This is a genomic window from Streptomyces sp. NPDC097617, assembly GCF_044761485.1.
Classification (GTDB): Bacteria; Actinomycetota; Actinomycetes; order Streptomycetales; family Streptomycetaceae; genus Streptomyces.
This window is the reverse complement of record NZ_JBIWCL010000012.1, coordinates 1-111,895: the sequence shown is the minus strand read 5'-3', so window position 1 is coordinate 111,895 and position 111,895 is coordinate 1. Positions and strand designations below refer to the sequence as shown.

Annotated in this window: 104 protein-coding genes, 2 tRNA genes, 2 pseudogenes and 1 riboswitch (1 of these 109 cut by a window edge); of the genes and pseudogenes, 74 read left to right on the top strand and 34 right to left on the bottom strand. The window is 72.1% G+C overall.

Annotation, left to right across the window (positions count from 1 at the left end; all coding sequences use genetic code 11):
* Positions 1 to 854: the 3' portion of a non-homologous end-joining DNA ligase gene (gene ligD, locus ACIQZO_RS20655; protein WP_403627993.1), read on the top strand. Its footprint begins 166 nt before the window's first position; only the last 854 of its 1,020 coding nucleotides appear in the window; its start codon lies off the left edge, out of view; it ends in the stop codon at positions 852 to 854.
* A gap of 103 nt (positions 855 to 957) precedes the next feature.
* On the opposite strand, the gene ACIQZO_RS20650 is transcribed toward ligD, so the two are convergent.
* Positions 958 to 1,467 carry a DUF2199 domain-containing protein gene (locus tag ACIQZO_RS20650; protein ID WP_403627991.1) on the bottom strand — a complete coding sequence of 170 codons (510 nt, stop codon included), beginning with the start codon at positions 1,465 to 1,467 and terminating at the stop codon, positions 958 to 960.
* 251 nt (positions 1,468 to 1,718) lie between these two features.
* Between ACIQZO_RS20650 and ACIQZO_RS20645 the strand changes: the two genes are divergently transcribed.
* The gene (locus ACIQZO_RS20645) at positions 1,719 to 2,324 is read left to right on the top strand and encodes a hypothetical protein (RefSeq protein ID WP_403627989.1); all 606 of its coding nucleotides are present in this window, start codon (positions 1,719 to 1,721) and stop codon (positions 2,322 to 2,324) included.
* A gap of 227 nt (positions 2,325 to 2,551) precedes the next feature.
* Here the strand turns inward: ACIQZO_RS20645 and ACIQZO_RS20640 are convergent, their stop codons facing one another.
* Positions 2,552 to 3,214 carry a TetR/AcrR family transcriptional regulator gene (locus ACIQZO_RS20640; RefSeq protein WP_403627987.1) on the bottom strand — a complete coding sequence of 221 codons (663 nt, stop codon included), beginning with the start codon at positions 3,212 to 3,214 and terminating at the stop codon, positions 2,552 to 2,554.
* A 461-nt stretch (positions 3,215 to 3,675) separates the two neighbouring features.
* Between ACIQZO_RS20640 and ACIQZO_RS20635 the strand changes: the two genes are divergently transcribed.
* Positions 3,676 to 3,921 carry a WhiB family transcriptional regulator gene (locus ACIQZO_RS20635; protein WP_403627986.1) on the top strand — a complete coding sequence of 82 codons (246 nt, stop codon included), beginning with the start codon at positions 3,676 to 3,678 and terminating at the stop codon, positions 3,919 to 3,921.
* Here ACIQZO_RS20635 and ACIQZO_RS20630 read toward each other — a convergent pair whose 3' ends face one another.
* The 8 genes from ACIQZO_RS20630 to ACIQZO_RS20595 form a co-directional block, all read right to left on the bottom strand.
* Entirely contained in the window at positions 3,922 to 4,503 is a 582-nt protein-coding gene (locus ACIQZO_RS20630) for a hypothetical protein (RefSeq protein ID WP_403627985.1), read from the bottom strand.
* Positions 4,500 to 5,120, bottom strand: coding sequence for a hypothetical protein (locus tag ACIQZO_RS20625; RefSeq protein ID WP_403627983.1), 621 nt, complete (start codon positions 5,118 to 5,120; stop codon positions 4,500 to 4,502). Before ACIQZO_RS20625 ends, ACIQZO_RS20630 begins: the two co-directional genes overlap by 4 nt.
* Positions 5,117 to 6,250, bottom strand: a complete 1,134-nt coding sequence (locus ACIQZO_RS20620) for a hypothetical protein (RefSeq protein ID WP_403627982.1) — start codon at positions 6,248 to 6,250, stop codon at positions 5,117 to 5,119. Before ACIQZO_RS20620 ends, ACIQZO_RS20625 begins: the two co-directional genes overlap by 4 nt.
* Positions 6,243 to 6,545: a hypothetical protein gene (locus tag ACIQZO_RS20615; RefSeq protein ID WP_403627980.1), complete on the bottom strand. Its 303-nt coding sequence runs from the start codon at positions 6,543 to 6,545 to the stop codon at positions 6,243 to 6,245. Before ACIQZO_RS20615 ends, ACIQZO_RS20620 begins: the two co-directional genes overlap by 8 nt.
* Positions 6,546 to 6,617: 72 nt before the next feature.
* Positions 6,618 to 7,589, bottom strand: coding sequence for an acyl-ACP desaturase (locus ACIQZO_RS20610; RefSeq protein ID WP_403627978.1), 972 nt, complete (start codon positions 7,587 to 7,589; stop codon positions 6,618 to 6,620).
* A 298-nt stretch (positions 7,590 to 7,887) separates the two neighbouring features.
* Complete coding sequence (locus tag ACIQZO_RS20605; protein WP_403627977.1) at positions 7,888 to 9,528, bottom strand: ABC-F family ATP-binding cassette domain-containing protein; 1,641 nt, start codon at positions 9,526 to 9,528, stop codon at positions 7,888 to 7,890.
* A 185-nt stretch (positions 9,529 to 9,713) separates the two neighbouring features.
* Complete coding sequence (locus tag ACIQZO_RS20600) at positions 9,714 to 10,130, bottom strand: SsgA family sporulation/cell division regulator (protein WP_403627975.1); 417 nt, start codon at positions 10,128 to 10,130, stop codon at positions 9,714 to 9,716.
* A 230-nt stretch (positions 10,131 to 10,360) separates the two neighbouring features.
* Positions 10,361 to 11,818: a purine-cytosine permease family protein gene (locus ACIQZO_RS20595; RefSeq protein WP_403627973.1), complete on the bottom strand. Its 1,458-nt coding sequence runs from the start codon at positions 11,816 to 11,818 to the stop codon at positions 10,361 to 10,363.
* A gap of 71 nt (positions 11,819 to 11,889) precedes the next feature.
* Here ACIQZO_RS20595 and ACIQZO_RS20590 point away from each other — a divergent pair, with 71 nt between their 5' ends.
* The 3 genes from ACIQZO_RS20590 to ACIQZO_RS20580 all read left to right on the top strand — a co-directional run bounded on the left by ACIQZO_RS20590 (position 11,890) and on the right by ACIQZO_RS20580 (position 15,509).
* On the top strand, positions 11,890 to 12,630 hold the full coding sequence (locus ACIQZO_RS20590) for a TetR/AcrR family transcriptional regulator (RefSeq protein WP_403627971.1): 741 nt from the start codon (positions 11,890 to 11,892) through the stop codon (positions 12,628 to 12,630).
* A gap of 49 nt (positions 12,631 to 12,679) precedes the next feature.
* A complete protein-coding gene (locus ACIQZO_RS20585; RefSeq protein WP_403627969.1) occupies positions 12,680 to 14,323 on the top strand; it encodes an amidohydrolase in 1,644 nt (547 codons plus the stop codon).
* A gap of 73 nt (positions 14,324 to 14,396) precedes the next feature.
* Entirely contained in the window at positions 14,397 to 15,509 is a 1,113-nt protein-coding gene (locus tag ACIQZO_RS20580; RefSeq protein WP_403627967.1) for a WD40/YVTN/BNR-like repeat-containing protein, read from the top strand.
* Between the two features lie 60 nt (positions 15,510 to 15,569).
* Here ACIQZO_RS20580 and ACIQZO_RS20575 read toward each other — a convergent pair whose 3' ends face one another.
* Positions 15,570 to 15,878, bottom strand: a complete 309-nt coding sequence (locus ACIQZO_RS20575; RefSeq protein WP_403627965.1) for a YciI family protein — start codon at positions 15,876 to 15,878, stop codon at positions 15,570 to 15,572.
* A 26-nt stretch (positions 15,879 to 15,904) separates the two neighbouring features.
* On the opposite strand from ACIQZO_RS20575, the gene ACIQZO_RS20570 reads away from it, so the two are divergent.
* The gene (locus ACIQZO_RS20570; protein ID WP_403627963.1) at positions 15,905 to 16,582 is read left to right on the top strand and encodes an endonuclease V; all 678 of its coding nucleotides are present in this window, start codon (positions 15,905 to 15,907) and stop codon (positions 16,580 to 16,582) included.
* A gap of 27 nt (positions 16,583 to 16,609) precedes the next feature.
* Here the strand turns inward: ACIQZO_RS20570 and ACIQZO_RS20565 are convergent, their stop codons facing one another.
* Together ACIQZO_RS20565 and ACIQZO_RS20560 are read right to left on the bottom strand one after the other, a co-directional pair.
* Positions 16,610 to 17,809 carry a saccharopine dehydrogenase family protein gene (locus tag ACIQZO_RS20565; protein WP_403627961.1) on the bottom strand — a complete coding sequence of 400 codons (1,200 nt, stop codon included), beginning with the start codon at positions 17,807 to 17,809 and terminating at the stop codon, positions 16,610 to 16,612.
* 176 nt (positions 17,810 to 17,985) lie between these two features.
* Positions 17,986 to 19,665 carry a hypothetical protein gene (locus ACIQZO_RS20560; protein ID WP_403627959.1) on the bottom strand — a complete coding sequence of 560 codons (1,680 nt, stop codon included), beginning with the start codon at positions 19,663 to 19,665 and terminating at the stop codon, positions 17,986 to 17,988.
* Positions 19,666 to 19,900: 235 nt separating this feature from the next.
* On the opposite strand from ACIQZO_RS20560, the gene ACIQZO_RS20555 reads away from it, so the two are divergent.
* From ACIQZO_RS20555 to ACIQZO_RS20535, 5 genes are read left to right on the top strand one after another with little or no spacing between them, the layout of a single operon-like run.
* On the top strand, positions 19,901 to 21,058 hold the full coding sequence (locus tag ACIQZO_RS20555) for a CaiB/BaiF CoA transferase family protein (protein ID WP_403627957.1): 1,158 nt from the start codon (positions 19,901 to 19,903) through the stop codon (positions 21,056 to 21,058).
* Positions 21,058 to 22,083 carry an LLM class F420-dependent oxidoreductase gene (locus tag ACIQZO_RS20550; RefSeq protein WP_403627955.1) on the top strand — a complete coding sequence of 342 codons (1,026 nt, stop codon included), beginning with the start codon at positions 21,058 to 21,060 and terminating at the stop codon, positions 22,081 to 22,083. Before ACIQZO_RS20555 ends, ACIQZO_RS20550 begins: the two co-directional genes overlap by 1 nt.
* Before the next feature lie 8 nt (positions 22,084 to 22,091).
* Positions 22,092 to 23,234, top strand: a complete 1,143-nt coding sequence (locus tag ACIQZO_RS20545) for an acyl-CoA dehydrogenase family protein (RefSeq protein ID WP_403627954.1) — start codon at positions 22,092 to 22,094, stop codon at positions 23,232 to 23,234.
* Between the two features lie 43 nt (positions 23,235 to 23,277).
* The gene (locus ACIQZO_RS20540) at positions 23,278 to 24,492 is read left to right on the top strand and encodes an acetyl-CoA C-acetyltransferase (protein WP_403627952.1); all 1,215 of its coding nucleotides are present in this window, start codon (positions 23,278 to 23,280) and stop codon (positions 24,490 to 24,492) included.
* 51 nt (positions 24,493 to 24,543) lie between these two features.
* Positions 24,544 to 26,715: a 3-hydroxyacyl-CoA dehydrogenase NAD-binding domain-containing protein gene (locus ACIQZO_RS20535; protein WP_403627950.1), complete on the top strand. Its 2,172-nt coding sequence runs from the start codon at positions 24,544 to 24,546 to the stop codon at positions 26,713 to 26,715.
* A gap of 266 nt (positions 26,716 to 26,981) precedes the next feature.
* On the opposite strand, the gene ACIQZO_RS20530 is transcribed toward ACIQZO_RS20535, so the two are convergent.
* Entirely contained in the window at positions 26,982 to 27,713 is a 732-nt protein-coding gene (locus tag ACIQZO_RS20530) for a MerR family transcriptional regulator (protein ID WP_403627948.1), read from the bottom strand.
* 85 nt (positions 27,714 to 27,798) lie between these two features.
* Here ACIQZO_RS20530 and ACIQZO_RS20525 point away from each other — a divergent pair, with 85 nt between their 5' ends.
* Positions 27,799 to 29,640 carry an AMP-dependent synthetase/ligase gene (locus ACIQZO_RS20525; RefSeq protein ID WP_403627946.1) on the top strand — a complete coding sequence of 614 codons (1,842 nt, stop codon included), beginning with the start codon at positions 27,799 to 27,801 and terminating at the stop codon, positions 29,638 to 29,640.
* Positions 29,641 to 29,847: 207 nt separating this feature from the next.
* Here ACIQZO_RS20525 and ACIQZO_RS20520 read toward each other — a convergent pair whose 3' ends face one another.
* A complete protein-coding gene (locus ACIQZO_RS20520; protein ID WP_403627944.1) occupies positions 29,848 to 30,027 on the bottom strand; it encodes a helix-turn-helix domain-containing protein in 180 nt (59 codons plus the stop codon).
* A gap of 302 nt (positions 30,028 to 30,329) precedes the next feature.
* A complete protein-coding gene (gene sph, locus ACIQZO_RS20515; protein ID WP_403627942.1) occupies positions 30,330 to 31,319 on the bottom strand; it encodes a sphingomyelin phosphodiesterase in 990 nt (329 codons plus the stop codon).
* A gap of 130 nt (positions 31,320 to 31,449) precedes the next feature.
* Here sph and ACIQZO_RS20510 point away from each other — a divergent pair, with 130 nt between their 5' ends.
* A complete protein-coding gene (locus tag ACIQZO_RS20510) occupies positions 31,450 to 32,343 on the top strand; it encodes an oxygenase MpaB family protein (protein ID WP_403627940.1) in 894 nt (297 codons plus the stop codon).
* Between the two features lie 12 nt (positions 32,344 to 32,355).
* Here ACIQZO_RS20510 and ACIQZO_RS20505 read toward each other — a convergent pair whose 3' ends face one another.
* Complete coding sequence (locus tag ACIQZO_RS20505; protein WP_403627938.1) at positions 32,356 to 33,885, bottom strand: M1 family metallopeptidase; 1,530 nt, start codon at positions 33,883 to 33,885, stop codon at positions 32,356 to 32,358.
* 482 nt (positions 33,886 to 34,367) lie between these two features.
* On the opposite strand from ACIQZO_RS20505, the gene ACIQZO_RS20500 reads away from it, so the two are divergent.
* The 5 genes from ACIQZO_RS20500 (at position 34,368) to ACIQZO_RS20480 (ending at position 40,589) form a co-directional block, all read left to right on the top strand.
* Positions 34,368 to 35,231 (top strand): hypothetical protein, encoded by an 864-nt coding sequence (locus ACIQZO_RS20500; RefSeq protein WP_403627936.1) that lies wholly within the window; start codon positions 34,368 to 34,370, stop codon positions 35,229 to 35,231.
* Between the two features lie 94 nt (positions 35,232 to 35,325).
* Positions 35,326 to 37,830 (top strand): Tex family protein, encoded by a 2,505-nt coding sequence (locus ACIQZO_RS20495; protein ID WP_403627934.1) that lies wholly within the window; start codon positions 35,326 to 35,328, stop codon positions 37,828 to 37,830.
* Between the two features lie 282 nt (positions 37,831 to 38,112).
* Positions 38,113 to 38,613, top strand: coding sequence for a hypothetical protein (locus ACIQZO_RS20490; RefSeq protein WP_403627932.1), 501 nt, complete (start codon positions 38,113 to 38,115; stop codon positions 38,611 to 38,613).
* Complete coding sequence (locus tag ACIQZO_RS20485) at positions 38,603 to 39,778, top strand: MAB_1171c family putative transporter (protein ID WP_403627930.1); 1,176 nt, start codon at positions 38,603 to 38,605, stop codon at positions 39,776 to 39,778. Before ACIQZO_RS20490 ends, ACIQZO_RS20485 begins: the two co-directional genes overlap by 11 nt.
* A 7-nt stretch (positions 39,779 to 39,785) precedes the next feature.
* Positions 39,786 to 40,589 carry an SDR family NAD(P)-dependent oxidoreductase gene (locus ACIQZO_RS20480; protein WP_403627928.1) on the top strand — a complete coding sequence of 268 codons (804 nt, stop codon included), beginning with the start codon at positions 39,786 to 39,788 and terminating at the stop codon, positions 40,587 to 40,589.
* A 217-nt stretch (positions 40,590 to 40,806) separates the two neighbouring features.
* On the opposite strand, the gene ACIQZO_RS20475 is transcribed toward ACIQZO_RS20480, so the two are convergent.
* Positions 40,807 to 42,444, bottom strand: a complete 1,638-nt coding sequence (locus tag ACIQZO_RS20475; protein ID WP_403627926.1) for an ABC-F family ATP-binding cassette domain-containing protein — start codon at positions 42,442 to 42,444, stop codon at positions 40,807 to 40,809.
* Between the two features lie 100 nt (positions 42,445 to 42,544).
* Between ACIQZO_RS20475 and ACIQZO_RS20470 the strand changes: the two are divergent.
* Positions 42,545 to 43,037, top strand: a pseudogene (locus tag ACIQZO_RS20470) (DJ-1/PfpI family protein); the annotation flags it as partial.
* Between the two features lie 123 nt (positions 43,038 to 43,160).
* Positions 43,161 to 43,808, top strand: a complete 648-nt coding sequence (locus ACIQZO_RS20465; protein WP_403628177.1) for a DJ-1/PfpI family protein — start codon at positions 43,161 to 43,163, stop codon at positions 43,806 to 43,808.
* Positions 43,809 to 43,839: 31 nt separating this feature from the next.
* Here the strand turns inward: ACIQZO_RS20465 and ACIQZO_RS20460 are convergent, their stop codons facing one another.
* Entirely contained in the window at positions 43,840 to 44,598 is a 759-nt protein-coding gene (locus ACIQZO_RS20460; RefSeq protein ID WP_403628175.1) for an enoyl-CoA hydratase/isomerase family protein, read from the bottom strand.
* A 189-nt stretch (positions 44,599 to 44,787) separates the two neighbouring features.
* On the opposite strand from ACIQZO_RS20460, the gene ACIQZO_RS20455 reads away from it, so the two are divergent.
* Both ACIQZO_RS20455 and ACIQZO_RS20450 read left to right on the top strand, forming a co-directional pair.
* Positions 44,788 to 45,399 carry an HdeD family acid-resistance protein gene (locus ACIQZO_RS20455; protein ID WP_403628173.1) on the top strand — a complete coding sequence of 204 codons (612 nt, stop codon included), beginning with the start codon at positions 44,788 to 44,790 and terminating at the stop codon, positions 45,397 to 45,399.
* Positions 45,400 to 45,529: 130 nt separating this feature from the next.
* A complete protein-coding gene (locus ACIQZO_RS20450) occupies positions 45,530 to 46,024 on the top strand; it encodes an ATP-binding protein (protein ID WP_403628171.1) in 495 nt (164 codons plus the stop codon).
* A 70-nt stretch (positions 46,025 to 46,094) separates the two neighbouring features.
* Here the strand turns inward: ACIQZO_RS20450 and idi are convergent, their stop codons facing one another.
* The 3 genes and pseudogenes from idi to ACIQZO_RS20435 all read right to left on the bottom strand — a co-directional run bounded on the left by idi (position 46,095) and on the right by ACIQZO_RS20435 (position 48,280).
* Positions 46,095 to 46,694, bottom strand: a complete 600-nt coding sequence (gene idi, locus ACIQZO_RS20445; protein ID WP_136234166.1) for an isopentenyl-diphosphate Delta-isomerase — start codon at positions 46,692 to 46,694, stop codon at positions 46,095 to 46,097.
* 202 nt (positions 46,695 to 46,896) lie between these two features.
* Positions 46,897 to 47,640 (bottom strand): annotated as a pseudogene (locus tag ACIQZO_RS20440) (class I SAM-dependent methyltransferase); the annotation flags it as partial.
* 496 nt (positions 47,641 to 48,136) lie between these two features.
* Positions 48,137 to 48,280, bottom strand: coding sequence for a hypothetical protein (locus ACIQZO_RS20435; RefSeq protein WP_403627924.1), 144 nt, complete (start codon positions 48,278 to 48,280; stop codon positions 48,137 to 48,139).
* Between ACIQZO_RS20435 and ACIQZO_RS20430 the strand changes: the two genes are divergently transcribed.
* From ACIQZO_RS20430 to ACIQZO_RS20355, 16 genes are all read left to right on the top strand, one after another.
* Positions 48,275 to 49,885, top strand: coding sequence for a DUF5941 domain-containing protein (locus tag ACIQZO_RS20430; protein WP_403627922.1), 1,611 nt, complete (start codon positions 48,275 to 48,277; stop codon positions 49,883 to 49,885). The two genes, ACIQZO_RS20435 and ACIQZO_RS20430, sit on opposite strands and share 6 nt — an antisense overlap.
* A complete protein-coding gene (locus ACIQZO_RS20425) occupies positions 49,882 to 50,646 on the top strand; it encodes a sugar phosphate nucleotidyltransferase (protein ID WP_403627920.1) in 765 nt (254 codons plus the stop codon). The genes ACIQZO_RS20430 and ACIQZO_RS20425 overlap by 4 nt, the downstream gene beginning before the upstream one ends.
* Entirely contained in the window at positions 50,634 to 51,695 is a 1,062-nt protein-coding gene (locus ACIQZO_RS20420; protein ID WP_403627918.1) for an iron-containing alcohol dehydrogenase family protein, read from the top strand. Before ACIQZO_RS20425 ends, ACIQZO_RS20420 begins: the two co-directional genes overlap by 13 nt.
* Positions 51,673 to 52,452: a CDP-alcohol phosphatidyltransferase family protein gene (locus ACIQZO_RS20415; protein ID WP_403627916.1), complete on the top strand. Its 780-nt coding sequence runs from the start codon at positions 51,673 to 51,675 to the stop codon at positions 52,450 to 52,452. The genes ACIQZO_RS20420 and ACIQZO_RS20415 overlap by 23 nt, the downstream gene beginning before the upstream one ends.
* Positions 52,453 to 52,487: 35 nt before the next feature.
* Positions 52,488 to 53,333, top strand: a complete 846-nt coding sequence (locus ACIQZO_RS20410; RefSeq protein WP_403628169.1) for a glycosyltransferase — start codon at positions 52,488 to 52,490, stop codon at positions 53,331 to 53,333.
* Positions 53,334 to 53,427: 94 nt separating this feature from the next.
* Entirely contained in the window at positions 53,428 to 54,357 is a 930-nt protein-coding gene (locus ACIQZO_RS20405) for an ABC transporter permease (RefSeq protein WP_403627914.1), read from the top strand.
* Entirely contained in the window at positions 54,350 to 55,132 is a 783-nt protein-coding gene (locus ACIQZO_RS20400) for an ABC transporter ATP-binding protein (RefSeq protein ID WP_403627912.1), read from the top strand. The genes ACIQZO_RS20405 and ACIQZO_RS20400 overlap by 8 nt, the downstream gene beginning before the upstream one ends.
* 376 nt (positions 55,133 to 55,508) lie before the next feature.
* Complete coding sequence (hpnC, locus tag ACIQZO_RS20395) at positions 55,509 to 56,438, top strand: squalene synthase HpnC (RefSeq protein WP_403627910.1); 930 nt, start codon at positions 55,509 to 55,511, stop codon at positions 56,436 to 56,438.
* Positions 56,435 to 57,397 carry a presqualene diphosphate synthase HpnD gene (gene hpnD, locus ACIQZO_RS20390; protein ID WP_403627908.1) on the top strand — a complete coding sequence of 321 codons (963 nt, stop codon included), beginning with the start codon at positions 56,435 to 56,437 and terminating at the stop codon, positions 57,395 to 57,397. Before hpnC ends, hpnD begins: the two co-directional genes overlap by 4 nt.
* On the top strand, positions 57,397 to 57,579 hold the full coding sequence (locus ACIQZO_RS20385) for a hypothetical protein (protein ID WP_403627906.1): 183 nt from the start codon (positions 57,397 to 57,399) through the stop codon (positions 57,577 to 57,579). Before hpnD ends, ACIQZO_RS20385 begins: the two co-directional genes overlap by 1 nt.
* Complete coding sequence (gene hpnE / locus ACIQZO_RS20380) at positions 57,576 to 58,955, top strand: hydroxysqualene dehydroxylase HpnE (protein WP_403627904.1); 1,380 nt, start codon at positions 57,576 to 57,578, stop codon at positions 58,953 to 58,955. The genes ACIQZO_RS20385 and hpnE overlap by 4 nt, the downstream gene beginning before the upstream one ends.
* A 71-nt stretch (positions 58,956 to 59,026) precedes the next feature.
* The gene (locus ACIQZO_RS20375) at positions 59,027 to 60,127 is read left to right on the top strand and encodes a polyprenyl synthetase family protein (RefSeq protein ID WP_403627902.1); all 1,101 of its coding nucleotides are present in this window, start codon (positions 59,027 to 59,029) and stop codon (positions 60,125 to 60,127) included.
* A 120-nt stretch (positions 60,128 to 60,247) separates the two neighbouring features.
* Positions 60,248 to 62,482, top strand: a complete 2,235-nt coding sequence (shc, locus tag ACIQZO_RS20370; RefSeq protein WP_403627900.1) for a squalene--hopene cyclase — start codon at positions 60,248 to 60,250, stop codon at positions 62,480 to 62,482.
* On the top strand, positions 62,482 to 63,141 hold the full coding sequence (locus ACIQZO_RS20365; RefSeq protein ID WP_403627898.1) for a 1-hydroxy-2-methyl-2-butenyl 4-diphosphate reductase: 660 nt from the start codon (positions 62,482 to 62,484) through the stop codon (positions 63,139 to 63,141). The genes shc and ACIQZO_RS20365 overlap by 1 nt, the downstream gene beginning before the upstream one ends.
* Positions 63,142 to 63,146: 5 nt before the next feature.
* Positions 63,147 to 64,178: an adenosyl-hopene transferase HpnH gene (hpnH, locus tag ACIQZO_RS20360; RefSeq protein ID WP_403627896.1), complete on the top strand. Its 1,032-nt coding sequence runs from the start codon at positions 63,147 to 63,149 to the stop codon at positions 64,176 to 64,178.
* Positions 64,175 to 65,593 carry an aspartate aminotransferase family protein gene (locus tag ACIQZO_RS20355; protein WP_403627894.1) on the top strand — a complete coding sequence of 473 codons (1,419 nt, stop codon included), beginning with the start codon at positions 64,175 to 64,177 and terminating at the stop codon, positions 65,591 to 65,593. The genes hpnH and ACIQZO_RS20355 overlap by 4 nt, the downstream gene beginning before the upstream one ends.
* A gap of 50 nt (positions 65,594 to 65,643) precedes the next feature.
* Here the strand turns inward: ACIQZO_RS20355 and ACIQZO_RS20350 are convergent, their stop codons facing one another.
* Positions 65,644 to 66,435, bottom strand: coding sequence for a tyrosine-protein phosphatase (locus ACIQZO_RS20350; RefSeq protein ID WP_403627893.1), 792 nt, complete (start codon positions 66,433 to 66,435; stop codon positions 65,644 to 65,646).
* A 315-nt stretch (positions 66,436 to 66,750) separates the two neighbouring features.
* A riboswitch (cyclic di-AMP (ydaO/yuaA leader) is annotated at positions 66,751 to 66,924 on the top strand.
* Between the two features lie 4 nt (positions 66,925 to 66,928).
* On the opposite strand from ACIQZO_RS20350, the gene ACIQZO_RS20345 reads away from it, so the two are divergent.
* From ACIQZO_RS20345 to ACIQZO_RS20295, 11 genes are all read left to right on the top strand, one after another.
* Entirely contained in the window at positions 66,929 to 67,891 is a 963-nt protein-coding gene (locus ACIQZO_RS20345) for a LysM peptidoglycan-binding domain-containing M23 family metallopeptidase (protein WP_403627891.1), read from the top strand.
* A 162-nt stretch (positions 67,892 to 68,053) separates the two neighbouring features.
* Positions 68,054 to 68,839 (top strand): SGNH/GDSL hydrolase family protein, encoded by a 786-nt coding sequence (locus ACIQZO_RS20340; protein WP_403627889.1) that lies wholly within the window; start codon positions 68,054 to 68,056, stop codon positions 68,837 to 68,839.
* A 98-nt stretch (positions 68,840 to 68,937) separates the two neighbouring features.
* Positions 68,938 to 70,179 (top strand): MBL fold metallo-hydrolase, encoded by a 1,242-nt coding sequence (locus ACIQZO_RS20335; RefSeq protein ID WP_403627887.1) that lies wholly within the window; start codon positions 68,938 to 68,940, stop codon positions 70,177 to 70,179.
* A 368-nt stretch (positions 70,180 to 70,547) separates the two neighbouring features.
* Positions 70,548 to 72,287 (top strand): ATP-binding protein, encoded by a 1,740-nt coding sequence (locus ACIQZO_RS20330; RefSeq protein WP_403627885.1) that lies wholly within the window; start codon positions 70,548 to 70,550, stop codon positions 72,285 to 72,287.
* A gap of 38 nt (positions 72,288 to 72,325) precedes the next feature.
* Complete coding sequence (locus ACIQZO_RS20325) at positions 72,326 to 72,760, top strand: roadblock/LC7 domain-containing protein (protein ID WP_403628167.1); 435 nt, start codon at positions 72,326 to 72,328, stop codon at positions 72,758 to 72,760.
* Positions 72,761 to 72,831: 71 nt separating this feature from the next.
* Positions 72,832 to 73,170 carry a DUF742 domain-containing protein gene (locus ACIQZO_RS20320; protein WP_403627883.1) on the top strand — a complete coding sequence of 113 codons (339 nt, stop codon included), beginning with the start codon at positions 72,832 to 72,834 and terminating at the stop codon, positions 73,168 to 73,170.
* Complete coding sequence (locus ACIQZO_RS20315) at positions 73,148 to 73,780, top strand: GTP-binding protein (protein WP_403627881.1); 633 nt, start codon at positions 73,148 to 73,150, stop codon at positions 73,778 to 73,780. Before ACIQZO_RS20320 ends, ACIQZO_RS20315 begins: the two co-directional genes overlap by 23 nt.
* A complete protein-coding gene (locus ACIQZO_RS20310; protein WP_403627879.1) occupies positions 73,777 to 74,358 on the top strand; it encodes a GAF domain-containing protein in 582 nt (193 codons plus the stop codon). Before ACIQZO_RS20315 ends, ACIQZO_RS20310 begins: the two co-directional genes overlap by 4 nt.
* Before the next feature lie 72 nt (positions 74,359 to 74,430).
* Positions 74,431 to 74,805 carry an MmcQ/YjbR family DNA-binding protein gene (locus tag ACIQZO_RS20305; protein WP_403627878.1) on the top strand — a complete coding sequence of 125 codons (375 nt, stop codon included), beginning with the start codon at positions 74,431 to 74,433 and terminating at the stop codon, positions 74,803 to 74,805.
* Between the two features lie 175 nt (positions 74,806 to 74,980).
* Entirely contained in the window at positions 74,981 to 76,387 is a 1,407-nt protein-coding gene (locus ACIQZO_RS20300; RefSeq protein ID WP_403627876.1) for an acyltransferase family protein, read from the top strand.
* 57 nt (positions 76,388 to 76,444) lie between these two features.
* Positions 76,445 to 76,518, top strand: a tRNA-Pro gene (locus ACIQZO_RS20295).
* Positions 76,519 to 76,611: 93 nt separating this feature from the next.
* Here the strand turns inward: ACIQZO_RS20295 and ACIQZO_RS20290 are convergent.
* Positions 76,612 to 77,058 carry a hypothetical protein gene (locus ACIQZO_RS20290; RefSeq protein ID WP_403627874.1) on the bottom strand — a complete coding sequence of 149 codons (447 nt, stop codon included), beginning with the start codon at positions 77,056 to 77,058 and terminating at the stop codon, positions 76,612 to 76,614.
* 215 nt (positions 77,059 to 77,273) lie between these two features.
* Here ACIQZO_RS20290 and ACIQZO_RS20285 point away from each other — a divergent pair, with 215 nt between their 5' ends.
* Positions 77,274 to 78,872 (top strand): phospholipase D family protein, encoded by a 1,599-nt coding sequence (locus ACIQZO_RS20285; protein ID WP_403627872.1) that lies wholly within the window; start codon positions 77,274 to 77,276, stop codon positions 78,870 to 78,872.
* A gap of 178 nt (positions 78,873 to 79,050) precedes the next feature.
* The gene (locus ACIQZO_RS20280; protein WP_403627870.1) at positions 79,051 to 80,496 is read left to right on the top strand and encodes a glyceraldehyde-3-phosphate dehydrogenase; all 1,446 of its coding nucleotides are present in this window, start codon (positions 79,051 to 79,053) and stop codon (positions 80,494 to 80,496) included.
* Here ACIQZO_RS20280 and ACIQZO_RS20275 read toward each other — a convergent pair.
* Positions 80,475 to 81,224: an MFS transporter gene (locus ACIQZO_RS20275; RefSeq protein WP_403627869.1), complete on the bottom strand. Its 750-nt coding sequence runs from the start codon at positions 81,222 to 81,224 to the stop codon at positions 80,475 to 80,477. The genes ACIQZO_RS20280 and ACIQZO_RS20275 overlap by 22 nt on opposite strands.
* A gap of 92 nt (positions 81,225 to 81,316) precedes the next feature.
* Between ACIQZO_RS20275 and ACIQZO_RS20270 the strand changes: the two genes are divergently transcribed.
* On the top strand, positions 81,317 to 81,826 hold the full coding sequence (locus tag ACIQZO_RS20270) for an ArsR/SmtB family transcription factor (RefSeq protein ID WP_403627867.1): 510 nt from the start codon (positions 81,317 to 81,319) through the stop codon (positions 81,824 to 81,826).
* Between the two features lie 25 nt (positions 81,827 to 81,851).
* Here ACIQZO_RS20270 and ACIQZO_RS20265 read toward each other — a convergent pair whose 3' ends face one another.
* From ACIQZO_RS20265 to ACIQZO_RS20255, 3 genes are all read right to left on the bottom strand, one after another.
* Positions 81,852 to 83,042 (bottom strand): MFS transporter, encoded by a 1,191-nt coding sequence (locus ACIQZO_RS20265; RefSeq protein WP_403627865.1) that lies wholly within the window; start codon positions 83,040 to 83,042, stop codon positions 81,852 to 81,854.
* A gap of 57 nt (positions 83,043 to 83,099) precedes the next feature.
* Entirely contained in the window at positions 83,100 to 84,140 is a 1,041-nt protein-coding gene (locus ACIQZO_RS20260) for an NUDIX hydrolase (protein WP_403627863.1), read from the bottom strand.
* 78 nt (positions 84,141 to 84,218) lie between these two features.
* Entirely contained in the window at positions 84,219 to 84,842 is a 624-nt protein-coding gene (locus tag ACIQZO_RS20255; RefSeq protein WP_403627861.1) for a LysE/ArgO family amino acid transporter, read from the bottom strand.
* Between the two features lie 69 nt (positions 84,843 to 84,911).
* Here ACIQZO_RS20255 and ACIQZO_RS20250 point away from each other — a divergent pair, with 69 nt between their 5' ends.
* The 8 genes from ACIQZO_RS20250 (at position 84,912) to ACIQZO_RS20215 (ending at position 93,211) form a co-directional block, all read left to right on the top strand.
* Positions 84,912 to 85,820, top strand: coding sequence for a LysR family transcriptional regulator ArgP (locus tag ACIQZO_RS20250; protein ID WP_403628165.1), 909 nt, complete (start codon positions 84,912 to 84,914; stop codon positions 85,818 to 85,820).
* 29 nt (positions 85,821 to 85,849) lie between these two features.
* Complete coding sequence (locus ACIQZO_RS20245; protein WP_403627859.1) at positions 85,850 to 86,242, top strand: molybdopterin-binding protein; 393 nt, start codon at positions 85,850 to 85,852, stop codon at positions 86,240 to 86,242.
* Between the two features lie 167 nt (positions 86,243 to 86,409).
* A complete protein-coding gene (corA, locus tag ACIQZO_RS20240) occupies positions 86,410 to 87,492 on the top strand; it encodes a magnesium/cobalt transporter CorA (protein ID WP_403627857.1) in 1,083 nt (360 codons plus the stop codon).
* Positions 87,493 to 87,623: 131 nt separating this feature from the next.
* On the top strand, positions 87,624 to 88,439 hold the full coding sequence (locus ACIQZO_RS20235) for a chitosanase (RefSeq protein ID WP_403628163.1): 816 nt from the start codon (positions 87,624 to 87,626) through the stop codon (positions 88,437 to 88,439).
* A 422-nt stretch (positions 88,440 to 88,861) separates the two neighbouring features.
* The gene (locus tag ACIQZO_RS20230) at positions 88,862 to 89,215 is read left to right on the top strand and encodes a DUF805 domain-containing protein (protein ID WP_403627855.1); all 354 of its coding nucleotides are present in this window, start codon (positions 88,862 to 88,864) and stop codon (positions 89,213 to 89,215) included.
* A gap of 220 nt (positions 89,216 to 89,435) precedes the next feature.
* Positions 89,436 to 91,655 (top strand): NADP-dependent isocitrate dehydrogenase, encoded by a 2,220-nt coding sequence (locus ACIQZO_RS20225; protein ID WP_403627853.1) that lies wholly within the window; start codon positions 89,436 to 89,438, stop codon positions 91,653 to 91,655.
* 168 nt (positions 91,656 to 91,823) lie between these two features.
* Positions 91,824 to 92,357, top strand: a complete 534-nt coding sequence (locus ACIQZO_RS20220) for a GNAT family N-acetyltransferase (RefSeq protein WP_403627851.1) — start codon at positions 91,824 to 91,826, stop codon at positions 92,355 to 92,357.
* Positions 92,358 to 92,431: 74 nt separating this feature from the next.
* Positions 92,432 to 93,211: a hypothetical protein gene (locus ACIQZO_RS20215; protein ID WP_403627849.1), complete on the top strand. Its 780-nt coding sequence runs from the start codon at positions 92,432 to 92,434 to the stop codon at positions 93,209 to 93,211.
* Between the two features lie 133 nt (positions 93,212 to 93,344).
* On the opposite strand, the gene ACIQZO_RS20210 is transcribed toward ACIQZO_RS20215, so the two are convergent.
* Positions 93,345 to 93,806 (bottom strand): hypothetical protein, encoded by a 462-nt coding sequence (locus ACIQZO_RS20210; protein WP_403627847.1) that lies wholly within the window; start codon positions 93,804 to 93,806, stop codon positions 93,345 to 93,347.
* Positions 93,807 to 94,154: 348 nt separating this feature from the next.
* On the opposite strand from ACIQZO_RS20210, the gene ACIQZO_RS20205 reads away from it, so the two are divergent.
* Complete coding sequence (locus tag ACIQZO_RS20205; protein WP_403627845.1) at positions 94,155 to 95,888, top strand: glycoside hydrolase family 71 protein; 1,734 nt, start codon at positions 94,155 to 94,157, stop codon at positions 95,886 to 95,888.
* Between the two features lie 226 nt (positions 95,889 to 96,114).
* Entirely contained in the window at positions 96,115 to 97,275 is a 1,161-nt protein-coding gene (locus tag ACIQZO_RS20200; protein ID WP_403627844.1) for an aminotransferase class V-fold PLP-dependent enzyme, read from the top strand.
* On the opposite strand, the gene cobF is transcribed toward ACIQZO_RS20200, so the two are convergent.
* Complete coding sequence (cobF, locus tag ACIQZO_RS20195; protein WP_403627842.1) at positions 97,262 to 98,014, bottom strand: precorrin-6A synthase (deacetylating); 753 nt, start codon at positions 98,012 to 98,014, stop codon at positions 97,262 to 97,264. The two genes, ACIQZO_RS20200 and cobF, sit on opposite strands and share 14 nt — an antisense overlap.
* An 18-nt stretch (positions 98,015 to 98,032) precedes the next feature.
* Here cobF and ACIQZO_RS20190 point away from each other — a divergent pair, with 18 nt between their 5' ends.
* Genes ACIQZO_RS20190 through ACIQZO_RS20175 form a run of 4 tightly spaced genes read left to right on the top strand, consistent with a single transcriptional unit; the run spans position 98,033 to position 101,334 of the window.
* Positions 98,033 to 98,788, top strand: a complete 756-nt coding sequence (locus ACIQZO_RS20190; RefSeq protein WP_403627840.1) for a (Fe-S)-binding protein — start codon at positions 98,033 to 98,035, stop codon at positions 98,786 to 98,788.
* 17 nt (positions 98,789 to 98,805) lie between these two features.
* Positions 98,806 to 100,308, top strand: a complete 1,503-nt coding sequence (locus tag ACIQZO_RS20185; protein WP_403628161.1) for a lactate utilization protein B — start codon at positions 98,806 to 98,808, stop codon at positions 100,306 to 100,308.
* On the top strand, positions 100,305 to 100,934 hold the full coding sequence (locus ACIQZO_RS20180) for a lactate utilization protein C (RefSeq protein WP_403627839.1): 630 nt from the start codon (positions 100,305 to 100,307) through the stop codon (positions 100,932 to 100,934). Before ACIQZO_RS20185 ends, ACIQZO_RS20180 begins: the two co-directional genes overlap by 4 nt.
* 4 nt (positions 100,935 to 100,938) lie before the next feature.
* Positions 100,939 to 101,334 (top strand): VOC family protein, encoded by a 396-nt coding sequence (locus ACIQZO_RS20175; protein WP_403627837.1) that lies wholly within the window; start codon positions 100,939 to 100,941, stop codon positions 101,332 to 101,334.
* Here the strand turns inward: ACIQZO_RS20175 and ACIQZO_RS20170 are convergent.
* Positions 101,314 to 101,796, bottom strand: a complete 483-nt coding sequence (locus ACIQZO_RS20170; protein WP_403627835.1) for a DUF309 domain-containing protein — start codon at positions 101,794 to 101,796, stop codon at positions 101,314 to 101,316. The two genes, ACIQZO_RS20175 and ACIQZO_RS20170, sit on opposite strands and share 21 nt — an antisense overlap.
* Before the next feature lie 108 nt (positions 101,797 to 101,904).
* Between ACIQZO_RS20170 and ACIQZO_RS20165 the strand changes: the two genes are divergently transcribed.
* Positions 101,905 to 101,978: transfer RNA gene (locus ACIQZO_RS20165), tRNA-Pro, on the top strand.
* Positions 101,979 to 102,113: 135 nt separating this feature from the next.
* Complete coding sequence (locus ACIQZO_RS20160; RefSeq protein WP_403627834.1) at positions 102,114 to 103,622, top strand: DUF4246 domain-containing protein; 1,509 nt, start codon at positions 102,114 to 102,116, stop codon at positions 103,620 to 103,622.
* 92 nt (positions 103,623 to 103,714) lie between these two features.
* Here the strand turns inward: ACIQZO_RS20160 and ACIQZO_RS20155 are convergent, their stop codons facing one another.
* From ACIQZO_RS20155 to ACIQZO_RS20145, 3 genes are all read right to left on the bottom strand, one after another.
* Positions 103,715 to 104,602 carry a DUF4436 family protein gene (locus tag ACIQZO_RS20155; protein ID WP_403627832.1) on the bottom strand — a complete coding sequence of 296 codons (888 nt, stop codon included), beginning with the start codon at positions 104,600 to 104,602 and terminating at the stop codon, positions 103,715 to 103,717.
* A gap of 44 nt (positions 104,603 to 104,646) precedes the next feature.
* Positions 104,647 to 105,804 (bottom strand): agmatine deiminase family protein, encoded by a 1,158-nt coding sequence (locus ACIQZO_RS20150; protein ID WP_403627830.1) that lies wholly within the window; start codon positions 105,802 to 105,804, stop codon positions 104,647 to 104,649.
* A 181-nt stretch (positions 105,805 to 105,985) separates the two neighbouring features.
* A complete protein-coding gene (locus ACIQZO_RS20145; RefSeq protein ID WP_403627829.1) occupies positions 105,986 to 106,615 on the bottom strand; it encodes a TetR/AcrR family transcriptional regulator in 630 nt (209 codons plus the stop codon).
* 130 nt (positions 106,616 to 106,745) lie between these two features.
* Here ACIQZO_RS20145 and ACIQZO_RS20140 point away from each other — a divergent pair, with 130 nt between their 5' ends.
* From ACIQZO_RS20140 to ACIQZO_RS20120, 5 genes are all read left to right on the top strand, one after another.
* Positions 106,746 to 108,473, top strand: coding sequence for a serine/threonine-protein kinase (locus tag ACIQZO_RS20140; RefSeq protein WP_403627827.1), 1,728 nt, complete (start codon positions 106,746 to 106,748; stop codon positions 108,471 to 108,473).
* Positions 108,474 to 108,588: 115 nt separating this feature from the next.
* Positions 108,589 to 109,752, top strand: coding sequence for an agmatine deiminase family protein (locus tag ACIQZO_RS20135; protein WP_403627825.1), 1,164 nt, complete (start codon positions 108,589 to 108,591; stop codon positions 109,750 to 109,752).
* Between the two features lie 122 nt (positions 109,753 to 109,874).
* Positions 109,875 to 110,456, top strand: coding sequence for a TetR/AcrR family transcriptional regulator (locus ACIQZO_RS20130; protein WP_403627824.1), 582 nt, complete (start codon positions 109,875 to 109,877; stop codon positions 110,454 to 110,456).
* Positions 110,457 to 111,006: 550 nt separating this feature from the next.
* Positions 111,007 to 111,762 carry an urease subunit gamma gene (gene ureA, locus ACIQZO_RS20125; protein WP_403627822.1) on the top strand — a complete coding sequence of 252 codons (756 nt, stop codon included), beginning with the start codon at positions 111,007 to 111,009 and terminating at the stop codon, positions 111,760 to 111,762.
* The coding region (locus ACIQZO_RS20120) for a hypothetical protein (RefSeq protein ID WP_403628159.1) at positions 111,759 to 111,895 on the top strand (137 nt) is incomplete at its 3' end. The genes ureA and ACIQZO_RS20120, both read left to right, overlap by 4 nt.

Genomic DNA, 111,895 nt, shown 5'->3' with positions numbered 1-111,895 from the left:
CGACGACCCTGGAGCGCTTCCCGGACGGGGTGGACGGCGAGTCCTTCTTCCAGAAGCGGGCCCCCAAGAACCTTCCCGACTGGATCCCCACCGCCCACATCGCCTTCCCGAGCGGCCGCACGGCCGACGAGATCTGCCCGACCGAACCGGCCGCCGTCCTGTGGGCGGCCAACCTGGGCTGCCTCACCTTCCACCCCTGGCCGGTACGGCGCGATGACACCGACCGTCCCGACGAACTCCGGATCGACCTCGACCCGCAGCCGGGCACCGACTACCACCATGCGGTGGCGGCCGCCCACGAACTGCGCGCCCTGCTGGAGGAGCTGGGCCTGCGCGGCTGGCCCAAGACCTCGGGCGGCCGCGGGCTGCACGTCTTCGTGCCGATCGAGCCGCGCTGGACCTTCACCGAGGTCCGTCGGTGCGCCATCGCGCTGGGCCGGGAGCTGGAACGCCGTATGCCGGGAAAGGTCACGACGGCCTGGTGGAAGGAGGAGCGCGGCGAGCGGATCTTCGTCGACTACAACCAGACGGCACGGGACCGCACGATCGCCTCCGCCTACTCCGTCCGCCCGCGCCCGCACGCCCCGGTATCGGCGCCCCTGCGCTGGGACGAGGTGGACGACGCAGAGCCGCGCGACTTCGACATCGTGACGATGCCGGCCCGCTTCGCCGAACTGGGCGACCTGCACGCGGACATGGACGAGCACGCCTTCACCCTGGACGCCGTGCTGGAACTCGCGGCCCGCGACGAACACGAGCACGGCCTGGGCGACATGCCCTACCCCCCGGACTATCCGAAGATGCCGGGCGAACCCAAGCGCGTCCAGCCCAGCCGGGCGAAGCACGAGGACTGACCGCCGGCGGCGCACTGGACTCGGCGGAACCGGCGGACTCGGCAGGGGATTGCCAGGGGCGGACGGCGATCGTGTTCACGGTTTCGTGATCCGGTCGGGCCGATCAGGCCGGGTGCAGCACGGCCATGGCGATCTCACGCACCCGGTCGAGCGTGATCCCGGTGCGCTGTTCAACGGCGAGGGGGTGGTCGGTGGGCTCCAGCTGAATGAAGGGGCCCTTGCCGATCGGGCGGGTGTGGGCGTTGGTCTTCAAGTCGGTGGTGCTCTCGGGGTAGAGCGCGAGCTCGGTGCTGAGCCATCCGAAGTACGGCTTCTCGGCCTCGCGGCCCTGCGTGTTCCACACCTCGAGGACGCGGGCGAAGTTGTCCCTGCTCAGAGAGACCCAGACACCCCAGGAGAAGACGTCCTCGCTGTCGACCACCGGTATCTCGATCAGACCTCTGATGAAGAAGTGCTGGCCCCTGATCACGCATTGGTCGGATGACAGCATGCAGTCCGGATCCGTTTCGAATCCGGGATCCCAGACATCAGGGGCGATCGTCGAGTAACTCATGGGGAGCTCCGCGTGGTGCTCGCCGCAGCAGGAGCACGTGAATCCGGCATCGATAGACATGGCGCGAGCCTAGCGATCACCCGAGCGGGGCGCGGCCCCCACCGGCGCGGCCGAGCCAGGCGCGGGCCCCACAGAAAGCCGTTGGCGGGCCACGGTGGCCACTGCTAGCTTTGCGGCGGCCGTGCGAAAGACCGAGGAGGTGGTACCCGTGAACGCAGTATCGACATGGGTGCTCCCCTCCGGGGTCACGGTCGGGCGGTAGGCAGGTCGTCCGGGAGCGCCGTTCAACAGCACTCCCGAAAGGCCTGACCATGCACTTCGTTTCTGAGCAGCGCCTCGACGACGGCGTCCTCGAACGTGAATTCACCCTCGGCGAGATCCCCGGCACCCTGTGGACGCCTGAATCCGCCCCACCGGTCCCGCTCATCCTGATGTCCCACAACAACGGCCTGCCCAAGGCCGACCCCCGGCTGGTGGCCCGGGCGCGGTACACCGCGGCGCGCGGCTTCGCGGTGGCCACCATCGACGCCGTCGGGTGCGGTGACCGGCCCCGTTCCGCCGCCGCCGAGCAGGCCCGTGCCGAATTCCGGCGGGCGATGCAGACCGGGGGCCCGGTCGACGAGGTCTTCGAGTCCTTCATCGGCCCGCTGGTCGAAAACGCGGTACCGGACTGGCGGACCACTCTGGACGCCCTCCTCGAACTGCCCGAGATCGGCGGCCCGGCCGCCGCCCGCATCGACGCCGGGAAAGTCGAGGACGTCACGGATGAAGGCACGGTCCGCCTCGGCGTCCTGGCTGTAGAGGATGACATGCGCACCGCTGATCATGGCTGGCTCCGGTCCATCGACGTGCCGACGGTCGTGTCCCCGGCATCCTGGCACGCCAAGGTCAAGAAGATCTTCGACTGGGTTCGATGACACGGCGACTGATGTGAAGGTCAACAGACAGGTGCGATGAGGTGTGATTCGCGAGCAGATAACAACACGCCTACGGCCCGCAGGCCCGCCTCATCGAGACCGCCGGCCTCGGGCATCGCCGTATCCTCACCGACCCCGCTGTCATCGGGGCGGCGGTCGAGTTCGCGGTGTCGCAGGCAAATGCCACGGCCGAGCCGTCCACCGCCCGTCGCGTGTGACCGGCGGGGTCAGGACGGCGAGCTGAACACGGGCGGTCGTTGCGGGAGTTCCTCCGGGGCGGCCGCCACCGCACGCAGCCGGCCGAGGATGCCGCGGCCGGCCCGCTCGTAGGCGAGCGGGTCCCCGTGCAGGACGGAATGCCCGTTGGCCAGTTCCATCAGGGCCGTCAGCTCGAAGGCCAGCTGCGGTACCTCGTCCGCGCCGACCGGCTCCCTGAACCCACCCGCCAGCCGCGCCTCGTCCAGCAGGCGCTCGACGTAGCGCGTCCAGTCGGAGCGCGCCTTGGCGACCTCGTCCCGTACCGGCCCGGGGCGTGCGTCGAACTCGGCGGATACGGAGTAGAAGAAGCACCCGCCGGGGAAGACCCGGCGCCCGGAGTAGCCGAGCCAGCGCTCGCACAGCCGCCACACCTTGGGCAGGCCGTCGGGATCCCGGTGCACGGGCCGCACGACCTCGTCCCGGAACACCTCGACGGCGGCCCGGACAGTGGCGAGCTGCAGGTCCTCCTTCGACCCGAAGAGCGCGAAGACCCCGCTCTTGCTCAGACCGAGATCGGCGGCGATCTTCCCCAGGGACAGGCCTTCCAGGCCGTCCACGGAAGCGAGGCTCATCGTCCGGTCGAGCACGGCCCGCCGCGTCTGGTTGCCGCGTTCTACGCGTCCGTCAGCCATAGCACCATCTTACCGAACGCACGGTCGTTCACTCAGTGCGGGAAGAGCCTCGTTGTCAGTGGGGGGTGCGATGCTCGAAGGAACAGGGCAGCGCTGGAAGGTACGGCGGGGGAGGGAGTTCGGACCACGGTCACCACTGACTGCACATGGACGGCTCCCCGAACCGGGTGGACCTCGACGCTCCCGACATCGGCGGCGCCGCAGGATTCCATGAGGCGCGGTTCGGCCGGCACGACAGACCGAACGGCTTTCGCCGGCCCGGTGCAGGACTCCCAACGGCCGTACTGGCAAAGGCACTTCAAGGTACGCGGCAAAGGTGGAGGAGGCGGCGGCAAGGTACCGCTCACCCCGGCGCGGACGGCAGTAGCCGGCCGGTAGCCGACGCACCTGCGCCCGGTGCATGACAGCGTGTTGATCAGTCGTTGATCGGACGTCCATCCGCGGCGGTCAGGATCACCGGCATGTCGATTAACACCTCTACCGCAACCACTGACACCGCTTGGTACGACCTCGCCCTCTGCGCCCAGACGGGCCCCGGCTTCTTCTTCCCGGAGCCCGGTTCCTCGCTTCGCGACGCGAAGCGGCTGTGCGGGGCGTGCGAGGGGCGGGCTGCGTGCCTGGAGTACGCCCTGGCGAATGATGAGCGCTTCGGGGTCTGGGGCGGCCTCTCGGAGTCCGAACGCCTCGCCCTGCGCCCGCGTCGCTGATCAGGTGCGGGTCGCCTTCCCACTCCCACGTACCAACCCCACCCGCCGCGCGAGCTCGAACCCCTCGCCACCGCATTCCTCCCGGCGCGGCGTGTGGGGGACGACGCGCACGGGGTAATGCCCACCGACGGGCGACACGACGCCACCGAAGCGGGGGTCACCCGCGAACCAGATGCGGTCCGGGTGGTTGTCTTCCAGCGTTGCGAGCGGGACGGGGAACGGGATGATCCGGAACATGGCCGTGAAGTCCTCGCGGAAGGGGATGGCGACGGTCCTGGGGCTTCCGGGCGGCCTGCGCGGGTGCTGGCACGGCCACTCGCGCCACGGGTAGGTCTGGAGCACTGCTGCGACGCGCCGCCGACGAAAGTACGCGACGATCACCCAGGGCAAATAGGGTGTGACGAGAATGATCATGAGGGCAAGAGTCATGCCCGCGTAGGGGACAAAGCCGGTGCAGGCGAGGGCAGCCAGGGGCGGGCCGCCGAGGCTGAGCACCCATCCGAGGCGCCGTAGGGCCAGGCGCTTGTAGCCGACCACAGTCGGAGGGTGGTCCCAAGCAGACTTGGTGAGCGTGATGCTCATTGGAGCAACTCCAGGATGCGTGAGGTCCCGTTGCCCTTCGGCACACTCGGGTCGGGGTCGGTGAACTGGAGGGTGTGCGCGACCGCTTCGAGGATGTCCGTGTAGGCGTCCGAGTGTTGGGTGGAGGCGCTGGTCAGATCGAGGACAAGCAGATGAAGCCCGCCCGGATGGACGGTCGCGACTCTGGCCTGAAACAGATGATGGTCAACAGCGGGCACGGAAATGGTCCCTGCAACCAGGCAGCACGGAAGGGCTGATGGCAGGTCGACGGAGCGGCGGACGGCCCCGGTCCAGAGCGAGGAGCGAGCGATGGCAAGAGCCGTGCGTGCCACGGCGAGCCGGGGATTGGGTTGCTCGACCCGTCGGATCATCAGGGAGAACAACGAGGTCGCGACCCCGACCGGCTCTTCGGGATGAAAGCCGAGCGCGCTGTGCACGACGTCGTGCCCCGCCAGCTCCTCAAGGCCATTGACTAGGTGGGACAGTTCCCGCTGGGCAGCAGGGCTCTCCAATGTCTCCGCGATCGCGTCCAAGGACGCGGCATCGCCAGGGCCGACGTCATGGAAGCCCGGAGGGAGACGGAACCAGATCGGCGGGATGCTGCTCTGATGCGTCATGGCCTCAGCGCCGACCAGACGTGGCCTGATTTCCTGATCGCCGAGGGAGTGTCGTCGAGGACCCCGCGCGTGCCGTCCACCGCTGTTGAGCTGTGTTCGACCGTTTCATTGTCCGGGCCGTAGTCACCCGCGGCGGTCAGCGCGCCGGTACCCGCCACCGCCACGCCCACCCGGTCTCTGGCGTCCTGACTCGATGACCGCATGGCCCATCCGGTGAGGGGGCTGTCCAGCTGCCGAAGGTCGTCGGATGTGGACCACGCCGTCTGCCTGAACGCGGTGGCTCCGGGGGCGAGCCCCGTCAGGGCGCTTCCTTCCGGGGCCGCGGCCATTGCTGCCCGGGCTGCTGACGTGCCCGCCTTGGCGCCGGAGGCGACTGCTGCGACTCCCGGTACCGCTCCGACCGTGTCTCCGAGCAGTGTCACGCTGCTCTTCCAGAAGTCCGCGTCGAACTGGCCTTTCGTGAAGCCGTCGGACAGGGACTTGCGGAACTTCGGGTCCGAGGTGTGCATCGCCAGAGCCGCCAAGGACAAGCCGCTCCCGACAAGCATGATCGCGAGTCCCGCCGGCGGGCAGAGGAGGGCTACGCCCGCACCGATCGCGCCAAGGATCGCCGACGCGTTCGACATCGCGTCGGCCGGGTCGTCGACGATCTTGTTCCAGATGGAGGCCAGCAGGCCCGGTTCTTTCGGGGCCAGGCGGTCCGTTGCCGCGTTCAGGGTCTGTGCCACCCGGCGGGCCGCCGCCGCATGCTCGGCGGCGAGTTCGCGGGCCAGGCGGCGGGCGTCGGTGAGGGCCTCCTCGGTCTTCGCCGCGCCGGCCTGGGCCTCGTACCGGGTGGCCAGCGCGCGGTGGGAGACCAGGGTGTCGTGCCACCCCGTGAGCCGGCGGGCCGCGTCCGCGAGGGAGGTGTGGGCCGAGCCGAGGTAGCGGGGGAGGTCCTGCGAGAGGCAGGCGCGGAAGGCGGTGGCGGCCTCGCCCTGCCAGGCCGAGCTGTGGGAGACCAGGTCCTTCACCACCCGGGAGGCCTCCCCGAGGGAGGTGGCCGAGGCGCTGAGCTTCTTGGCCAGGGCCAGTACCGCGGCGGGGCTTCCGGGGGCCGGGTCGAAGCCCAGCGCCGCGTGCTCAGTCACGTGCGGCCGCCGCCCGGAGGAAGGCCGCGCGGATGGCCTGGTCCAGCTCCGCGTACTCCGCGGCGCTGCGGTCCACGCCCTCCCGTACGTCCTTGACGCGTTTGGTCAGCTCCCGCGCGCCGTAGGCCCAGCGTTCCTGGAAGCCGTCACAGGCCTTGTCGAGATCTGCCGTGCCCAGCTGGTCGGCCCGTACGTGGTCCAGTGCGCGCCGGGCGTCCCGCAGGGAGGCCAGTGAGGAGTCCAGGACGCGCGTCAGACGGGTCAGCTGGTCGATGTCCACCTGGAGCGAGGTCATGACGCGAAACCCTGGCAGAGCTCGGCTCTGCCAGGGCAATCGGCTTCACTCGCCCGAGCGAGCGGAAATCGGTCAGCCCTTGCGGGCGGCGAGGCGCGCGGCGCGGGCGGCGAGCTTCTCGTCGAACTTGCGGGCCTCGGAGTCCAGGCCGTTCATGAAGAGCCCGAGCTCCTCCTGGGCCTTCTGGCCCTCGGGGCCGAGGCCGTCAATGTCCATGATCTTCAGGAAGCGGATCACGGGGCTCAGCACGTCGTCGTGGTGGATCCGCATGTTGTAGACCCCGCCGATGGCCATCTGTGCGGCCATCCGCTCGAAGCCGGGCATGCCGTGTCCGGGCATCCGGAAGTTGACGACGACGTCCCGCACGGCCTGCATGGTGAGGTCCGGGGCGATCTCGAAGGCCGCGCCGAGCAGGTTGCGGTAGAAGATCATGTGCAGGTTCTCGTCCTGCGCGATGCGGGCCAGCATCCGGTCGCAGACCGGGTCACCGGACTGGTGGCCGGTGTTGCGGTGCGAGATGCGGGTCGCGAGCTCCTGGAAGGCCACGTACGCCACGGAGTGCAGCATGGAGTGACGGTTGTCGGACTCGAACCCCTCCGACATGTGCTGCATGCGGAACGCTTCGAGCTTGTCCGGGTCCACGGCGCGCGAGGCCAGCAGGTAGTCGCGCATCACGATGCCGTGACGGCCCTCCTCGGCGGTCCAGCGGTGCACCCAGGTGCCCCAGGCGCCGTTGCGGCCGAAGAGCGAGGCGATCTCGTGGTGGTAGCTGGGGAGGTTGTCCTCGGTCAGCAGGTTCACGACCAGGGCGATCTTGCCGATGTCGGTGACCTTGGACTGCTCCGGGTCCCAGGCCTCGCCGTCCTCGAAGAAGCCGGGGAAGTTCCGGCCTTCGCTCCACGGGACGTACTCGTGGGGCATCCAGTCCTTGGTGACCTTCAGATGGCGGTTGAGTTCCTTCTCGACCACCTCTTCCAGCGCGTACAGCAGCTTGGCGTCTGTCCACGCCTCCGAGCTACCGAGGTGGGGAGAGGTGATCGTCACGGGTACTCCTGGGTGCAAAGCGAATTACCTACGGTTCCGTAGCTTACGGAGTCGTAGGTTAAGCGCGACATCAAGGCCAGCCAACCCCGGGCGGGTGTATGTCTGGTTACATCCAGTTATCGGTGCAGTTTATAGGGGGTCTGAGAGGCGTCCGATGGGGCAAAATCACGCCGTCAGGTGCTTCGAAATTTTTACTTTTGACGGCCGGAACGGGTTCCGCTTCGCTGCCGTCCGTGGACACGGGTGTCCACGGACGGCAGCGAAGCGGGATCGGAAGCAGGGCCGGCAGCGGGCTCGCTCACTCGTGCCAGAGCGTCTCGCGGACCTCTTCGGCCGTCGTCGGCCGGAGCTCGCCGTCGAGCAGGAGCCAGCGCGTGATGCCGATCGACTCCAGGAACGGCACGTCGTGGCTCGCCACCACCAGCGCGCCCTCGTACGACTCCAGCGCGCCGGTCAGCTGCCGCACGCTGGCGAGGTCGAGATTGTTCGTCGGCTCGTCCAGCATCAGCAGCTGGGGAGCGGGCTCCGCCAGCAGCAGGGCCGCCAGCGCCGCCCGGAAGCGTTCGCCGCCCGACAGGGTGCCGGCCGGGCGGTCCGCCCGGCCGCCGCGGAAGAGGAAGTGCGCGAGTCGCGCCCGGATCAGGTTGTTGGTGGCCTGCGGGGCGAACCGTGCCACGTTCTCCACCACCGACCGGCTCTCGTCCAGGACGTCGAGGCGCTGCGGCAGGAACCTCGTGGTCACATGCGTCACCGCCTCCCCGGACCCCGGCGGGAGCTGCCCCGCGATCGTGCGCAGCAGCGTGGTCTTGCCCGACCCGTTGCGACCGACCAGTGCGATGCGCTCCGGACCCCGCAGTTCCCACTCGCCCGGGACCGAGGCCCCGTGCGCCAGGTGCACATCGCTCAGGGTCAGCACGCGCCGCCCCGGCGGGACCTGGGTAGCGGGCAGCTGGATCCGGATCTCGTCGTCGTCGCGCACCGCCTCCACGGCCTGGTCCAGCCGCTCCTTCGCCTGTGCCAGCTTCTCCGTGTGCATGATCCGGTGCTTGCCGGCCGACTCCTGGGCCGCGCGTTTGCGTGCGCCCATCACGATCTTCGGCTCGCGCTTGTTCTCGTACATCTTCTGTCCGTACCGCTTGCGCCGCGCCAACTTGACCTGTGCGTCGGACAGTTCGCGCTTCTGCCGTTGTACGTCGGCCTCCGCGACGCGGACCATCCGCTCGGCCGACTCCTGCTCGGCGGCGAGCATGTCCTCGTAGTCCGTGAAGTTCCCTCCGTACCAGCGGACTTCGCCGTCGCGCAGATCGGCGATCTGATCGACCCGCTCCAGTAGCTCCCGGTCGTGGCTGACCAGCAGCATCACCCCGGACCAGGATTCGACCGCCGCGTACAGCCGGCCCCGGGCCCGCAGGTCCAGGTTGTTGGTGGGTTCGTCCAGCAGTAGGACGTCGGGGCGTGCGAGCAGCAGGGCGGCCAGCCGCAGCAGTACGGACTCGCCGCCCGAGAGCTCACCGACGGTCCGGTCCAGGCCGATCCGGGCGAGACCGAGCTGGTCGAGCGTGGCCAGGGCCCGCTCCTCCACGTCCCAGTCGTCGCCGACGGCGGTGAAGTTCGCCTCGGTGGCATCGCCCGCCTCGATGGCGTGGAGCGCGGCGCGGGTGGTGTGGATGCCGAGGGCCTCGTCCACGCGCAGCGCCGTGTCGAGGGTGACGTTCTGCGGGAGGTATCCGACCGGGCCGGCGACGGAGGACTGGCCCTCGGTGGGGGCCAGTTCGCCGGCGATCAGCTTCAGCAGGGTGGACTTCCCGCAGCCGTTGAGCCCGATCAGGCCGGTGCGGCCGGGGCCGACGGCGAGTTGGAACCCGTCGAAGACGGGAGTGCCGTCGGGCCAGTCGAAGGACAGGGCGGAGCAGGTGATGAAAGCAGGGGCGTGACTCATGGAGGCCTCCAGGTTGCGTGAGTGTGCGTGCAACTCGGGGAGACAGCCGACGGCTCAGCCGTTGGGGGCGGTGGTCGGTGTCTCGAACCTCAGACGAGCAATGTCCTGCTCCGTTTCGACGGGGATGGGCCGTCTTCGAAGCTACGGGCGGCTGCGGCCGCCCGCAAACCAATTAACCCGGCGGCTCAGCAGGTGTCGCGCATCAGCTCGGCCAGGCTGTGGTCCATGTCGAGGTAGAGGTGCTCGAGGCCGGGCGGAACCACGCCCGCGGCCCGTTCCAGGAACCGGTGCAGTTCCGCCGTCAGCATCAGCACGATGGCGACGCCCTCCGTCGCGTGGAACTCGATGGTGGTCCGGTCGACGTCGTACGGGCGCACGCGTACGTCGCCGCAGCCCGACGGGCGGTCCAGCCCGGACTCCAGCAGCTCCCGCGAGAAGGTCCACGAGACCTCGACGCCCTCCAGCGTGGCCGGGGCGGGGAAGGCCATGCGCACGGCGAACGGATCCGCGCGGTCGTAGCAGAGGGTGACGGGCACGGTCTCGACCTTCGGCGCGGTGGCGACCAGACGGGCCTGTGCGGCCTGCTCGATGACAGTGATCAAGGCTCACTCCCTTGCGGCGGATCTGCTGCCGGACTGTGGGGTGGGGCCCGGCAACCCGATAGACGCCGGAATCGGCAAATCCGTGCATGGGCCGTTGCGTGAGCTGTGTCACCGATTGGCTTGAACCCTTCTGTGTGATCGCACAGAGTGACCGGGTGGAGGGAGATGCCGGAAGGCGGCCCCCGCACCGCCCGGGGGCCGGAGCGCCTCCCAGAAGGGCTGGTTACCGATCACTCCACAGGCCCAATCAGTCGCAACCGGACCATCAGGAGCGCGTAGAGGGCGGCGGCGACGGCCATGCCGGCCGGCAGGGAGAGATCCAGGCCGCCGAAGGCCGCGGCGATCGGCCCGGTGCAGAGCGTGTCGACGCAGACGGCGGCCGCGGCGAGCCCGGCGGCGAGCGCGAGGGCGCCCGCCGGATTGACGCCGCCGGTGTAGCAGAAGGGGCTGCCGGGGGTCTCGTCCGCGAGCGCCCGGCCGTCGTAGCGGAACCGGCGCAGCACGATGTCGGTGGCGTAGATGGCCATGACGGGTCCGATCAGGACGACGATCAGCCGGAGGGAGTTGCTGACGGTGTCGAGCAGGTTGGAGACGAGCAGGCCGTAGAGGGTCGGAGCGACGGCGACGGCCCCGTCGAACAGGACGCTGACGGAGCGGCGGATGCTCAGGCCGACGGCCTGCAGGGCGAGTCCGGCGCTGTAGGCGGTCAGGGCGTTGACGCAGACGGTGCCGAGGATCAGGGCGAGCAGGAAGACGGGGTAGAACCACCCGGGCAGCATCTCCTCCAGTGCGGCCTGCGGGTCGCTCATGTCGACCGCGGTCGCGGCGAAGGCGCCCAGGGAGGAGACGACGACGCTGGGCAGGAAGGCGCCGAGGGCGGTCCAGGCGACGATCGCCCTCCGCGAGGACGTACGGGGCAGGTACCGGGAGAAGTCGGCGCTCGTGGTGTACGACAGCGGGCCGGAGGCGATCAGGGTGGTGCCCGCGAGGAGCGCCGCCCAGAGGGCGGGGCCGGTCAGGGGAGGGGCGGGCCGGTAGGAGAAGTCGGTGTGCGCGAGCACGGCGACGGCGACGACGGCGAAGGCGGCGGCCAGCACCAGGGTCTTCGGGAGGTAGATCTTCATGATCATCGCGTGCCCGTAGACGCTGATGACCAGGGTGAACGCGGCGATGGCCACGATGACTCCGGCCTTGATCCCGGTGTTCGCCGTGATCCCGGCCTGTTCCACGAGGGCGAAGGCGGCGGCGGCCGCCGCGGCCAGATTGAGCGCGAAGTAGCAGACGGAGACCAGCCAGCCGCCGACCGCGTTCATCACGCGGTTGCCGATGACGCCGTACATCGCCCGGGTGATCACCTCGCTGGGAGCACCGGCGGCCGGGCCCGAGGTGGCGAGCAGGCCGGTGAGCAGCCAGAACAGGTTGCCCACCACGATCACGGCGACGGACTGCCACAGGCTCAGGCCCATCAGGACCAGCGCGCCGCCGATCACCAGGCTCAGGTAGTTGACGTTCGCCGCCGCCCACACGGAGAAGAGGTCGCGGGGGCGGCCGTGGCGCTCCGCATCCGGGATGTGGTCGATGCCGTGGGCCTCGATGCGGGTCGCCCGCTCCGGGGCCGGTGCGGCCTGCCCGAGCGCTCCGGGCGCCGGGTGCGAACCGGAAGGCGGGTCGGGGACGGTGGACGCCATGGGGGACCTCCGGGTGCTGGGCGTGTCCGCCTCGCTTGCTTATTGGTCGCACGCTCAATAGCATCTCCGGTATGTCGTCAAGCGTCCAGCGCAAGCGAATCCGCAAGTCACCGGAGGCCCGCCGGGCCGAGATCGTCGACTCGGCCGCCGCCGTCGCGCTGGCCGAAGGGCTGGAGTGCCTCACGCTGCGCCGGATCGCCGACGAGCTCGACGTCCGGCCGGGGCTGATCAGCCACTACTTCCCCTCGGTCGAGGACCTGGTCGCCGAGGCGTTCGGGACGGCCGCCGGGGCCGAGCTGGAGGTCCTGCTGCCGACGGGGCCCGCTGCCTCGCCCGATTCGGATGCGTCGCCCGGCCCGGATGCGTCGACCGGCCCGAATGCCTCGACCGGGTTGGACGCGTCGACCGGGTTGGACGCACGGACCGGACCGGACGCGCCGACCCCCACCGACCGGCTCGCGCGGTTCTTCGCCCGTACGTCTGGCGAGGCCTACGACGCCATCAGCCGGCTCTGGATCAACGCCCGCCACCTCAGCCGCTACCGTCCCGTCCTGCGCGACCGGGTCGCCGAGCAGGAGGCCGCATGGCGCGGCCGCCTGGAAGGCGTGATCGAGGAGGGCGTCGCGCGGGGTGAATTCCGTACGGATGAGCCGTACGTGACGGCCATTCAGATCCTGGTGGTCCTCGACGGCCTCGGCGTCCACGCCAACACCGATGACCGCGGGCGCCCCGAGGCCGTGACCCGGATGGCCGTCACCACCGCGGAACGCGAACTCGGCCTGCCCCGCGGCGCCCTCGCCCGCGACGCCTGACCATCTCCTGCGTCCCTCCCCGCCCCCGTCCCGCCCCGCTGGAGGCTCCGTGCGCACCCGTCTCGTCCTGCTCAACGCCCGACTGCTCGACCCGGCCACGGGCGGGTTCCTGCCGGACACCGCCCTGGCCGTATCCGGCGGGCTGATCACCGCGCTGGGCGACGACAGCCGTATCCGCGCTCTCGCCGACGCCTCGACGACGGTGGTCGACCTCAAGGGGGCCGTCGTGAGCCCCGGCCTGGTCGACGGCCATATCCACCCCGTCACGGGCGCCGAACTGACCCACGGCCTGGACCTGTCGGGCTGCACCGACCTGGAACAGGTACGCGCGACGCTCGCCGCCGGTGTACGAGCCCTCGCGCCCGGCGCCTGGCTGAGCGGCTGGGGCCTGGACCCGAACGCCTTCGGGGACCACCCCGTCGAGACCGCCCCCTTCGACTCCGTGCTCGACGGTGTCCCCGCCACCCTCCTGCTCTTCGACGCGCACTCCCTGCTGGCCAGCCGGCGCGCCCTCGAACTCGCGGGCGTCGACGGGCCGCGGTCCTTCGACCAGGCGTCCGCCGAGGTGGTCTGCGACGCGGCCGGCCGGCCCACCGGCCTGCTCCTGGAGGACGCCGCCTGCGACCTCGTCGAGCGCATCGCTCCGCAGTCGACCCGCGAGGAGCGCCGCGACCGGCTCGCCGCCGCCCTGCGCGCGATGGCCGCCGCCGGGCTGACCGGCGGCCACGCCATGGACGCGAACGGGGACAGCCTCGCCTTCTACTCCGAACTCGACGAGGCGGGCCGGCTGCCGCTGCGCCTACGGGTCGCGCCCTGGTGCCAGCCCGGCACCGACGCCGCCGGCGTACGCGCGCTCATCGCGCGGCAGGGGGTCGGCGGCCGGCTCTGGCGCACCGCCGGCGTCAAGATCTTCATGGACGGCACGATCGACAACGGCACCGCCTGGCTCGAACGCCCGGACCGCAACGGCGAGTCCACGCACGCTTTCTGGCCCGATCCCGAGGTCTACACGCGGATCGTGGGCGAGTTCCACCGGGCCGGCGTGCCCACCGCCACCCACGCGATCGGCGACGCCGCGGTCCGGCACGTCCTCGACGCCGTCGAGAAGGCCCGGGCCTCCGGCGGGAGCGCGCAGCGGTCCGCGACCGCGGTGCGCCACCGCGTCGAGCACATCGAGACCGTCCCCGACGAGACCCTGCGCCGGTTCGCCGAACTCGGCGTCATCGCCTCCGTGCAGCCCACCCACTGCTGCGACTTCACCCGGGCCGACCACACCGACAACTGGTCCCGCCGCCTCGGCGAGGAGCGCGCCTCGCGCGCATGGCGCTGCCGCGACCTGTGGGACTCCGGAGCCACCGTGGTGCTCGGCTCGGACTGGCCGATCGCCCCGTACCCGCCGCTCGGTGTCATGGGTGGCGCCCGCCACCGCCGGCCCAGCCGCGACCTCACCCGGGACCCGCACGGCCCCGAGCAGGCTCTCACCGCCCTCCAGGCCCTCCGCGGCATGACCGTCAACGCCGCCCGTGCGGCCGGCGAGGAGCACTTGGCGGGCCGGATCGCGCCCGGATACCGCGCCGACCTGACGGTCCTCGCCGACGACCCGCTCACCACGGCGGCCACCGAACTGCCGGACCTGCCCGTGCTGCTCACCGTCCTGGACGGCGGGGTGACGCACCGCGACGCGAGCCTGTGACCCGGTCAGGGCCCGTCCGGGGGCCGGGAGGCGCTCTGGACGGCGCATCGGGGGTGCGTTAGCTTCCGGCGCCATGAGACTTCTGGAACTCGGAATCGGCATGTGCGCGGCAGCCCTGGTCGTGGGGGTGCTGGCCGCCCCTGCCCAGGCGGCCCCCGACCGGCCCGATGCGGACCCGGCCGCGGTGGCGCAGGACTTACGCGGCGCCGGCTGGGCGCTGAAGGACACCGGCAAGGACGTGCGCTTCCGCGGACTCGCGGCGGTCAGCCGTTCCACGGCCTGGGTGGCCGGTTCCAAGGGGACCGTGCTGCGCACGGTGGACGGCGGCCGCAGCTGGCGTGACGTTTCGCCACCCGGCGCGGTCGCGGAGGGCCTGGAGCTCCGTGACATCGAGGCCTTCGACGCGCGGCGCGCGGTGGCCCTGTCCATCGGGGAGGGCGAGGCCTCCCGGGTCCTGCGCACCGAGGACGGCGGAGCCACCTGGACCGAGACCTTCCGCAACCCCGACCCGCGCGCCTTCTACGACTGCCTCACCTTCTTCGACGCCCGGCACGGCCTGGCGATGAGCGATCCGGTGGACGGGAAGTTCCGCATCCTCGCCACGGACGACGGCGGGCGCAACTGGCGGGTGCTGCCCGACACGGGCATGCCCGAGGCGCTGCCGGGCGAGGCGGGCTTCGCCGCGAGCGGCCAGTGCCTGGTCGGCTCCGGCCCGCGCGACGTCTGGCTGGCCACTGGCGGCGGGGCCCGGGCCCGCGTCCTGCACTCCGCGGACCGCGGCCTGACCTGGCGGGTCGCCGAATCCACCGTCCCGGCGGGCGATCCGGCCCGCGGGGTCTTCGCCCTCGCCTTCCGGGACCGTACGAGGGGACTCGCGGTCGGCGGTGACTACCGCACCGGGGAGGCCTCCCCGCAGGCCGCGGCCCTCTCCGCCGACGGGGGACGCACCTGGCGCCAGGCGTCGGCGCCGCCGCCGGCCTACCGCTCGGGCGCGGCCTGGTTCCCGTACAGCAGGGGGACGGCCCTCGCGGTGGGACCCACGGGCACGGACGTGACCACGGACGGGGGCCGCAGCTGGCGGTCCCTGGAGGCGGGCTCCTTCGACACCGTCGACTGCGCCGCGGATTCGGGCTGCTGGGCGGCGGGGGAGAAGGGGCGGGTGGCGCGGCTGGAGCGGCGGCGCTGATCAGCCGGCGGCGACGGTGGGCGGGCCGGCGGTGGGCGGGGCCGGTGGCGGCGCCCGTTCCTACACGACCGGGTTCTCCCGCACCGTCGACAGGTCGGCCGAGGTCTTCGTCGCGATGAACTCGGTGACCGTGTAGGCACAGACACCCGCCACCGTGAAGGGGTCCTCGGCCGCGATCCTCTCGATCTCGGCCCGGGACACCCCGCCGGCCAGGATCACACCCCCGTCGCGCGGGACCTTGCGTCCCGAGGCGAGGAAGACACCGGCGGCGTAGTAGCCGTCCAGCCAGGCGATGTGAGCGTCCATCTGCTCTTCGACGGCTTCGACGGCTTCGACGGGGGCGGTGTAGGTGAGCTCCATGACGAACATGATCGCCAGGCTACTCTCGCTCCATCATGACGAGTGTGAAGACCCCCGCCGACGAGGCCGAGGCCCGGGCGATACAGGACGAACTACGCCATCAGGTCGTGCTCACCGAGCCCGGCCCGCCACCCGGCCGCGGCCTCGTCACGGGCGTGGACGTCGCCTACGACGACGAGCGCGACCTGGTCGCCGCCGCGGCCGTGGTGCTCGACGCCGCCACCCTGGAGGTCGTCGAGGAGGCCACCGCCGTCGGGCACGTCAGCTTCCCCTACGTGCCCGGACTGCTCGCCTTCCGCGAGCTGCCGACCGTACTGGCCGCCCTCGACTCGCTGAGGTCCGCGCCCGGCCTCGTCGTCTGCGACGGCTACGGCCTCGCCCACCCCCGGGGCTTCGGACTCGCCTGCCACCTCGGTGTGGTCACCGGGCTCCCGGCCATCGGTGTCGCGAAGAACCCGTTCACCTTCACCCACGAGGAACCGGGCGCCCGGCGGGGCGACGCCGCCGCCCTGCTCGCGCCCGACGGGGCCGAGGTCGGGCGGGCGCTGCGCACACAGGACGGCATCAAGCCGGTCTACGTCTCCGTCGGGCACCGGGTCTCGCTGGACAACGCCTGCGCCCACGCCCTGGCCCTGAGCCCGCGCTTCCGGATCCCCGAAACCACCCGCCACGCCGACTCCCTGTGCCGCAGGGCGCTACGGGAGGCCTCCTGAAGCACCCGGTCGGGGGGCGCCCGCCCGTCAGCGGACGTCCGCCACCCGGAAGGTGATCCCCGCCTTCTGGAGGCGGGCGGTCAGGGCGTCGCCCATCGCCGCGGCCGTCGTCAGCTGCCCGGCCACCGCCGGCAGCGCGTCGTGGGCCAGGCAGAGCGCCGACTCGGCCAGCATCTTCGCGGTCTCCCCGTAGCCCGGGTCGCCGCCCGACACCTCGGTCAGCACGCGCCGGCCGCCGCCCTCGCCCACGAACCGCACGCTGAACCAGCTGCGCGCGCGGCGTTCCGCGTCCGGCCCCTGGCCCGGCTCCCAGCGGCTCATCAGCCACCGCCGGGCCGGCGGCACCTGGGCCAGGGCCACCGTCGCGCCCAGCGCCGCCGAACCGCCCACCGCGACGGGCAGGTGCTTGACGGACGCGTAGTGCCGGTAGCGGAAGTCCGGGCCGTACCGCTCCAGCGCCGCCGCCGACCGGGCCACGATCCGCGGGTCCAGCGCGGGCAGCGGGAGCGCCCAGGTACCGGTCTCCCGGCTGAACCGCGGCGCCCCCAACGGCCCGCGTGCCCGCCGCCCCAGCAGACGGGGCTCGTGCAGTCGGCGGGCGTGTGCCGCAGAGAGGGTCTGCGGGCCGCGGCTCATCGCGGTCAGCGCGGAGGCCAGGGTTCCGCCGGAGAAGAGGGCGTTGGACCGTACGAACCCGTCGACCGTCAGCGGTACCCCCTGCGGCAGCTGGCGGACCGTGAAGTAGGCCCCGAGGTCGGCCGGGATCGAGTCGAAGCCGCAGGCGTGCACGATGCGCGCCCCGGTCTCCCGGGCCCGCGCGTCGTGCTCGACGTACATGCGGTCCACGAACTCGGGCTCGCCGGTGAGGTCCACGTAGTCCGTGCCGGCCTCGGCGCAGGCGGCCACGAGTTCCGTTCCGTACCAGATGTACGGGCCCACCGTCGTGGCCAGCACCCGGGTGGAGGCGGCCAGCTCGCGCACGGCCGCCGGGTTCCGGGCGTCGGCCCGCAGCAGGGGCAGCTCCGCGCAGTCCGGATCGATCGAGGCCAGCCGTTCGCGCAGCCGCTCCAGCTTCGCCGTGTCCCGGCCCGCGAGGGCCCAGCGGCAGCCGGCGGGCGCGTACGCGGCGAGGTACTCGGCGGTGAGCGCGCCCACGAAGCCGGTGGCGCCGAACAGTACGACGTCGTAGGCGCGTTCCGGCCGGTCGTGCGGGACAGTTGCGTTCATGAGCGCTCCTCCCAGGGGGTTCGGTGGCGAGGCTAGCGTGATCCTCGACCGCCAGTGCGACCGGGTGCCGCGAGCCGGAAAACGGGAACAGCGCCCCGGGACCGGCCCGAAGGCCGGTCCCGGGGCGCTGCCGGGACCGCGTGCACCACCGCTCGCAGGCGGGGTGCGGGCAGGTACTAGCCCTTCTGGTACAGGCCGAAGAGGTCGACGACGAGGTCGATGTCGTCCCAGCCGCGGTTCCAGAAGTCGATGATGCCGTGGCTGCCGGTGCTCGCCTGGACCAGGTTCGGGACGGTGTCGCCCTTCGTCCAGTTCAGGTTGGAGGAGTTCGGCGGCGTCGGCCACATGGCCGTGTCGTTGAGGTAGTCGTCACGCGAGTTCGGGTCCGGGGTGACCGTGAGGTACCCGTTGCCGTGCGTGTTCGTGACCGTCGAGTTCAGCACGAAGCCCGTGACGCTGGGGTCGTCGTGGGAGATCGGCAGGTAGATGTAGTTGTCGCCCCACAGCGGCCCGTAGACCGGGTCGCTGGGCTCACGGGTGTCGAAGACGCGCTCCGGCACCAGCGGCAGGAAGGCGCTCTGGCTGTCCTTGCTGTAGTAGCCGACGACGTCGACGACCACGTCGGCCGGGGCCCAGGCACCGTTGAACACACTGATCTTGCCGTCGGCCGAGACGGGCACGATCACCGAGTTGGCGATCGTCTGGCCGGCGTTGAAGTTCAGGTTGGACGTGGTCGGGACCGCGCCGCCGCTCGGGTAGACGGTCAGGTGACCGCCGCCCTGCGGGGCGGTGACCGTCACGTTCAGCGCCACGGCGGTGATGCCCTGGGGCACGCCGCGCAGGCCGCTGATCTGGGTGCCGAAGGACGACTGCCCGGCCAGCTTGCGCTTGGTGGTGCCGAGGCCCTCGCGGGTGTCGACGAAGCGGGTCGGGTCGACCGGGGTGTAGCCGCTGGAGGCGGTGCGGCTGAAGTAGCCGGTGACGTCGGCGATCAGGTCGACCGACTGCCAGCCGCGGTTGGACAGCTCCACGTAACCGTTCTTGCCGACCGGCACGATGACCAGGTTCGGGACCGTCTGACCGGCCTTGTGGTTGACGTTGGAGGTGTCGGGCCGCTCGGTGCCCTCGGGGAAGGCCGTGATGAAACCGTTGTCGGTGGTGTTGGTGACGGTGACGTTCAGGGCCACCGCGGTGACGCCGGCGGGGATCTTGCCGTTGCCGCCGACCTTCACGCGGGTGGACTTGCCCGGGCCGACCTTGCCCTGTGCCACGCCGGTCCCGAAGCGGGTGTCCAGCAGACGGGTCGGGGTGTACGGGGTGAAGTCGGAGCCCGGCGTGACGGCCTGGAGCTCGTTGACGGCCGAGACGCCGTTCGCGGTGTCCGTCACGGTGACCTTGACCGTGTAGGCGCCGACCTCGGCGTAGGTGTGCCCGTTGGTGAGCACCTGGGAGCCGGACGCGCCGACCACGTCGGTCGTTCCGTCGCCCCAGGCGATGGTGACCTCGAGCGGGGTGCTGACGCTCGTGAGGGTGGACTTCACCTCGATGCCGTGCGCCGACGTGCCGTAGCCGCTCAGCCCGATCGAGAGGTCGGGGTTGTCGGCGGCCGACTGCGCCGCGGGGGCGTCGGCCGTGCCCTTCTTCGCGGACGGCAGCGCCTTGCGGACCGTACGCTCGGCCGGGCTGGTGAAGGTGTGCCCCTTGGACTTGGAGGCCGCGGCCTTGCCCAGGTCCAGGTCGGGAGTGGATGCGCCGCGGGCGTCCGGCTTGGCCGGATCGGCCTGCGCCACGCCCGGGATGAGACCAACGCCTGCCGCGATGGCGGCGACGGAAACTACGAGTCGGCGGTTGCGCACCGGCCCCCCATTTTCTGATTGAACATTTGATCAGCTTCGAAAGCCTGTTCAGAGTACAGAGCCGCGCGGCGGTTGATCAGGGGGGTGGCGTGTGATCTCGGACGATCCCCCGGGCAGCGCCGCCCGGGGGCTTGTGTTCGGTGGAGCACGTTCCTAGCATCACCGGTGTTACATCAGTTGTGTCACACAGCCGCACACCATGCACACCACGCACACCAGAGCCGCTGGGGGCCCGATGGCAGTGACAGGGAACGGGAACCGGGACGCGAGCGGGCCCGGCCCGCTCGCCGGAGTGCGCGTCGTCGAACTGGCGGGCATCGGCCCCGGGCCGTTCGCCGCCATGCTCCTCGCCGATCTGGGCGCGGACGTCGTGCGGGTGGACCGGCCCGGCGGCGGCGGGCTCGCGGTCAATCCGGCCTACGACATCACCAATCGGAATAAACGGTCCGTACTGGTCGACCTGAAGTCCGCCGACGGGCCCGCCCGCGTCCTGGACCTCGTCGAGCGGGCCGACGTACTCGTCGAGGGCTTCCGCCCCGGGGTCGCCGAGCGGCTCGGGGTCGGCCCGGCCGAGTGCCACGCCCGCAACCCGAGGCTCGTCTACGGCCGGATGACCGGCTGGGGCCAGGCGGGCCCGCTCGCCGAGACCGCCGGACACGACATCGCCTACATCGCCGTCACCGGCGCCCTCGGCATGATCGGCAACCCGGGGGAGCCGCCGGCCGTGCCCGCCAACCTGGTCGGGGACTACGCGGGCGGCTCGCTCTACCTCGTGATCGGCGTCCTCGCAGCCCTCCACCACGCCCGCGCCACCGGCGCCGGCCAGGTCGTCGACGCGGCCATCGTCGACGGCACCGCCCACCTCACCGCGATGATCCACGGGATGATGGCGGCGGGCGGCTGGCGGGACCGCCGCGGAGCGAACCTCCTCGACGGCGGCTGCCCCTTCTACGGCACCTACGAGACCTCCGACGGCCAGTACATGGCGGTCGGCGCGCTGGAGCAGCAGTTCTACGACACCTTCGTGGAGCTCCTCGGCATCGAGGACCGGGCCCCGGCCCGCAAGGACCCCGCCCGCTGGGGCGAGTTGCGGGAAGCGGTCGCCGCTCGCTTCAGGACCCGTACGCGCGCGCAGTGGACGGCCGTCTTCGAGGGGAGCGACGCCTGCGTGGCGCCGGTGCTCTCGCTGCGCGAGGCCCCGGACCACCCGCACCTCGCCGCCCGCGGGACCTTCACCGACTTCGGCGGGATCGTCCAGCCCGCGCCCGCGCCGCGGTTCTCGGCCACCCCGGGCGCCGTCACCTCGGGCCCGGCGCAGCCGGGCGCGCACGCCGAGTCGGTCGCGGCCGACTGGGACGTACCGGCCCTGCTCGGGAAGGCGAAGGAGAACTGATGGAACTGTCCATGATGCTCGACTACGCGGGGGACCCGCGCCGGGCCGCCGACCAGGCCGCCGCGCTGGAGTCCGCCGGCCTCGACGCCGTATGGGTGGCGGAGGCCTGGGGCTTCGACTCCCCGACGATCATGGGCTATCTCGCCGCCCGCACCGAGCGGTTGAAGATCGGCTCGGCCATCCTCAACGTCTACTCGCGCACCCCCGGCCTCATCGCCCAGACCGCCGCCGGCCTGGACGCGCTGTCCGGCGGCCGGGCGCTGCTGGGCCTCGGCGCCTCCGGCCCGCAGGTCGTCGAGGGCTGGCACGGAATGCCGTACGACAAGCCGCTCGGCCGGACCCGCGAGACCGTCGAGCTGTGCCGGCGGATCTGGCGCCGCGAGACGATCGACCACCACGGCATCACCGACATGCCGCTGCCGCCCGAGAAGGGCGGCCGGCACGGCAAGCCGCTGAAGATCCTCACCCGGCCGGTCCGCCCCACCGTCCCCGTCTACATCGCCTCGCTCGGCCCGGCCAACGTGCGGCTGACCGCCGAGATCGCGGACGGCTGGCTGCCCACCCTCTTCATCCCGGAGAAGGCCGCCGCGGTGTGGGGCGGCCCGCTCGCCGAGGGGACGGCCAAGCGGTCACCGGAGCTCGGCCCGCTGCAGACCGTCGCGGGCGGCCTGCTCGCCATCGGCCCGGACGCGGCCGCCGTACGGGACCTCGCGCGCCCCCAGATCGCCCTGTACGTCGGCGGGATGGGCGCGGTCGGCAAGAACTTCTACAACGACCTCGCCGTCGCCTACGGATACGAGGAAGAGGCCCGCCGGATCCAGGAGCTCTACCTCTCCGGACGCAAGCGCGACGCCGCGGCCGCCGTACCGGACGAGCTCTGCGAGCTGATGACCCTCTGCGGGCCCGAGGGATATGTGCGCGAGCGCGTCGAGGCCTTCCGCGAGGCGGGCGTCACCATGCTCAACGTGACACCGGTCGGCCCCGACCCGGCCACGTTGATCGAAACCGTCAAGAGCTGGCTCTAGGGGGCCCCATGCAACGCCGTATCTTCGACGCCGACCACGAGGCGTTCCGCGAGACCGTGCGCACCTTCCTCACCAAGGAGGTGCTGCCGCACTACGAGCAGTGGGAGAAGGACGGCATCGTCAGCCGCGAGGCCTGGCGGGCCGCCGGCCGGCAGGGGCTGCTGGGCCTCGCCGTCCCGGAGGAGTACGGCGGCGGCGGGAACACCGACTTCCGCTACGCCGCCGTGATCGCCGAGGAGTTCACCCGCGCGGGCGCCCCCGGGCTGGCCATCGGCCTGCACAACGACATCATCGGGCCCTACCTGACCTCGCTCGCCACCGAGGAGCAGAAGCGCCGCTGGCTGCCCGGGTTCTGCTCCGGGGAGACCATCACCGCCATCGCGATGACCGAGCCGGGCGCGGGCTCCGACCTCCAGGGGATCCGGACCACCGCCGAGGACCGCGGCGACCACTGGGTGCTGAACGGGTCCAAGACCTTCATCTCCAACGGGATCCTCGCCGACCTCGTCATCGTCGTCGCCAAGACCACCCCCGAGGGCGGGGCCCACGGCCTGTCGCTGCTGGTCGTCGAGCGCGGTGCGGAGGGCTTCGAGCGCGGCCGCAACCTCGACAAGATCGGCCAGAAGTCCCAGGACACCGCCGAGCTGTTCTTCAACGACGTACGCGTCCCCAAGGAGAACCTGCTCGGCGAGCTGAACGGCGCTTTCGTCCACCTGATGACCAATCTCGCGCAGGAGCGCATGGGTATCGCGATGGCCGGCATCGCCGCGGCCGAGCACCTGCTGGAGATCACCACCCAGTACGTGAAGGAGCGCGAGGCCTTCGGCCGCCCGCTGGCCAAACTCCAGCACATCCGGTTCGAGATCGCGGAGATGGCCACCGAGGTCGCCGTCACCCGGACCTTCCTCGACCGGTGCATCACCGACCACACCCACGGCGAACTGGACCACGTGCACGCCTCGATGGCCAAGTGGTGGGCCACCGAGCTGCAGAAGCGCGTCGCCGACCGCTGCCTCCAGCTGCACGGCGGCTACGGCTACATGACCGAGTACCGGGTCGCACGGGCCTTCACCGACGGCCGGATACAGACCATCTACGGCGGCACGACCGAGATCATGAAAGAGATCATCGGCCGTTCCCTGCTCGGCTGAACCCCTTCTTCCTCCCCCTGGAAACCTCCGAAAGGCTTGACCAGTGAGCACCGAAGCTTACGTATACGACGCGATCCGCACCCCCCGCGGCCGCGGCAAGGCCAACGGCGCCCTGCACGGCACCAAGCCGATCGACCTGGTCGTCGGACTCATCCACGCGCTGCGCGAGCGCAACCCCGGCCTGGACCCCGCCACCATCGACGACATCGTGCTCGGCGTCGTCGGCCCGGTCGGCGACCAGGGCTCCGACATCGCCCGTATCGCGGCCATCGCCGCCGGGCTCCCGGACACCGTGGCCGGCGTGCAGGAGAACCGCTTCTGCGCCTCGGGCCTGGAGGCCGTCAACCTGGCTGCCGCGAAGGTCCGTTCCGGCTGGGAGGACCTGGTCCTCGCCGGCGGGGTCGAGTCCATGTCCCGCGTTCCGATGGCCTCCGACGGCGGCGCCTGGTTCGCCGACCCGATGACCAACTGGGACACCGGCTTCGTCCCGCAGGGCATCGGGGCCGACCTGATCGCCACCATCGAGGGCTTCTCCCGTCGCGACGTCGACGAGTACGCGGCCCTGTCGCAGGAGCGCGCCGCCGCGGCCATCAAGGACGGCCGCTTCGCGAAGTCCGTGGTCCCGGTCACCGACCGCAACGGCCTGGTCGTCCTGGACCACGACGAGTTCGTCCGCCCCGGCACGACCGCCGACACCCTCGCCAGGTTGAAGCCCTCCTTCGCCGACATCGGCGAGCTCGGCGGCTTCGACGCGGTCGCGCTGCAGAAGTACCACTGGGTCGAGAAGATCGACCACGTCCACCACGCGGGCAACTCCTCCGGCATCGTCGACGGCGCCTCGCTCGTCGCCATCGGCTCCCGCGAGGCCGGCGAACGCAACGGGCTGACCCCGCGCGCCCGGATCGTCTCGGCGGCCGTCTCCGGCTCCGAGCCCACCATCATGCTCACCGGCCCCGCCCCGGCCACCCGCAAGGCCCTCGCCAAGGCCGGGCTGACCATCGGCGACATCGACCTGGTCGAGATCAACGAGGCCTTCGCGGGCGTCGTCCTGCGCTTCGTCAAGGACATGGGCCTGTCCCTCGACAAGGTCAACGTCAACGGTGGCGCCATCGCGCTCGGTCACCCGCTCGGCGCCACCGGCGCGATGATCCTCGGCACGATCGTCGACGAGCTGGAGCGCCAGGACAAGCGCTACGGGCTCGTCACCCTCTGCGTCGGCGGCGGCATGGGCGTCGCCACCATCGTCGAACGCCTCTGATCCGTCCTGTTCAACCTGCCCACCGGACCTTCCGAAACGAAAGCAGTGACCATGAGCGAGTCCACCACGATCCGCTGGGAACAGGACGAGACCGGCGTCGTCACCCTGATCCTCGACGACCCCAACCAGTCCGCCAACACGATGAACCAGGCTTTCAAGGACTCCATCGCGGCCGTCGCCGACCGCGCCGAGGCCGAGAAGGACTCCATCCGGGGCATCGTCTTCACCTCCGCCAAGAAGACCTTCTTCGCGGGCGGCGACCTCAAGGACATGATCCGGCTGCGCCCCGAGCACGCGCAGATCGCCTTCGACACCGGCACCGAGATCAAGCGCTCCCTGCGCCGGATCGAGACGCTCGGCAAGCCCGTCGTCGCCGCCATCAACGGCGCCGCGCTCGGAGGCGGTTACGAGATCGCGCTCGCCTCCCACCACCGCGTCGCGCTCGATGCGCCCGGCTCCAAGATCGGCCTGCCCGAGGTCACCCTCGGCCTGCTCCCCGCCGGTGGCGGTGTCACCCGTACCGTGCGCCTGATGGGCATCGCCGACGCGCTGCTCAAGGTGCTGCTCCAGGGCACCCAGTACACCCCGCAGCGCGCCCTGGACAACGGCCTCGTGCACGAACTGGCCGCCACGCCGGAGGAGATGCTGGCCATGGCCCGTGCCTTCATCGACGCGAACCCGGAGTCGAAGCAGCCCTGGGACGTCCCCGGCTACCGCATCCCGGGCGGCACGCCGTCGAACCCCAAGTTCGCCGCCAACCTTCCGGCGTTCCCCGCCAGCCTGAAGAAGCAGCTGAACGGGGCCCCGTACCCGGCGCCGCGCAACATCCTGGCCTGCGCCGTCGAGGGCTCCCAGGTGGACTTCGAGACCGCGCTGACCATCGAGGCCCGCTACTTCACCGAGCTGGTCACCGGACAGACCGCCAAGAACATGATCCAGGCGTTCTTCTTCGACCTCCAGGCCGTCAACGCGGGCCGCAGCCGCCCGCAGGGCATCGCACCCCGCAAGGTGCGCAAGGTCGCGGTCCTCGGCGCCGGGATGATGGGCGCGGGCATCGCGTACTCCTGCGCCCGCGCGGGCATCGAGGTGGTCCTGAAGGACGTCACCGCCGAGGCCGCCGCCAAGGGCAAGGCGTACTCCGAGAAGCTGCTCGACAAGGCGCTCTCCCGGGGCCGGACCACCGAGGCCAAGCGCGCCGAGCTGCTCGGCCGGATCACCACGACCGCCGACGCGGCCGACCTCGCGGGCTGCGACGCCGTCATCGAGGCCGTCTTCGAGGACACCGCCCTCAAGCACAAGGTGTTCCAGGAGATCCAGGACGTCATCGAGCCGGACGCGCTGCTGTGCTCCAACACCTCGACGCTGCCCATCACGGGCCTCGCGGAAGGGGTTTCGCGGCCGGTCGACTTCATCGGGCTGCACTTCTTCTCGCCCGTGGACAAGATGCCGCTGGTGGAGATCATCAAGGGGGAGCAGACCGGCGACGAGGCCATCGCCCGCGCCTTCGACCTGGTCCGCCAGATCAACAAGACGCCGATCGTGGTCAACGACTCGCGCGGCTTCTTCACCTCCCGCGTCATCGGCCAGTTCATCAACGAGGGCGTGGCGATGGTCGGCGAGGGCATCGAGCCCGCCTCCATCGAGCAGGCCGCCGCCCAGGCCGGCTACCCGGCCAAGGTGCTCTCCCTGATGGACGAGCTCACCCTCACGCTGCCGCGCAAGATCCGCAACGAGAGCCGCAAGGCCTTCGAGGCCGAGGGCAAGGCGTGGACCGAGCACCCCGCCGACGCGGTCATCGACCGGATGGTGGACGAGTTCGGGCGCCCCGGGCGCAGCGGCGGCGCCGGCTTCTACGCGTACGACGAGAGCGGCAAGCGCGCCAGCATCTGGCCCGGCCTGCGGGAGCACTTCGCCAAGGCGGGGTACGAGATCCCCTTCGAGGACATGAAGGAGCGGATGCTCTTCTCGGAGGCCGTGGACACCGTCCGCTGCCTCGATGAGGGAGTGCTCACCTCGATCGCCGACGCCAACATCGGCTCCATCATGGGCATCGGCTTCCCGGCCTGGACCGGCGGTGTGATCCAGTACATCAACGGTTACGAGGGCGGCCTGCCGGGCTTCGTCGCCCGGGCCCGCGAGCTCGCCGAGAAGTACGGCGAGCGCTTCACCCCGCCGGCCTCGCTGATCGCGAAGGCCGAGCGCGGCGAGACCTACGCGGACTGATCGCGTCAGCCCCGGGCCCACCCGCGAGCGGGCCCGGGGTGTCTGCCCGGTCAGTCCTGCGACGCGGCCGGGCGGGCGAACAGCCCGTGCTGCCGGGCGGCGTCCGGTGCGGGCCAGCCTGGCGACATGGTGGTGCGGTGAACGGCTGCCATGATCGGCAACCTACCCCGGCGGCAGGGCCGCCGACCGGCCGCGCGACCCGCCGTCCGCCTCCGGTTACGCCTCCGCCGTCCGCCTCCGGTTCCGCCTCCGCCGTCCGCCTCCGGTTACGCCTCCGGCTCCGAGACGAACGCGGCCCGCAGCTCCTCCCGCAGCGACCGCTGGAAGGCCGTCACCAGCGCCTGGACCACCATCGGCTGCATGTGCGCCGACAGCGCCTTCATCGATTCCACGCGCTCCGGATCTCTCTCGCCCTCCGTGAACGGCCCCCACACCTCGTCCCGGAACAGCGCCGTCAGCTCGTGGGCCGCCGAGCGGGTGTGCTCCATCAGCACCCTGCGCGCCGCCAGGATCGTCGCGTGGGCGATCGGTACGTCGAGCAGCGCGACCCCCAGCCGCAGCAGCCCCACGTCCACCCGGAACCCGTCCCCCGAGACGGCGAGCACGTTCATCGCCGTCAGCCGCCGCACATCGGTGTCCGACAGGCTCCGCCCCGCCCGCTTCTCCAGCTCCTCCCGGGACACCTCCTGGGCCGCGTCCGGGGCCCAACTGGACACCATCGCGCGGTGGATCGCCAGGTCGTGGGCGCTCAGGTCGTCGGGCAGCGCGTCCAGGTAGCGCTCGATCGCGGACAGGGTCATGCCCTGGTGCTGGAGCTCCTCGATCAGTGCCAGCCGGGACAGGTGTTCCGGCCCGTAGTGCCCCACCCGACGAGGGCCGATCACGGGAGGGGGCAAAAGCCCGCGCGTGCTGTAGAAACGAACGGTGCGCACGGTGACGCCCGCCCTGGCCGCCAGTTCGTCGACGGTGAGCATCGGCTCGGGTGCCTGGTCGGCCATCGTCTGCGCCTCGCTCTCTGCTCCACAGCTTGGGTTCAACAGTATTGCTGTCGCACCAACGATGTGAAACGGCCAGGAGCTGCCCATGACCACGAACCTGCGACTGCCCGGACGACCCGAAGAGATCACCCTGCCGGCCCTGCTGGCCCGCAACGCCGCGGAGTACGGGGAGCTCCCCGCCCTCTCCTGGCGGGCCGGCCCCGACGCCGCCGGGTGGACGACGCTGACCTGGGACGAGGTGCGCCGCAAGGTCGCCGTCCTGGCCGCCGGGTACGCCTCCCTCGGAGTGGAGCGCGGCGAGCACGTGCTGATGATGATGGGCAACCGCCCCGAGCACTGGCTCAGCGACCTCGCCCTCGTCCACCTCGGCGCCGTACCCGTCACCGTGTACGGAACCTCCGCGCCCGAGCAGATCGCCCACATCGCCCGCCACAGCCGGGCCCGGACCGCCGTCGTCGAGGGCGCCCGCGAACTCCTGCGCTGGGAGCCGCTGCTGGCCGACGCGGACGTGCCCCTGGAGCGTCTCGTGGTCGCCGAGGCCGCCGAGGCGGGCGGGCACTCCACGTACGGCTCCGTGTACGCCGGCGGAGCCCGGCTCCACCGCGCCGACGACTTCGAGAAGGCCTGGCAGGAGACCCGCCCCGAGGACCCGCTGACCGTCGTCTACACCTCCGGCACCACCGGCGACCCGAAGGGCGTGCGGCTGACCCACCGCAACCTGATGCTCCAGGCGATCCGCCTCGACCGGCACGTGGAACTGCCCGAGCACGCCGAGCACATCTGCTACCTGCCCTTCGCGCACATAGCCGAACGGGTCCTCGGCATCTACCTGCCCCTGCTGAGGGCCTCGCACGTACGGCTGTGCGCCGACCCCGCCGCCGTGTCCGGGGCGGTCCGCGAACTGCACCCGGTGCAGTTCTTCGGCGTACCGCGGGTGTGGGAGAAGCTCGCCGCCTCGGTGCGCGCGGTCCTCGCGCAGCTTCCCGAGGCGCAGCGCACGGCCATCGAGGCCGCGGGCGACCTGGCCCGCGCCCGGGCCGCCCACCGGGAGCGCGGCGAGGAGGTACCGGCCGCGCTCGAAGCCTCGTACGCCGAGGTCAAGGCGCAGGTGCTGGACCCGCTGCTGCGGCTGGCGGGCATGGACCGGCTGATGTGGACGGCCAGCGCCACCGCGCCGATGCCGATCGACGTGGTCCGCTTCTGGGCCGGCTGGGGCATCACGATCATGGACGCCTGGGGGCTCACCGAGACCTCGGGCGTGTGCACGGTCAACAGTCCGGACGGCTTCCGGCTCGGCTCGGTGGGCCGCGCGATCGAAGGACTGGAGCTGAGACTCGCCGAGGACGGGGAGATCCTCACCCGCGGGGAGACCGTCTTCGGCGGCTACCTGCGGCCGGACGGCTCGGTGGAGAGCGCCGACGACGAGGAGGGCTGGTTCGCGACGGGGGACATCGGCCGGCTCGACGAGGACGGCTACCTCTGGCTGACCGACCGCAAGAAGGAACTGATCATCACCTCGAACGGCAAGAACGTCTCGCCGGCCCTGGTGGAGAACACGGTCAAGGAGCATCCGCTGATCGGCCAGGCCCTGGTGCACGGCGACGGCCGCTCCTACCTCGTCGCCCTGCTGGTCCTGGACCCGGAGCTGGCCCCGGTCTGGGCCGCCGCCCGCGGCATCGAGGCCGGTTCCCCCGCCGCGCTCGCCGCGCACCCCGCCGTCCAGGAGGAGATCGCCCGCGCGGTGGAGGCGGCCAACACCCGGCTGAACCGGACCGAGCAGATCAAGCGGTACCGGGTGCTGACCGAGGAGTGGGGCCCCGAGAGCGGGGAGCTCACGCCCTCCCTCAAGCTCCGCCGCCGGGTGGTCCGCGACAAGTACGGCGCTCTGATCGACGGCCTGTACGAGGAGCCGTACGGGCCCGCGTGAGCCGGAAGGGCCCCGGTGCGGCGAGCGGATCCGCGCTCCCCGCACCGGGGCCCGCGGGGCGGGGCTCAGCACGTGATGACGAAACCCCGCCCGGGCCGCGTCCTGAACATCGCCGAGCCGCGGGCGAGGACATGAGCCGTCACACAAGGTGGCCGTCCCTGTCGCCAACACGATCGCGACGCACAGGGGCCCGACGCTCGAGCCGGCTCACTGGCCGGCTGCCTGAACGTCGGCGGCGGACGTTGCGGGGCGCGCCCCGCACTCGACCTGGCTCAGCAGGCTGAGGCTGTACGCGATCCGGTCGGCCAACTCGCGCTGCGTCAGGCGGGCAAGGTGCCTCTGCTCCCGAATCCGGGAGCCGGTGTGGTCATCGTCAGGTGCGGGCATACGGGCTCTGCGTCCAAGACTCGTGGTCATGGACCGTATCGGCGCACCGTGCACCAGGTCTGCCTGCGCCCCCGATTCGAGACGAATCGGGGGCGATTGCACAGGCTGGGGCGCCATGACGACGAGGACTCCGTACCTGCTCTGCTCGGCCGCCCCACCCGTCTTCGAGATCGCCGGCGGCCGTACTCGTGGGGCGTGGCCCTGGACGCGATCGACGAGCTCGGCCGGGTAGGCGGGCCCGGGGACCACGGAAGCGCCCCGTCCCGACCCCGAAGGGCCGGAAAGGGGCTGCGGGACCGGGCCTAGCGTCCGATCAGCGGGTAGTGGTCGGAGAGGTTGTTGTAGGTGTAGGAGGTGCCCCAGCTGGAGACCGTCCAGGGCGCCGACTGCTCCTTGACCACGTTGTTCTCCCAGCCCGCCGGGCGGGCGTTGCCCTTGCGGTAGAGGACGTAGTCCAGGTCCTCGCGCGGGTCGGTCGGGTAGCGGTAGTTCGCTATCGAGTTCAGCGCGGTGTCGAAGGAGTACGGGTGCCCCGTGCGGGTGTCCGAGCCGGCCAGGTCGGCGTTCGCGAGCAGGCTCGCGTACTCGGGGGTGCGCGAGTCGACGTTGAGGTCGCCCGCGACGATGACCTGCTCGTTCGCCGGGATGTTCTTGCCGTCGAGGAAGGCGTCGACGGCCCGGAACTGACGGGCGCGCATCTCCGCGGCCTCGCCCGCGCCGCAGCCGGGGTCGGTGGACTGCGCGTGCGTGCCGACCACGTGCACCTTGGCGCCGTTCACGTTCAGCACGACGTAGGCGAAGCCCTTGTTGGACCACCAGTCGGCGCCGCAGGCGTCCTTGTAGACGACCTGCTCCTTGCGGAGGATCGGCCACTTGCTGAGGATGGTGACGCCGCCGTCCTCCGGGGTGGTGGAGGAGTAGGCGCCGCCCGTGGCGTCCCAGCCGCTCTTGCTGCGGCCGACGACCGGGGTCTGGTACGGGTACTGCGCGGCGGAGTTCGCCTTCAGCGCGTCCGAGGCGCTGTTGTCGAAGGCCTCCTGGAGCACGACCACGTCGTGGCCCTTGTAGAAGGAGGCCTTGGGGATCTCGGCGGCCCGGTGGTCCTGGCCCCAGTTCGGGTACAGGTTCTTGCTCATCAGGAACACGTTGTACGAGAGGACGCTGAGCCGCGGGGCTGCGGCGGCCTCCGCGGCCGAGGCGGCAGGCGCGGTGGTGGCGGCCAGCGCGCCTGCGGCGACCGCTGCGACGGCCGTGGCGGCGGAGCGGCGCGAGCGGGGCGAGGAAAGCAGCATGAAGGTCTCCGTCATTCCTGCGGGGGAAGATCGACGCCGTCATACAAGCAGCAGCAGTTACCTCTGGGTAACACCCATGCAGAGACTTTCTGTCCGTGAGACGGCCGTCCGGTGCTCGCATACTTGTCGTATGACGAAGACGGACTCCGCACACCCCGCCGGACCTGCGGCCGCGCGCCGCGCCGACCCCGAGCCGCCCCCGCCGGGCGGGGTGCTGTGGACGATCGCCGGCGACGTACGGGCCCTGCTGATGCTGCCCGCCGCCTTCACCATGCAGGTCGCGCACCCCGCGATCGCGGCCGGCGTCGACCAGTACTCCGTCTTCCGCACCGACCCCTGGGGCCGCGGCGAGCGGTCCCTGCGCTCGGTCCAGTTGTGGGTGTACGGCGGGGAGGAGGCGGCCGAGGAGGGCCGCCGGGTCCGCCGCCTCCACAAGGACATCCAGGGCACCGACACCTGCGGCCGCCGCTACCACTCCCTCGACCCCGCCTGCTACGCCTGGGTGCACGCCACCGGCTTCCCGGTCTACGTGTACGCCGGGCGCTACCTGCTGCGCCGCTTCACTCCCGCCCAGGAGCGGCAGCTCTACCGCGAATGGCTCCAGGTGGGCCGGATCCTCGGCCTGCGCGACCGGGACATGCCGCAGAGCATCGAGGAGTACTGGACGTACTGGGGCCGGATGCTGGCCGAGGAGATCGAGCCCACCGCGGTCGCCCGCGAGCTGGTCGCCACCGATGTGCGGCTGCCCCGGCCGGAGGCCGGCGGGCGCGCCGTGCGTTTGCTGCTGCGGCTGACCTGGCCGCTCCTGCGGGCGGCCTTCCTGCGGCTGCGGGCGTTCGTCACCGTCGGATACATGCCGCCCGAGGCCCGCGCGGCGATCGGGCTGGAGTGGAGCCCGGCCCAGGAGCGCAGGCTCCGGCGGTTCAGCACGGTCGTACGGCTCCTCGTACCGCTGCTGCCGGAGCGGCTGCGCTACCTGCCCATCGCGCGGGCGGCGCGCTCCCGTTGGCGCGCCGCCCGCTGACCGGAGCGAGGCTCAGTGCTCGTCGTGCCGGTGGATCGTGTCGGTCTCCGCGATCTTCTTCCAGGACTTGGGCTCGGTCTGCTGCACGGGCTTGGCCGGGGCGGACTGAAGTGAGCGGGCCGAGGGCTCGGCCGCCGACGGGTTCAGGGCCGAGGCCTCGGGCTTGCCGGGGGTGTAGAGCCAGGTCTCGAAGAGCTGGGCGAGGGGCTTCTTCGAGATCTTCTCGGCGTACCGGATGAAATCGCCGACCTTGGCGTTGCCATAGGCCCGCTCGGTCGGCCAGCCCCCGAGGATCTGGAAGAACTTCTCGTCGCCGATCTCGTTGCGCAGCGCCTGCAGAGCGATGGCGCCGCGGTCGTAGACGGCCCCGTGGAACTGGTTGTCCGGGCCCGGGTCACCCGGCTTGACCTGCCAGAACGCATCCTCGGCCGGGCGCAGGGCGTAGGCCCAGTCGGCGAGCTCCCGCGCCGTGCCCTCGCCCTCCTTCTCCGACCACAGCCACTGGCTGTAGCGGGCGAAGCCCTCGTTGATCCAGATGTCCTTCCAGCCGTCGACGGACACGCTGTCGCCGTACCACTGGTGCGCCAGCTCGTGCACGACCACCGAGACGTTGGCGCCGCCCCGGAACTGCCCCGGCCCGTAGAACGGCCGCGTCTGGGTCTCCAGGGCGAAGCCGGCGGTCACGTTGGGTACGTAGCCGCCCAGCGCGTTGAAGGGGTACGGCCCGAAGACGCCCTCCAGCCACTCGGCGACCTCGCCGGTCCGCTCCACGCTCGCGCGCGCCGCACCCGCGTTGTCGCCGAGGTCCTTGCTGTACGCGTTCAGGATCGGCAGCCCGCTCGCCGTGGTGTCGGTGGTGATGTCGAACTTGCCGACGGCCAGGGTGGCGAGGTAGGTGGCCTGCGGCTTGTTGGAGCGCCAGTTGTAGCGGGTCCAGCCGAGCTTCGAGGTCTGGGACTGGAGCACGCCGTTGCTGATCGCCTGGGTGCCGTCGGGCACGTTGACGGAGACGTCGAAGGTGGCCTTGTCCAGCGGGTGGTCGTTGCTGGGGAACCACCAGACCGCCGAGTCGGGCTCCTGCGCCGCCACCGCGCCGTCGGGCGTCCGCTGCCAGGCCGTCCAGCCGTCGACCTTCAGCTCGGAGGGCTTGCCCGCGTACTTGACGACGACGGACAGCGCGGTATTGCGCGCCAGCGGCTTCGCCGGGGTGACCTCCAGCTCGTGGGAGCCGGAGGTGGCGAACTTCGCCTTGACCCCGTTGACCCGGATCTCGCTGACCTGGAGGCCGAAGTCGAGGTTGAAGCGGGACAGGTCCTGCTTGGCGGTGGCCAGCAGGGTGGCGGTGCCCTCGAGCAGGTCCGTCTTCGGCTGGTACTGCAGGCGCAGGTCGTAGTGCGACACGTCGTATCCGCCGTTGCCGCTGGCCGGGTAGTAGGGATCGCCGACACCCGGAGCGCCCGGACCGGCACTCGCCGCCGACGCCGGGATCACCAGCAGGAGGGAGGCGGCGAGGACGCTCGGGGCGATGACTTTGCGGTGCACGAATGGCTCCAAGTGGTAGGGGAGACAGATCGGTTCACAGAGTGGTTCAAGGCCTTGTCGCTCGACCGTATTCACCCGTGGCGGCTCAGGTCATGTCCATGGCCCCTGCTGTCACACGATCGCCATTCGGCCGTCACGGGCCGCCGCACGGCGCGGCGGCGCGGCCGGTGACGCCGGACGCCGAACGGCCCGCGCGGGAGGGGCGGGTACGTCGGCCCAGGCCGCGTGGCCTGCGGCGCAGCCCACGGCCCGGCGCCCCGCCGGTGCGGGCGCTGCCGAGGCCGAGGAGCGCGCCGAGGCCGCGGAACACGCGGCCAGGCGGCCCCGTCCCCGCGCACGGATCGGCCGAATCGGGCCGGGCGGGCCGGGCGAACCGTCGCAGGGGCTCGGGGCCGGGCCTTGCTCCGGCACGCTGAAGGTGAGACCCGCGCCACCGTGCACCGCTCTGGTCGGCATACCGAACAGTCGGTAACCTGCCGCGCATGACGCTTCCCGCGCTCGCCGCCCGTCGCTGTTGGCATGCTGCGATCAACCCGCTGCACGCGACGATCTACTTCTCGCCGGATCTCGCCAAGGAACTCGCAGCCCTCGGCGTCACCGACCCGGTCGCCGTCAACCTCGCCGGCCGCGCCGCCGCCATGGGCGCCGTCGGCCCCGGCACCGTGACCGCCACCTTCTACAACTACCGCCACGACATGCTCGCCCGGCACCTCCCGGCCGTGTGGGAGAGCGCGACGCCCGAGCAGGTCCTCGCCGCCCGGCTGCGGGCCGCCGACAGCACCCTGCGCCGGCTGCTCGGCCCCGAGACCGCCGAGTCGCCGGAGATGGCCGAGGCCGCGGACCTGGCCATGCACGCCACCGAGGGCTGCACCCGGCACGCCCGCACGCTCTACGCGGCCCACGCCGACCTCCCCGTACCCGAGGCCCCGCACCTGCGCCTGTGGCACGCCACCACCCTGCTGCGCGAGCACCGCGGCGACGGCCACCTCGCCGCCCTGCTCCTCGCGGCCCTGGACCCGGTGGAGGCCCTGGTCAGCCACACCGCCACCGGCCGCGGCATGACCGCGAAGTGGATCAAGGCCATCCGCGGCTGGGACCAGTGCGACCTGGACGCCGCGACCGCCCGGCTGCGCGAGCGCGGCATCCTCGACGCCGACGGCGGGCTCACCGAGGAGGGCAAGGCCGTGCGCGAGCGCCTGGAGGCCGACACCGACCGCCTCGACGCGGCCCCGTACGAGCACCTCGGCGCCCAGGGCCTGGCCCGGCTCGCGGAACTCGGCGGCGGCTTCGTCACCAAGGCGATCGGCGCCGGGGCCTTCCCGCGCGACCTCTTCGGCCGGGCCTGACCGAGGGCAACGGGCAGGCTTCCCGGCGTCCGTCACCGCCACCTGCCACAATTGGCAGCCTTCCAGTGCAAACGAAGGCAGGCGGGACCCGATCGTGACGACGTCCATCGAAGGCAGGATCGCCGAGGAGCTCGGCGTACGGGAGCGGCAGGTCAAGTCCGCCGTCGAGCTGCTCGACGGCGGCTCCACCGTGCCGTTCATCGCGCGCTACCGCAAGGAAGCGACCGAGATGCTCGACGACGCCCAGCTGCGCACCCTCGAGGAGCGGCTGCGCTATCTGCGCGAGCTGGAGGACCGCCGCGCGGCGGTCCTGGACTCCGTACGGGAGCAGGGCAAGCTCAGCGACGAGCTGGCGGCGCGGATCGCCGCGGCCGACACCAAGGCCCGGCTGGAGGACATCTACCTGCCCTTCAAGCCCAAGCGGCGCACCAAGGCGCAGATCGCCCGCGAGGCCGGTCTCGAGCCGCTCGCCGAGGGCCTGCTGGCCGACCCGTCGGTGGAACCGGCCGCCGCCGCGGCCGCGTTCGTCGACGCCGACAAGGGCGTCGCCGACCCGGCGGCCGCCCTCGAGGGCGCCCGGTCGATCCTCACCGAGCGGTTCGGCGAGGACGCCGACCTGATCGGTGAACTGCGTGAGCGCATGTGGAGCCGCGGCCGCCTCGCGGCGAAGGTCCGCGACGGCAAGGAGGAGGCGGGCGCCAAGTTCGCCGACTACTTCGACTTCGCCGAGCCGTTCACCGCGCTGCCCTCGCACCGCGTCCTCGCCATGCTGCGGGGCGAGAAGGAGGACGTCCTCGACCTCACCCTGGAGCCGGAGGGGCGCGAAGACACAGCGGCGCCCGGCCCGTCCACGTACGAGGGCATGGTCGCCCGCCGCTTCGGCGTGAACGACCGCGGCCGCCCCGGCGACAAGTGGCTGGGCGACACGGTCCGCTGGGCCTGGCGCACGAAGATCCAGGTGCACCTGGGCATCGACCTGCGGATGCGGCTGCGCCAGGCCGCCGAGGACGAGGCCGTACGGGTCTTCGCGTCCAACCTGCGCGACCTGCTGCTCGCGGCGCCCGCCGGCACCCGGTCGACGCTCGGCCTGGACCCGGGCTTCCGTACCGGTGTGAAGGTCGCCGTCGTGGACGCCACCGGCAAGGTCGTGGCCACGGACGTGATCTACCCGCACGTGCCCGCCAACAAGTGGGACGAGTCGCTCGCCAAGCTCGCCCGCCTGGCGAAGGAGCACGCGGTCGAGCTGGTCGCCATCGGCAACGGCACGGCCTCCCGCGAGACGGACAAGCTGGCCGGCGACCTCATCACGCGCCACCCGGAGCTGAAGCTCACCAAGGTGATGGTCTCCGAGGCGGGTGCCTCCGTGTACTCGGCCTCCGCCTTCGCCTCGCAGGAACTGCCGGACATGGACGTGTCGCTGCGCGGCGCGGTCTCCATCGCCCGCCGCCTGCAGGACCCGCTCGCGGAACTCGTCAAGATCGACCCCAAGTCGATCGGCGTCGGCCAGTACCAGCACGACCTGTCGGAGGTGAAGCTCTCGCGCTCGCTCGACGCGGTCGTCGAGGACTGTGTGAACGGCGTCGGCGTGGACGTCAACACCGCTTCCGCGCCGCTGCTTTCGCGGGTGTCGGGGATCAGCGGCGGCCTCGCCGAGAACATCGTGGCCCACCGCGACGCCAACGGCCCCTTCCGCAGCCGCAAGGGGCTCAAGGACGTGGCCAGGCTCGGCCCGAAGGCGTACGAGCAGTGCGCGGGCTTCCTGCGGATCCGTGGCGGGGAAGATCCCCTGGACTTCTCCAGCGTGCACCCCGAGGCCTATCCGGTGGTCCGGGGCATGGCGAAGACGGCGGGCAGCGAGGTGGCGGCGCTGATCGGCAACGGCGACGTGCTGCGCTCGCTGCGGCCGGAGCAGTTCGTCACGGAGGCCTTCGGCCTGCCGACCGTCACGGACATCCTGCGCGAGCTGGAGAAGCCGGGCCGTGACCCGCGTCCCGCCTTCAAGACGGCCACCTTCAAGGACGGCGTGGAGAAGATCGGCGACCTGGCCCCCGGGATGATCCTGGAGGGAGTGGTCACCAACGTGGCCGCCTTCGGCGCCTTCATCGACATCGGCGTCCACCAGGACGGGCTGGCGCACGTCTCGGCGCTGTCGAAGAACTTCGTCAAGGACCCCCGGGACGTGGTCAAGCCGGGCGACATCGTCCGTGTGAAGGTCATGGACGTGGACATCCCGCGCAAGCGGATCTCGCTGACCCTGCGGCTGGAGGACGAGGCCGGGGCGGAGCGCGGCGCGGGCGCACCCCGGCAGCGCGAGGACCGGCGCGGCGGCGGGGCCGGCGGCGGCAACGGCCGTCCTCCGCAGCAGCGCGGGGGAGCCGGATCCGGAGCCGGAGCCCGCGACGGCGGCCGGGGCCAGGGCCGCAACCAGGGCCAGGGCGAGCGCGGTCAGGGCGGCCAGGGCGGTCAGAGCGGTCAGAGCGGTCAGGGCCGGCGCCAGGGCGGCGGCAGCGGCGCCCCCGCCCCTGCCAACAGTGCGATGGCCGACGCCCTGCGCCGCGCGGGCCTCACCGCCGCCCCCGAGGAGCGCCGCAAGCGGTAGCGGCCGTCATGGGTGACTTGCGGCCACCCGGCGCGTCGGGACGGTCGTACAGGATGGCCGAATAGGTTCCCCACCTGGGGACTTGCCTTGCCAATTCCCGTACAAGATCTGTAGGCATGGTGGAATGCCCGTTCGTCATTCGGCGGACGGGCTTCCGCGTTTTCCCCTCAGGACCCCCTCAGGAACGCATTCCCCGAGGCCGCCTCGAAGGCACAGGACGTCATGCCCATGCCCACACACGCCTACCGCCGCTGCCCCGGAAAGGGTCCGAAGAGGGATCACATGCCCCACCGGCAACTCAGCATCCGCAAAAGGTGCGAGCAGATTCTCGGCCATCTGGATCTGACCCACCCGTTCTCCCTCGATGCCCTGTGCCGGCGCATCGAGGAGCGGCGCGGCCGCCCCATCCGCCTCCATCCGCTCCCCAAGGAGGCGGCGGAATCCGGAGTCTGCGGGCTGTGGGTGGGCACGGCCAGCGTCGACTACGTCTTCTACGAGGCGCAGACCACGCCGTTGCACCGGGAGCACATCGTCCTCCACGAGCTCGGCCACATCCTGTTCGGACACCACTCCCTGGAGGGGGAGCAGAGCGACGGCGGCGCGCCGGTCGTACTCGGGCGCACCAACTACACCACCCGCCAGGAGCAGGAGGCGGAGATGCTCGCCAGCATGATCCGCATCCGCACGGCGAACACCGGACCCCGCTCCACGGGCATCGGGCACGGCACCCTGGCCCGGCTGGAGTCCGCCATGGGGTACGAACGGGGCAACGATGGCAGCTGACCTCACGGCCTTCGGCGACTGGCTGGCCCTGCCCAGCGTGCTCTGCCTGTGGATCGCCGTCCTGCTCCGCACCCCCGGCGCCCTGCGTTCCCCCCAGCAGCGCGGCCTGTGGCTGGCCGTCGCCACCGCCGCCGCCGCAATGACGCTCAACCTGCCGGACGTCGTCGCGTACGCGATGGACCGCGGCCCCGGCTACGCCCACACCATCGGCCTCGTCCGCAACCTCATCGGGGTGCTGTCGGCGGGCGCCGTCCTCTACTTCGTGGCCGCCACCACCCGCGGCCGCCGCCTCCAACTCACCGCAGGCGTCGCCACCGCGGCCTGGCTCGCCGCGCTCCTCGCCCTGGACGCGGCGGCGCCCGGCCACGGCACGCACACCATGCCGCCCGTGGGGGAGCCGGTGCCCTCCCTCGCGTACTGGCTGGTGCTGATCTCCGCGCACGTGGTCGCCAACACCGTCTGCGTGGCCCTGTGCTGGCGCTACAGCCGCCGCACCGAGAGCCGGGGCCTTGCCGCCGGGCTGCGGCTGTTCGGCCTCGGCACCGCGCTCGCCGGCCTGTTCTGGCTCGCGTACCTGCTCAAGGCCCTGTTCGGCAGCACCTGGGCGATGCCCGCCCTCCCGCTCCTGATGAACCTGCACGGCCTGCTGCGCGCGGCCGCGATCCTCGTACCCACCCTGTTCACCCTCCGCCGCACCTGCGCCGACCTCGCCACCGCCTGGCGGCTGTGGCCGCTGTGGCGCGACCTGGTCGAGGCGGTCCCGCACGTGGCCCTCAACAAGCCGCGGGCCTGGCGGGTGCTGGAGCTGCTGTGGCCGCCGGTCCCGCGCAACCTGCTCGTGTACCGCAAGGTCATCGAGACGCGCGACGCCATCCTGATCCTGGCCGAGTACGCGGCCCCGGGCGCCCTGGACCGCGCCCGCGGCCAGGTCGCCGGAGCGGGCATCCCCGAGCAGCGGGCCACCGCCGCCGCGCTGGCCCGCGTACTGAGGGAGGCACGGCAGGCGAAGCTCGACGGGGCGCCGGGACAGCCGGGCGAGGCCGCCGCGCCGGAACTGCCCGCAGCGATCCACACCTCGCAGGAGGGCGGGGACCTGGCGGACGAGGCCCGGTTCCTCGTCGACGTCGCCCAGGCGTACGCCTCGCCCGTCACACCAAGGAAGTGAAACCGCTTTGACGACCGACCGGACCACAGACCGGACCACCGTACTGATCACCGGGGCCAGCGCCGGACTGGGCGCGGCCTTCGCCCGGGGCTTCGCGGCCAAGGGCTGCGACCTGGTCCTCGTCGCCCGCGACAAGGACCGGCTCGAGGCCGTCGCCGCCGAACTGGCCCGCGAGTACGGCGCCGCGTCCCAGGTACTGCCCGCCGACCTGCTGGACGCGGCGGACTGCGCGGCCGTCGCCGAGCGGCTCGCCGACCCGGCCCGGCCCGTGGACATCCTGGTCAACAACGCGGGCTTCGGGCTGCCCGCACCCTTCCCGTACAGCCCGGTCGAGGACGAGGAGCGGATGCTCGACCTGCTGGTCAAGGTCCCGCTCCGGCTCACCCACGCCGTGCTGCCGGGCCTGCGCGCCCGCCGCCGGGGCGCGGTCCTCAACGTCTCCTCGGTGGCGGGACTCCTGCCGACCGGGACCTACGGGGCCGCCAAGGCCTGGATCACCGCCTTCAGCGAGTCCCTACGGGTGGACATGGCGCCGTACGGGGTCCGGGTGCTGGCCGTGGTCCCCGGCTTCACCCGCACCGAGTTCCAGGAGCGCGCGGGCATGGACGTCAGCGCGCTGCGCGACGCGGTCTGGCTGGAACCGGAAGCCGTCGTCGCGCAGGCGCTGAAGGACCTCGCGCTGCGCCGCCCGGTCAGCATCACCGGCCGCCGCTACCGCGCCTACGCCCTCGCCGTCCGGCACCTGCCGCGCACGTTCGTGGCCGGCAGGATGGCCCGCAAGCGCCGGGCCCCGGCCGGCCCGGCCACGTGACCGGGACCGCGGAGCGGGCCCGCGAGGCGCCGGCACAGGGCCTGCCGCCCGCCGGGGTGCACGCGGAACTCGCGGTCGGCGCCGACTTCCCGGGCTGAGCTGATCGCGGCCGGCGAGCTGCTCACCGCGCGGCTGCCGCCCGACGGCCACGAAGCCGCCGGGTGGGTGCGCGAGGCGCGCGAACGCTGCGCCCGGCGGGACACCTCGGGGAGCCGCCCTACAGCTCGGTGACCTTGCCGCCGGAGACCTCCAGGCGGCGGGTCACGTGCACCGCGTCGAGCATCCGGCGGTCGTGGGTGACCAGCAGGAGGGTGCCCTCGTAGGCGTCGAGGGCGGCCTCCAGCTGCTCGATCGCCGGGAGGTCGAGGTGGTTGGTCGGCTCGTCCAGGACCAGCAGGTTCACCCCGCGGCCCTGAAGCAGGGCCAGCGCGGCGCGGGTGCGCTCGCCCGGGGAGAGGGTGGCCGCCGGGCGCGTGACGTGGGCCGCCTTGAGGCCGAACTTGGCCAGCAGGGTGCGGACCTCGGCCGGTTCGGTCTCGGGGACCGCCGCGCAGAACGCCTCGAGCAGCGGTTCGTCGCCGAGGAACAGGCCGCGGGCCTGGTCCACCTCGCCGACCAGGACGCCCGAGCCGAGGGTGGCGGAGCCCACATCCGGGGTCAGCCGGCCCAGCAGGACGGCGAGGAGGGTGGACTTGCCGGCGCCGTTGGCCCCGGTGATCGCCACCCGGTCCGCCCAGTCGATCTGCAGGCTGGCCGGGCCGAAGGAGAAGTCCCCGCGCCGGACGGCCGCCTCGCGCAGGGTGGCCACCACCGACCCGGAGCGCGGGGCCGCCGCGATCTCCATGCGCAGCTCCCACTCCTTGCGCGGCTCGTCGACGACGTCCAGCCGCTCGATCGCCCGCGCGGTCTGGCGGGCCTTGGCCGCCTGCTTCTCGCTGGACTCGCCCCGCAGGTTCTTGCCGATCTTGTCGTTGTCGGAGGCCTTGCGACGGGCGTTGCGCACGCCCTTGTCCATCCAGTTGCGCTGCATCTGGGCCCGGCCCTCGAGGGCGGACTTCTTCCCCGCGTACTCCTCGAACTCCTCGCGGGCGTGGTTGCGGGAGCGCTCGCGCTCCTCCAGGTAGGAGTCGTAACCGCCGCCGTAGAGGTTGATCTGCTGCTGGGCGAGGTCGAGTTCGAGGACCTTGGTGACCGTCCGGGTGAGGAACTCGCGGTCGTGGCTGATCACGACCGTGCCGGCGCGCAGGCCCTTGACGAACCGCTCCAGCCGCTCCAGACCGTCCAGGTCCAGGTCGTTGGTGGGCTCGTCGAGCAGGAAGACGTCGTAGCGGGACAGGAGGAGCGAGGCGAGGCCGGCGCGGGCCGCCTGGCCGCCGGAGAGGGCGGTCATGGGCAGGTCGAGGCCGACGGTGAGGCCGAGGTCGTCGGCAACCTCCTGGGCCCGCTCGTCGAGGTCGGCGCCGCCGAGGTTCAGCCACTGGTCCAGCGCGGTCGCGTACGCGTCGTCCGCGCCCGGCGTTCCGTCCACCAGGCCCTGCGTCGCCTCGTCGAGCTCCGCCTGGGCGGCCGCGACTCCCGTGCGGCGGGCCAGGAACTCCCGGACGGACTCCTGCTCCCGGCGCTCCGGCTCCTGCGGGAGGTGGCCGACGCTCGCGCCGGGCGGGGAGAGCCGAAGCTCCCCGGTCTCGGGGGTGTCCAGCCCGGCGAGCAGCCGCAGCAGGGTGGACTTCCCGGCGCCGTTCACGCCGACGAGGCCGATGACGTCGCCGGGGGCGACGACGAGGTCGAGATCGGCGAAGAGGGTGCGCTCACCGTGCGCGGCGGTGAGCTTCTTGGCGACGAGGGTTGCAGTCATGATGTGCCGATCCTATCCGCGCGCGGACGGAGCCCCGCGTGGCCGGATGGGTGGGAAGCCCGTCATTGCGGCCATCACCGGGGCGCAACACCATGAAGTCATGTCGTTACCGCCGCGCAGCGTCCTCGTCCTCCTCTACGACGGGGTCCAGAGCCTGGACGTGACCGGACCGGTGGAGGTGTTCGCCGCGCTCGCCCGCTTCCCCGGACGGGCCGGGTACACGATCCGGACGGTCTCTCCCGCCGGCGGGCCCGTCCGCACGAGCAGCGGGCTGACACTGGTGCCGGACGGGGAGCTGGAGAGCGCCCGGCCCGGGCCCGGGACCACGGTGCTGGTGCCCCCGGGGACGGTTCACGGCGGACTTCGAGCCCAGGCTCACCGACTGGCTCCGTACCGACGGGGGTGGCGCGGAGCGGCTGGTGTCCGTGTGCACGGGCGGACTGCTGCTCGCCGAGGCGGGGCTCCTGGACGGGCAGCGGGCGACGACGCACTGGTACGCCTGCGAGCGGATGGCGCGGGACTACCCGGCCGTCGCCGTCGACCCGGACCCCATCTACGTACGGGACGGGCCGGTGGCCACCTCGGCCGGCCTCCTGCCGAGTACCGCCGCCGATTCGGCACGTCCCGCGCCTGAGCGCCGGCCGCCGCCGCGAGAAGAAGAAGGAGCCGCCCCACTGGGGGCGGCGTCGTGTTCCGACCATCGCTCCGGAGGAGCCATGCAGATCGCCGTACTGCTCTACGACCGCTTCACCGCCCTCGACGCCATCGGGCCCTTCGACACCCTCGGCCGGCTGCCCGACGCGGAGGTCGTCTTCGTCTCCGAGCGGCCGGGGCCCGTGCGGACCGACAGCGGGGCGCTCGCGCTCGTCGCCGACAAGGGGCTCGACGAGGTCACCCGGCCCGACGTCGTCATCGTGCCCGGCGGGCCGCATCCCGAGCGGGAGATGGCCAATCCCGTGGTCATGGACTGGCTGCGCACGGTCGACGCCACCACCACCTGGACCACGTCGGTGTGCACCGGATCCCTGCTGCTGGCCTCCGCCGGGCTCCTCGACGGCCGACGGGCCACCAGCCACTGGCTGTACCTGGACCAGCTGCCGAAGCTCGGGGTCGAGCCCACCGGCGAGCGCGTGGTGTTCGACGGGAAGTACGTCACGGCCGCGGGGGTGTCCTCCGGGATCGACATGGGGCTCACCCTGCTCGGCCGGATCGCCGGCGACGACTTCGCGCAGGCCGTGCAGCTGATGACCGAGTACGACCCCCAGCCGCCCTACGACGCGGGCTCGCCCGACAAGGCTCCGGCCGCACTCGTCGAGATGCTGCGGGGGAACGGCATGCCCGGCCGACGGGAGGCCGACGGCTGACGGGCGGCGGCCGACGGGTGAGCGCAGGCCGTCACGGAGTCCACGTGAAGCGCGGAGCCCGGCGCTCCAGGAACGCGGTGACGCCTTCCGCGGTGTCCTCGCCCCCGGCCGCCCGACCCTCCCAGTACGCGTCCCGGTCGGTCCGGCCGTCGGTGAACTCCTTGGCCGCCGCCTGCGTCAGCTGCGAGCGCGAGGCCAGGATCGCGGTGAACTCGGCGACCCGCTCGTCCAGTCGGCCGGCCGGCAGCAGCTCGTTCAGGAACCCGGAGCGCAGCGCCGTCTCCGCGCCGATCAGCTCCGCGGAGAAGAGGAGGTACTTGGCCCACGCCGGGCCGACCAGGCCCGCGAGCCTGCGGGTGGAGGACGCGGGGTAGACGATGCCCAGCTTGGCGGGGGTCACGCCGAAGGAGGCGCCCTCCTCGGCGAAGCGCAGGTCGCAGGCCGCCGCCAGCTGGCTGCCGCCGCCCACGCAGAAGCCGCGGATCGCCGCCAGCGTCGGCTTCGGGAAGGCGGCCAGGGCCTCCTCGGCGGCCACGGCGAGGGCCCGCGGGTCGTCCTGCCCGGCGGCCCCGGGCTCCCCGGTCAGCGAGGAGATGTCGGCGCCCGCGCAGAAGGTCGCTCCGGCCCCGGTCAGCACGAGCGTCCGTACCGCCGGGTCCTTCGCCAGGTCCGCCAGCAGCTCCGGGAGCGCCCGCCACATGGCCGCGGTCATGGCGTTGCGCTTGGCGGGGTGCGAGATGACGACGGTGGCCACCCCGTCGGCGACCGTGTGCAGGAGGGTTGCGTCCAGGGCTGCGTCCATGCGCCGGATGCTATCCCGGGCGGTCATACCTATGATCAAGGGAGTCCGTCGGGGGTGCGAGGAGGTGGCACGTCCATGGGCGCTGACCGCGCTGACCGCGCTGACCGTTCGAGGGCCAAGGTCGGGGGCCCGGAACCGCAGCGGGAGAAGAAGAAGCTCAGCCGCAGTTTCGCGCTGATGACAGCGCTCGGGGTGATGCTGGTAGTGGCCGGTCTGGTCGGTCTCGTCTACACGAGCGTGGCCACGCTCACCACGATGTTCCTCTTCGGCTGGCTGCTGCTGATCGGCGGCGTGGTGGGCCTGCTGCAGGCCGTGCAGTCGCGCCGGAGCAACTACTTCTGGCTCGCCGTCGTCGTCGCCGCGATCAACCTCGCGGCGGGCTTCGTGATCCTGCGCCGTCCCGAGGCGAGTGCCGAGGCACTGACCATGTTCGCCGCGCTGCTCTTCCTCATCGGTGGAGTGTTCCGGCTGGTGGGGGCGCTGGTGGTGCGCGGGTCCCATTTCGGGCTCGCGATCGTCCAGGGCGCCTTCGGGGTCCTGCTGGGCTTCCTGATCCTGTCCAACTGGCCCGGCAACAGTCTGTACGTGATCGGAACCTTCTTCTCCCTCGCCCTGCTGTTCGACGGGCTGAGCCTGGTGGCCATGGGCATGGGGTCCCGGCGCATCCTGGGGTTGGTCAGGGAGGACGAGGCTCCGGCGGAGGCCGCAGCGGCGGACCGGGCGGCGGAAGGGGCGGGCGATACGGCCGCGAAGCGTCCGACAGAAGATCAGGAACAGTCGAACAACTGACTCTGTCATACGCCAGTGGTCAGAAAGTGCCCTATAGGCGCTGACTTATGGTCAGCAGTCCGGCCCGGACCAGCCCGTTCCCCACTCTTGTCGCGTGGAGACGATCGAGCGTGAAGACGGGGGACGGAAGATGGATGTCAGCGGGAGCGTCCCGCCAGCCAAGGAGGGTGTGGCAGAGGCTCCGGCCGACCCCCTCGCCTACGAGGGAGTGTGGAGGTTCACTGCGCCCGCGGTTGAAGAATCCGTTCCGCAGGCCCGCCGCGCGGTCCGGGACCTGCTCGGGCGCCAGGGGGTGCCGGCCCACCAGGACCTGGTGTACTCCCTGCTCCTGATCGTCTCCGAACTGGTGACGAACTCGGTCCGGCACGCCGCCCTGCTCTCGCCGGAGGTCGCGGTCGAGGTCGCGATCGGCCGCGCGTGGGTACGGGTGGCCGTCGAGGACAACCACCCCTACCGGCCCAAGGCGCTGGAGGCCGACTTCGGCCAGACCGGCGGCAGGGGACTGCTCCTGGTGCGGGAGATCACGCTGGAGGCCGGCGGGGTCTGCGACGTCGAGCACACCTCGACGGGCGGCAAGGTGATCTGGGCGGCCCTTCCGCTCACCGCCCCGCCGGCCGCGGGCTGAGCGGCGGTCGGTGAGGCGGTCGACGGGGCCGGCAGGGTCGCGCGGCGGGACGGCGTGCGGGGAGTGCGGGCTACCAGCCCGCCGCGTCGCCGGTCAGCTCGCGGATCGCCGGCCGCGCCGCGTCCAGCACGGTCATGAACCAGGCCGAGAACGGCACCTCGCTGTGGCGCTTCGCCAGCTCTTCGGCGGTGACGAAGGCGGTGTCCTCGACCTCCTCCGGATCCGGTCGCACGGCAGCCTGCGCGAGTCCCACGAACAGGTGATTGAACTCCTGCTCCACCAGACCCGAAGCGGGGTCCGGGTGGTTGTAGCGAACCGTTCCCGCCTGGGCGAGCAGCGAGGGCGACAGCCCCAGTTCCTCATGGGTCCGCCGGGCAGCTGCCGCGAACGGGGACTCCCCGGGGTAGGGGTGACCGCAACAGGTGTTCGACCAGACGCCGGGGGAGTGGTACTTCCCGAGGGCCCGCTGCTGGAGCAGCAGACGGCCCTGCTCGTCGAAGAGGAACACGGAGAACGCCCGGTGCAGCTGCCCGGGCGCCTGATGGGCGGAGAGCTTCTCCGCCGTGCCGATGGTGTTGCCGGACTCGTCGACCAGTTCGAGCATGATCGGTTCTTGAGTACCGGTGCCGTTGGACGCGCTGTTCGCGGCGGTGGCTGGTGTGGTCGGCATACCCATCCTTCGCTTCGGACTTCGGCCTTCAGTCTGCCGTACAAAAGCGGCTTGTCCCCACTTCGGAGATCCACGCATGTCCGCCCCCCGTCGCGTGCTAGGCGACGAGGGGCGGATCCCCTCACGTGTCACAGCACGTGTCACAGCACGTGCTCTCGCGCAGGTGTCAGACCGGCCAGGCGTCGTCGCCGCCGGCGCTCACCGGGCGCAGGACGTAGCCCGTGTACCCGTACTCGTGCCCGTGGCGGGCCCGTACGTCGAGCTCCTCGCGCGTCGCGGTCAGGGCGGCGGCCATCGCGGGACCGGCCGTCCCGGAGCGGGCACGGACCCGCTCGGCGAGCGGGCCGTAGTACTCGGCCCAGTCGGAGTCGGGCAGGTGGTGCACGCCGAGCACCCGGTACCCGGCGGCCTGCACGGCCGCGAGGTTGCCGGCGGTGGTGCGCAGCGCGCAGTGCGGGTCCCAGAAGGCGCGGGCGCCGGCGGACGGTTCGGGGACCGACCACTGGCACTCGGTCAGGACGAGGGTGCCCCCCGGGGCGAGCAGCCGCTTCCACCGCGCGAGCGCGACGTCGAAGCCGAGGACGAAGGCGGAGCCCTCCGCCCAGACGAGGTCGAAGGAACCGTCCTCGAAGCCCACGCCCGGGAGTGCGCCCATGTCCGCCCGGGCTGTGCGGACGCGGTCGGCGAGCCCGCGGGCGGCCGCGGCGGCGCGGAGCTCGTCGAGGAAGGGGGCGTGCAGGTCGACGGCGGTCACCTCGGCGCCGCCCGTCCCCGGTCCGCCCGTGCCCGCTCCGCCCGCCTCGGCGGCGAGCAGCAGGGCGCTGCGGCCCGGACCGCAGCCCAGGTCGAGGACGCGCGGCCGCTCGGGGAGCGGCCCGCACAGGGACAGCAGGTGCCGGGTGGTCGCGTCGGAGCCCGGAGCCTGCCGGGGCAGGCCGTGGTGCAGGGCGAAGAAGGCGTGCGTGAAGTCGTCGACGCCGTGGGAGGCGTCGTCGCAGGAGTCGTTGAAGGTAGTGCTGTCGGTCAACGTGAACCCTTGGAAAAGGGGCTCCGGCCGACAAGGCCCAGTGGATGGATCAGGCCCGGCCGGATGCCCGGAAAGAACGGGGACGGGTGATGCACCGGAGTTCGCTGCGCATGGCCGCGACCACTACGACGGTCATCAACCCACCTCTTACCGTTCGACATCTGCAGGGTCCTGTCCACCGTAACATCCGGCCCGTTTGTGGTACGGCGCCGTGATCGTCAATGATGATCGGAACCCGGCCCGGAGCCCGAATATTCGGCTTATCGGGGCGTAAACGGGTGGTGAACTGCTGCTTCCATTCATCCGATAGCCTCTGCCGACGTGCCGCCGCCCCCTCAGGCGCGCGTTCGGAATCCGTTACAAGGAGTGAGTTCGTCTGCCGACCGTCATCCTCACCGGCCTGCCGGTCCCCGGATCACCGCTCGCTGACGAGCTGCGCTCCCTCGGCTTCGAAGTCCGCCCGGCCGCCGGTCCCCAGGACGCCGCCGCCGCACTGGCCGGCGTACCCGCCGATCAGCGGGTGGCCGTCGTGGACAGCGCCTTCGTCGGGCACGTGCACGCACTGCGCCTCGCGCTGACCGACCCCCGCTTCGACGCCTGCGCCGTCACCGGCGCCCTCGCCGTCCAGGCCGGCGGCCGCGAGGCCCTCGACAAGGCCGTCGCCACCGCGGAACCCGGCGACGCCGGCCCGTACCCGGACCGGCTCGCCGCCGCGGTCGAGGCCGCCGGCACCACCGTCCAGCACCCCGAACTGGGCACGCTCGTCGCCGCCGTCCCCGCCGGCCCGGCGGAGCGCGACGCGGCGACCGCCGCCGTCGCCGCCGTCGACGACGAGGCCGTACGCCTGCGGACCGCCGTGAAGTCCCGCGACGGTTTCTTCACCACCTTCTGCATCAGCCCGTACTCGCGCTACATCGCCCGCTGGTGCGCGCGCCGGGGCCTCACCCCGAACCAGGTCACCACCGCCTCGCTGATCACCGCGCTGATCGCGGCCGGCTGCGCGGCCACCGGCGAACGCTGGGGCTACGTGGCGGCCGGTGTGCTGCTCCTCGTCTCCTTCGTCCTGGACTGCACCGACGGGCAGCTCGCCCGCTACTCGCTCCAGTACTCGACGATGGGCGCCTGGCTCGACGCCACCTTCGACCGTGCGAAGGAGTACTCCTTCTACGCGGGCCTCGCCCTCGGCGCGGCCCGGGGCGGCGACGACGTCTGGGCCCTGGCCGTCGGCTCCATGATCCTCATGACCTGCCGGCACGTCGTGGACTTCTCCTTCAACGAGGCCAACCACGACGCCACCGCCAATACGAGCCCCACGGCCGCCCTCTCCGACCGGCTCGACAGCGTCGGCTGGACTGTGTGGATCCGCCGGATGATCATCCTGCCGATCGGTGAGCGCTGGGCGATGATCGCGGTGCTGACCGCCTTCACCACCCCCCGGATCGTCTTCTACGCGCTGCTCGTCGGCTGCGCCTTCGGGGCGCTCTACACCACCGCCGGGCGGGTCCTGCGCTCCCTGACGCGCAGGGCCACCCGCACCGACCGGGCGGCCCGGGCCCTGGCGGACCTGGCCGACTCCGGCCCGCTCGCCGAGCTCCAGGCCCGCCTGCTGCGTGGCCGCGCCGGATCCTTCGGCTCCGTGTACGTGGCGGCCCTGGGCGCGCTCGTGATGATCGCGGGCGCCGTGTTCCTGCCGTTCGGAGACCCCCGGCTGATCGCCGTCGCCGTGATCTATGTCATGACGTCCGGCCTCGCCGTCGCCGCACCGCTGAAGGGCGCCCTGGACTGGCTGATCCCGCCGCTGTTCCGGGCCGCCGAGTACGTCACCGTCCTCGCGCTCGCCGTCAAGGCGGACGTCCCCGGGGCCCTCCCGGCGGCATTCGGCCTGATCGCGGCGGTCGCCTACCATCACTACGACACGGTGTACCGCATCCGCGGCGGCACCGGCGCGCCCCCGCACTGGCTGGTGCGGACGATCGGCGGCCACGAAGGCCGGGTCCTGCTGATCACGGCCCTGGCGGCCGTCCTCGTATCGCGCGAAGCGGACTTCCCCGTCGCGCTCACGGCCATGGCCGTGTTCGTGGCACTCGTGGTGCTCGTGGAGAGCATCCGATTCTGGGTCTCCTCCGGAGCACCCGCCGTACATGACGAAGGAGAACCAGCATGATCGGCCTTGTACTCGCTGCCGGTGCCGGACGCCGTCTGCGTCCCTACACCGACACCCTGCCCAAGGCGCTCGTGCCGGTCGGCCCCGAGGGTGACGAGGAGAGCCTGACGGTTCTCGACCTGACGCTGGGCAACTTCGCCGAGGTCGGCCTGACCGAGGTCGCCATCGTCGTCGGTTACCGCAAGGAAGCCGTGTACGCCCGCCGCGAGGCCCTGGAGGCCAAGTACGGCGTCAAGATCACGCTGATCGACAACGACAAGGCCGAGGAGTGGAACAACGCCTACTCCCTGTGGTGCGCGCGTGAGGTCCTCAAGCAGGGTGTGATCCTCGCCAACGGCGACACCGTCCACCCCGTCTCGGTCGAGCGCACCCTGCTCGCCGCCCGCGGCAACGGCCAGAAGATCATCCTCGCCCTCGACACGGTCAAGAACCTGGCCGACGAGGAGATGAAGGTCGTCACCGCCGACGGCAGTGACTCCCGGACCGGCGTCCAGAAGATCACCAAGCTGATGGACCCCGCCGACGCCACCGGCGAGTACATCGGTGTGACCCTCATCGAGCCCGAGGCCGCCGAGCAGCTGGCCGAGGCCCTGAAGACCACCTTCGAGCGCGACCCCGACCTCTACTACGAGGACGGCTACCAGCAGCTCGTCAACGACGGCTTCACCATCGACGTGGCCCCCATCGGCGACGTCAAGTGGGTCGAGATCGACAACCACGACGACCTCGCCAAGGGCCGGACGATCGCATGCCAGTACTGACGAGGCTCATCCCCTCGCCCGTCGTCGTCGACATCAGTCGCGGGGCGATGGACGACCTGGCCGGCCTGCTGGCCGACCAGCGGATCTCCGCCTCCGGCAAGCTGGCCATCGCGATCAGCGGAGGCTCCGGCGTGGCGCTGCGCGCCAAGCTGGAGCCCGTGCTGCCGCACGCCGACTGGTACGCGGTCGTCGACGGCACCATCGACTCCGCGGTCAAGCTGGCCGACGACATAAAGGGCCGCCGCTACGACGCCGTCGTGGGCCTGGGCGGCGGCAAGATCATCGACGTGGCCAAGTACGCCGCGGCGCGGGTCGGGCTGCCCATGGTGGCCGTCGCCACCAACCTCTCGCACGACGGCATCTGCTCGCCGGTGTCCATCCTGGACAACGACAACGGCCGCGGTTCCTACGGCGTGCCCACGCCGATCGCCATGGTGATCGACCTCGACGTGATCAAGGAAGCCCCGGTCCGGTTCATCCGGGCCGGCATCGGTGACGCGATCTCCAACATCTCGGCGATCGCCGACTGGGAGCTCTCGCACAAGATCACCGGCGAGCCCGTCGACGGCCTGGCCGCGGCCATGGCCCGTACCGCCGGCGAGTCCGTGCTGCGCCATCCCGGCGGGTGCGGCGACGACGAGTTCCTCACCGTGCTCTCCGAGGCGCTGGTGCTCTCCGGCATCGCCATGTCGATCAGCGGGGACTCCCGCCCGTCGTCCGGTGCCTGCCACGAGATCAGCCACGCCTTCGACCTGCTGCACCCGGGACGCTCCGCGCTCCACGGCGAGCAGGTCGGCATCGGTGCCGCCTTCGCGATGCACCTGCGCGGGGCCGTCGAGCAGTCGGGCCTCATCGTCGAGGTACTGCGCCGGCACGGCCTGCCGGTCGGGCCCGAGGAGATCGGCTTCAGCGTCGACGAGTTCGTCGCGGCCGTCGAGTACGCCCCCCAGACCCGCCCGGGACGCTTCACGATCCTGGAGCACCTCAACCTGTCCGCCGCCGAGATCAGGGACGCTTACGCCGACTATGTCAAGACCATCCGTAGCTGAACTGAGGCCCGTCGTCCACCCCGCGGGCGTGAAGGACCGGGTCAGCGGCGAGCACTGGGGCGGGCGCCTCTACATGCGCGAGATCTCCCTGCGCATCACCCGCGTCCTGGTCACCACCAAGGTCACGCCGAACCAGCTGACCTACCTGATGACCCTCGCCGGCGTCCTCGCCCTCCCGGCGCTGCTGGTGCCGGGCATCCTGGGCGCCGTACTCGGCGTGGTCGCGGTCCAGATGTACCTGCTGCTCGACTGCGTCGACGGTGAGGTCGCCCGCTGGAAGAAGCAGTTCTCGCTCTCCGGGGTCTACCTGGACCGGGTCGGCGCGTACCTCTGCGACGCGGCGGTCCTGGTCGGCTTCGGGCTGCGCGCCGCCGACCTGTGGGGCCCCGGCGGCGCCGACTGGCTGTGGGCCTTCCTGGGCACGCTGGCCGCGCTCGGCGCCATCCTGATCAAGGCCGAGACCGACCTCGTCGGTGTCGCGCGCCACCAGGCCGGCAAGCCCGTGGTCAAGGACGCGGCCGCCGAGCCGCGCGCGAAGGGCATGGCGTTCGCCCGCCGGGCCGCGGCCGCGCTCAAGTTCCACCGCCTGATCCTCGGCATCGAGGCCTCGCTGCTCATCCTGGTCCTGGCCGTCGTCGACCAGATGCAGGGCGACCTGTACTGGTCCCGCGTCGGCGTCGCCGTACTGGCCGGCATCGCGATGCTCCAGAGCGTGCTGCACCTGGTGTCCATCCTCGCCTCCAGCAGGCTCAAGTGAGTGCCCCGCTGCGGCTGGGCGCCGTGATCATCACCATGGGCAACCGGCCCGACGAGCTCAAGGCGCTCCTCGACTCGGTGGCCCGTCAGGACGGCGCCCCCGTCGACGTGGTCGTCGTGGGCCAGGGCGTGCGGGTCACCGGCCTGCCCGAGGGCGTCCGCAGCATCGACCTGCCCGAGAACCTGGGCATCCCGGGCGGGCGCAACGTCGGTATCGAGGCCTTCGGCCCCGGTGGCCGGGACGTGGACGTGCTGCTCTTCCTGGACGACGACGGTCTGCTGGAGCGCACGGACACCGCCGAGCTGTGCCGGCAGGCCTTCACCGAGGACCCCGGGCTCGGGATCGTCAGCTTCCGGATCGCCGACCCCGAGACCGGTGTCACCCAGCGCCGGCACGTGCCGCGCCTGCGCGCCTCCGACCCGATGCGCTCCTCCCGCGTGACCACCTTCCTCGGCGGCGCCAACGCCGTCCGCACCACGGTGTTCGAGCAGGTCGGAGCGCTGCCGGGGGAGTTCTTCTACGCGCACGAGGAGACCGATCTGGCCTGGCGGGCACTCGACGCAGGGTGGTTGATCGACTACCGGGCGGACATGGTGCTGCTGCACCCGACAACTGCCCCCTCCCGGCACGCGGTCTACCACCGTATGGTGGCTCGTAACCGAGTGTGGCTCGCCCGCCGCAACCTGCCCGCCCCGTTGGTCCCGGTCTACCTGGGCGTCTGGCTCCTGCTGACGCTCGTACGCAGGCCGTCGGCACCGGCGCTCAAGGCCTGGTTCGGTGGTTTTCGGGAGGGATGGACCACTCCCTGCGGACCCCGCCGCCCGATGAGATGGCGAACGGTCTGGCGGTTGACCCGGCTGGGCCGACCTCCTGTCATCTGACCAGCCCGCGTCTGGGAATATGACGCGATCACGGGCCTCGAGCCACCAGCCTGATGCCCACCTGGCCGCATCTTGAAGACGAAAGTTTCAACTTGTGAGTGACACAACCCACGACGGCGCCCTCGCCACAAGCAGGCCGCCGTCCGACGACGCGGGGCTGAGCCCCGCGGAGCTCGCCGGGAAGTACGGCCTCTCGGTCAGCGGCGCCCGGCCCCGCCTGGGCGAGTACGTACGGCAGCTCTGGGGCCGGCGCCACTTCATCATGGCCTTCTCCCGGGCCAAGCTGGTCTCTCAGTACAGCCAGGCGAAGCTCGGCCAGGTCTGGCAGGTGGCGACCCCGCTGCTGAACGCGGCCGTCTACTGGCTGATCTTCGGCCTGATCCTCGGCGCGGGCCGGGAGATGCCCAAGGGCGTCTACGTCCCGTTCCTGATGATGGGCATCTTCGTCTTCACCTTCACCCAGAGCTCGGTGATGGCGGGTGTCCGGGCGATCTCCGGGAACCTCGGCCTGGTGCGGGCGCTGCACTTCCCGCGCGCCTCCCTGCCGGTGTCCTTCTCGCTCCAGCAGCTCCAGCAGCTGCTGTACTCGATGATCGTCGTCTTCGTGATCGCCATCTGCTTCGGCAACTACCCGCAGCTCTCCTGGCTGCTGGTCGTCCCGACGCTGGCGCTCCAGTTCGTCTTCAACACCGGCCTCGCCATGATCTTCGCGCGGATGGGTTCCAAGACCCCCGACCTGGCGCAGCTGATGCCGTTCGTGATGCGTACCTGGATGTACGCCTCCGGCGTCATGTTCCCGATCGCGGTCTACCTCGAGGACCAGCCCCAGTGGATCAGCGACCTGCTGCTGTGGAACCCGGTGGCGATCTACATGGACCTGATCCGGTTCGCGCTGATCGACGAGTACGGCAGCAGCAACCTGCCTCCGCACGTGTGGGCCTTCGCGGTGGGCTGGGCCGTGGTGATCGGCATCGGCGGCTTCGTGTACTTCTGGAAGTCTGAGGAGCGTTACGGCCGTGGCTGACAACACTCGGGGGCGCATCCCCACCGTGATCGCGGACGGCGTCCACATCGTCTACCGGGTCAACACCGGCAGCGCCGGCAAGGGTGCGGCCACCGCCGCGCTCAGCAAGATCGTCCGCCGGAAGAAGGGCGACGCCCCGGGTGTCCGGCGGGTCCACGCCGTGCGCGGGGTCTCCTTCACCGCCTACCGCGGCGAGGCCATCGGTCTCATCGGTTCCAACGGCTCCGGCAAGTCGACCCTGCTGCGCGCCATCGCGGGCCTGCTGCCCTGCGAGGAGGGCAAGGTCTACACCGACGGCCAGCCCTCGCTGCTGGGTGTCAACGCGGCGCTGATGAACGACCTCACCGGCGAGCGGAACATCGTTCTCGGCGGTCTCGCGATGGGTATGAGCCGCGAGCAGATCAAGCAGCGCTACCAGAGCATCGTCGACTTCTCGGGCATCAACGAGAAGGGCGACTTCATCTCCCTGCCGATGCGTACCTATTCCTCCGGCATGGCGGCGCGCCTGCGCTTCTCCATCGCGGCGGCCAAGGACCACGACGTTCTGATGATCGACGAGGCCCTGGCCACCGGTGACCGCAGCTTCCAGGTGCGTTCGGAGGACCGGATCCGCGAACTGCGGCAGCAGGCCGGCACGGTCTTCCTGGTGAGCCACAACAACAAGTCCATCCGTGACACCTGCGACCGGGTGCTGTGGCTGGAGAAGGGCGAGCTCCTGATGGACGGGCCCACCGAGGAAGTCGTCTCGGCCTACGAGAAGGCCACCAACGGCTGACTCCGGGTCGCGCGGCGCCCTTCTTCCGGCGCTTTTCCGCTTCACCCGAAGGCCCCCGCCGCTCAGCGTGCGGGGGCCTTAAGTCTGTTCCCGAAGTGTGTTCTCGCATTTCGCGGCGACATTCGGTGGCGGAGCGAATACCCCGGAGGGCTCCGCGGCGTTCTACAGCGTAAGCTGAGGCGGTCCTCAATCGCGGCAAGAGGGGACGATTCCCCGCAGGTGAAGGGCTCTGGAGCCACCGGGGGAATCCCCGGGCGGCGTGTCCGAAATAGGATGTAATGGGTCGGCAGTGTAGAACGGGAGATGTGACGGCAATGGCTACGGGAATTCTCCGGCCCCCAGGCACAACGGCCGTCCCCGCCCCGGGCGGCGGGCGGTGACCCCGGGGTACGGCATCCGACCCCTGCCCGACACGGACCACGTGAGCGCCACCCTCGACAAGGCGACGGCGGAGAACTTCCCCGTCGCTCCCGTCTTCCTGCCCCGCGCCTGGCGCGACGGGCTGACGGCCGTCTACGGCTACGCCCGGCTCGTCGACGACATCGGCGACGGCGACCTCGCCCCCGGCGGCCGCGACGCCGTGCTCCTCGGTCTCGACCCCGCCGCGGTCGACGACCGGCCCGCCATGCTCGACGCCCTGGAGGCGGACCTGCATCGCGTGTTCGGCGGTACGGCCGGCCCGCCGCGCCACCCGCTGCTGCTCGCCCTCCAGCCCGTCGTACGGGCCCACGGCCTGACCCCCGAGCCGTTCCTCGGGCTCATCGAGGCCAACCGCCAGGACCAGCGCGTCGCGCGCTACGAGACGTACGCGGACCTGGTCGGCTACTGCGAGCTGTCCGCGAACCCGGTCGGCCGCCTGGTGCTCTCCCTCACCGGCACCAGCACCCCCGAACGGATCCGCCGCTCCGACGCCGTCTGCACCGCCCTGCAGATCGTCGAGCACATCCAGGACGTCGCCGAGGACCTCGGCCGCGACCGGATCTACCTGCCCGCCGAGGACATGCGCCGCTTCCACGTGACCGAGGCCGAGCTCGCGGCCCCGACCACCGGCGCGTCCGTTCGCTCCCTGATCGCATTCGAAAGCGAGCGCGCACGCGAGCTGCTGAATGAAGGCACCCCGCTCGTGGGTAGCGTGCACGGCAGACTCCGGCTGCTGCTCGCGGGCTTCGTGGGAGGGGGACGTGCGGCCCTGCGAGCCGTCACCGCCGCCGGTTTCGACGTACTCCCCGGCCCGCCCAAGCCCACCAGGAGCGGCCTGCTCCGCGAGGTGGCCGCCGTCCTGCGCACAGCGCCGAGAAAGGGGTGAGCCCGACCGTGGAGGGCCCCACACACGTGTCCGCACCGGTCCAGGCCGCCTACAGCTACTGCGAGGCCGTCACCGGTGCACAGGCACGCAACTTCGCCTACGGCATCCGGCTGCTGCCGAACGACAAGCGGCAGGCGATGTCCGCGCTGTACGCCTTCTCGCGGCGGGTCGACGACATCGGCGACGGCACATTGGCGCCCGAGGCCAAGTTCGCCCGGCTGGAGGAAACCCGCGCCCTGCTCGGGCGGGTCCGGGCCGAGGAGGTCGACGAGGACGACACCGACCCGGTCGCCGTCGCCCTCGCGCACGCCGCGCGCCGCTTCCCCATCCCGCTCGGCGGCCTCGACGAACTCATCGACGGGGTCCTGATGGACGTCCGCGGTGAGACGTACGAGACCTGGGACGACCTGAAGACCTACTGCCGCTGCGTGGCCGGCGCCATTGGGCGGCTCTCGCTCGGCGTGTTCGGCACGGTGAACGGCTCCGGCCTGGGCGCCTCCGACGCCGCGCGCGCGTCGGAGTACGCCGACACCCTCGGCCTCGCCCTGCAACTCACCAACATCCTGCGGGACGTTCGCGAGGACGCGGCCAACGGGCGCACCTACCTGCCCGCCGAGGACCTCGCCAAATTCGGCTGCTCGGACGGCTTCCGCAGCGACCGGATGCCCGCAGGCTCCGACTTCGCCGGGCTCGTCCACCACGAAGTCCGGCGCGCCCGGGCCCTGTTCGCCGAGGGCTACCGGCTGCTGCCGATGCTCGACCGGCGCAGCGGCGCCTGCGTGGCCGCCATGGCCGGTATCTACCGGCGCCTGCTGGACCGCATCGAGCGCGAGCCCGAGGCGGTGCTGCGGGGCCGCGTGTCGCTGCCGCCGCACGAGAAGGCGTACGTCGCCGTGCGCGGCCTGTCCGGCCTCGACGCGCGGACCGTCTCCCGCCAGAACACGCGGAGGCGGGGCTGATGACCGCGACGGCACACCCGCGGCAGCACCGCGGCCCCGCCGGGACCGGCCGGGTCCGGGCAACCACCGCGCGGGCGGCCGGGTCTCTCCCCGGGGACTTCGCACCGGGCGTGGCCGTGGCGCCCGCCATGGACGGTCCGGCCGGCCCGGAGGGCCACCGCAGCACGGGGGAGGGCGTGTGAACGGTATCGAGCAGCACGCCGTCGTCGTGGGCGGCGGACTCGCCGGGGTCACCACCGCCCTCGAACTCGCCGACGCCGGGCTCCGCGTCACCCTGATGGAGGGCCGCCCCCGGCTCGGCGGGCTCGCCTTCTCCTTCAAGCGCGGCGACCTCGACGTCGACAACGGCCAGCACGTCTACCTGCGCTGCTGCACCGCGTACCGGTGGTTCCTCGACCGCGTCGACGGCGCTGCCCTGGCCCCCCTGCAGGACCGGCTCGACGTCCCCGTCCTGGACGTCGCCCACCCCGGCGGCCCCCGCATGGGCCGGCTGCGCCGCAGCGCCCTGCCCGTGCCCCTGCACCTGGCCGGATCGCTCGCCCGCTACCCGCACCTGTCCCTCGCCGAGCGCCTCAGCGTCGGCCGCGCCGCCCTCGCGCTGCGCCGCCTGGACCCCACCGACCCGGCGCTGGACGGCCTGGACTTCGCGACCTGGCTCGGCCGCCACGGCCAGTCCCCCCGCACGATCGAGGCCCTGTGGGACCTCGTCGGCATCGCCACCCTCAACGCCACCGCCGAGCAGTCCTCACTGGGCCTGGCCGCCATGGTCTTCAAGACCGGCCTGCTCTCCGAGAACGGCGCCGCCGACATCGGCTGGGCCCGGGTACCGCTGGGCGAACTGCACGACACCCTCGCCCGCAAGGCGCTGGACGCGGCCGGTGTACGGACCGAGCTGCGCACCCGGGTCACCGACATCTCCCGCATGCCCGAGGGGGCTTGGCGGATCGACACCGAGGACGAGTCCCTGGAGGCCGGCACCGTCGTCCTCGCCGTCCCGCAGCGCGAGGCGCACGCCCTGCTGCCCGCCGGCGCCCTCCCCGACCCGGACAAGCTCCTGGACATCGCCGTCGCGCCCATCCTCAACGTCCACGTGGTCTACGACCGCAAGGTGCTCAAGCAGCCCTTCTTCGCTGCCCTCGGCTCCCCGGTGCAGTGGGTCTTCGACCGCACCGAATCCTCCGGACTCCCCGACGGCGGCCAGTACCTGGCGCTGTCCCAGTCCGTCGCCCAGGACGACATCGACGAGCCCGTCTCGGTCCTGCGCGCCAAGTACCTGCCCGAGCTGGAGCGGCTGCTGCCCGCCGCGCGCGGCGCCAAGGTACGGGACTTCTTCGTCACCCGGGAGCGGACGGCCACCTTCGCCCCCACCCCCGGCGTCGGCCGGCTGCGCCCCGGGGCGCGCACCGACACGCCGGGGCTCTTCCTTGCCGGTGCGTGGACTGCCACGGGCTGGCCCGCGACCATGGAGAGCGCCGTCCGGAGCGGACTGAGCGCGGCGCACGCAGCACTCGCCGCGCTCGGCCGCCACCGCGAACACCCTCTGCAGGAGGCGGCATGACGAGCACCATCAGCAGCACCGGCACCACCAGCACCACGAGCACAGCACGTACAGGAACAAGAGGAGAGCCAGTGAACCCGGGGAACCCGGCTGTCGAGAACACGGATGCCAGTGTGGGCACAGCCGGAGGGGGCGCGGAGAAGGCGGACACGATCGCTCTCCTGGAACGCGGCCGTACGCTGTCGACCCCCGCGCTCCGCGCCGCGGTCGACCGGCTCGCGGCGCCCATGGACACCGTCGCCGCCTACCACTTCGGCTGGATCGACGCCCAGGGCAACGTGGCGGACGGCGACGGCGGCAAGGCCGTGCGCCCCGCCCTCGCCCTGCTCTCCGCCGAGGCCGCGGGCGCCGCGGCCGAGGTCGGCATCCCGGGCGCCGTCGCCGTCGAGCTCGTGCACAACTTCTCGCTGCTGCACGACGACCTGATGGACGGCGACGAGCAGCGCCGCCACCGCGACACGGTGTGGAAGGTGCACGGTCCGGCCCTCGCCATCCTCGTCGGCGACGCCCTGTTCGCCCTCGCCAACGAGGTGCTGCTGGAGCTCGGCACCGTGGAGGCGGGCCGTGCGACCCGCAGGCTGACCACCGCCAGCCGCAAGCTCATCGACGGCCAGGCGCAGGACATCTCCTACGAGCACCGCGAGCGCGTCAGCGTCGAGGAGTGCCTGGAGATGGAGGGCAACAAGACCGGCGCCCTGCTCGCCTGCGCGGTCTCCATCGGCGCCGTGCTCGGCGGCGCGGACGACCGTACCGCCGACAAGCTGGAGGAGTACGGCTACCACCTGGGCCTCGCCTTCCAGGCCGTCGACGACCTGCTCGGCATCTGGGGCGACCCGGAGGCGACCGGCAAGCAGACCTGGAGCGACCTGCGCCAGCGCAAGAAGTCCCTGCCCGTGGTCGCCGCCCTCGCGGCCGGCGGGGAGGCCTCCGAGCAGCTCGCCGAACTGCTCGCCGCCGATGCCAAGAGCAGCGACTTCGAGAAATTCTCGGAGGAGGAGTTCGCGGCCCGCGCGGCCCTCATCGAGGCGGCCGGCGGCCGCCAGTGGACCGCCGACGAGGCGCGCCGCCAGCACGCCGTCGCGATCCGGGCCCTGGACGACGTCGACATGCCGCAGCGCGTGCGCGACCAGCTCGTGGCCCTCGCGGACTTCGTCGTCGTGCGCAAGAGGTGATCGCCACCCGACAGCGGATATGAATCGCGAGTCGCCGGCCGGCGCCGCCACCTGAACGTGGCGCGCACCGGCCGACGGCAGACCCCAGCACAGCACAGGACACTGTTCTAAGGGGAAGCCATGACAGCGACGACCGACGGCAGCGCCGAGGGCGCCGGCGCCGGCAGCGAATCCACCCCGGGGGCTGTGCCGCCCGGCCCGGCCGGCCGCGGTGCCGGCCTGGCCGCCGGCCCCCCGGCACCGCCACCGCCACCGCCGCCTGCCCGGACCGGCATGAGCGGCCCGCGAGCCGAGTACGGACCACCGGGCGGGCCACCCGGCCTGCTCGGCCGCCCGCTGCGCCCCGCGGCCGGCCCGGTGACCGGGCGCGCGGCAGCCCTGGCGCCCCCCTCGGCGGGCCGGGACACGGCCCGGACCGCGGGTCGGGCCACCGCGGACCTGCGCCGGCCGCCGGACGGCATCCGGCCGGGGGTGTACGAGGCCGCCGCGCGCGCCACCCGGAACCTGCTGGAGCGCCAGGACCCCGAGGGCTGGTGGAAGGGCGACCTGGAGACCAACGTCACCATGGACGCGGAGGACCTGCTGCTGCGGCAGTTCCTCGGCATCCGGGACGAGGCCACCACGCGCGCCGCCGCCCTGTTCATCCGGGGCGAGCAGCGGGAGGACGGCACCTGGGCCACCTTCCACGGCGGACCGCCCGAACTGTCCGCCACCATCGAGGCCTACGTCGCGCTCCGCCTGGCCGGGGACGCGCCGGACGCCCCGCACATGAGCCGCGCCTCGGCCTGGATCCGGGCCCACGGCGGGATCGCCGCCGCCCGCGTCTTCACCCGGATCTGGCTGGCCCTCTTCGGCTGGTGGAACTGGGACCACCTGCCCGAGCTCCCGCCCGAGCTGGTCTTCCTGCCGCCCTGGGTGCCCCTGAACATCTACGACTTCGGCTGCTGGGCCCGCCAGACCATCGTGCCGCTCACCGTGGTCTCCGCGCTGCGCCCGATCCGCCCGGCCCCCTTCGCCCTGGACGAGCTGCACGCCGACGCGAGGGTGCCCGAACCGGCCCGCAGACTCGCCCCGCTGACCAGCTGGGACGGCGCCTTCCAGCGGATGGACAAGGCCCTGCACATCTACCGGCGGTTCGCCCCGCGCCGCCTGCGGAAGGCCGCGATGGCCAGCGCCGGCCGCTGGATCATCGAACGCCAGGAGAACGACGGCTGCTGGGGCGGGATCCAGCCGCCCGCCGTGTACTCGGTCATCGCCCTGCACCTGCTCGGCTACGACCTGGGACATCCGGTGATGCGCGCCGGACTGGAGTCACTGGAGCGCTTCGCGGTGTGGCGCGAGGACGGCGCCCGGATGATCGAGGCCTGCCAGTCACCGGTGTGGGACACCTGCCTCGCCGCGATCGCCCTGGCCGACGCGGGCCTGCGCCCCGACCACCCGGCGCTGGTCAAGGCCGCCGACTGGATGCTGGGCGAGGAGATCGTCCGCAGCGGGGACTGGGCGGTGCGCCGGCCCGGGCTCGCCCCCGGCGGCTGGGCGTTCGAGTTCCACAACGACACCTACCCCGACATCGACGACACCGCCGAAGTGGTCCTGGCCCTGCGCCGGGTCAAGCACCCGGACCCGGCCCGGGTCGAGGCGGCCATCGCCCGCGGGGTGTCCTGGAACCTCGGCATGCAGTCGAGGAACGGGGCCTGGGGCGCCTTCGACGCCGACAACACCAGTCCCTTCCCGAACAAGCTGCCCTTCTGCGACTTCGGGGAGGTGATCGACCCGCCCTCGGCCGACGTCACCGCCCACGTGGTGGAGATGCTCGCCTTCGAGGGCCGGGCCGGCGACGCCCGGACCCGGCGCGGCATCTCCTGGCTGCTCGCCGAACAGGAGCCGTTCGGCGGCTGGTTCGGCCGATGGGGCACCAACTACGTCTACGGGACCGGCTCGGTGGTCCCCGCCCTCACCGCCGCGGGCCTGGCCCTGGGGCATCCCGCGATCCGGCGGGCCGTGCGCTGGCTGGAGTCCGTACAGAACGAGGACGGCGGGTGGGGCGAGGACCAGCGCTCCTACAAGGACCCGTCCTGGGCCGGGAAGGGCGCCTCCACCGCCTCGCAGACCGCATGGGCGCTGATGGCCCTGCTGTCGGCCGGCGAGCGGGAGGGCAAGGCCGTCGAGCGGGGCATCGCCCACCTGGTGGAGACCCAGCGGGAGGACGGTACCTGGGACGAGCCGTACTTCACCGGCACCGGCTTCCCCTGGGACTTCTCCATCAACTACCACCTGTACCGGCAGGTGTTCCCGCTCACCGCACTCGGCCGCTACCTGTACGGGGAACCGTTCGCCCCGGCCGGGGAGGCGTGATGGCCGCCGCGGGCGGGGCGCCGGGACCCGACCCGCTGCTGGTGGCCTGCGCGCTGCGCATCGAGCAGGCCGCGCTGCGCAGCACCGGACCCGGCCGCGGCCGCGGATCGGCCGGCGGGCACACCCTGCTGCGCACCGGGATGGGCCCGAGCGCGGCCGAGCGGGCCGTCGGCCGGGCACTGGACCGGCCGGGGATGGAACGGGCCGCCGTCCTCGCCACCGGGTTCTGCGCCGGGCTGGTCCCCGGCATGCACCCCGGTGACCTGGTCGTCGCCGAGCAGACCCGCGACCCGCAGGGGAACGTCACCTGCACCGGCAGCGCCCTGCTCGCCGATGCACTGGCCCGGGCCACCCCGGGCCGCACCGTGCACACCGGGGTGCTGACCGGGTCCGACCACGTAGTCCGCGGCCAGGAGCGCGCGCAGCTGCGCGCCACCGGCGCGATCGCGGTCGACATGGAGTCCGCGGCCACCCTGTGGGCCGCCACCCGGGGCGGTGGCCGCCCGGTTGCGGCCGTCCGGGTGATCGTGGACGCTCCGGAGCACGAGCTCGTCCGTATCGGCACGGTTCGCGGGGGAATATCGGCCTTCCGTGTCCTGCGTGCCTTACTGCCTGCGTTTCATGAATGGCACCGTTCGTTGCTGCTCCCCAGGAGGTGAGCCAGATGGCCATGCCGCTGCGCCAGTCCATCAGGGTCGGGACGTATCTTCTCGAACAGAAGCTCCGCAAGCGCGAGAAGTTCCCCCTGATCGTCGAACTGGAACCGCTCTACGCCTGCAACCTGGCCTGTGAGGGGTGCGGGAAGATCCAGCACCCGGCCGGGGTGCTCAAGCAGCGCATGCCGGTCGCACAGGCGGTCGGCGCCGTGCTGGAATCCGGTGCGCCCATGGTGTCCATCGCGGGCGGCGAGCCCTTGATGCACCCGCAGATCCACGAGATCGTCCGGCAGTTGGTGGCGCGCCGGAAGTACGTGTTCCTCTGCACCAACGCGATGCTGCTGCGCAAGAAGATCGAGAAGTTCACCCCCTCCCCGTATTTCGCCTTCGCCGTGCACATCGACGGCCTGCGCGAACGCCACGACGAGTCGGTGGCCAAGGAAGGCGTCTTCGACGAGGCGGTGGCCGCCATCAAGGAGGCGAAGAGGCGCGGGTTCCGGGTGACGACGAACTCCACCTTCTTCAACACCGACACCCCGCAGACGATCATCGAGGTGCTCAACTACCTCAATGACGACCTCCAGGTCGACGAAATGATGATCTCGCCCGCCTACGCCTACGAAAAGGCTCCCGACCAGGAGCACTTCCTCGGCGTCGAGCAGACCCGGGAACTCTTCAGGAAGGCCTTCGCCGGCGGCAACCGGCGGCGCTGGCGGCTCAATCACTCCCCGCTCTTCCTGGACTTCCTGGAAGGAAAGGCCGATTTCCCCTGCACGGCCTGGGCCATTCCGAATTACTCCCTCTTCGGCTGGCAGCGCCCCTGCTATCTGATGAGCGACGGCTACGTACCGACGTACCGCGAGCTCATCAACGACACCGACTGGGACAAGTACGGCCGCGGAAAGGACCCGCGCTGCGCGAACTGCATGGCGCACTGCGGCTACGAGCCCACCGCCGTCCTCGCCACCATGGGCTCCCTCAAGGAGTCCCTGCGCGCGGCCCGGGAGACGATCGCCAGCAACCGGAACAAGTCGGTATGACCGCGCGGCCACCGGAGGAGGAGGGCGGCCGGGGCAAGGGCTTCGACCTCGGCGCCCTGCTGGCCGAGCGCGGCGCGGAGCGCTACGAGCTGCACGCCCGGTACCTCAACCACCAGCTGCCCCGGATGCTGCACACCATCGGCTTCGACAAGGTCTACGAGCGGGCCGAGGGAGCACACTTCTGGGACGCCGAGGGCAACGACTACCTGGACATGCTGGCCGGTTTCGGGGTGATGGGGCTGGGCCGCCACCACCCGGTGGTCCGCCGCGTCCTGCACGACGTGCTGGACGCCCAGCTCGCCGACCTCACCCGGTTCGACTGCCAGCCGCTGCCCGGCCTGCTGGCCGAGAAGTTGCTGTCGTACAGCCCTCACCTGGACCGGGTCTTCTTCGGCAACAGCGGCACCGAGGCCGTGGAGACGGCCCTGAAGTTCGCCCGGTACGCCACCGGGCGCCCCCGGGTCCTCTACTGCGACCACGCCTTCCACGGGCTGACCACCGGCTCCCTCTCGGTGAACGGGGAGAGCGGCTTCCGCGACGGCTTCGCGCCGCTGCTGCCCGACACCGGGATCACGCTCGGGGACCTCGGGGCCCTGGAGCGTGAGCTGAAGCGCGGGGACGTGGCCGCCTTCGTCGTCGAGCCGATCCAGGGCAAGGGGGTGCTGGCCGCCCCGCCCGGGTTCCTGCTCGCCGCGCAGGAGATGCTGCACCGGCGGGGGGCGCTGCTGATCGCCGACGAGGTGCAGACGGGCCTCGGACGTACCGGGGACTTCTACGCGTACCAGCACGAGCCGGGTGTGGAGCCGGACCTGGTGTGCGTGGCGAAGGCACTCTCGGGCGGCTACGTGCCGGTCGGCGCGACCCTGGGCAAGGACTGGATCTTCAAGAAGGTCTACTCGTCCATGGACCGGGTCCTCGTGCACTCGGCGAGCTTCGGCTCCAACGCCCAGGCGATGGCGGCGGGCCTCGCGGTGCTGTCCGTCATGGAGGACGAGGAGGTCGTCGCGAACGCCCGGGCCATGGGCGATTTGCTGCGCGGCCGGCTCGCCGCGCTGGTGGACGAGTACGAGCTGCTGCACGAGGTGCGGGGGCGCGGACTGATGATCGGCATCGAGTTCGGCCGGCCGTCCTCGCTGGGCCTGCGCAGCCGGTGGACCATGCTCCAGGCGGCCCGCAAGGGGCTCTTCGCGCAGATGGTCGTGGTGCCGCTGCTCCAGAAGCACCGGATCCTCACCCAGGTCTCCGGGGATCACCTGGAGGTGATCAAGCTGATCCCGCCGCTGATCGTGGACGAGCGGGACGTGGACCGGTTCGTCGGAGCGTTCCGCGAGGTCATGGACGAGGCGCACGGTGGGTCCGGGCTGATCTGGGACTTCGGCAGGACGCTGGTGAAGCAGGCCGTCGCCACGCGCTGACGGCCCGCCGACCCCGGGGGGGAACCGGTCCGGAGCGGTTCCCCGCCGCGTCAGACCAGCAGCCGGTCCCGCAACCGGTCGAGGGTCTCGGGCCGCAGCCCGAGGCCGTCCGCCAGGTAGCGGTCCACGCCGCCCCAGATCTCGTCGATGGTGTCGAAGGCGGCCATCAGGTACTCGGCGCGGGCGTCGAAGAGCGGCGCGAGCAGCTCCATCACCTCGGGGGAGCGCTCGCCCGCCGACTCGCCGGTGCGGCGCACGCGGTAGCGGCGGTGCGGCGCGTTCGACTCCAGGTAGTCCGTCACGATCGCCTCGCGCTCGACGCCGAGCGCGAGCAGGGTGACGGCGATCGACAGGCCGGCCCGGTCCTTGCCGGCCGCGCAGTGCATGAGCGCGGGGACGCTGTCCTCGGCGAGGGCGTGCACGACCCGGCCGTGCTCGGCGGTGCGCTGCCGGATGATCGCGCGGTACGAGTTCGACATCCGGGCCGCCGCCTTTCCGTCGCCCAGGATCTCGCGCAGCTGGACGAGGTCGCCGTCGCGGACCAGCCGCCAGAACTCCCGACCGTCGGCCGGGTCCGAGAGCGGGATGTTGACGTTGCGGACGCCGGGCAGGTCGACGTCGGGACCCTCCAGCGCGTGGTCGGCGCCGTTGCGGAAGTCGAAGACGGTGTGGAGGCCGAGCGAGGAGAGGAACTCTGCGTCGCTTTCGGTGGCATGCGCGAGATGTCCGCTTCGGAACAGTCGTCCTGTCATGACCGTTCGGCCATTAGAAGTCGGCAATCCGCCTACATCGCGGAAATTGCGCACTCCGGTCAGCTCCGGCTCCTGTATCTGCTGGGTCAAAACAACTCCTCCGCCACGCCTGGGTCCTCTGTCCGAATTACACTACTTGGCGCCAACTTGCCATATCCGGACGAGAGATCGGGAACGTCCCCGTGAGCCAGATCATACGGTGACCGTGAGTGCCTGATCGCTAAAGCCGAATCGCCCGGTCGGAGCGGCTGTTGGCGGTCGGGAATGGACGGAGGGTGACCGGAATTCCATCGGTCTCTGATGCCTGTTATTCCGTCAGCGAATTCACGGCTTGTTCCGCGCGGCTGCCAGGGATTACCTTCGCGATCGATCCGGGCGGACCGCCAAATCCTGCCGCCTCCCGGAAACCGCATCCGACCTAATTTCGCGCGGCAGGAGCGGGGGAACCAGGTAAGCCGCCGGCCCGGAGATCCTTCTCCGGGACGGCTCGGGGTGAAGTCGTTCATGTCCCGTACATGTACGGCCGGACATCTCCAGTCCGAACCCGACAGCTCACCTCGCAGGCGCCGGAGAGGAATTCGTCATGCCTGCAAAGGGTAAGCACCGCCGTCCCAAGTCCCTCTCCCTTTCCCGCGGTTTCGCCGTCGCCGGAACCGGTGGCGCGGCCCTCGCGCTGCCGCTGATCGGCGCCGCCGGCGCCCACGCGGCCGGTGCTCCGGCTGTCGCTCCCGCCGTGGCCCCCGTCGTGGCCGCGCAGGTCCCGGTCGCGCTGCAGGCCACGCCCGCCGCCGCCGTGCAGGCCGCGCCGTCCGTCTACACGGTCGTGCCGGGCGACTACCTCTCCAAGATCGCCGCGGAGCGCCACCTGTCCGGCGGCTGGGAGCAGCTCTACGCCGACAACCGCGAGGCCGTCGGCGGCAACCCGTCGCTGATCCACCCGGGCCTGAAGCTGGACCTCGGCGGTGCGGGCGAGGCGTCCGAGGCGGAGGCCGCCCCCGAGGCCGATGCGAAGCCGGCCGCGCAGGCCGAGCCGAACCCGGCCCGCAAGCAGGCCGAGAAGCCCGCCCGGGCGCAGCGGGAAGCCCCCGCCGAGGCTCCGGCGGAAGCCCCCGCCGAGGCTCCGGCCGCGCCGCAGTCGGCCGCCGCCTTCGTGTCCCCGGTCAGCGGCGGGATCTCCACCCAGTACAAGGTCGCGGGCAGCATGTGGTCCTCCGGCTACCACACCGGCGTCGACTTCATCGCCGGCTCGGGCACCAGCGTCAAGGCGGTGGGCGCGGGCACCGTGGTCTCCGCAGGCTGGAGCGGCTCGTACGGCAACGAGGTCGTCATCCGCCACGCGGACGGCAAGTACTCCCAGTACGCCCACCTGTCCCAGCTCTCCGTCTCCTCCGGCCAGAGCGTCACCGCGGGCCAGAGCATCGGCCTCTCCGGATCCACCGGAAACTCGACCGGCCCGCACCTCCACTTCGAGATCCGCACGAGCCCGTCCTACGGTTCGGACATGGACCCGATCGCCTACCTCCGCTCGAAGGGTGCGAGCCTCTGACGGCACCCGCCGTCGGACCGCCGACACGCGTGAGGCCGGGACCCGAGGGGGTCCCGGCCTTACGCGTACTTATTCCTTATCCCCTGCGTGGTATAGATCACGGTCCGTCAACCCCTCATTACGTTGGCGTAGGTTGGTTACGGGAGTGAAGTATGGGTTCCCGTGGCAGCGACGACGACGAAACTCAAGACCATCGGCTCGTACGCGGCGATCGGGGACAGCTTCACCGAAGGCGTGGGAGACCCGGGACCCGGGGACTCGTATCTCGGCTGGGCGGACCGGCTCGCCGTACTCCTGGCGGATCAGCGCGAGGAGCACGACTTCCGATATGCGAATCTGGCGGTGCGGGGGAAGCTCCTCGACCAGATCGTGACCGACCAGCTTCCGCGGGCCAAGGCCCTCGCACCGGACCTGGTGACCTTCTGCGCGGGCGGCAACGACATCATCCGGCCCGGGACCGACCCGGACGACGTGGCGGAGCGCTTCGAGGCCGCCGTGGCCGACCTGACCGGGGCGGTGGGCCACGTCATGATCACCACGGGCTTCGACACCCGGGGAGTGCCGGTGCTCAAGCACCTCCGCGGCAAGGTCGCGACGTACAGCGCGCACGTGCGCGCCATCGCCGACCGCTACGACTGCCCGGTGCTCGACCTCTGGTCGCTGAAGTCCGTACAGGACCGGCGGGCCTGGGACACGGACCGGCTGCACCTCTCGCCCGAGGGGCACACGCGGGTCGCGCTGCGCGCGGCGCAAGTGCTCGGCCTGGAGGTGCCGGCCGATCCGGACCAGCCGTGGCCCCCGCAGCGGCCGCGCGGCTCGGTGGACGTGACTCGGGACAACGTCCAGTGGGCCCGCGAGCACCTCGTGCCGTGGATCGGCCGGCGGCTGCGCGGGGAGTCCTCCGGGGACCACGTGGAGGCGAAGCGGCCGGACCTGCTGCCGCTGTAGCAGGGTCGGGAGCCGCAAGCGGAATCCTTCGGGGCCGATGTGCGTTGGGATGGTCGTAGACCGACGACCATCCTGACCCCATCCTCCCTGGAGGCGCTTTGACCGGCTCCCGTCCCTTGCGTCCGCGGCTGCGCGCCCTGCGGCCCGAAGCCTTCGGTGCGGACCCGTCCGGCGCCCGGCTGGAGCGGATCCGCCGCTCGCCGAACTTCGCCGACGGCGTCTTCCAGAACCCGGTCGGGGCCCGGAACAGGCCCTCGGGTTCGATGGCGGAGTTCGCCAAGATCTACTTCCATCGCGAGCAGCGGGTCCGGCGCAGCCCCGCCGCGCCGATCCCGGTCCATCCGACGACCCTCGCGGACCTGGCGAAGCCGCCGCTCAGCGGCCTGCGGATGACCTGGATGGGGCACTCCAGCGTGCTCGCGGAGATCGACGGACGCCGGGTGCTGTTCGACCCGGTGTGGGGCGAGCGGTGCTCACCCTTCCCCTTCGCCGGCCCCAAGCGGCTCCACCCGGTGCCGGTCCCGCTGGCCGCGCTGGGCCCGGTCGACGTCGTGGTCATCTCGCACGACCACTACGACCACCTCGACCTGCCGACGATCAAGGAACTGGCCGGTACGGACACGGTCTTCGCCGTTCCGCTGGGCGTCGGCGCGCACCTGGAGCGGTGGGGCGTACCGGCGGACCGGCTGCGCGAGCTGGACTGGAACGAGAGCACCAAGATCGCCGGTCTCACCCTCACGGCGACCCCCGCCCGGCACTTCTGCGGCCGCGGCCTGCGCAACCAGCAGCACACGCTGTGGGCGTCCTGGGTCGTCGCGGGCGACGAGCACCGGGTCTACCACAGCGGGGACACCGGCTACTTCCCCGGATTCCAGGAGATCGGCGCCGCGCACGGGCCCTTCGACGCCACGATGATCCAGATCGGCGCCTATTCGGAGTACTGGCCCGACATCCACATGACGCCCGAGGAGGGCATGCGCGCCCACCTCGACCTGCAGGGCGGCACCCCGCACGGCACGATGCTGCCGATCCACTGGGGCACCTTCAACCTGGCCCTGCACCCGTGGGACGAGCCGGGCGAGGGCACGCTGACCGCCGCCGAGGGCGCGGGAGCGGCGATCGCACTGCCGATCCCGGGCCAGCCCTTCGAGCCCGGCGGCGCCGGCGCCCCGCACACACCGTGGTGGCGGCCCTTCGTCGCCGGGGAGGCGGCGGGCGGCCGGGTCGACGGTCCCTCGTCCGTGCCTCCGCTGGGAGCCGGGGCCGTGGCGGGGACGGCGGCGCGCGTGGGGTCCGCGGCAGCCGGTGGACACGAGAAGCCGGAGTCCGTCGGGTCGTAGCCGACCGCACGGACGCGAACGACGGCCGCCCCGGCACATCGGGGCGGCCGTCGTTCGCTCGGCCGGTCGCTCGGCCGGTCCGTCGGCCGGTCGGTCGGTCAGGCCCGTCCGCCGGTCGTCCCGGCCCGTCCGCCGGTCGTCCGGACCCGTCCGCCGGTCCCCCGTGGGGCGGCGCCGGGGCGGTCGCCCGGGCCCGACCGGCGCATTCGGGCTGCTGTACGAGCGCTCCACCGGGAGCGGGAAGCACCCCCGCGAAGTTCGCCAACTGGCATTCCTGGGTGTGGCGGTGGGGTCTAGCGTGGGTATTCGGTGATCAACACCGGGCCCCGGGAACGCTGGGGGCCGGGCCCCACGTACCGAGGACGCCCATGTCCGGACTCCGCGCAGCCCGCCACGCCCCGTCGAGACACGCCGTCACCGGTCCCGGCCGGCAGATACGCCCCCAGCTGGTGCGCGCCTCCGTACTGCCCACGCTCGCCGCCGGGCTCAGCGGCGCCGCCGCGGTGATCTTCACTCTTCAGCTCGGCGGCGGAGCCGGCGGGCGCGACGCCCGGCTGTGGCCGGTGCTCACCGGCTGCGCCCTCCTCGTCGTCGCTGCCCTGGCGGCCGCCCTGCTCGGGGCCCAGCGCTCCGCCAAGGCCGTACGGGACCGGTGCGAGGCGCTGCGCCGGTCCAGCGTGCGCGGCCGCCACGAGCTGCGCACGGCCGCCGACCGGCTGGAGCGGGGCGAGACGCCGCCCCGCCCCGTGCGCGGTGGCCCGAGTTCGCCGCCGCCCGGCGGGGACCCGGCCGGCCTGGACGAGTTCTGGCTGCTGTCCCAGGAACTGCGCACGGCCCGTGAACAGGCGCACACGACCGTGCTGCGGCTGGCGGGACCGGTCACCCCGTCCGACAGCGAGCGCAAGGTCGAGGTCTTCGTCAACCTCGCGCGCCGCCTCCAGTCCCTCGTGCACCGCGAGATCGCGCTGCTCGACGACCTGGAGGACACGGTCGAGGACCCGGACCTGCTCAAGGAGCTCTTCCACGTCGATCACCTCGCCACCCGCATCCGCCGCCACGCCGAGAACCTCGCCGTGCTGGGCGGCGCCGCCTCCCGGCGCCAGTGGACCAGGCCCATCGACCTGAGCGAGGTGCTCCGCTCCGCGGTCGCCGAGGTCGAGCAGTACACCCGGGTCAAGGTCGTGCCTCCGGCCGGCGGCAGCGTGCGCGGGCACGCCGTCGCGGACGTGGTGCACCTGCTGGCCGAGCTCGTCGAGAACGCCACGGTGTTCTCCGCCCCCGACACGGACGTGGTGCTGCGCGCCGAGCGGGTCACCGCCGGGATCGCAGTCGAGGTGGAGGACCGGGGGCTCGGCATGCCCCCCGAGGAACAGCACCGGATGAACGCCCTGCTCGGCGACCCGGACCAGATCAGCGTCCGGCACCTGCTCGCGGACGGACGGATCGGCCTGTTCGTGGTGTCGGCACTGGCCCGCCGGCACGGGATCGCCGTCGAGCTCAAGTCCAACATCTACGGCGGTGTGCTCGCCGTGCTGGTGCTGCCGCAGGAACTGCTCGGCGCCGAGGCGCCGACCGCGGCCGACGCGGCCGGGGGTTCACGGGCCACCTCGTGGGGGACCGGGCAGGGGGCGGCGGCGCCGCCGCTGGAGCCGGTCCGTATGCCCCTGCCGGGGCACGAGCCGTTGCGGCCGGCACCGGCACCCGTCGCCGTATCCGCACCCGCTCCCCTGGTGGAACCGGCGCCCCTGGTCGTGCCCTCCCCGCGAACCGGTCCCGATCCCACGTCCGCTCCCGGGGCCATGACCTGGTCGGCGCCCGCTGCCGATCCGCGGGCCGAGCCCGCACCGGTTCCGCCCACCCGGGAGGGCGCCGGGGCGGTGGCCTGGTCGGCCCCGGAGCCGGCGGCCGGACCCGCACCCGGCGGGCCCGACACGGGCGACCGGCCGTCGCTGCCCCGGCGACGTGCCCAGGAGCACCTCGCGCCCCAGCTGCGGGAGGCACCCGCTCCCCGGCGGGCCCCGGACCCCGAGCCGCCCGTGCACGACCCCGGCCTGATGGCCGCCTTCCAACGGGGCTTCGGTCTCGCCCAGTCGGAGAACCAGGCATGACCCCGACCCCTCACCTCATCAGCAAGGAGCGCACCCCCATGGGCGGCGAAGTGGCGACGACGACCGGCGGCCGGCTCTCGGATCTCGACTGGCTGCTCAGCGGCCTGGTGCAGCGCGTGCCGTACACGCGCAGCGCCGTACTCCTCACCGCCGACGGGCTCGTGACCTGCGTGCACGGGCTGGACGCCGACAGCGCCGACCATATGGCGGCCCTCGCGTCCGGGCTGTACTCGCTGGGCCGCAGCGCGGGCTCCCGCTTCGCGGACGGCGCCGAAGTGCGTCAGGTCGTGGTCGAACTCGACACCGCGCTCGTCTTCGTCTCCGCCGCCGGATCGGGCACCTGCCTGGCGGTCCTCGCGGACCGGGAGGCCGACGCCGGGGTGCTCGGCTACGAGATGGCGATGCTGGTCAAGAGCGTACGTCCGTACCTGGCGGCCCCGCCGCGGCGGCCCGTCGCCGACGCGGAGCGATGAGGGTCCGCGGGACGGGGGTTCACACGAAGGGACGGGACACACCGTGGCTCGACGACTCGGCGGGCCGGGTGATGCGCCCGTACACCGCCAGCGGGGGGCGGACCAGGCCGGGGATCGCGCTCGACCTGCTCTCGCTGGTGACCGCGACCGGGGTGCGGCCGCGCATCCCGCTCGGCGCGGAGCACACGCTCGCGCTGCGGACGTGCGCGGGCTCCGCCACCGTCACCGTCGCCGAGGTGGCCGGGCAGCTGCGGCTGCCGGCCGTGGTGGTGAAGGTACTGCTGTCCGATCTGATGGAACACGGGGCCGTCATGGCGCAGGCGCCGCGGTTCCCGGGCAGCGGATCGTTCGCCGCCGATGACCGGTCCCTGCTCCTGGCGGTGCTCGATGGCCTACGCCGACGACTGTGACGCCCCGGCATCCGCAACCGCCCCCGGATCTCCGCCCGCGACGCTGAAGATCCTGGTCGCGGGCGGGTTCGGGGCGGGCAAGACCACCTTCGTGGGCGCGGTGAGCGAAATCGAACCGCTCAGCACGGAGGAACTGATCGGCGGCCTCGGCGCGAGCGCCGACCCGCTGCACGGAGTCGAGGGCAAGACCACGACCACGGTCGCCCTCGACTTCGGCCGGATCACCCTCGACCGGCGCCATGTGCTCTACCTCTTCGGCACGCCCGGGCAGCACCGCTTCTGGTTCCTCTGGGAGGAGTTGTGCGCGGGAGCGCTCGGGGCGGTGGTGCTCGCCGACACCCGCCGGCTGGCCGACTGCTTCCCCGCCGTGGACTTCTTCGAGCGGCGCGGGATCGCTTTCGTCGTCGCCGTCAACGAGTTCGACGGCGCTGACCGCTACCGGCCGGACGAGGTCCGCGAGGCGGTGGGGATCGGGCCCGAGGTGCCGGTCGTACGGTGCGACGCGCGCCTGACCAGCTCAGGGACGGGGACGCTGGCCGCCCTCGTCCGTCATCTGTTGTGCATGTCGTCAGTCAGCTCTTCGTCTTCGGAGTCGAGGGAACCGCCATGACGTACTACGAATCGACCGGACACCTGCTGCTCACGCCGGTGGACCGGGAGGCGCCCGCACGCGCCGTCCGGCTGCGCGAGCTGGGCCTGGGGGAGCGTACCGACGTCGAACTGGACGCGTTCGCCCGGCGCGTCGCCGACACGCTCGGCGCACCGTACGCGGGGGTCAACTTCGTCGGCGAGGAACGGCAGTTCTTCGCCGGGATGCACCACGGCGCCGAGGCCCCGGCCAGCGGCTACCCGGCCCGGGTGCTGGCCCGGGACCACGGCTACTGCCCGCATGTCGTGGTGCGGCGGCGGGCGCTGGTGCTGGAGGACGTACGGGACTTCGCGCGCTTCGCGGGCAACGCGGTCGTGGACGGGAGCGGGGTGCGGACGTACGTGGGCGCGCCGCTCCTGGACCGGCGCGGGATCGTCCTGGGCACGGTGTGCGCGGTGGACGTGGTGCCGCGGCGGTGGGGGACCGACGGGCTCGCCACCGTGAAGGCGCTGGCGGCGGACCTGGTGGCGCTGGTGCACGCACGCGAGGACCGGGGGCAGGTCCCCGGGACGGTCGCGGGGGAGGACCGGCGGGGGTGAGCCGGTTTGTCGGTGGCGGGCGCTACGGTCCCCGGACATGGGTTCACCGGTGGCTGGAGAGGAGTCTCGGGGATGGCCACAACCGCGCAGGACGTCCGCCTGATCGCGCTGTCGCTCCCGGACAGCACGGAGAAGCTCGCCTGGGGCATGCCGACCTTCCGGGTCGGCGGGAAGATCTTCGTCTCGCTGGCCGACGACGACACCACGATCGGGGTGAAGTGCCCCAAGGAGGACCGGGCGGAGCTGATCGCGGCCGAGCCGGAGAAATTCTTCCTGCGCGCCGGCCACGACGACAACTACGCCTGGATCCGGGTCCGGCTGGCGGCGCTGCAGCATGCCGACGAGCTGCGCGCCATCCTGATCGACTCCTGGCTCCAGGCGGCTCCCAAGCGCCTGATCGCAGCCCATCCGGAGCTGACCGACGGCGCGGGCCGAGGCGGGGGCTGAGCCGCGGGCTGAGCCGCGGGCTGAGCCGCGGGCTGAGCCGCGGGCGCCGTCGCCCGCCCGCGGCCGAACGGTCCGGCGCCGAAAACGGTCACGGTTTGAGGAAGGGCCGTGACGGAGGTCCGTTTTGCGCATTCCGCCATCAGTGGGCCCGCCACGCATCGGCTAGCCTCCCGAAGTGAAACTGACCGAACGCTTGTCTTCCCGGCGTGTCGCGCGCGAAGCGGCCGAGGGTGGAACCCGTGCCGCCGCATCGAGGCTCGGCTGGCTGGACGCACTCCGTGGGATCGCGGCACTCACCGTCGTCGTGCACCACCTGGGGCTGCCGCTCTCCTGGGTGCCCCACGGCAGCCGCCTGCCGTACTACCTGCACCCCGGGATCTTCGGCGTCATGCTGTTCTTCCTGGTGAGCGGATACATCATCCCCGCCTCGCTGGAGAGACGCGGCGACATACGCGGGTTCTGGGTGAGCCGTCTCTTCCGGATCTATCCGGTCGTCATCGTCACCCTGGTGGGCTCGCTGCTGGTCCTGCCCCGTGCGTACACCGTGGTGGCGAACTGGAACTACCAGCATCCGATGCTCACGGCCGTCGGCAACGCGCTCATGATCCAGGACCTGATCGGCGTCACGAACGTCCTCGGGGTGATGTGGACCCTCGCCTACGAGATGGTCTTCTACTACTTCGTGACGGCGCTGTTCGTACTGGGCTGGCACCGCAGGAGCGCGCCCATCGCGGTCGGCTTCGCCGCGGTGGCCCTGCTGCTCGGAGGATGGGCCTCCGTCGGGCTGATCACCGTGGATGTGACGGCCACCCGGCACCTGGCGCTGGCCTGCGCCACCGTCGTGGTGATGGCGATGGCGTGCATCATGACCGGGAAGGCGGCCCTGATCAGGATGGGGGCGCTGCTCCTCGGCGGGCTGGGGCTCCTGCTGATCACCCTCAACAGCCGGGCCACGTTCTTCGAGACGATGATGATCTTCGCGACCATGTTCTCGGGCACCGTCCTGTACCGCCTGGAGCACGGCCAGATCGACCGCGCCCAGGCCGCGCTGACCTGTGCCTTCGTCATCGTCTGCGGCTTCCTCGTCGGATACATGTACAACCACGGCACGGCCCTGTGGCGGACCTGGAGCGACTCCTGGATGGCGTGGTCCTTCGCCTACGTCGCCGCGTGGGCGGTCTTCCTCGGCGGCATGCTGCTCCGCAAGCGCAGGTTCCCCCGCTGGCTGACCATGCTCGGTGCGATCAGCTACTCGCTCTACCTCCTGCACAACCCGGTGATCCACGCGATGGGCTGGATGCTGCGGGGGCGCGGGCCCATCGAGAGCTGGACGGGCCGGCTGCTGCTGCTGGGCGCCTTCATGGGCGCACTGGTGCTGCTCAGCTACCTCAGCTACCGGCTGGTGGAGCTGCCCTTCCAGAACCTGGGCCGCCGCGCGCTGAAGGCCGTGAAGCGTCCGGAGCCCCTGCGGCCCCCGCAGGGACCGCAGGCCCCTTCGACACCGCGGGCCACGGGGCCGGCGCCGGTGGACGTGGTCGACGCGGAACCGGTGGCGGAAAAGGTGCGCGCGACCACCCCATGAAGTGCGGTATCGTTCTCCTGCGCGTTCAACCAGGGGAAACCCCAGGTCAGCGCGCATCGGGACGTGGCGCAGCTTGGTAGCGCACTTGACTGGGGGTCAAGGGGTCGCAGGTTCAAATCCTGTCGTCCCGACTCGCAAGAGTCGTGAATCGAAGGGCCGTTTCGGAGCAATCCGAAACGGCCCTTCGATCGTTTTCCGGCCGCCCTGGGGCGGTTCCGCAGAGGTCAGGCGTTCGCGGCGGGCTCGGCCTCCTTGTGCATGCCGGCGCACAGCGCCCAGACCACGAACAGGTTGACGGCGACCAGGGTCAGGGCCCACCAGGGGTAGTACGGCACCCACAGGAAGTTGGCGATCGCGGCGAGTCCGGCGACGGCCACACCGAAGAAGCGCGCCCACAGGGCTCCGGTGAACACGGCGCAGCCGGCGAAGACGAGGGCGATGCCCAGGATCAGGTGGACCCAGCCCCAGCCCGTCAGGCTGAACTCGAACACGTAGTGCCGCGTCACGACGAACAGGTCGTCGCTGGCGAGGGCGGCGATCCCCTCGAAGACCGCCATCGCGCCGCCGAAGACCATCAGGGCGCCTGCCGTGAGGGTCGTGCCCGATGTGGGGGCGTGCCACGGGCTGGGCTTCGCTGGGCCGGTCCGGGGCCTGCCGGCGTCACTGGCCATGTTGATCTCCTCGGTGCCAGAGCCGACCTGGCGTGCCAGGGTCGGCGGTCCTCCGACTCAGCGTGGCACGGTCACTCACCGTCGGCACTCCGGCCGGAGCCGCGGGCGCCGCGCGGTCCGGGTGCGGCTAGCCTGAGAGTGCGGTGCACCGGAGCGATCGGAGGACCACATGAGCGCCGTCACTTCTGGTAGCGCGCGGCCCGGGAGCCGATGCCGTGACGTACGCCGACTGGCTCCTGCTCCCCGCTGAACGCGGCAACCCCGCGACGCGCCTGGACCGGCGCCGCCCGGACGGCACGGCCTGGTCCACGGGCAACGACGTACGGCCCCTGGTCCACGGCGCCGTGTACTTCGCGGAGCTCCTCACGGCCGTCCGCTCGATGGGCCGCGGCGACCTGCTCCTGTTCACCGACTGGCGCGGCGACCCCGACGAGAGGCTCGCCGGGCCCGGCACCGAGATCGGCGCGGTCCTGTGCCGGGCGGCCGAGCGCGGTGTCGTCGTCAAGGGCCTGCTGTGGCGTTCCCACCTGGACAGCCTTCACTTCAGCCAAGAGGAGAACCTCCGCTTCGGCGAGGAACTCGCGCGGGCCGGTGGCGAGTGCCTGCTCGACATGCGGGTCCGGCCCGGTGGCTCCCACCACCAGAAACTGGTGGTGCTGCGCCACCGCGGCCGTCCGGAGCTGGACGTCGCCTACGTCGGCGGGATCGACCTCTGTCGCAACCGCAACGACGACGCCTCGCACCGGGGCGACCGCCAGTCGCTGCCCCTGGCCCGGGCCTACGGGCCGCACCCGCCGTGGCACGACGTCCAGCTCGCCCTGCGCGGACCGGTCGTCGGCGATGTCGAGGCCGTCTTCCGAGAGCGCTGGCAGGACCCGGCGCCGCTCAGCCGCAGCCCGCTCGTCCGGCTGCGCGAGCGGCTGCACCACGAGGACATCAGCGCGGACCGGCTGCCGCCGCAGCCGCCCGACCCGGCGCCCTGCGGCACGCACACCGTCCAGCTGCTACGGACGTATCCGAACCGCCTGCTGTTCGGCTACCCCTTCGCCCCCGACGGCGAGCGGAGCATCGCGCGCGGCTACACCAAGGCGCTGCGGCGGGCCCGGTCGCTGATCTACCTGGAGGACCAGTACCTGTGGTCGCCCAGGGTGGTGGACTGCTTCGCCCGGGCGCTGCGCGATCACCCGCGGCTCCGGGTGATCGCGGTCGTCCCCTCCGTCCCGGAGCAGGACGGCCCCCTCACCCTGCCCATGAACCTGATCGGGCGGATCAAGGCCCTGGCCGAGCTGCGCCGGGCCGGCGGCGGCCGGGTCGCGGTGTACGGCCTGGAGAACCGGGCGGGCACTGCGGTCTACGTGCACGCCAAGGTGTGCGTGATCGACGACGTGTGGGCCTCGGCCGGCTCCGACAACATCAACCTCCGTTCGTGGACCCACGATTCCGAACTGGGCTGCGCCGTGTACGACGAGCGCCGGGACCCGCGGCGGCCGGCCGATCCGGCAGGGCTCGGGGACGGCGCGCGGGTCTTCGCCCGGGAGCTGCGCCTGGAGCTCATGCGCGAGCACGCCGAGGCCGCGGCGGAGGACGGGCTGTGCGACCCGGTGTCCGCCTTCGACGTCTTCGCCGGGCGGGCGGCCGCCTTGGACGCCTGGTACGCGGGCGGCTGCCGCGGCCCGCGGCCGCCGGGCCGGCTGCGCCGGTACGCGCCGCCGGACCTGGCCGTGACGCGGCGGGTGCTCGCGACCCCGCTGCACCACCTGCTGGTCGACCCGGACGGCCGCCCGCTCGGGATGAGGCTCCGCGGCAGGTTCTAGCGACAGGTTCGGCAGGTTCGGGCGGTAGGTCTCACGGCGAGATCTCACGGCAAACCATTGCAAAAACGTACGAATTCCTGTCACATAGTGCCCGTTCCCGGCACGGCGGGTACCGCTCAAGTGACCAAAATGGCGGCGGGTTAGCATATGAGCACCGCCTAGCTCGAAAGATAATCCTGTGACTGTCAATGAGGACTCGTTCACCAGCTGGAAGAACCGCGAGGAGATCGCGGAGTCGATGATCCCGATCATCGGGAAGCTGCACAGGGAGCGGGACGTCACGATCCTGCTCCACAGCCGCTCCCTGGTGAACAAGTCGGTGGTCAGCATCCTCAAGACCCACCGATTCGCCCGGCAGATCGACGGTGAGGAGCTCTCGGTCACCGAGACGCTGCCGTTCCTGCAGGTGCTCACCGCGCTCGATCTCGGCCCGTCCCAGATCGACATCGGCATGCTCGCCGCGGACTACAAGAGCGACGACCGCAACCTCTCCGTGGCCGAGTTCACCGCCGAGGCCGTCGCCGGCGCCACCGGCGCGAACAAGATCGAGCGCGGCGAGGGCCGCGACGTCGTCCTGTACGGCTTCGGCCGCATCGGCCGCCTCGTCGCCCGCCTGCTGATCGAGAAGGCCGGCTCCGGCAACGGCCTGCGCCTGCGCGCCATCGTCGTCCGCCAGGGCGGCGACCAGGACATCGTCAAGCGCGCCTCGCTGCTGCGCCGCGACTCGATTCACGGCCAGTTCCAGGGCACGATCACCGTGGACGAGGCGAACAGCACGATCATCGCCAACGGCAACGCCATCAAGGTGATCTACGCGAACGACCCGTCCGAGGTGGACTACACCGAGCACGGCATCAAGGACGCCATCCTCATCGACAACACGGGCAAGTGGCGTGACCGCGAGGGTCTGTCCAAGCACCTGCGCCCCGGCATCGACAAGGTCGTCCTGACCGCCCCGGGCAAGGGCGACGTCCCGAACATTGTTCACGGCGTCAACCACGACACCATCAAGCCGGACGAGCAGATCCTGTCCTGCGCCTCCTGCACCACCAACGCGATCGTCCCGCCGCTCAAGGCCATGGACGACGAGTACGGTGTCCTGCGCGGTCACGTGGAGACCGTCCACTCGTTCACGAACGACCAGAACCTGCTGGACAACTACCACAAGGCCGACCGTCGTGGCCGCTCCGCGCCGCTCAACATGGTCATCACCGAGACCGGTGCCGCCTCCGCCGTCGCCAAGGCGCTGCCGGACCTGAAGGCGCCGATCACCGGCAGCTCGATCCGCGTCCCCGTCCCGGACGTCTCGATCGCCATCCTGAGCCTGCGCCTGGGCCGTGAGACCACCCGCGAAGAGGTCCTCGACTACCTTCGCGACGTCTCGCTGCACTCGCCGCTCAAGCGCCAGATCGACTTCACCACGGCGCCCGACGCGGTCTCCATGGACTTCGTCGGCTCGCGCCACGCCTCGATCGTCGACGCGGGCGCCACCAAGGTGGACGGCGACAACGCCATCCTCTACCTCTGGTACGACAACGAGTTCGGCTACTCCTGCCAGGTCATCCGCGTGGTCCAGCACGTGTCCGGGGTGGAGTACCCGACCTACCCGGTTCCGGCGGTCTGATCCGTTCGGAGCGCTCGCCGTTCGACCGGCTGCTTCGACAGGCGGGGTGATGGTGGAAGGGCGACCGATGCCGACGTGCATCGGTCGCCCCGCCCACCGTCCCCCGCCTGCCGTGCGTCCGGCCCGGGTCCGCGCAGTGCCACGAGACGGCGGGCCAGGGCGATCACGGCCGCCACGGCCACGAGGGCGCACACGCCCGGCCAGCCGGCCCGGCCGTAGATCCGTACGCCGAGCCACGATCCGGCACTGCCGCCCAGGTACGCGCACGTCATGTAGGCGGTGTTGAGCCGGCTGCGGGCATCGGGGCGCAGGGCGTACACCCGGGCCTGGTTGGCGACCATGCCGGACTGCATCGCGATGTCGAGCAGCAGGGTGCCGCCCGCCAGTGCGGCCAGGCCCGCCGCCCCGCCCCGGGCGCCCGCCGCGAGGGCTGCGGCCGCGACGAGGACCCCGAGCAGGCAGACGAGGTTCACCCGGTCCGCTCCCTTACGGTCCACCAGGCGCCCCGCGTACGGGGTGCACACCATGGTCGCCGCGCCCACCAGCGCGAGCATCCCCACCGCGTGGGCGCCCAGGCCGTAGACCGGGCCGGTGAGCAGCAGCGCGAGGCAGGTCCAGACCGCCGAGAACCCGCCGCACGCCGCCCGACCTGGTCCGCCGCGATCTGCTGGCCGCGCACGCCCCGCTGCTCGCCGCGCTCGCCCCCGACGACGGGCCCGTCCTCGCACTGCGCGACGCGCTGTGCGCACTCCTGCGCCAGTACTGGGACGTCGCGGTCCGGCCGATGCGGCCGCGGATGCGGCTCCTGCTGGAGGCCGACATGACCTACCGCGCGCGGCAACTGGCCAGGGGCGGAGCCAGGCTCCTCTTCGCCGACATGCACCCGAATCTGCGCTGGCAGGGCGGCGTCCTGCAGATCGGGCAGATGATCAGCCGGCACCACGTCGTGGCGTCCGGCCGCGGGCTGCTCCTCGTACCCTCCGTCTTCGCGCACAAGCCCGCACCGCCCGTCAGCCCGCAGGAGGCGCCGACGCTGGCGTACCCCAGCCGCGGCGTGGCGACGCTGTGGGTGCGCGAGCCCGTCGCCGACACGACCGCCCTGGTGTCCCTGCTCGGCGCGCCCAAGGCGAGGCTGCTCGGCCTGCTCGACGAGCCGCTGCCCACGGTCGAGCTCGCCCGGCGCCTGGGGGTCACCGCGAGCGCCGTCTCCCAGCACCTGGGCGTGCTGTACGCCACCGGCCTCGTCTCCCGGGCCCGCCACGGACGGCAGGTCCTCTACCGCCGCAGTCCCCTCGGGGACGGGCTCAGCGGCGGCCCGAAGCCGCTGTGAGCCGCCGCGGCCCCGGGGCGCGCGCTCACGCCGGCGCCCGCGCCGGACGGCGCAGCAGGTACCAGGCCGCGGCCCCGACCAGTACGGCCATACAGGCGATGAACACCAGCCCGGCGCCCTCCAGGCCGATCGGCTCCACCAGCAGCCCCACCCCGATCACCGGCACCGAGATGCCCGTGTACGCCACGACGAACAGCATGGAGATCACCGCCGCGCGCCGGTCCGGCGGAGACGCGGCGGCCACCGCCGACAGCGCCCCGCGGAACGCCAGCCCCTGCCCGGCCCCGCCCACCAGCGCGCTCGCCACCACCAGCGCCAGCAGGTCCCACCACAGCGCGCCCGCGAGCAGCGCCAGCCCGGCGAGCAGTCCCGCGCAGCCCAGCGGCAGGGAGCGGCTCACCCCGACCCGGCCGACCGCCAGTTGCCCGGCGGTCGAGGCGAAGAAGGCCAGCGCGACGATCGACCCGCTCACCGCGTGGTTGCGCACGTCCAGGGACTGCGCGAGGAAGGCGGGGCTGACCGAGGTGAACACCCCGAACAGCGCGAAGCCCACGAACGAGGCGATCGCCGCGGGACCGAACACCGACCGGACCTGCGCCGGCAGGGCGGGCCGCTGCGGGCGCACCGTACGGAGCGGCTTCCGGTCCCGTACGGTCTCGGGCAGCCGCAGCAGGACCAGTGCCGAGCCGGCCACGAGCGCGAGGTGCACGGCGAACGGCAGGTACAGCGGCCAGGGGGCGTACTGGGCGAGCACCCCGGCGAGCAGCGGGCCGCAACCCAGCCCGCCCATGTTCGCGGCCGTCGCCACGAACGTGGCCCGTGAGGCACCGCCGCTCGGCGCCAGTTCCATCACGTACGCCGTCGCCGCCCCGGTGAACAGCCCGGCGGACAGTCCCGACATCAGCCGGCCCGCGTACAGCCAGCCCAGTCCGGTGGCGCACAGGAAGCAGACGGCGCTGAGCGCCGAGAAGGCCAGGCCCGCCAGTAGTACCGGCCGACGGCCGACGGAGTCCGAGGCGTCGCCGACCAGCAGCAGTACGCCGATCACCCCGAAGGCGTACACGGCGTACACGACGGTCACCACCAGCTCGGAGAACCCGAACTTATCCTGGTAGAGGCCGTAGAGCGGGGTCGGCAGCGTGGTGCCGGCCATGCAGACGGCGAACACCGCTCCGCTGAGCAAGCACGGACGCCACCGCAGGCGATCACCGTCCATGCCGCCGACGGTAACCCCGCCGCCGCGGCCCGGCGCGGCGGCGGCCGGGCCCGCCGGTCAGGGGCGGCCCGCGTGGAGTTCCAGCGGTCCGGTGCCGGTGGCCCGGGCGGTCAGGCAGGCGGTGATCTGGCGTCGCAGGGCGGGTTTGACCAGTCCGCGGAGGTCCGCGGGGGCGACGGTGCGCCACTGGAGGAGCTCGGTCTCGTCGAGCCGGATCCGGGCGAGCACCGCCGCGTCGAGGACTCCGCCGTCGTAGAGGAAGCGGATCCGGGCCGGACGGCCCGCCTTGTGGGACCAGTTCACGGCGAGCAGCCGCCCCGGGGCGAGGTCGAGGCCGAGTTCCTCGTGGACCTCCCGCCGCGCTCCGGCGCGCGGGATCTCGCCGAGGTCGCTGTCGATGCCGCCTCCCGGCAGGTTCCAGCGGTCGGACCTGCCGTACGCGGGCTGGACCAGCAGGATCCGGCCGTCGGGGTCGGTGAACAGCACGCTCGCCGCGGTCACCGCCTTGGGGCGGCTGGCCCGGTGGCTGGCCGGGTCGAGGACTCCCGAGTGCTCCAATGCGACGCGCCGGGCCGGGTCCAGACCGGCCGGTGAGCCCCGCTGGATCACACCGTCGACGAGGTGGGCGAAGGAGCCGGTGTGCAGGGCGGCGAGTGCGGCGCTCAGCCGTGGCGCGACCGGGGCGGGCAGGGCCGCCCGGGCCTCGTCCGGCGCGAGCCAGCGGGCCTCGGTGATCGGCCCGGAGGGGAAGGAGAGCGCGGCGGCCTGCTGCGGCGACAGCGGGCCGACCAGGTGCACGTGCACGACGAGCGAGCGGCCGGGCGGGCCGGCCTCGCCGCTCGAGCCGGCCGTCCGCCTCGAGCCGGCCGTCCCCCTCGGCCGGGAGTCCACCGCCAGCAGCCGGCCCGCCGGCAGGGAGAGGTCCAGCTCCTGCCGCAGCACACGGGCCAGCCCCTCCTCCGGGGTCTCGGTGTCCTCGACCGCGCCGCCCGGGAGCCGCGGCTCCGCCGCGTCCGAGCGCGTCAGTACGAGGACCCGCCCGCGGGTGTCCAGGACGAGCCCGGTGGCGGCCACGAGCGGGGAGGGACGGTCGGGCACGGCGGGCTCCTGGGTCGGTTCGGCGGCGCGGGCGCGGTGCCCGGGCCGCGGCGGGTGCCCGGCGCCGGTGTGCGGGGCTCAGGCGCGGGCCAGCAGCAGCCCGCCCATGGTGACCATGGTCGCAGCGACGAGCCCGTCCATGATCCGCCAGGCGGCGGGACGGGCGAGGAAGCCGCTGAGCAGCCGAGCCCCGTAGCCCAGAGCGGTGAACCAGGTCAGGCTGGCCAGCCCGGCCCCGATGCCGAAGGCCCAGCGCAGGTCGCCGCGGTCGGCGGCGAGGGAACCGAGGAGGAGCACGGTGTCCAGGTAGACGTGCGGGTTGAGCCAGGTCATGGCCAGGCAGGTCAGCACGGCCCGGCGGGCGGAGGCGCTGGTGGCGCCCTCCGTGGTGAGGGCGGCGCCCGGGCCGGGCCGCAGCACCCGGCGGGCGGCGAGGACTCCGTAGCAGATGAGGAACGCGCCCCCGGCGAGCCCGACCACCGTCAGGGCGGCCGGCCAGGCGGTGACGAAGGCTCCCACGCCCGCCACGCCGAGGCCGATGAGGAGCGCGTCGGAGACGGCGCAGATGGCGACCACGGCGAGGACCGCGTGACGGCGCGCGCCCTGACGCAGGACGAAGGCGTTCTGCGCACCGATGGCGACGATGAGGGAGAGTCCGGTGCCGAAGCCGGCGAGGGCCGCGGTGACGATGCCGTAGTTCATGGCTTCGACCGTAGGCCGCGCTTTACGTTCAGTACAGCTAAAGATTCTTACATACCATTAGCGCTCATGATGGACGAGCTTCCGCTGGACCAGGTACGCACGCTGCTCGCCGTGGTGGACGAAGGCACCTTCGAGGCGGCGGCGGCCGCCCTGCACGTGACCCCCTCCGCCGTCAGCCAACGGGTCAAGGCCCTGGAGCAGCGGACCGGTCGGGTGCTGCTGAAACGGACGAAGCCGGTGCGGGCGACCGCATCGGGTGAGGTGGTGGTCCGCTTCGCCCGGCAGCTGGCCCGCCTGGAGCGCGACGCGCGCGCCGAGCTGGGGATGGCCGAGGGGCTGGGCCCGGTGCGGCTGCCGATCGCGGTGAACGCGGACTCCCTCGCCACCTGGTTCCTGCCCGCGCTGACCAGGGTGCCGCAGGACCCCCCGGTGTGCATCGAGCTCCACCGCGAGGACGAGTCGCACACGACGGCGCTGCTGCGGGAGGGGCAGGTGATGGCGGCGGTCACCTCCTCGCCCGACCCCGTGGCGGGGTGCAGCGTACGGATGCTGGGGCTGGCCCGGTACCTGCCGACGGCGAGCCCGGCCTTCGCGGCGCGGTACCTGACGGGGGAGCCGGAACGGGACCTGCGGGAGGCGCCGACGATCGTCTTCGACCGGAAGGACGATCTCCAGGACGCTTTCGTCCGCGCGCTGACGGGGGACAGGACGGCCGCTGCGGGCCCGGTGCGGCACTACGTACCGACGTCGGAGGGCTTCCGCGACGCGGTGGTCGCGGGGCTGGGCTGGGGCCTGGTGCCGGAGCAGCACTCCGTCCCGCTGCTGCGGACGGGGGAGCTGGTGCTGCTGGAGCCGCTCCGGCCGATGGACGTGCCCCTGTACTGGCAGCAGTGGAAACTCGACTCGCCGGCCCTGTCGACGATCGCGGAAGTGGTCGCCGCGGTGGCCCGCGAGGCACTGCGCAGCCCTTCCGCGTGATCCGCCGGGCAGCGCCTAAGCTGCGGACCATGGAGTCCTACACGATCGGTCAGGCGGCCCGGTTGCTCGGCGTCAGCGTCGACACGGCCCGGCGCTGGGCCGATGCCGAACGGTTCCCCACCCACCGCGAGGGCACCCGGCGGATGGTGGACGGTCCGGACCTGGCCGCGTTCTGCGTCGAGGCCGCGCAGGAGGGCGCCGAGGGCGAGGAGGCCGCGTACACCTCGGCCCGCAACGCCTTTCCGGGCATCGTCACCGGCGTGAAGCTGGGGACGGTCGACGCGCAGGTGGAGATCCAGGCCGGACCGCACCGGGTCGTGTCGCTGCTGACGCGGGAGGCGGTGGAGGAGCTCGGGCTGGAGGTCGGCGCCCGGGCCACGGCGCGGGTGAAGTCGACGAGCGTGTTCATCGACCGGGCCTGAGACGCGCTCGGGATCCGGCCGCCCCCGCCGAATCCGCGGCACCGCCGCACCGCCGAATCCGCCGGCCGGGGACCGCGCGGGCCGGTGGCGCTGAGCCCGGACGCAAGCCTTCCGGCGGCGATGGCAGACTGGCCGCTGATCCGCCGAAGGGGAGTACACCGTTGTCCATGTTCAGCAACCTGCGCCGGGTGGTGCGTCGCAGCTACCGGCGGGCCGTGGACCTCAGCCACCCGGCCCGCTCCCCGCTCGGCAGCGCGGTGGTCAACTGCATCATCTACCGCGACGGCGTACGGCAGGACGACTGCGCCGAGATCGAGGAGGCGCTGCGCCGGGTGCGCAAGGCGGGTGACGGCTTCGTCTGGATCGGCCTGCACGAGCCGGCGACTTCGGAGCTGGCCGGGCTGGCCGAGCTGTTCGGCCTGCACCCCCTCGCCGTGGAGGACGCGGTGAACGCGCACCAGCGTCCCAAGGTGGAGCGCTACGACGACACGCTGTTCTCCGTCTTCAAGACGGTGCGCTACGTGGAGCACGAGGAGCTGACCGCGACCAGCGAGGTGGTGGAGACCGGCGAGCTGATGGCCTTCACCGGCCAGGACTTCATCATCACCATCCGGCACGGCGGGCGCGGCACGCTGGGCCCGGTCCGCGAGGAGCTGGAGGCCGCGCCGGACCAACTGGCGAACGGGCCCGCGGCGGTTCTGCACGCCATGGCCGACCACGTGGTCGACGACTACGTGGCCGTCACGGACGCGGTGCAGAACGACATCGACGCCGTCGAGACCGCGGTGTTCAGCGAGGACGGCGGCCGCGGTGACGCGGGACGGATCTACCAGCTCAAGCGCGAACTCCTCGAGCTCCGCCGGGCGGTGGCCCCGCTGAGCCGGCCGCTCCAGCAGCTGGGCACGCAGCCGATGCCGGTCATCCCGCCGGAGACGCGCGCGTACTTCCGCAACGTGGCCGACCACCTGACCCGGGCCACGGAGCAGATCGGCGCCTACGACAACCTCCTGGACTCCATCCTGCAGGCGCACCTCGCGCAGGTGACCGTGGCCCAGAACGAGGACATGCGCAAGATCACGGCGTGGGCGGCGATCGTCGCCGTCCCGACCATGGTCTGCGGGGTGTACGGCATGAACTTCGACCACATGCCCGAACTGCACTGGACCTACGGCTACCCGCTGGTCCTCGGTGTCATGGCGCTCGCCTGCTTCGTCATCCACCGGGGCTTCCGGCGCAACGGCTGGCTCTGACCGGACGGGACCATTCCCTGGGGTGCGCACGGGTATTGAGCTGTCGTCAGATCTGGTAGTAAAGTTTCCTAACGAAGCCGCGAACGCCTCAACCACCCCATGGAGGCCTTGTGTTCACCCCCCACCGCAAGATGCTGGCGATCGGAGCGCTGCTCGGCAGTGCGCTGATCGCCGTCCCCGTCGCCGCCCACGCCACCGCGGCCCCCGCCCCCACGGCGGAGACCTCGGTGGCGGCGGCCGCAGGACTCGACGATCCGGCGAAGAAGGAGATCGCCATGCAGATCGTCTCCAGTGCGGAGAACTCCTCGCTGGACTGGAAGGCGCAGTACAAGTACATAGAGGACATAGACGACGGCCGCGGCTACACGGCCGGCATCATCGGATTCTGTTCCGGCACCGGCGACATGCTCGACCTCGTCGAGTACTACACCCAGGTCAAGCCGGGCAACGTCCTCGCCAAGTACCTTCCGGCCCTGCGCCGCGTCGACGGCAGCGACTCGCACGCCGGCCTCGATCCGAACTTCACCAAGGACTGGGCCAAGGCGGCCCAGGACGCGCAGTTCAAGAAGGCCCAGGACCACGAGCGCGACCGGGTCTACTTCAACCCGTCCGTGCAGCAGGGCAAGGCCGACGGCGTCGGTGTGCTCGGCCAGTTCATCTACTACGACGCCATCGTCATGCACGGTGACGGCACCGACTCCACCAGCTTCCGCAACATTCGCAAGCGGGCGTTGTCCAAGGCCAAGCCCCCGTCGCAGGGCGGCAACGAGACGGCCTACCTGAACGCCTTCCTCGACGCCCGGGTCTGGGCGATGAAGCAGGAGGAGGCGCACAGCGACACCAGCAGGGTCGACACCGCGCAGCGGGTCTTCCTCAAGAAGGGCAACCTGAACCTCAATACGCCGCTCGACTGGAAAGTCTACGGGGACTCCTTCCACATCGGCTGACGGCCGCTCAACCGCTGCGGCCCGGGGGCTGAATCCTCCCTTCTGTCCCGGGCCGCGACGGGCCAGGCTTCAGTGCGGTAACGATCCGTGAGTCGAGCCTGCGCGCTCCTGCCCGTCGGGTCCGCGAACGCCCCGGACAAGCAGGGCATTTCGCCGCCCATGGAAGCCTTGCGCGGCGCCCGTGCCCCCTGCGAGCCTTCCGTCACTCCCGAACACGGGCTAATTCGTTACGCCTTGTGGTCAAAGGCGATCGGTAGGTGTCAAGTCGCGCCAGGTACGAGTGTTTTTGGCCGGGAAACCGAATGGAAGATCCCATTTCGGCGGGTTGTGAACTGGCTTGACCGCGCAGTAAAGGGGGCATAAGTTCTGCCCCGGCTTGCTCCAGCAGGACGGGCCCGAACGACTGTCCTCTGGGGGGACCCATGAACCACTACCTCGACGTTCTGAAGAAGTACTCCGTGTTCTCCGGCCGCGCGCGCCGCCAGGAATACTGGATGTTCTTCCTCTTCAACGTGGCCGCGATCATCGTCGTCGCGATCCTGGACGCTGTCCTCGGGACGTCGCCGTGGCTGTACGCGCTCTATTTCCTGGGCACCTTCCTCCCGAACCTCGCTGTGACCGTGCGCCGCCTGCACGACAGCGGCAAGTCCGGCTGGTGGATCTTCATCGGTGCCGTCCCGGTCGTCGGTTTGATCTGGATCATCGTCCTGCTGGCCACCGCCGGTCAGCCGCAGCCGAACGAGTACGGCCAGGACCCCAAGGTCCTCGCCGCCTGATCGACGTACAGGCCTGATCAAGGCCTGAATGCCTGAGCGCCGCCCCGGCCGGAAACAGCCGGGGCGGCGCTCTCGCCTTTTCCGGGGCCCGCCGGAGCCCGCGTGACACGCGTCTCCCGCACTGGCGGCAGGGGGCTGTCCAGAGTGGTCCGATCACGAGATATCTTGATGTCGAGCAATGTTGCAGACGAGAGACGCAGACTGTGGAGCGGAGCATCCGGTGACTGACTCGACCATCATCTACACGCACACTGACGAGGCCCCGGCCCTCGCGACGTATTCCTTCCTGCCTGTGGTCCAGGCGTACGCGTCGACGGCCGGTGTGAATGTCGAGACCCGTGACATCTCCCTGGCCGGTCGGATCATCGCCCTCTTCCCGGAGTACCTCCAGGAGAGCCAGCGGATCGCCGACGCCCTCGCCGAGCTCGGCGAGCTGGCGAAGACCCCGGAAGCCAACATCATCAAGCTTCCGAACATCTCGGCATCGATCCCGCAGCTCAAGGCCGCGGTCGCCGAGCTCCAGGGCCAGGGCTACGCACTCCCGGACTACCCGGACGACCCGAAGACCGACGAGGAGCGCGACATCCGCGCCCGCTACGACAAGGTCAAGGGCAGCGCCGTCAACCCGGTCCTGCGCGAGGGCAACTCCGACCGCCGCGCCCCCGCCTCGGTCAAGAACTACGCCAAGACGCACCCGCACCGCATGGGTGCCTGGGTCCCCGAGTCGAAGACGAACGTCGCCACCATGGGCGAGAACGACTTCCGCTCCACCGAGAAGTCCACCGTCATCGCCGAGGCGGGCACGCTGCGCATCGAGCACGTCGCCGCCGACGGCGCCACCACGGTGCTGCGCGAGTCCGTACCGGTCCTCGCCGGTGAGGTCGTGGACGCGTCCGTCCTGCACGTCGACGCGCTGCGCACCTTCCTCAACGACCAGATCGAGCGTGCCAAGGCCGAGGGCGTGCTGTTCTCCGTGCACCTCAAGGCCACGATGATGAAGGTCTCCGACCCGGTCATCTTCGGCCACGTGGTCCGCGCCTTCCTCCCGAAGACCTTCGCCCGCTACGGCGCGACCCTGGCCGCCGCCGGCCTGTCGCCCAACGACGGTCTGGGCGGCATCCTGAACGGCCTGGGCGCGCTGCCCGACGGCGACGCCATCAAGGCCTCCATCGACGCCGAGATCGCCGAGGGCCCGGCCCTCGCGATGGTCGACTCCGACAAGGGCATCACCAACCTGCACGTGCCGTCCGACGTCATCGTCGACGCCTCGATGCCGGCCATGATCCGCACCTCCGGCCACATGTGGGGCCCGGACGGCGCCGAGGCCGACACCCTCGCCGTCCTCCCGGACAGCAGCTACGCCGGCGTCTACCAGGTCGTCGTCGACGACTGCCGCACCCACGGCGCCTTCGACCCGTCCACCATGGGCTCGGTCCCGAACGTCGGTCTCATGGCGCAGAAGGCCGAGGAGTACGGCAGCCACGACAAGACCTTCGAGATCGCCACCGCGGGCACCGTCCGCCTGGTGGACGCCGCGGGCAACACGGTCCTGGAGCAGGAGGTCGCCGCCGGCGACATCTTCCGCGCCTGCCAGACCAAGGACCTGCCGGTCCAGGACTGGGTCAAGCTCGCCGTCACCCGCGCCCGCGCCACCGGCGTCCCGGCCGTCTTCTGGCTCGACGAGAACCGCGCGCACGACGCGCAGCTGATCGCCAAGGTCAAGACGTACCTCGCCGAGCACGACACCGAGGGCCTGACCATCGAGATCCTCTCCCCGGTCGAGGCCACCGCGTACTCCCTGGAGCGCATCCGCCGCGGCGAGGACACCATCTCGGTGACCGGCAACGTGCTGCGCGACTACCTGACCGACCTCTTCCCCATCCTGGAGCTGGGCACCAGCGCCAAGATGCTGTCGGTCGTCCCGCTGATGAACGGCGGCGGCCTCTTCGAGACGGGCGCCGGCGGCTCCGCCCCGAAGCACGTCCAGCAGCTGGTCAAGGAGAACTACCTGCGCTGGGACAGCCTGGGTGAGTTCTTCGCCCTGGCCGCCAGCTTCGAGCACCTCGCGACCACCACCGGCAACGCCCGCGCCCAGGTGCTGGCCGACACCCTGGACCGCGCGACCGGCACTTTCCTCAATGAGGACAAGTCGCCTAGCCGCAAGCTGGGCGGCATCGACAACCGCGGCAGCCACTTCTACCTCGCCACCTACTGGGCGCAGGAGCTGGCCAAGCAGACCGACGACGCCGAGCTGGCCACGGCCTTCGAAGCGGTAGCCAAGACGCTGTCGGAGCAGGAGGAGACCATCGTCGCCGAGCTCGTCGCGGTGCAGGGCTCCCCGGTCGACATCGGCGGCTACTACCAGCCCGACGTCACGAAGGCCGCGGCGATCATGCGCCCGTCCGAGACCCTCAACCAGGCGCTCGCGCTCCTGGGCTGATGCCGTCGGCACCACCCGCGCGTCGCTGACGACGTGATCCGCTCCGCCCCGGCAGGCCGCGTGCCCGCCGGGGCGGAGCCGTATCCGCGGACCGGCCCCGGTCCGGGGCAGGGCGGGGACGCGCGAAACCCGATTGCGGTCCGCGCCCGCCGGCCGCTACAAAGGCGCGTGATCAGCGGAAGACTGGCCGGCCTGCGCGCCCGCCTCCCCGAGGACGTACCCGTTCTGCACGCCGAGCTCTACGACGACGTCGTCACGCGCTCACGGGCCGACTCCAGGCCCTGGAGCCCGCGCCCGGCGGCCGGCGGCGACTCACCGTACGAGCCGGCGGCGCCCACCGAGGACGCGGCCCTCTTCACCGTGGTCGAACTGGCCTCCGGCGAGCCGGCCGGCGAGGCCCTGCTGTGGGGCATCGACACCCACAACCGCTGCGCCCACCTCGGCGTCTCCCTACGACCGGGCCTGCGCGGGCGGGGGCTGGGCCAGGAGGTCGTCCAGCTGCTGTGCCGCTACGGCTTCACCGTGCGGGGCCTTGGCCGTCTCCAGCTGGAGACCCTCGCCGACAACACCGCGATGATCGGCGCCGCGCGCGCCGCGGGCTTCGTGCAGGAGGGCCTGCTGCGCCGCTCGGCGTGGGTGTACGGCGCGTTCGAGGACGAGGTCGTCATGGGCCTGTTGGCCGAGGAGTGGGCGCTGCGCTAGCGTTCGGGATCCGTGACCTCCCAGGCGCCCGGCGCGGGCCGGCCGGGACGTGACCGAGACGCTCTGGGGGTTCTGTGGCACGCCGATCCGACACGTCCTGCGCCGGTATCGGCTGCGCCCCTCTGCTGCTCGTGCTCTTCGTCCTGCCCACCGTCGGCTATCTGCTGGCCGTGCCGCTGGCGCTGCCCGACCTGCTGGCGGAGCAGACGCCTCCGCAGCAACTGCGGGGCTTCGGCCCGTACCTGATCGTCTATGCGATACCGGTGGTCGTGGCCCTGCTGCTGGCGCTCTTCGCGGGGCGCCGCCGCGGGCGCGCCGCCTGGTTGCTGGTTCCGGTCCGGGCGGCGGGCCTGCTCGCCCTCGTCGCCGCGGCGCTGTGGTGGACGGAGAGCAAGGTCGGGGACCAGCCGGCCTGGAACCTGCGCGCCACGGCCGAGAGCATGGCCGCCGGACTGGTGGCGCTCGCCTTCGTCGCGGCCGTCCGCAGGTGGGACAACTCCCGCGGCGGGCCGGTCGCCACCCTCGGCGCGCCCCGGCCGGTGCCGGGGGAGATCTGGCTGGCCATGGTGCCGCTGCGGGAGGATCCGGCACGGCAGCTGCGGCACTACTGCGTGGTGCTGGCCGTCCACCCGGGGCATGTGGAGGTCGCCCAGATCACCACCAAGGACAAGGACGGGCGCACCGACCACATCCGGATACCGAACGACGGCTGGGACAAGGCCTCCGGGCGCGCCCACTGGGTGGAGTTCGGCCGTCCGCCGCGCCACGTCGACTACGGGATGTTCCTCAGGTCCCGGCCGCAGGGGCGCTGCCCGGCCCCGGTGTGGCGCCAGCTCAGCCGGCAGTCGGGCTGAGACCGGTGGCCCGCGCCGGGGACCGCGTCCGCGGCCACCCGGAAGCCGATGTTCCCGGCGAAGCTGTCCGGGGGCGCCGCGCACGGCCCGCTCCGGGCCGCCCGGGGCAGAATCGGTCGGCGGGCGGGGGCGGTCAGAGTTGGTGGATCCGTTCCTGCTCGAAGGCGAGCGGGGACCGCCCGGCGGCCAGGATCCGTAACCCCGGGGCCACGGCCAGCACTTTCCGCAGCCAGGCCAGGGCGTCCGGGCCGAGCTGCTCCGCGCCGTCCAGGACGAGCAGCATGTCCCGCTCGGCCAGCCAGGAGGCGGTGTCGGTCCTCCCGCAGGCCGGTTCCGCCATGCTGGGTAAGCAGCCCAGCTCGGCCGTCAGTTCGCGGACGCCGTAGCCGCCGTGGAGCGGGTCCATGGCGACGACGGTCACTCCGTCGTAGAAGTTGGACGCGATCCGCCGCGCGATCTCCCGTACGAGCAGGCTCCGCGGCTCGCGGAAGGCTCCCGCCACGGTCAGGACGCGCCCCCGCCGTACGGCGGTGAGCAGCCGGGACATCTCGGCGGACGTCGCCGGCAGCATTCCGGACGGCCTCTTCTCCCTCATTGACCCGGCTTCCCCCACGGCCCCGGATTCCCCTATCGGCACGATGCCCCCATTGCATGCGTGACCAGGTGCGGCAAGAGGGTTTTTTCGAGCCGCGTGACGATGATTATGCGCCACTTGGGGCGTAAGGCTAGGGGAATGTCGCATTCCGAAGAACGGGTTCGCTGCGGCCCAGGTGGGGGCTCCGCACGCGTCGCCGGGCGGGCGGCGGACGGGCGGCGTAGTTCCCGTGGTCCGTGTGACGTACGTACCGGGGCCCGAGCGCCTGCGAACGGTTGTCCGGGAGCCGGGATTGGGCTCTACTGCTGTCCAGCCCCTCCTCGGGGCATATTCGCGGGAGGGACCAGAATGACAGCGGACCGGCGAACGGACCGGCGAGCACAGCACCGTACGGCACGGCGGGCGGGGAGCGGCCCGGTCTCGCACCGGCGCCGGCCGGCCTTCCGGGGCCGCAGGTCGCTGCTCGCCATGCTGCTCTCCGCCTTCTTCCTGGTCGGCGTCTGTGCCGCCACCGGAATAGCCTGGGATCCCCTCGACGGCACTTCTGTGGAAGGCGCTTCGGCCCGGGGCGGCTTGCCGGCGGCCGCCGGGACCGACGGTGCCCCCGCTGCCTCCGGCGCGGCCACCCCCTCACCCGTGCCGCCCCCGGCGCCCACCAAGGGCGCGGCCGCCAAGGGCAACCCCGAGGGCGCCGTGGACTCCGGCGCCGAACGCCCCACCGGCGCCCTGCCCTTCGACATGCCCCAGCCGGCCGCCCTGCGCTCCGGCGCGGCGGGCAAGAAGCTGGTGTTCGCCCACTACTTCACCCCCTACCCGCTCTCCCTCGACAACGCGGCCGCGGACCGGGACTACTACACCCGCAACTACCTCAACCCCGACGGCGAGAGCGGCAAGCACGGGAGGTACGGCGGCCTGCTGCGCGACCGTCCGCTGCCCGTGACCCCGAAGAGCGGGGACTGGGAGTACGCCAACCTCCAGCAGGAGGTGCGCACGGCCCGCGCGGCGGGCATCGACGGATTCACCCTCGACCTGCTCTCGCTCTCCGGCAAGAACTGGGACCGCTCCAACCTGCTGATGGCCGCGGCCCGTTCGGTGGACCCGTCCTTCAAGATCATGCTGATGCCGGACATGACCTCCCTGAAGACCGACGACCCCGCGGTGCTCGCGGAGGCGATCGCCACGCTCGCCGACGCCTCCGCCGCGCACCGCCTCCCCGACGGCCGCCTCGTGATCTCCCCCTTCAAGGCGGAGGAGAAGAGCGTGGCCTGGTGGACCGAGGCCATCGGCCTCCTGAAGTCCAGGCACGGCATCCGCACCGCCTTCGTCCCGCTCTTTCTCGACTTCGGCGCCCACAGCGGCGAATTCGCCCCGATCAGCTACGGGTTCTCCGAATGGGGCAGCCGCAGCTACGTCGGCCAGGAGAGCTCCACCCGCGACGTCCAGCGGGCCCAGGGCATGGGCAAGATCTGGATGCAGCCCGTGTCGGTCCAGGACGCGCGCCCCAACCAGGGCATCTACGACGAGGCCGGCAACACCGCCACCCTGCGCTCGACCTGGACGCACGCCATCGAGGACGGCGCGGACTGGGTACAGCTCACCACCTGGAACGACTACTCGGAGGGCAGCCAGTTCGCACCCTCCCTGCACAACGGTCACGCGTATCTGGACCTGACCTCGTACTACCTGACCAAGTTCAAGACGGGCAGCTGGCCGAAGGTCGTCCGGGACACGCTCTACCTCTCGGCGCGCACGCAGTTCGCGGCCGCCGACCCGACGGGCGACCAGTCGCTGGTGATGTCGCTGCGCAGGGGGAGCGCCCCGGCCCGGGACACGGTGGAGGTGCTGAGCTTCCTCACCGGCCCCGGCACCGTCCGTACGACGATCGGAACGGTCGAGGGCAGCCACGAGGTTCCCGCCGGCATCCATGCGCAGCTGCTGCCGCTGAAGCCGGGCACCAGCTCGGCGCAGGTCGTCCGGGGAGGGAAGGGCGGGGTGCGGGTCGACCTGCCGTACCAGGTGGACCACAAGGTGGAGGTGCAGGACCTTCAGTACTACGCGGCCACCAGCGGACGGGAACCGTAGCGGCGGCCGCGGCCCCGGCCCCGGCCGTTCGGCGGTCAGCCGGTGGAAGACGTCGATGCCCCCGCCCTGCTCTGCCCGGTCCGGCGCGCCGCCCCCGACCCGCCGTACGCGAGCCGCACGCGTCCGCGCGCCGGGCCGTGGGCGCTGACCACCGCGGCGGTCTACCGGCATCGCCGGTGGCGGGGGATGATCCCGAGGACAGCCGCACCGCATTCCCGGAGGAGCAGTGACCGAGCCGACACGTCCCGCCGGGTCCGCCCAGGTGTTCCCCGGCGGCCCCGCCCTGTTCCGCCTGGACCCCCGCGTCGCCCACCTGAACCACGGCTCCTTCGGCGCGGTCCCCGTCCCCGTCCAGGAGGTACAGGCGGCGCTGCGCGCCGAGGCGCACGCCGACCCCGACGCCTTCTTCATCGCCGTCCCGGACCGCCTGGCCGGGGCCCGTACCCGGATCGCCGCGCACCTCGGCGCCGACCCCGACGGCATCGCCTTCATCGCCAACGCCACCGAGGGCGCCAACCTCGCCCTCGACGCCGTCCCGCTCGTCGACGGCGACGAGATCCTGGTCACCGACCACGGCTACGGCACCGTCGTCGCCGCGGCCGCCCGCCGCGCCCCGGTCACCACCGTCGCCCTCGATCCCCACCTGCCCGACGAGGACGCCGTACGGGAGACCGTGCTGGCCGCGCTGACCCCCCGTACGCGAGTGGCCGTACTCGACCACGTCAGCTCGCCCACCGCCCGGATCATCGCCTCCCCCCGGCTCCTCGCCGACCTGCGCGCCCGCGGGGTCACCACGGTCGTCGACGGCGCCCACGCTCTCGGCATGCTCGCCGACCCCCTCGCGGGCGGCGCCGACTTCTGGTTCGGCAACCTCCACAAGTGGGGCTACGCACCCTCCGGCAGCGCGGTCCTGGCCGTCGCCCCGCAGCACCGCCCCCGGATCCGGGCGCTCGTACCGTCCTGGGAGGACCAGCACGGATTCCCGCGCTCCGTCGAGAACCGCGCCACCGCCGACTACACCGGCTGGCTCGCCGCCCCCGACGGGCTGGACCTTCTCGAACGCCTCGACGCGGCCAAGGTCCGGGCCCACAACAGCGCGCTGGCCGCCCACGGCGCGGCCCTGCTCGCCGATCTCCCCGGGCTCACCCCGCTCCCGCACGGCGAAGCCCTCGCCATGCGCACCCTGCGGCTGCCGGCCGGGGTCGCCGAGACCCCGGAGCGGGCCCGCGAGCTGCGCGAGCGGATCGCGGCCGAGCAGGGCGTCCGGGTGCTGATCTGGCCCTGGCCGGGCGGCGGCGGCATCCGCGTCTGTGGCCAGATCTACAACCGCCCCGAAGAGTACGAACGCCTCGCCGCCGTCCTCCCGGCGTACCTCAGCCGCGCCTGAGCAGGTACGTGTCCATGATCCAGCCCTTGCGGGCGCGGGCCTCCGTGCGCAGCTCCTCGATGCGCCCGGCGACCTCCGCGAGCCTGCCCTGCACCAGGATCTCGTCCGGGGTGCCGACGTAGGCCCCCCAGTAGATGTAGAGGTCCTGGTCCAGGTGGGCGGTGAAGGCCTGCCGCGCGTCCAGCATCACCACCACGTCGTCCACGTCCTGCGGCCAGCCCGCCGCCAGCCGGCGGCCGGTGGTGATCTGGACGGGGCGCCCGACCCGGTTCAGATTGGTCCGGTGCCGCGCCAGCAGCGCCGAGATGCTGCTGATGCCGGGCACGACCTCGTGCTCGAAGGCCACCCGGCCGCGCTCCAGCACCTCGTCGAGGATCGCGAGCGTGGAGTCGTACAGGGAGGGGTCGCCCCAGACGAGGAACGCGCCGGTCTCCCCGTCCGCCAGATCCTCCGCGATGAACCGCTCGAAGAGCTCGGCCCGCGCGCTGCGCCAGCCGTCCACCGTCGGGGTGTAGTCGGCGGGAGTCCGGTCCCGGTCCGGGTCGCGGCCCTCCACCAGCCGGTGGCCGGGGCGGGCGTGCGCGTCGAGCATCGCGCGCCGCAGCCCGGTCAGATCCGCCTTCTCCTCGCCCTTCTCCAGGATGAGGAATGCGTCCGCCGCGCCGATCGCCCTGACCGCCTGGAGGGTCAGGTGGTCCGGGTCGCCCGCGCCTATGCCGATCACTGAGAACTTCTTCACCGGGCTATTGTGCCCATCATGCGAGCCGCCCTGTTCGTCACCTGCGTCAATGACGTGCTTTACCCGCGGACCGGCATCGCCGTCGTACGTCTTCTGGAGCGGCTCGGCGTCGACGTGGACTTCCCGGCGGCCCAGAGCTGCTGTGGGCAGCCGCAGTACAACACCGGCTACCGGTACGAGGCCGAACCGCTCGTGCGGCGCACCGCGCGGGCCTTCGAGGGATACGCCCATGTGGTCACCCCGTCCGGATCCTGCGCCGCGATGATCCGCGAGCACTACCCGCGCATCGGCCGCAGGGCCGCGGAAGAGGGGCGGGGCACCGGGCTCGCCGAGGCGGCCGCCTCGCTCGCACCGCGTGTGTACGAGCTGACCGAGTTCCTCGTCGACGTGCTCGGGGTGATAGACGTCGGTGCCTACTTCCCGCACACCGTCACCTACCACCCCTCCTGCCACGGCCTGCGCGGTCTGGGCCTCGGGGACCGCCCGCGGCAGCTGCTGGCCGCGGTCAAGGGCCTGGACCTGGTCGAGCTGCCGGGCGCCGAGGAGTGCTGCGGCTTCGGCGGCACCTTCGCCGTCAAGAACCCGGACGTGTCCACCGCCATGGGCGCCGACAAGATCGCGGCCGCGGCCGACACCGGCGCCCGGGTGCTGTGCGGCGCCGACAGCTCCTGCCTCGCCCACCTCGACGGCCTGCTGCGCCGGGCGGACAGCCCGATGCGGACCCTGCACATCGCCGAGATCCTGGCCGCGACCGAGGAGGAACCGCTGACGTGACCGGTACCGACCTGGGCATGCCCGCCTTCCCCGCCCCGCCTCCCTCTCCCGCCGCTCCCGCTCCTCCAGACTTCCCCGCCTTTCCCGCCGCCGCGCGGGAGGCCGTACACAACGAGGTACTGCGCGCCAACCTCCGCCGCGCCACGCACACCATCCGCGACAGGCGCCGGCGGGCCGTGGCCGAACTGGCGGACTGGGACCGGCTGCGAGCCGCCGGCAAGGCCGTCAAGGACCACACGATGCGCCATCTCGACCGCTACCTGCTGCAGTTGGAGGCGGCGGTCACGGCGGCCGGCGGCGCCGTCCACTGGGCCGCCGACGCGGCCGAGGCCAACCGGATCGTCACCGAACTGGTCCGGGCGACCGGCGAGCGCGAGGTCGTCAAGGTCAAGTCCATGGCCACGCAGGAGATCGGGCTCAACGAGGCCCTGGAGGCCGCCGGGATCGCCGCGTACGAGACCGACCTCGCCGAGCTCATCGTGCAGCTCGGCCACGACCGGCCCTCCCACATCCTGGTCCCGGCCATTCACCGCAACCGGGCCGAGATCCGCGACATCTTCCGGGCGGAGATGGGCGGTTGGGGCCGGCCGGCGCCCGAAGCGCTCGGCGACGACCCGCGGGAACTCGCCGAGGCGGCGCGCCTGCACCTGCGCGAGAAGTTCCTGCGCGCCAAGGTCGCCGTGTCCGGAGCCAACTTCATGGTCGCCGAGACCGGCACGTTGGTCGTCTTCGAGTCCGAGGGGAACGGCCGGATGTGCCTGACCCTGCCCGAGACCCTGATCTCGGTCGTCGGCATCGAGAAGGTCGTCCCGACCTTCCGCGACCTGGAGATCTTCCTCCAGACGCTGCCGCGCTCCTCGACGGCCGAGCGGATGAACCCGTACACGACCATGTGGACCGGCACGACGGACGGCGACGGCCCCTCCGCCTTCCACCTCGTCCTCCTCGACAACGGCCGCACCGACACCCTCGCCGACCCGACCGGCCGCCAGGCGCTGCGCTGCATCCGCTGCTCCGCCTGCCTGAACGTCTGCCCCGTCTACGAGCGCGCCGGCGGCCACGCCTACGGCTCCGTCTACCCCGGGCCGATCGGCGCGATCCTCAGCCCCCAACTCCGCGGCACCGCCAGCGCGATCGATGCCTCGCTGCCCTACGCGTCCACCCTGTGCGGGGCCTGCTACGAGGTCTGCCCGGTCGCCATCGACATCCCCGAGGTACTCGTCCACCTCCGCGAACGGGTGGTCCAGGGCGGCCCGGTGACCCGGGGCGGCATCCGCGTCACGCTCCGCCCCGCGGACGGCCGCACCGCCGAACGGGCCGCCATGCGCGCCGCCCGGCTGCTCCTGGACCGCCCCGGGGCCCTGCGCGCGGCGGAGCGGCTGCTCGCCCGGGCCCGGCGACTGGCGCCCCGCAGGCTCCCCGGAGCCGGGCGGGCCTGGACCGACAGCCGCGAACTGCCCACCGTGGCGCCGGAGTCCTTCCGCGACTGGTGGGCCCGGGAACGGAGCACCCCGCAGTGAGCAGCAAGGATCGCATCCTGGGCCGGATCCGCCGGGCGCTGCCCGACAGCCCCGCGCCGGAGATCCCGCGCGACTACCTCCACGTCCACGGCGCCCGCACCCCGGCGGAGCGGACGGACCTGCTCGCCGCCCACCTCGCCGAGTACCGGGCCGTGGTCCACCGCACGGACGAGGAGGGCCTGCCCGCGCTGATCGCGCGGCTGCTCGCCGACCGCGGCGCACGGTCGGTGCTCGTCCCGCCCGGCCTGCCCCCGCACTGGCTCCCGGCCGAAGGCCCCGTCCGCGTCCCCGACCGGGCGGACTCCACGCCGCACGAACTGGACCGGGTCGACAGCGTGGTCACCGGCTGCGCCCTGGCCGTCGCCGAGACCGGCACGATCGTCCTGGACGCCGGCCCCGACCAGGGCCGGCGGCGCATCACCCTGATCCCGGACCACCACATCTGCGTGGTCCGCGTCCCGGACCAAGTGGTGGACTCCGTACCGCAGGCCCTGCCGCTCCTCGATCCGACCCGCCCGCTGACCTGGATCTCCGGCCCCTCCGCCACCAGCGACATCGAGCTGGACCGGGTGGAGGGGGTGCACGGCCCCCGCACCCTGGAGGTGGTCCTCATGGGCTCACAATGAGGGCATGCCATCCCACATCGCCCTGACGGCACTCCTCGTGCGCGACTACGACGAGGCCATCGACTTCTACACCCGCGCCCTCGGCTTCGACCTCGCCGAGGACACCGCCCGCCCGGACGGCTCCCGCTGGGTCGTGGTCCGCCCGCCCGGCGCCACCGAGTCCGCGCTGCTGCTGGCCCGCGCCAAGGACGAGGCCCAGCACTCCCGCGTCGGCGACCAGACGGGCGGCCGCGTCGGCCACTTCCTGTACACCGACGACTTCGCCCGCGACCACGCCCGGATGACCGCCGAGGGCGTCCGCTTCCTGGAGGAGCCGCGCCACGAGGCGTACGGCTCCGTCGCCGTCTTCGAGGACCTGTACGGCAACCGCTGGGACCTGCTACAGCCCGCCGCCCGATAGCGGGGGAGCCTCCCGCACGGGGTCGACCGGCGGCCCGCCGGCCTCCACCCGGCCGGCCAGCTCCCCGGCCCACCGCACCAGGCCCGGCACGTCGACCCCGTACGGCCCCCCGTCCAGCCCCTCGATCCCGGCGGCCCCGCGCCGCAGCAGCCGCGCCCCGCCCACCGCGTTGCCGCGCGCGGCGTGCGTCAACCCGACGGCGAGCTGCGCGAGCCCCCGCCAGAGCGGGGCGGCGGCCTCGGGCCCGGACTTCCAGGCGTCCTCGAACACCTCGTGCGCGTGGAACGGCATCCCCGCGTCCAGCAACCGCTGCGCCTCACGCAGGGTCTCCCCGGCCGACCGCACCACCCCCTCGGCCTGCCGCTCGACCCCGGCCACCCCGTACGCCAGCGGCCGCCCCAAACCGTCCCGCGGCCGCGCACTGCGCGCCCGCCCGTCAACGTCCCGATCCCGTGCGTTCACCACCCCATCCTCCCTCCCGACGATTACCGGTGCATGCACACCCCTCTGCGTGGGGTAATGTTCTGCATGTGCCGCCGAGCACGGGGAAACCCCAGGTCGCAGGCACAACGGGACGTGGCGCAGCTTGGTAGCGCACTTGACTGGGGGTCAAGGGGTCGCAGGTTCAAATCCTGTCGTCCCGACTGTGCGGAAACGCAGGTCGGAGGTCGTTCTCTCATCATGAGAGGGCGGCCTTTCGTGCGTCCGGGATCATGGCGATGTCAGTCTGCCGGGCTACTCTTCCCGCCACGGCACACCGACTGTAAGGACCATGCGAATTGACCGGCATGTCTGCTTTCCCCCTGCCCTTTCAGGCTTCCCGTTCCCTGTCGTTCGCGACGCCCCGAACACTGCGGGAACTTGAGGTCATGCAGTGCAGCGCGCACATTCGGGCGAAGCCTGGTTGGTTCGACAAGATGAACGATGCCGGCATCGTCGGCAGGTGGACGAAGGAAGCGATCGACCAGGGCCTCACCGAAGCGCAGGTTCGGTACGTGCTCGCCGAACTCGTGCACTACGCCGCACTGCGGGACGGGCGAACGGGCATCGAGGTGTCCGCCGTCGACGGTGTGTGGCAGTCGGACACGCTGGTCGACGACAAGCTCGGGTCCCGGCTGCGCGAGGCGGTCCGGGTTCTGGAAGAGGTTCCCGAAGCGGAGAAGGACTGGCATCCCGGATCCGGCGGCCAGGTACTGGATCTGGTTCATCCCTCACTGTTCTGCCTGGTGAGAGACGTGAGTGGCGCGCCCGAGGGGGCTTGGCAGAACCCGACGGACCGCTGGTCGAAGTACGAGTTCTCGGAGAAGTTCCAATGGCTGCCCACGGACGTCGACGTGCATGACGACGGCGGTGTCACCTTCCGCTCGTACGTCAACAACGTCCACCCCGAGACGCATCACGAGCTCGCCTCCGTCCTGCCGGACCTGTTCGCGCGCATGCTCCCGCTGCTGGAGAAGGTGCTCACCGATCTGCGCCATCCGCGGCCTCTGCGGATCGAGCCCGATCCTTACGGGTGGTACGACTCGGAACCGCAGCGTCCGGACAAGTCCGCCTACGACGATGCCGCGGCCTACGCAGAGGCCCTTCGCGCGTGGGAGGCGGCCCAGGACGACTGGTGGGAGAACCGCAGCCCGGTCGTCCCGGACGCCCCGGCCTTCACCGCGCCCGTGCTGCCCGACGAATTCGCCCGGGTCGACCTGCGCGGGCGCCGTCTTCAGGTCATCGCCAAGCTCGCCACCATTCATCTCACCCCGGACAAGCCCGAGTACGCGGGCGGCTCCTGGCATGTCGAGGGGATGTTGAACGAGCGGATCGTCTCGACCGGCATCTACTACTGGGACAGCGAGAACATCACCGAGAGCCGGCTGGCCTTCCGGGCGGCACTGGACGATCCGCACTACGAACAGAACGACGACAACGGTCTGCGGGACGTCTACGGTCTGGAGGACGAGGACGCCCTGAACCAGAGGCTGGGATCGGCATCGACGCCGGCGGGCCGGTGCCTGGCGTTCCCGAACATCCTGCAGCACCGCGTCGGTTCATTCCGCCTGACGGACCCCTCCCGCCCGGGGCACCGGAAAATTCTTGCGTTCTTCCTGGTGGACCCGTCGGAACGGATCGTCTCGACATCCGACGTGCCGCCGCAGCAACCGTGGTCCGACACCTCGACCATGACGCTTGAAGAAGCCGAACACCACCGCGAACAACTCATGCGGGAACGCAAGTTCTTCGTCGACGAACACAACGAGCAGCTCTACGAACGGGAATTCTCCCTCTGCGAGCACTGACAAGGGGCCCCTCGGCCACCGGTGTGCCGGTGTGCCGGTGGGACCAGCATGCCGAGGGCGAGGGGCCCGGTTCTGTCACGACCCCCGCCCGATCACGCCAGGGGGGCGTCCGTCGTCGGGGTGGGGCGGGGTTCCGCGCGGATACCGGTGATCACCACCGTGATGAGGCAGAACGCGATGACCGTCTCGGCCCAGAGGAAGGCGATGTAGTCCAGCAGGCAGCCGATCGGCGGGGCGCCCGGGGCCGTGTTGCGGAAGGCGGCCAGGGCGAAGAGGGTCGCCGCCATCCAGCCGAGGGCGGGCCAGGTGAGGCCCTTTCGACGGGTGACCAGGTACCAGCCGCCGATCAGGACCGAGACGGCCAGCGCCCACATGGCGAGCATCATGAAGATCGCGAAGATGAACACGCTGTTGGAGCGGGCCAGCCCGACGTCGAGGACCGCGATGCCCTGCGTCGTCGAGGCGTCCACCGTCGCCGAGAAGAGGACGTCGTTGTTGGAGAGCGTGACGCGGACCGGCACCTTCTCGCCGCCGAGCACCGCGCCGAACTCGACGTCCGCCCCGTAGGCGTCGAACGGGTAGTCCGTGATCGAGCCGCCCGTCAGGGCCACGGGCACGTCCATCGTGGAGATCCGCTGGTGGGCCTTGAAGGTGAGGTCGCCCCGCGTCGCCGTCGAGGTCTGGACCGTGAGGTCCTCGACGGGGGAGACCCCGCCGGCCTCGGCCAGGGCGCCCCGGGGCGTGACCAGGACACGCAGGGTCATCTCGCGTCCGGCGGCGTCGACGCGCTGGATCGTGGCGCTGACGTCGATACGGTCCCGGTCGGCGCGGCCCGCCGTGTACACCGTGTCCAGGGCCTGGCGCTCCCCGAACTGGAGCCACGCCCCCACGGTGACCGCCGCCACGATCGCGATCAGGACCAGGCCCGGTAGCAACGGGACACGGCGTGCGGGGCGGGCGGGGCGGTGCGAGTTCGACACGGGGGCTCCGGTGGTGCGGTGGCGCTGGCGGTGGCGCGGGCGGATCAGGCGGCGGGCTTGCCGGGCTGGTCGTGGGTGGAGCAGTGGATGCCGCCACCGCCCGAGGCGATGGTGTCGATCTTCACCATGACCACGTCCCGCTTGGGGAAGTGCTCCCGCAGGATCCCGCGGGCGCGGTCGTCCGCCTTGCGGTCCCCGAACTGGGGCATGAACACCGAGTCGTTGGCCACGTAGAAGTTGGCGTACGTGGAGACGAAGTCGTCGCCCTCGCCCGTGATCCGGTTCAGGTCGGGCTGCGGCAGGTCGATGACCTCGAGGCGGCGGCCGCGGGCGTCCGTCTCCTTCGACAGGACGGACTTCGCCTGGTCGGCGGAGCGGGACCAGGAGTCCGGCGGGGTGCTGGGGTGGGCGCGGTCCAACAGGACCACACCGGGGGCGGTGAAGCGTACGAGGCTGTCCACGTGCGCGTCGGTGATGTCCTCACCGCGCACGCCGGCCAGCCAGATGACCTTCTGGACGCCCAGGGTCTGCTTGAGCTCGGCCTCGATCGTGTCCCGGGACTTCCCCTTGTTGCGGTTGTCGTTGACGATCGAGCTCTCGGTGACCATCAGCGTGCCCTCGCCGTCGGTCTCGAAGGAGCCGCCCTCGGCGACGAGCGGGGCCTGGACCCGGGGGATCCCGTACTTCTGCAGCAGCAGGCGCCCGACCTGGGCGTCGTTCGTGTGCTCCTGCTTGTTGCCCCAGCCGTTGAAGTTGAAGTCGACGCCGAGGACCTTGCTGCCCTCCTCCACGAACACGGGGACGGTGTCGCGGGCCCACAGGTCGTCGACGGCCAGCGGGATGACCTCGACCTGGGAGCCGCAGGCCTTCTGGGCCGCGGCCACCTGGTCGGGCCGGGCCATCATGATCACCTCTTCGTAGCCGCCGACGGCCCGCGCGATCCGCGCGATGTCCTCGCGTACGTAGGGCAGGTCCTGCTCCCACACCGAGGCCAGGGCCGGCCAGGACATGAAGGTGCGGGTGTGGCTCTCCCACTCGGCGCCGAACCGGCGCTTGCCGTCCGCAGCGGGCTGCGGGGAGCTGTCGGCACCCGGCTGCGCGCCGGATCCGGCGGGACCGCAGGCCGCGGCACCGAAGACGACGGCGCCGATTCCGGCGAGGGTGCGAAGGACGGTCCGGCGGGTGGGGGGAGTGAACGACACGGGGGACTCCGATCGTGTGCTGGCGGAGCGAGGGGCGTCCGGCAAGGGGGGCACGGGAGGCGTGGCACAGGCCTGCGGGCCGGGCCCTATCCAAAGGGTGCACGCTTTGCACCGAGAAAGGCTGGTACGCACGGGAAAGTGGTGCGCCCAGATGTCGTCCACTGTCGCACTGACTGGAAATTCAGTCAATTTGCGAACCGAGGGAACCAAGACGGCCGATCTCGACTCCGATGGCCCCGCGCATCAGGTCACGGGCGTGCCCCACCGGCAGCAGACCGCTCAGCCAGCGGCCGCTCAGCCCCTCCAGAAGGGCGGTCAGCCGCTCGGCGGCGCAGGTCGCGGCCTCGGGCGGCGCGGCCGGGCACAGGGCGGCCAGCAGGGCGGCGACCTCCTCCACCCAGGCCGCTCCGGCCGCGCCGAGCTCCTCGCGCAGTTCCGGGTCGAAGATCGCGTGGGCCCGCAGCTCTCCCCAGGCCGTGCTGTTCTCGCGCACCTCGGGCAGGTCCTGGAACTCGAGCAGCAGGATCCGCTCCAGGAGCTGGCGGGGGTCCGTGCCGGAGGGCGGTGCCCCCGCACTGCCGGCCGCCTCGCAGCCCGCCCCGTCGGCCGCGCCGGTGTAGCGGTCGGCCCGGTCGGTGATGAAGGCCAGCGCCTGCCGCAGGATGCCGGTCCGGTCCTTGAAGTGGTAGTAGATCAGGGCGGTCGACACGCCGGCCTCGGCCGCCAGGTCGCCCACCCGCAGTCCGCGGACCCCACGTCGTGCGATGACCCGGGCGGCGCCCTCCAGGATGGCCCGTCTGCGATCCGACACTGGGTGATCCTCCCTTCCGGCTGTGTGCGTCTCGCATTGTCACACATTGACTGAAACTTTAGTTAGCGGCACGATGCGCCCCAGGTCATTGCCGCACCGCACCGCACCGCATCGTTGAAAGAGCCGCCGCATGTTCCCTCAGCCTCCGGGCGTCCAGTCCGCCCTCACGGCCCTGTCCGCCGACGACCCCCACGAAATCGGCGGCTACCGCCTCCACGCCCGGCTCGGCTCCGGCGGGATGGGGGTGGTCTACCTGGCGTACACGCCGGGCGGCCGGCCCATCGCCCTGAAGGCCGTCCGGCGGGAGTTCGCGGCGGACCCCGAGTTCCGCGAGCGCTTCGCCCAGGAGGTGGCGAGCGCCCGACGCATCCACGGCCTCTTCACCGCGCAGGTCGTCGACTCGGGCGAGGACGACCGCACCCCGTGGCTCGCCACCGCCTACGTACCCGGCCCCTCGCTGCACCAGGTCGTCCAGCGGCACGGCCCCCTGCCCGTACGCACGGTGCTGCTGCTCGTCGCGGGCATCGCCGAGGCGCTCCAGGAGATCCACCGGGTGGGCGTGGTCCACCGGGACCTCAAGCCGGCCAACGTGCTGATCGCGGGGGACGGGCCACGGGTGATCGACTTCGGGATCGCGCGCGCCGCCGACGCCGCCGCCCTCACCGGCGTGGGCCTGCGCATCGGCACCGCCGCGTTCATGGCGCCGGAGCAGGCACTGGGCCACCCGGTGACCTCCGCGACCGACGTCTTCGCGCTCGGGGCGCTGGCCGGGTTCGTCGCCGGCGGGGTCCCGCCCTTCGGGAACGGGCCCGAGTCCGGGGCCCTGTACCGGGTGGTCCACGAGCACCCGGACCTCGGCCGGATCCCGCACGAGCTGCACGACCTGCTGTCGTGGTGCCTGGCCAAGCGTCCGGAGGACCGCCCCACGACCGCCGATCTGATCGCGGCCGTCCAGGCCCACCCCCTCGTGGGTCCGCGGCCGCAGTTCACCGAGGGCTGGCTGCCCCGGCCGGTACTGGCGGAGGTCGGGGGGCGGAAGGAGCCGACGGACGGGCCGGAGCGGCCGGGTGCGCCGGGCCACAGGGAGCCGTCCGTCCCTCCGGTCTCGTGCGTCCCTCCCGTACCGGAGCACCTCCAGGCGACCATGGCCGCGCCCGGATCCGCGTACCCCGCCCCCGGGCCGGGCGGGACCATGCCCTACGCCCCGGCCCCGATCCCCGGTTCGACGGAGCCCGCGCCGACCGCCCCCGCGTCCGCAGCGGCGCCCGCACCCGTGCCCGCGCCCGCACCCGCGCCCGCACCCGCGTCCGCGCCCCCGCGCCGTGACCGCCGGCGCGACCGGAGCCGGCTGCCGGTCATCGCCCTGGCTGCCACCGCGACCCTGCTGGCCTGCGGCGGCGCCGCCTACTGGTTCGGTTTCCCGCCGGAGGAGGGGGGCGCCGCCGGGGGACCCGCCACCGGCTCGCCCCGGCCGCCGACGGCCTTCGCGTACGTCCCCGGATACAGGCAGGCCGAGCTCACCGCACCGGATTCCGGTTACGAGTTCGATCTCCGTGCCGGGAAGGTGGTCCCCGCCGAGTCGTCCCCCTGGTACCTCGCCCGCGGCTCCGACGCCTTCGTGCTGTCCGAGGAGTCCGACGCGTTCGTCGCCGACGGAACCGGAGAGCTGACCCCGGACGACTGTGCGCGCGGCGTCGAGACCCGGCCCGTGACGACCCTGCCCTTCAAGGCGCTCGCCCATGAGCGCCCCTTCTGCGTACGAAGCCCTGACCAGCGGGAAGTCGCGATCGTACGGCTCGTCGAAGCCGACTCCGCGGGCTCCGTGACCATCGCCGTCGACCACTTCCGCAAGAGCTGATCCGGGCAAGTGGAACCGCGTCCGCGTGGCCGGGCGACACACGGGAAAGGTTGACTGAATTTTCAGTTAAGGCAAGGATGCCGTCCATCCCGCCCCTCCTCATCAGGGAGTCACCATGGATATCAACCCCCGCACGTCCCGCCGTCGAGTGCTCCAGTTCGGCGCGGCGGCTCTGCCGCTGGCGGCCCTCGGCTCCGCCCTCCCGTCCCTGGCGCGGACGGCCTCGGCGGCGGAGACCGGCACGCTCCGCATGCCCGCCGAGACCGACCGGCACCTGCGCACCTACATGGCCTGGCCGGCCCTCGAGTCGGTGTGGGAGACCGGCCTCGGCGCGGTACGCCGGGACATCGCCGAGGTGGCGCACGCGATATCGCGCTACGAGCCGGTCGTGGTGCTGGCCCGCCCGGGCCAGGCCTCCGAGGCCCGCTACCAGTGCGGACCGGGCGCCTACTACGGCATCCAGGTCATCGACATCCCCAACGACGACCTCTGGATCCGGGACTTCGGCCCCACCTTCGTCGTCGCCCCCGGCGCCGTCGCCGGTGTGGACACCAACTTCAACGGCTGGGGCAAGGCCGGTACGAAGTACGCCCAGCCCTTCGTCAACGACGCGGCGGCGGCCCGCACGCTCCTCGCCGAGTACGAGGTGAACCGGATCCGCGCCGGCTTCGTCGGCGAGGGCGGCTCGCTGGAGACCGACGGCGAGGGGACCCTGCTGGCCACGGTCAGCTCGATGGTGAACTCCAACCGGAATCCGGGCATGAGCCAGGACCGGGTCGAGCAGGCCATGAAGGCGGCGCTCGGCATCGACAAGGTGATCTGGGTACCGGGCCTCGCCGGCCAGGACATCACCGACTGCCACATCGACTGCCTGGCCCGCTTCATCACCCCGGGCCGGGTCATCCTCGACAAGCCCGGCCCCGGCGCCGACAAGAAGTGGGTGGCCGTCTACGAGGAGACCAAGCGGGCCCTGCAGAGCGCCACCGACGCCCGTGGCCGCCGCCTGGCCATCACCGAGCTGCCCGGACCGGACCGGCGCGCGATCCGCGGCCGCGGCGAGGAGTTCCTGTCCAGCTACACCAACTACTACACGGCGAACGGCGCCGTGATCGCGCCCCAGTTCGGCGACGGATACGCCGACGGCGTCGCCTACGCCATCCTGCAGGCCGCCTATCCGGGCCACCGGGTGGAACAGCTCTCCATCGACGGCATCGCCTCCGGCGGCGGCGGAATCCACTGCGCCACCCAGTCGCACCCGGCCGTGCCGCCGGCGCTCTGATGGCCGGGCCGCCCCCACGGGCGCGGACGGCCCCGCCCGGCGGGGCGGCCCGCGCGCCGTCCGGCACTCCTGGTGACGGGCCGCGTACGTACGCACCCGATCACCCCGGTAGGGTGCGGACCATGGCGTCTCGTAGTACTCAGATCCTCGAAGCCGCCGCCCGGGTGATCGCCCGGCGCGGTGTACGCGGGCTGCGCGTGGAGGAACTCGCGGCCGAGGCCGGCGTCTCCACCGCCCTGATCTACTACCACTTCAAGGACCGTACGGGCGTCCTGCGCCAGACGCTCGAGTTCATCAACGACCGCGCCGAGCGCTACACCACCGACCGGGACCCGGACCAACCGCCGCTCACCCCGCGCGAAGAGCTGGAGGAGACCCTCCTGCTGGAACTCCAGGACACCGTGCACGTACGGGAGAACAGCTCGGCCTGGGGCGAACTGCGGGCGAGCGCCGTGTTCGACGAGGTCCTGCGCGAGGACCTCGCGCGGGCGACCCTGGTGTGGGTCCAGGAGGTGGCCGCGCTGCTGGGCGCGGTCCAGCCGATGGTGCCGGCCTCCGCGCTCGCCGCGGCCGCCGAACGGCTCACCGCGCTGCTGGAGGGCTTGAGCATGCGCTGGCTGAGCGGCGGCATCAGGATCGGCCACGCCCGTGAGCTGATGCGGGGCGCCATCGACGCCGAACTGGCGGGTCTCGCGCAGGGCTGACGCCCGCCGGACCGGGGCCGCTCCACGGCCCCCGGCCCCGTCCCGCCCCGCGCGGACCCTCGTACGCGCCCCGCGGCCACGCTGCGGCAGGTCGTCCGTGCACGCGGCGGCGCGCGGGCGCCTCACCCGGTTCTCTCCTGCGGCTCCTCTGTGGATCTCCCGCCGCCCTTCCGCGACTCCTGCGCGCCTCCCACCCGTCCCCCGATCGACTTCCGTGCATCCTTGCGGACCAGGTCCGTTCACCCTCTTGACTGAATTTTCAGTCAATGTCAGAGTGAGGATTCCGACAGGGCGGGTCCAACCTCCCGGCCCTTCGGACCGCTGGCCGACCCGTGCCACCTCGAGGGCCCGCGCCCGGCCCGCACTCCTCGACGCACCCCTTGAGGCGTCCCCCGGCGCGCCACCGGCCCTCGGCCGCCGACTTGCGCACCACACCATCCGGACGGCGACGCCCCGGCCCCGGCCGTACCCTCGCCCGCCGTCCGGAGGAAGGAATGATCATGATGGTTTCGACCGGCCCGGACGCCGGGCGGGACAGCCGGGGGACGTCATGCCCCTGACCCCCACCGAACGCGACCGGCTGCTGCTCTTCACCGCCGCCGAACTGGCCCGTGCCCGGCGCGCCCGCGGCCTGCGGCTCAACGTGCCGGAAGCGACCGCGCTGATCGCGGACACGGTCTGCGAGGCGGCGCGCGACGGGCTGCGTCTGGCCGATGCCCTCGAGCGGGGGCGCGGCGTCCTCGGTCCGGACGACGTGCTCCCCGGGGTCGTCGACATCGTCACCGAGATCCAGGTCGAGGCCGTCTTCGAGGACGGCACCCGGCTGGCCGCGATCAGCGAGCCCTTCGGCCCCCTGGAGCGCGACGACTGCGCCCCGGGTGCGGTCCTGCCCGCCTCCGACACCGTCGCGGCGCCGGACCCGGTCGTCATCCTCACCGTCACGAACACCGCCGCGGTGCCGGTGAGCGTGACCTCGCACTTCCACTTCTTCGAGGCGAATCCGCGGCTGGACTTCGACCGGGCCGCGGCCTACGGCCTGCGGCTGGCCGTGGCGGCCGGCTCGTCCACCCGCTTCGACGCCGGCGCCACCGTCGAGGTCGGCCTGGTGCCCGTGGGCGGCGACCGGATCGCGATCGGCTTCGCGGGGCTGGTGGACGGACCCCTGGACGCACCCGGAGCCAAGGGTGAGGCCCTGCGCCGCGCGGCGGCCTGCGGCTATCTGGGCGTTGCCGCAGATCTGACGGGCGCAGATCTGACGGGCGCAGATCTGACGGACGCCGAGCTGACGGAGGGTGGCCGGGCGTGAGCAAGAAGATCCCGCACAGTGATCACTGTGCGCCGGGTGGCCGGCATATCGATCCTCACGAGTATGCGTCGGTGTTCGGCCCGCGGGCCGGGGACCGGGTGCGGCTCGGTGACTCGGGGCTGACCGTCCGGGT

What these genes read in the sequence shown, in the direction of transcription:
- ACIQZO_RS20650 (WP_403627991.1), bottom strand. Translation starts at nt 1,467, where the DNA reads ATGTCTATCGATGCCGGATTCACGTGCTCCTGCTGCGGCGAGCACCAC.
- ACIQZO_RS20645 (WP_403627989.1), top strand. Translation starts at nt 1,719, where the DNA reads ATGCACTTCGTTTCTGAGCAGCGCCTCGACGACGGCGTCCTCGAACGT.
- ACIQZO_RS20640 (WP_403627987.1), bottom strand. Translation starts at nt 3,214, where the DNA reads ATGGCTGACGGACGCGTAGAACGCGGCAACCAGACGCGGCGGGCCGTG.
- ACIQZO_RS20635 (WP_403627986.1), top strand. Translation starts at nt 3,676, where the DNA reads ATGTCGATTAACACCTCTACCGCAACCACTGACACCGCTTGGTACGAC.
- ACIQZO_RS20630 (WP_403627985.1), bottom strand. Translation starts at nt 4,503, where the DNA reads ATGAGCATCACGCTCACCAAGTCTGCTTGGGACCACCCTCCGACTGTG.
- ACIQZO_RS20625 (WP_403627983.1), bottom strand. Translation starts at nt 5,120, where the DNA reads ATGACGCATCAGAGCAGCATCCCGCCGATCTGGTTCCGTCTCCCTCCG.
- ACIQZO_RS20615 (WP_403627980.1), bottom strand. Translation starts at nt 6,545, where the DNA reads ATGACCTCGCTCCAGGTGGACATCGACCAGCTGACCCGTCTGACGCGC.
- ACIQZO_RS20605 (WP_403627977.1), bottom strand. Translation starts at nt 9,528, where the DNA reads ATGAGTCACGCCCCTGCTTTCATCACCTGCTCCGCCCTGTCCTTCGAC.
- ACIQZO_RS20595 (WP_403627973.1), bottom strand. Translation starts at nt 11,818, where the DNA reads ATGGCGTCCACCGTCCCCGACCCGCCTTCCGGTTCGCACCCGGCGCCC.
- ACIQZO_RS20590 (WP_403627971.1), top strand. Translation starts at nt 11,890, where the DNA reads ATGTCGTCAAGCGTCCAGCGCAAGCGAATCCGCAAGTCACCGGAGGCC.
- ACIQZO_RS20580 (WP_403627967.1), top strand. Translation starts at nt 14,397, where the DNA reads ATGAGACTTCTGGAACTCGGAATCGGCATGTGCGCGGCAGCCCTGGTC.
- ACIQZO_RS20575 (WP_403627965.1), bottom strand. Translation starts at nt 15,878, where the DNA reads ATGTTCGTCATGGAGCTCACCTACACCGCCCCCGTCGAAGCCGTCGAA.
- ACIQZO_RS20570 (WP_403627963.1), top strand. Translation starts at nt 15,905, where the DNA reads ATGACGAGTGTGAAGACCCCCGCCGACGAGGCCGAGGCCCGGGCGATA.
- ACIQZO_RS20565 (WP_403627961.1), bottom strand. Translation starts at nt 17,809, where the DNA reads ATGAACGCAACTGTCCCGCACGACCGGCCGGAACGCGCCTACGACGTC.
- ACIQZO_RS20555 (WP_403627957.1), top strand. Translation starts at nt 19,901, where the DNA reads ATGGCAGTGACAGGGAACGGGAACCGGGACGCGAGCGGGCCCGGCCCG.
- ACIQZO_RS20550 (WP_403627955.1), top strand. Translation starts at nt 21,058, where the DNA reads ATGGAACTGTCCATGATGCTCGACTACGCGGGGGACCCGCGCCGGGCC.
- ACIQZO_RS20545 (WP_403627954.1), top strand. Translation starts at nt 22,092, where the DNA reads ATGCAACGCCGTATCTTCGACGCCGACCACGAGGCGTTCCGCGAGACC.
- ACIQZO_RS20535 (WP_403627950.1), top strand. Translation starts at nt 24,544, where the DNA reads ATGAGCGAGTCCACCACGATCCGCTGGGAACAGGACGAGACCGGCGTC.
- ACIQZO_RS20530 (WP_403627948.1), bottom strand. Translation starts at nt 27,713, where the DNA reads ATGGCCGACCAGGCACCCGAGCCGATGCTCACCGTCGACGAACTGGCG.
- ACIQZO_RS20525 (WP_403627946.1), top strand. Translation starts at nt 27,799, where the DNA reads ATGACCACGAACCTGCGACTGCCCGGACGACCCGAAGAGATCACCCTG.
- ACIQZO_RS20520 (WP_403627944.1), bottom strand. Translation starts at nt 30,027, where the DNA reads ATGCCCGCACCTGACGATGACCACACCGGCTCCCGGATTCGGGAGCAG.
- sph (WP_403627942.1), bottom strand. Translation starts at nt 31,319, where the DNA reads ATGCTGCTTTCCTCGCCCCGCTCGCGCCGCTCCGCCGCCACGGCCGTC.
- ACIQZO_RS20510 (WP_403627940.1), top strand. Translation starts at nt 31,450, where the DNA reads ATGACGAAGACGGACTCCGCACACCCCGCCGGACCTGCGGCCGCGCGC.
- ACIQZO_RS20500 (WP_403627936.1), top strand. Translation starts at nt 34,368, where the DNA reads ATGACGCTTCCCGCGCTCGCCGCCCGTCGCTGTTGGCATGCTGCGATC.
- ACIQZO_RS20490 (WP_403627932.1), top strand. Translation starts at nt 38,113, where the DNA reads ATGCCCCACCGGCAACTCAGCATCCGCAAAAGGTGCGAGCAGATTCTC.
- ACIQZO_RS20485 (WP_403627930.1), top strand. Translation starts at nt 38,603, where the DNA reads ATGGCAGCTGACCTCACGGCCTTCGGCGACTGGCTGGCCCTGCCCAGC.
- ACIQZO_RS20475 (WP_403627926.1), bottom strand. Translation starts at nt 42,444, where the DNA reads ATGACTGCAACCCTCGTCGCCAAGAAGCTCACCGCCGCGCACGGTGAG.
- ACIQZO_RS20465 (WP_403628177.1), top strand. Translation starts at nt 43,161, where the DNA reads ATGCAGATCGCCGTACTGCTCTACGACCGCTTCACCGCCCTCGACGCC.
- ACIQZO_RS20455 (WP_403628173.1), top strand. Translation starts at nt 44,788, where the DNA reads ATGACAGCGCTCGGGGTGATGCTGGTAGTGGCCGGTCTGGTCGGTCTC.
- ACIQZO_RS20450 (WP_403628171.1), top strand. Translation starts at nt 45,530, where the DNA reads ATGGATGTCAGCGGGAGCGTCCCGCCAGCCAAGGAGGGTGTGGCAGAG.
- idi (WP_136234166.1), bottom strand. Translation starts at nt 46,694, where the DNA reads ATGCCGACCACACCAGCCACCGCCGCGAACAGCGCGTCCAACGGCACC.
- ACIQZO_RS20425 (WP_403627920.1), top strand. Translation starts at nt 49,882, where the DNA reads ATGATCGGCCTTGTACTCGCTGCCGGTGCCGGACGCCGTCTGCGTCCC.
- ACIQZO_RS20420 (WP_403627918.1), top strand. Translation starts at nt 50,634, where the DNA reads ATGCCAGTACTGACGAGGCTCATCCCCTCGCCCGTCGTCGTCGACATC.
- ACIQZO_RS20415 (WP_403627916.1), top strand. Translation starts at nt 51,673, where the DNA reads ATGTCAAGACCATCCGTAGCTGAACTGAGGCCCGTCGTCCACCCCGCG.
- ACIQZO_RS20410 (WP_403628169.1), top strand. Translation starts at nt 52,488, where the DNA reads ATGGGCAACCGGCCCGACGAGCTCAAGGCGCTCCTCGACTCGGTGGCC.
- ACIQZO_RS20385 (WP_403627906.1), top strand. Translation starts at nt 57,397, where the DNA reads ATGACCGCGACGGCACACCCGCGGCAGCACCGCGGCCCCGCCGGGACC.
- shc (WP_403627900.1), top strand. Translation starts at nt 60,248, where the DNA reads ATGACAGCGACGACCGACGGCAGCGCCGAGGGCGCCGGCGCCGGCAGC.
- ACIQZO_RS20365 (WP_403627898.1), top strand. Translation starts at nt 62,482, where the DNA reads ATGGCCGCCGCGGGCGGGGCGCCGGGACCCGACCCGCTGCTGGTGGCC.
- hpnH (WP_403627896.1), top strand. Translation starts at nt 63,147, where the DNA reads ATGGCCATGCCGCTGCGCCAGTCCATCAGGGTCGGGACGTATCTTCTC.
- ACIQZO_RS20355 (WP_403627894.1), top strand. Translation starts at nt 64,175, where the DNA reads ATGACCGCGCGGCCACCGGAGGAGGAGGGCGGCCGGGGCAAGGGCTTC.
- ACIQZO_RS20345 (WP_403627891.1), top strand. Translation starts at nt 66,929, where the DNA reads ATGCCTGCAAAGGGTAAGCACCGCCGTCCCAAGTCCCTCTCCCTTTCC.
- ACIQZO_RS20330 (WP_403627885.1), top strand. Translation starts at nt 70,548, where the DNA reads ATGTCCGGACTCCGCGCAGCCCGCCACGCCCCGTCGAGACACGCCGTC.
- ACIQZO_RS20325 (WP_403628167.1), top strand. Translation starts at nt 72,326, where the DNA reads ATGGGCGGCGAAGTGGCGACGACGACCGGCGGCCGGCTCTCGGATCTC.
- ACIQZO_RS20320 (WP_403627883.1), top strand. Translation starts at nt 72,832, where the DNA reads ATGCGCCCGTACACCGCCAGCGGGGGGCGGACCAGGCCGGGGATCGCG.
- ACIQZO_RS20315 (WP_403627881.1), top strand. Translation starts at nt 73,148, where the DNA reads ATGGCCTACGCCGACGACTGTGACGCCCCGGCATCCGCAACCGCCCCC.
- ACIQZO_RS20310 (WP_403627879.1), top strand. Translation starts at nt 73,777, where the DNA reads ATGACGTACTACGAATCGACCGGACACCTGCTGCTCACGCCGGTGGAC.
- ACIQZO_RS20305 (WP_403627878.1), top strand. Translation starts at nt 74,431, where the DNA reads ATGGCCACAACCGCGCAGGACGTCCGCCTGATCGCGCTGTCGCTCCCG.
- ACIQZO_RS20290 (WP_403627874.1), bottom strand. Translation starts at nt 77,058, where the DNA reads ATGGCCAGTGACGCCGGCAGGCCCCGGACCGGCCCAGCGAAGCCCAGC.
- ACIQZO_RS20270 (WP_403627867.1), top strand. Translation starts at nt 81,317, where the DNA reads ATGACCTACCGCGCGCGGCAACTGGCCAGGGGCGGAGCCAGGCTCCTC.
- ACIQZO_RS20265 (WP_403627865.1), bottom strand. Translation starts at nt 83,042, where the DNA reads ATGGACGGTGATCGCCTGCGGTGGCGTCCGTGCTTGCTCAGCGGAGCG.
- ACIQZO_RS20255 (WP_403627861.1), bottom strand. Translation starts at nt 84,842, where the DNA reads ATGAACTACGGCATCGTCACCGCGGCCCTCGCCGGCTTCGGCACCGGA.
- ACIQZO_RS20250 (WP_403628165.1), top strand. Translation starts at nt 84,912, where the DNA reads ATGGACGAGCTTCCGCTGGACCAGGTACGCACGCTGCTCGCCGTGGTG.
- ACIQZO_RS20245 (WP_403627859.1), top strand. Translation starts at nt 85,850, where the DNA reads ATGGAGTCCTACACGATCGGTCAGGCGGCCCGGTTGCTCGGCGTCAGC.
- corA (WP_403627857.1), top strand. Translation starts at nt 86,410, where the DNA reads ATGTTCAGCAACCTGCGCCGGGTGGTGCGTCGCAGCTACCGGCGGGCC.
- ACIQZO_RS20235 (WP_403628163.1), top strand. Translation starts at nt 87,624, where the DNA reads ATGCTGGCGATCGGAGCGCTGCTCGGCAGTGCGCTGATCGCCGTCCCC.
- ACIQZO_RS20230 (WP_403627855.1), top strand. Translation starts at nt 88,862, where the DNA reads ATGAACCACTACCTCGACGTTCTGAAGAAGTACTCCGTGTTCTCCGGC.
- ACIQZO_RS20210 (WP_403627847.1), bottom strand. Translation starts at nt 93,806, where the DNA reads ATGAGGGAGAAGAGGCCGTCCGGAATGCTGCCGGCGACGTCCGCCGAG.
- ACIQZO_RS20205 (WP_403627845.1), top strand. Translation starts at nt 94,155, where the DNA reads ATGACAGCGGACCGGCGAACGGACCGGCGAGCACAGCACCGTACGGCA.
- ACIQZO_RS20190 (WP_403627840.1), top strand. Translation starts at nt 98,033, where the DNA reads ATGCGAGCCGCCCTGTTCGTCACCTGCGTCAATGACGTGCTTTACCCG.
- ACIQZO_RS20185 (WP_403628161.1), top strand. Translation starts at nt 98,806, where the DNA reads ATGCCCGCCTTCCCCGCCCCGCCTCCCTCTCCCGCCGCTCCCGCTCCT.
- ACIQZO_RS20175 (WP_403627837.1), top strand. Translation starts at nt 100,939, where the DNA reads ATGCCATCCCACATCGCCCTGACGGCACTCCTCGTGCGCGACTACGAC.
- ACIQZO_RS20140 (WP_403627827.1), top strand. Translation starts at nt 106,746, where the DNA reads ATGTTCCCTCAGCCTCCGGGCGTCCAGTCCGCCCTCACGGCCCTGTCC.
- ACIQZO_RS20135 (WP_403627825.1), top strand. Translation starts at nt 108,589, where the DNA reads ATGGATATCAACCCCCGCACGTCCCGCCGTCGAGTGCTCCAGTTCGGC.
- ACIQZO_RS20130 (WP_403627824.1), top strand. Translation starts at nt 109,875, where the DNA reads ATGGCGTCTCGTAGTACTCAGATCCTCGAAGCCGCCGCCCGGGTGATC.
- ureA (WP_403627822.1), top strand. Translation starts at nt 111,007, where the DNA reads ATGCCCCTGACCCCCACCGAACGCGACCGGCTGCTGCTCTTCACCGCC.